This is a genomic window from Variovorax sp. GW823-FHT04F07 (assembly GCF_058795995.1).
The window spans coordinates 1,225,786-1,317,040 of sequence record NZ_JBXAIG010000002.1; the positions used below are offsets into that span (position 1 = coordinate 1,225,786).

Annotated in this window: 86 protein-coding genes (1 of these 86 cut by a window edge); 16 read left to right on the forward strand and 70 right to left on the reverse strand. The window is 66.5% G+C overall.

Translation table 11 applies throughout. The annotated features are described in order from the left end of the window. From AC1RAA_RS14885 to AC1RAA_RS14900, 4 genes are all read right to left on the reverse strand, one after another. Positions 1–569, reverse strand: the 5' portion of a protein-coding gene (locus tag AC1RAA_RS14885) for an acyltransferase (protein WP_492728472.1). The gene continues 22 nt to the left of window position 1, outside the view; 569 of the gene's 591 nt are visible here — the first part of the coding sequence; it begins with the start codon at positions 567–569; its stop codon lies off the left edge, out of view. A gap of 17 nt (positions 570–586) precedes the next feature. Next, on the reverse strand, positions 587–1,534 hold the full coding sequence (locus AC1RAA_RS14890) for a Gfo/Idh/MocA family protein (RefSeq protein ID WP_492728470.1): 948 nt from the start codon (positions 1,532–1,534) through the stop codon (positions 587–589). Between the two features lie 24 nt (positions 1,535–1,558). Next, the gene (tviB, locus tag AC1RAA_RS14895; RefSeq protein WP_492728468.1) at positions 1,559–2,860 is read right to left on the reverse strand and encodes a Vi polysaccharide biosynthesis UDP-N-acetylglucosamine C-6 dehydrogenase TviB; all 1,302 of its coding nucleotides are present in this window, start codon (positions 2,858–2,860) and stop codon (positions 1,559–1,561) included. Between the two features lie 141 nt (positions 2,861–3,001). Then, the gene (locus tag AC1RAA_RS14900; RefSeq protein ID WP_492729810.1) at positions 3,002–4,075 is read right to left on the reverse strand and encodes a polysaccharide biosynthesis/export family protein; all 1,074 of its coding nucleotides are present in this window, start codon (positions 4,073–4,075) and stop codon (positions 3,002–3,004) included. 756 nt (positions 4,076–4,831) lie between these two features. Between AC1RAA_RS14900 and mscL the strand changes: the two genes are divergently transcribed. Then, the gene (mscL, locus tag AC1RAA_RS14905) at positions 4,832–5,263 is read left to right on the forward strand and encodes a large conductance mechanosensitive channel protein MscL (RefSeq protein WP_062473649.1); all 432 of its coding nucleotides are present in this window, start codon (positions 4,832–4,834) and stop codon (positions 5,261–5,263) included. Between the two features lie 22 nt (positions 5,264–5,285). Here mscL and pdxA read toward each other — a convergent pair whose 3' ends face one another. The 3 genes from pdxA to AC1RAA_RS14920 are packed head-to-tail and all read right to left on the reverse strand — an operon-like array spanning position 5,286 to position 8,445. Beyond that, entirely contained in the window at positions 5,286–6,326 is a 1,041-nt protein-coding gene (gene pdxA / locus AC1RAA_RS14910) for a 4-hydroxythreonine-4-phosphate dehydrogenase PdxA (RefSeq protein ID WP_492728466.1), read from the reverse strand. Then, the gene (locus tag AC1RAA_RS14915; protein WP_062473645.1) at positions 6,323–7,096 is read right to left on the reverse strand and encodes a Nif3-like dinuclear metal center hexameric protein; all 774 of its coding nucleotides are present in this window, start codon (positions 7,094–7,096) and stop codon (positions 6,323–6,325) included. The genes pdxA and AC1RAA_RS14915 overlap by 4 nt, the downstream gene beginning before the upstream one ends. Next, a complete protein-coding gene (locus AC1RAA_RS14920) occupies positions 7,093–8,445 on the reverse strand; it encodes an MFS transporter (protein WP_492728464.1) in 1,353 nt (450 codons plus the stop codon). Before AC1RAA_RS14920 ends, AC1RAA_RS14915 begins: the two co-directional genes overlap by 4 nt. Before the next feature lie 291 nt (positions 8,446–8,736). On the opposite strand from AC1RAA_RS14920, the gene AC1RAA_RS14925 reads away from it, so the two are divergent. Next, positions 8,737–9,897 carry a S1C family serine protease gene (locus AC1RAA_RS14925; RefSeq protein WP_062473641.1) on the forward strand — a complete coding sequence of 387 codons (1,161 nt, stop codon included), beginning with the start codon at positions 8,737–8,739 and terminating at the stop codon, positions 9,895–9,897. A 100-nt stretch (positions 9,898–9,997) separates the two neighbouring features. On the opposite strand, the gene tatC is transcribed toward AC1RAA_RS14925, so the two are convergent. The 9 genes from tatC to AC1RAA_RS14970 all read right to left on the reverse strand — a co-directional run bounded on the left by tatC (position 9,998) and on the right by AC1RAA_RS14970 (position 15,204). Then, positions 9,998–10,816, reverse strand: a complete 819-nt coding sequence (tatC, locus tag AC1RAA_RS14930) for a twin-arginine translocase subunit TatC (protein ID WP_492728462.1) — start codon at positions 10,814–10,816, stop codon at positions 9,998–10,000. A 73-nt stretch (positions 10,817–10,889) separates the two neighbouring features. After that, positions 10,890–11,351, reverse strand: coding sequence for a Sec-independent protein translocase protein TatB (gene tatB, locus AC1RAA_RS14935; protein WP_062471652.1), 462 nt, complete (start codon positions 11,349–11,351; stop codon positions 10,890–10,892). 19 nt (positions 11,352–11,370) lie between these two features. Beyond that, complete coding sequence (tatA, locus tag AC1RAA_RS14940) at positions 11,371–11,619, reverse strand: Sec-independent protein translocase subunit TatA (RefSeq protein WP_070059921.1); 249 nt, start codon at positions 11,617–11,619, stop codon at positions 11,371–11,373. 328 nt (positions 11,620–11,947) lie between these two features. After that, a complete protein-coding gene (locus AC1RAA_RS14945; protein ID WP_070059922.1) occupies positions 11,948–12,307 on the reverse strand; it encodes a histidine triad nucleotide-binding protein in 360 nt (119 codons plus the stop codon). Then, positions 12,297–12,686 (reverse strand): DUF4870 family protein, encoded by a 390-nt coding sequence (locus AC1RAA_RS14950; RefSeq protein ID WP_056572726.1) that lies wholly within the window; start codon positions 12,684–12,686, stop codon positions 12,297–12,299. Before AC1RAA_RS14950 ends, AC1RAA_RS14945 begins: the two co-directional genes overlap by 11 nt. A gap of 25 nt (positions 12,687–12,711) precedes the next feature. Beyond that, positions 12,712–13,107, reverse strand: coding sequence for a phosphoribosyl-ATP diphosphatase (locus tag AC1RAA_RS14955; RefSeq protein WP_492728460.1), 396 nt, complete (start codon positions 13,105–13,107; stop codon positions 12,712–12,714). Further along, a complete protein-coding gene (gene hisI / locus AC1RAA_RS14960) occupies positions 13,104–13,493 on the reverse strand; it encodes a phosphoribosyl-AMP cyclohydrolase (RefSeq protein ID WP_056572729.1) in 390 nt (129 codons plus the stop codon). The genes AC1RAA_RS14955 and hisI overlap by 4 nt, the downstream gene beginning before the upstream one ends. A 42-nt stretch (positions 13,494–13,535) precedes the next feature. Further along, complete coding sequence (gene hisF, locus AC1RAA_RS14965; protein ID WP_095743770.1) at positions 13,536–14,321, reverse strand: imidazole glycerol phosphate synthase subunit HisF; 786 nt, start codon at positions 14,319–14,321, stop codon at positions 13,536–13,538. Between the two features lie 22 nt (positions 14,322–14,343). After that, positions 14,344–15,204: a D-hexose-6-phosphate mutarotase gene (locus AC1RAA_RS14970; protein WP_492740578.1), complete on the reverse strand. Its 861-nt coding sequence runs from the start codon at positions 15,202–15,204 to the stop codon at positions 14,344–14,346. Between the two features lie 105 nt (positions 15,205–15,309). Between AC1RAA_RS14970 and AC1RAA_RS14975 the strand changes: the two genes are divergently transcribed. Together AC1RAA_RS14975 and AC1RAA_RS14980 are read left to right on the forward strand one after the other, a co-directional pair. Continuing rightward, on the forward strand, positions 15,310–16,617 hold the full coding sequence (locus AC1RAA_RS14975; protein ID WP_070059926.1) for a dicarboxylate/amino acid:cation symporter: 1,308 nt from the start codon (positions 15,310–15,312) through the stop codon (positions 16,615–16,617). Between the two features lie 11 nt (positions 16,618–16,628). Further along, on the forward strand, positions 16,629–17,543 hold the full coding sequence (locus AC1RAA_RS14980) for an amino acid ABC transporter substrate-binding protein (RefSeq protein ID WP_492728457.1): 915 nt from the start codon (positions 16,629–16,631) through the stop codon (positions 17,541–17,543). A gap of 16 nt (positions 17,544–17,559) precedes the next feature. On the opposite strand, the gene AC1RAA_RS14985 is transcribed toward AC1RAA_RS14980, so the two are convergent. From AC1RAA_RS14985 to AC1RAA_RS15045, 13 genes are all read right to left on the reverse strand, one after another. Beyond that, positions 17,560–18,732, reverse strand: coding sequence for an AAA family ATPase (locus AC1RAA_RS14985; protein ID WP_492728455.1), 1,173 nt, complete (start codon positions 18,730–18,732; stop codon positions 17,560–17,562). Positions 18,733–18,752: 20 nt separating this feature from the next. Continuing rightward, complete coding sequence (hisA, locus tag AC1RAA_RS14990; protein ID WP_062471681.1) at positions 18,753–19,496, reverse strand: 1-(5-phosphoribosyl)-5-[(5-phosphoribosylamino)methylideneamino]imidazole-4-carboxamide isomerase; 744 nt, start codon at positions 19,494–19,496, stop codon at positions 18,753–18,755. Between the two features lie 63 nt (positions 19,497–19,559). After that, a complete protein-coding gene (gene hisH, locus AC1RAA_RS14995; protein WP_062471685.1) occupies positions 19,560–20,219 on the reverse strand; it encodes an imidazole glycerol phosphate synthase subunit HisH in 660 nt (219 codons plus the stop codon). Positions 20,220–20,238: 19 nt separating this feature from the next. Further along, positions 20,239–20,856, reverse strand: a complete 618-nt coding sequence (gene hisB / locus AC1RAA_RS15000; protein WP_354347905.1) for an imidazoleglycerol-phosphate dehydratase HisB — start codon at positions 20,854–20,856, stop codon at positions 20,239–20,241. Continuing rightward, positions 20,853–21,956: a histidinol-phosphate transaminase gene (gene hisC / locus AC1RAA_RS15005; protein WP_492728452.1), complete on the reverse strand. Its 1,104-nt coding sequence runs from the start codon at positions 21,954–21,956 to the stop codon at positions 20,853–20,855. Before hisC ends, hisB begins: the two co-directional genes overlap by 4 nt. After that, positions 21,953–22,333 (reverse strand): hypothetical protein, encoded by a 381-nt coding sequence (locus AC1RAA_RS15010; RefSeq protein ID WP_095743766.1) that lies wholly within the window; start codon positions 22,331–22,333, stop codon positions 21,953–21,955. The genes hisC and AC1RAA_RS15010 overlap by 4 nt, the downstream gene beginning before the upstream one ends. Before the next feature lie 12 nt (positions 22,334–22,345). Then, on the reverse strand, positions 22,346–23,173 hold the full coding sequence (locus AC1RAA_RS15015; protein WP_492728450.1) for a hypothetical protein: 828 nt from the start codon (positions 23,171–23,173) through the stop codon (positions 22,346–22,348). A 37-nt stretch (positions 23,174–23,210) separates the two neighbouring features. Next, entirely contained in the window at positions 23,211–24,533 is a 1,323-nt protein-coding gene (gene hisD, locus AC1RAA_RS15020; protein ID WP_492679583.1) for a histidinol dehydrogenase, read from the reverse strand. Between the two features lie 11 nt (positions 24,534–24,544). Beyond that, positions 24,545–25,186, reverse strand: a complete 642-nt coding sequence (gene hisG / locus AC1RAA_RS15025) for an ATP phosphoribosyltransferase (protein ID WP_095949879.1) — start codon at positions 25,184–25,186, stop codon at positions 24,545–24,547. Then, positions 25,183–26,472, reverse strand: a complete 1,290-nt coding sequence (gene murA / locus AC1RAA_RS15030; RefSeq protein WP_062471705.1) for a UDP-N-acetylglucosamine 1-carboxyvinyltransferase — start codon at positions 26,470–26,472, stop codon at positions 25,183–25,185. The genes hisG and murA overlap by 4 nt, the downstream gene beginning before the upstream one ends. A gap of 42 nt (positions 26,473–26,514) precedes the next feature. Next, positions 26,515–26,757: a BolA family protein gene (locus AC1RAA_RS15035; RefSeq protein WP_062471708.1), complete on the reverse strand. Its 243-nt coding sequence runs from the start codon at positions 26,755–26,757 to the stop codon at positions 26,515–26,517. A gap of 19 nt (positions 26,758–26,776) precedes the next feature. Next, positions 26,777–27,541 carry an ABC transporter permease gene (locus AC1RAA_RS15040; RefSeq protein ID WP_487847952.1) on the reverse strand — a complete coding sequence of 255 codons (765 nt, stop codon included), beginning with the start codon at positions 27,539–27,541 and terminating at the stop codon, positions 26,777–26,779. Further along, complete coding sequence (locus AC1RAA_RS15045; RefSeq protein ID WP_070059934.1) at positions 27,538–28,485, reverse strand: ABC transporter ATP-binding protein; 948 nt, start codon at positions 28,483–28,485, stop codon at positions 27,538–27,540. Before AC1RAA_RS15045 ends, AC1RAA_RS15040 begins: the two co-directional genes overlap by 4 nt. 206 nt (positions 28,486–28,691) lie before the next feature. On the opposite strand from AC1RAA_RS15045, the gene AC1RAA_RS15050 reads away from it, so the two are divergent. Beyond that, positions 28,692–30,245 carry a serine hydrolase domain-containing protein gene (locus AC1RAA_RS15050; protein ID WP_492740579.1) on the forward strand — a complete coding sequence of 518 codons (1,554 nt, stop codon included), beginning with the start codon at positions 28,692–28,694 and terminating at the stop codon, positions 30,243–30,245. A gap of 4 nt (positions 30,246–30,249) precedes the next feature. On the opposite strand, the gene AC1RAA_RS15055 is transcribed toward AC1RAA_RS15050, so the two are convergent. From AC1RAA_RS15055 to AC1RAA_RS15150, 20 genes are all read right to left on the reverse strand, one after another. Continuing rightward, entirely contained in the window at positions 30,250–30,525 is a 276-nt protein-coding gene (locus tag AC1RAA_RS15055; RefSeq protein ID WP_062471718.1) for an STAS domain-containing protein, read from the reverse strand. Between the two features lie 12 nt (positions 30,526–30,537). Continuing rightward, complete coding sequence (locus tag AC1RAA_RS15060) at positions 30,538–31,200, reverse strand: MlaC/ttg2D family ABC transporter substrate-binding protein (protein WP_062471721.1); 663 nt, start codon at positions 31,198–31,200, stop codon at positions 30,538–30,540. A 168-nt stretch (positions 31,201–31,368) separates the two neighbouring features. Further along, positions 31,369–32,118: an MlaA family lipoprotein gene (locus AC1RAA_RS15065; RefSeq protein ID WP_070059937.1), complete on the reverse strand. Its 750-nt coding sequence runs from the start codon at positions 32,116–32,118 to the stop codon at positions 31,369–31,371. Beyond that, positions 32,115–32,603, reverse strand: a complete 489-nt coding sequence (gene mlaD, locus AC1RAA_RS15070; RefSeq protein WP_062471729.1) for an outer membrane lipid asymmetry maintenance protein MlaD — start codon at positions 32,601–32,603, stop codon at positions 32,115–32,117. The genes AC1RAA_RS15065 and mlaD overlap by 4 nt, the downstream gene beginning before the upstream one ends. 41 nt (positions 32,604–32,644) lie before the next feature. Then, positions 32,645–33,427, reverse strand: coding sequence for a lipid asymmetry maintenance ABC transporter permease subunit MlaE (gene mlaE / locus AC1RAA_RS15075; RefSeq protein WP_492728445.1), 783 nt, complete (start codon positions 33,425–33,427; stop codon positions 32,645–32,647). After that, a complete protein-coding gene (locus AC1RAA_RS15080) occupies positions 33,424–34,287 on the reverse strand; it encodes an ABC transporter ATP-binding protein (protein WP_492698270.1) in 864 nt (287 codons plus the stop codon). Before AC1RAA_RS15080 ends, mlaE begins: the two co-directional genes overlap by 4 nt. A 66-nt stretch (positions 34,288–34,353) precedes the next feature. Then, the gene (locus tag AC1RAA_RS15085) at positions 34,354–35,832 is read right to left on the reverse strand and encodes a glutamate synthase subunit beta (RefSeq protein ID WP_062471739.1); all 1,479 of its coding nucleotides are present in this window, start codon (positions 35,830–35,832) and stop codon (positions 34,354–34,356) included. Between the two features lie 35 nt (positions 35,833–35,867). Next, positions 35,868–40,613 (reverse strand): glutamate synthase-related protein, encoded by a 4,746-nt coding sequence (locus tag AC1RAA_RS15090; RefSeq protein ID WP_095949872.1) that lies wholly within the window; start codon positions 40,611–40,613, stop codon positions 35,868–35,870. A gap of 178 nt (positions 40,614–40,791) precedes the next feature. Further along, a complete protein-coding gene (locus tag AC1RAA_RS15095; RefSeq protein ID WP_492728443.1) occupies positions 40,792–41,493 on the reverse strand; it encodes a transposase in 702 nt (233 codons plus the stop codon). Positions 41,494–41,521: 28 nt separating this feature from the next. Beyond that, positions 41,522–42,403: a class I SAM-dependent methyltransferase gene (locus tag AC1RAA_RS15100; protein WP_492729808.1), complete on the reverse strand. Its 882-nt coding sequence runs from the start codon at positions 42,401–42,403 to the stop codon at positions 41,522–41,524. Between the two features lie 14 nt (positions 42,404–42,417). Next, positions 42,418–42,993 carry a DUF1415 domain-containing protein gene (locus AC1RAA_RS15105; RefSeq protein WP_095949870.1) on the reverse strand — a complete coding sequence of 192 codons (576 nt, stop codon included), beginning with the start codon at positions 42,991–42,993 and terminating at the stop codon, positions 42,418–42,420. Beyond that, a complete protein-coding gene (locus tag AC1RAA_RS15110) occupies positions 42,990–44,276 on the reverse strand; it encodes an MFS transporter (RefSeq protein ID WP_492728440.1) in 1,287 nt (428 codons plus the stop codon). Before AC1RAA_RS15110 ends, AC1RAA_RS15105 begins: the two co-directional genes overlap by 4 nt. Then, positions 44,273–45,409, reverse strand: a complete 1,137-nt coding sequence (locus AC1RAA_RS15115) for a deoxyguanosinetriphosphate triphosphohydrolase (RefSeq protein ID WP_492728438.1) — start codon at positions 45,407–45,409, stop codon at positions 44,273–44,275. The genes AC1RAA_RS15110 and AC1RAA_RS15115 overlap by 4 nt, the downstream gene beginning before the upstream one ends. After that, entirely contained in the window at positions 45,406–46,530 is a 1,125-nt protein-coding gene (gene aroB / locus AC1RAA_RS15120) for a 3-dehydroquinate synthase (protein ID WP_492728437.1), read from the reverse strand. Before aroB ends, AC1RAA_RS15115 begins: the two co-directional genes overlap by 4 nt. A gap of 33 nt (positions 46,531–46,563) precedes the next feature. Further along, positions 46,564–47,112: a shikimate kinase gene (locus AC1RAA_RS15125; protein ID WP_119554249.1), complete on the reverse strand. Its 549-nt coding sequence runs from the start codon at positions 47,110–47,112 to the stop codon at positions 46,564–46,566. Between the two features lie 23 nt (positions 47,113–47,135). Further along, positions 47,136–49,286 (reverse strand): type IV pilus secretin PilQ, encoded by a 2,151-nt coding sequence (locus AC1RAA_RS15130; protein WP_492728435.1) that lies wholly within the window; start codon positions 49,284–49,286, stop codon positions 47,136–47,138. Continuing rightward, on the reverse strand, positions 49,283–49,825 hold the full coding sequence (locus AC1RAA_RS15135) for a pilus assembly protein PilP (protein WP_070059946.1): 543 nt from the start codon (positions 49,823–49,825) through the stop codon (positions 49,283–49,285). Before AC1RAA_RS15135 ends, AC1RAA_RS15130 begins: the two co-directional genes overlap by 4 nt. Continuing rightward, positions 49,822–50,502: a type IV pilus inner membrane component PilO gene (locus tag AC1RAA_RS15140; protein ID WP_062471770.1), complete on the reverse strand. Its 681-nt coding sequence runs from the start codon at positions 50,500–50,502 to the stop codon at positions 49,822–49,824. Before AC1RAA_RS15140 ends, AC1RAA_RS15135 begins: the two co-directional genes overlap by 4 nt. A gap of 6 nt (positions 50,503–50,508) precedes the next feature. Further along, complete coding sequence (locus AC1RAA_RS15145) at positions 50,509–51,129, reverse strand: PilN domain-containing protein (RefSeq protein ID WP_492728433.1); 621 nt, start codon at positions 51,127–51,129, stop codon at positions 50,509–50,511. Next, positions 51,126–52,205, reverse strand: a complete 1,080-nt coding sequence (locus tag AC1RAA_RS15150) for a pilus assembly protein PilM (protein ID WP_341888394.1) — start codon at positions 52,203–52,205, stop codon at positions 51,126–51,128. Before AC1RAA_RS15150 ends, AC1RAA_RS15145 begins: the two co-directional genes overlap by 4 nt. A 251-nt stretch (positions 52,206–52,456) precedes the next feature. Here AC1RAA_RS15150 and AC1RAA_RS15155 point away from each other — a divergent pair, with 251 nt between their 5' ends. Next, complete coding sequence (locus AC1RAA_RS15155; protein WP_169805026.1) at positions 52,457–54,868, forward strand: penicillin-binding protein 1A; 2,412 nt, start codon at positions 52,457–52,459, stop codon at positions 54,866–54,868. A gap of 24 nt (positions 54,869–54,892) precedes the next feature. On the opposite strand, the gene cyaY is transcribed toward AC1RAA_RS15155, so the two are convergent. Continuing rightward, the gene (gene cyaY, locus AC1RAA_RS15160; RefSeq protein ID WP_487847961.1) at positions 54,893–55,228 is read right to left on the reverse strand and encodes an iron donor protein CyaY; all 336 of its coding nucleotides are present in this window, start codon (positions 55,226–55,228) and stop codon (positions 54,893–54,895) included. A 12-nt stretch (positions 55,229–55,240) separates the two neighbouring features. On the opposite strand from cyaY, the gene lptM reads away from it, so the two are divergent. After that, positions 55,241–55,492 carry an LPS translocon maturation chaperone LptM gene (gene lptM / locus AC1RAA_RS15165; RefSeq protein ID WP_062471782.1) on the forward strand — a complete coding sequence of 84 codons (252 nt, stop codon included), beginning with the start codon at positions 55,241–55,243 and terminating at the stop codon, positions 55,490–55,492. Continuing rightward, positions 55,489–56,766 carry a diaminopimelate decarboxylase gene (gene lysA / locus AC1RAA_RS15170; protein WP_492728430.1) on the forward strand — a complete coding sequence of 426 codons (1,278 nt, stop codon included), beginning with the start codon at positions 55,489–55,491 and terminating at the stop codon, positions 56,764–56,766. Before lptM ends, lysA begins: the two co-directional genes overlap by 4 nt. A gap of 7 nt (positions 56,767–56,773) precedes the next feature. Here lysA and msrQ read toward each other — a convergent pair whose 3' ends face one another. The 5 genes from msrQ to AC1RAA_RS15195 form a co-directional block, all read right to left on the reverse strand. Further along, positions 56,774–57,427 carry a protein-methionine-sulfoxide reductase heme-binding subunit MsrQ gene (msrQ, locus tag AC1RAA_RS15175; protein WP_070059976.1) on the reverse strand — a complete coding sequence of 218 codons (654 nt, stop codon included), beginning with the start codon at positions 57,425–57,427 and terminating at the stop codon, positions 56,774–56,776. Between the two features lie 31 nt (positions 57,428–57,458). After that, a complete protein-coding gene (gene msrP, locus AC1RAA_RS15180; RefSeq protein ID WP_492728428.1) occupies positions 57,459–58,472 on the reverse strand; it encodes a protein-methionine-sulfoxide reductase catalytic subunit MsrP in 1,014 nt (337 codons plus the stop codon). A 116-nt stretch (positions 58,473–58,588) separates the two neighbouring features. Continuing rightward, positions 58,589–59,908 carry a c-type cytochrome biogenesis protein CcsB gene (gene ccsB, locus AC1RAA_RS15185; RefSeq protein ID WP_095743751.1) on the reverse strand — a complete coding sequence of 440 codons (1,320 nt, stop codon included), beginning with the start codon at positions 59,906–59,908 and terminating at the stop codon, positions 58,589–58,591. Continuing rightward, entirely contained in the window at positions 59,905–62,085 is a 2,181-nt protein-coding gene (locus AC1RAA_RS15190; RefSeq protein ID WP_492728427.1) for a cytochrome c biogenesis protein ResB, read from the reverse strand. The genes ccsB and AC1RAA_RS15190 overlap by 4 nt, the downstream gene beginning before the upstream one ends. Before the next feature lie 121 nt (positions 62,086–62,206). After that, the gene (locus tag AC1RAA_RS15195) at positions 62,207–62,878 is read right to left on the reverse strand and encodes a c-type cytochrome (RefSeq protein ID WP_062471798.1); all 672 of its coding nucleotides are present in this window, start codon (positions 62,876–62,878) and stop codon (positions 62,207–62,209) included. Positions 62,879–62,949: 71 nt separating this feature from the next. Here AC1RAA_RS15195 and yihA point away from each other — a divergent pair, with 71 nt between their 5' ends. Both yihA and AC1RAA_RS15205 read left to right on the forward strand, forming a co-directional pair. Further along, entirely contained in the window at positions 62,950–63,687 is a 738-nt protein-coding gene (gene yihA, locus AC1RAA_RS15200) for a ribosome biogenesis GTP-binding protein YihA/YsxC (protein ID WP_307584259.1), read from the forward strand. Positions 63,688–63,777: 90 nt separating this feature from the next. Continuing rightward, on the forward strand, positions 63,778–64,689 hold the full coding sequence (locus AC1RAA_RS15205; protein ID WP_492728425.1) for an alpha/beta fold hydrolase: 912 nt from the start codon (positions 63,778–63,780) through the stop codon (positions 64,687–64,689). A gap of 95 nt (positions 64,690–64,784) precedes the next feature. Here the strand turns inward: AC1RAA_RS15205 and AC1RAA_RS15210 are convergent, their stop codons facing one another. Together AC1RAA_RS15210 and AC1RAA_RS15215 are read right to left on the reverse strand one after the other, a co-directional pair. Beyond that, the gene (locus AC1RAA_RS15210; RefSeq protein WP_492728423.1) at positions 64,785–65,669 is read right to left on the reverse strand and encodes an LpxL/LpxP family acyltransferase; all 885 of its coding nucleotides are present in this window, start codon (positions 65,667–65,669) and stop codon (positions 64,785–64,787) included. Continuing rightward, entirely contained in the window at positions 65,666–66,565 is a 900-nt protein-coding gene (locus AC1RAA_RS15215; RefSeq protein WP_492728422.1) for a lysophospholipid acyltransferase family protein, read from the reverse strand. Before AC1RAA_RS15215 ends, AC1RAA_RS15210 begins: the two co-directional genes overlap by 4 nt. A gap of 232 nt (positions 66,566–66,797) precedes the next feature. Here AC1RAA_RS15215 and metK point away from each other — a divergent pair, with 232 nt between their 5' ends. Continuing rightward, on the forward strand, positions 66,798–67,982 hold the full coding sequence (metK, locus tag AC1RAA_RS15220; protein ID WP_062471813.1) for a methionine adenosyltransferase: 1,185 nt from the start codon (positions 66,798–66,800) through the stop codon (positions 67,980–67,982). A 74-nt stretch (positions 67,983–68,056) separates the two neighbouring features. On the opposite strand, the gene AC1RAA_RS15225 is transcribed toward metK, so the two are convergent. The 4 genes from AC1RAA_RS15225 to AC1RAA_RS15240 are packed head-to-tail and all read right to left on the reverse strand — an operon-like array spanning position 68,057 to position 73,744. Further along, the gene (locus AC1RAA_RS15225; RefSeq protein ID WP_492728420.1) at positions 68,057–70,183 is read right to left on the reverse strand and encodes a TonB-dependent receptor domain-containing protein; all 2,127 of its coding nucleotides are present in this window, start codon (positions 70,181–70,183) and stop codon (positions 68,057–68,059) included. 37 nt (positions 70,184–70,220) lie between these two features. Beyond that, complete coding sequence (locus AC1RAA_RS15230) at positions 70,221–70,433, reverse strand: hypothetical protein (RefSeq protein ID WP_070059960.1); 213 nt, start codon at positions 70,431–70,433, stop codon at positions 70,221–70,223. After that, complete coding sequence (locus AC1RAA_RS15235; RefSeq protein WP_492728418.1) at positions 70,430–71,617, reverse strand: PepSY-associated TM helix domain-containing protein; 1,188 nt, start codon at positions 71,615–71,617, stop codon at positions 70,430–70,432. Before AC1RAA_RS15235 ends, AC1RAA_RS15230 begins: the two co-directional genes overlap by 4 nt. A 30-nt stretch (positions 71,618–71,647) precedes the next feature. Beyond that, on the reverse strand, positions 71,648–73,744 hold the full coding sequence (locus AC1RAA_RS15240; protein WP_492728416.1) for a TonB-dependent siderophore receptor: 2,097 nt from the start codon (positions 73,742–73,744) through the stop codon (positions 71,648–71,650). 174 nt (positions 73,745–73,918) lie between these two features. Between AC1RAA_RS15240 and AC1RAA_RS15245 the strand changes: the two genes are divergently transcribed. Both AC1RAA_RS15245 and AC1RAA_RS15250 read left to right on the forward strand, forming a co-directional pair. Beyond that, a complete protein-coding gene (locus tag AC1RAA_RS15245; protein ID WP_095747449.1) occupies positions 73,919–75,511 on the forward strand; it encodes a phospholipase D family protein in 1,593 nt (530 codons plus the stop codon). 271 nt (positions 75,512–75,782) lie between these two features. Next, the gene (locus AC1RAA_RS15250) at positions 75,783–77,963 is read left to right on the forward strand and encodes a TonB-dependent receptor (protein ID WP_492728413.1); all 2,181 of its coding nucleotides are present in this window, start codon (positions 75,783–75,785) and stop codon (positions 77,961–77,963) included. A gap of 7 nt (positions 77,964–77,970) precedes the next feature. Here AC1RAA_RS15250 and AC1RAA_RS15255 read toward each other — a convergent pair whose 3' ends face one another. From AC1RAA_RS15255 to AC1RAA_RS15275, 5 genes are read right to left on the reverse strand one after another with little or no spacing between them, the layout of a single operon-like run. Further along, on the reverse strand, positions 77,971–78,660 hold the full coding sequence (locus AC1RAA_RS15255; protein ID WP_139700985.1) for an amino acid ABC transporter permease: 690 nt from the start codon (positions 78,658–78,660) through the stop codon (positions 77,971–77,973). After that, complete coding sequence (locus tag AC1RAA_RS15260; RefSeq protein WP_492728412.1) at positions 78,660–79,397, reverse strand: amino acid ABC transporter permease; 738 nt, start codon at positions 79,395–79,397, stop codon at positions 78,660–78,662. The genes AC1RAA_RS15255 and AC1RAA_RS15260 overlap by 1 nt, the downstream gene beginning before the upstream one ends. A 55-nt stretch (positions 79,398–79,452) precedes the next feature. Next, positions 79,453–80,379 carry a transporter substrate-binding domain-containing protein gene (locus AC1RAA_RS15265; protein ID WP_492728411.1) on the reverse strand — a complete coding sequence of 309 codons (927 nt, stop codon included), beginning with the start codon at positions 80,377–80,379 and terminating at the stop codon, positions 79,453–79,455. A gap of 22 nt (positions 80,380–80,401) precedes the next feature. After that, positions 80,402–81,574 (reverse strand): trans-sulfuration enzyme family protein, encoded by a 1,173-nt coding sequence (locus AC1RAA_RS15270; RefSeq protein ID WP_492728409.1) that lies wholly within the window; start codon positions 81,572–81,574, stop codon positions 80,402–80,404. 8 nt (positions 81,575–81,582) lie between these two features. Further along, positions 81,583–82,035, reverse strand: coding sequence for a hypothetical protein (locus AC1RAA_RS15275; protein WP_143599057.1), 453 nt, complete (start codon positions 82,033–82,035; stop codon positions 81,583–81,585). 97 nt (positions 82,036–82,132) lie between these two features. Between AC1RAA_RS15275 and AC1RAA_RS15280 the strand changes: the two genes are divergently transcribed. Next, entirely contained in the window at positions 82,133–83,068 is a 936-nt protein-coding gene (locus AC1RAA_RS15280; protein ID WP_492728407.1) for a LysR substrate-binding domain-containing protein, read from the forward strand. On the opposite strand, the gene AC1RAA_RS15285 is transcribed toward AC1RAA_RS15280, so the two are convergent. The 3 genes from AC1RAA_RS15285 to AC1RAA_RS15295 form a co-directional block, all read right to left on the reverse strand. After that, a complete protein-coding gene (locus AC1RAA_RS15285) occupies positions 83,049–85,271 on the reverse strand; it encodes a copper-transporting P-type ATPase (protein ID WP_492728405.1) in 2,223 nt (740 codons plus the stop codon). The two genes, AC1RAA_RS15280 and AC1RAA_RS15285, sit on opposite strands and share 20 nt — an antisense overlap. A 155-nt stretch (positions 85,272–85,426) precedes the next feature. Then, positions 85,427–85,918 (reverse strand): cupredoxin domain-containing protein, encoded by a 492-nt coding sequence (locus tag AC1RAA_RS15290; RefSeq protein WP_492728403.1) that lies wholly within the window; start codon positions 85,916–85,918, stop codon positions 85,427–85,429. An 821-nt stretch (positions 85,919–86,739) separates the two neighbouring features. Further along, positions 86,740–87,294 (reverse strand): hypothetical protein, encoded by a 555-nt coding sequence (locus tag AC1RAA_RS15295; protein WP_492728401.1) that lies wholly within the window; start codon positions 87,292–87,294, stop codon positions 86,740–86,742. Between the two features lie 325 nt (positions 87,295–87,619). On the opposite strand from AC1RAA_RS15295, the gene AC1RAA_RS15300 reads away from it, so the two are divergent. Together AC1RAA_RS15300 and AC1RAA_RS15305 are read left to right on the forward strand one after the other, a co-directional pair. Continuing rightward, complete coding sequence (locus AC1RAA_RS15300; protein ID WP_492728399.1) at positions 87,620–89,479, forward strand: hypothetical protein; 1,860 nt, start codon at positions 87,620–87,622, stop codon at positions 89,477–89,479. Between the two features lie 135 nt (positions 89,480–89,614). Continuing rightward, a complete protein-coding gene (locus tag AC1RAA_RS15305; protein WP_492728397.1) occupies positions 89,615–90,571 on the forward strand; it encodes a hypothetical protein in 957 nt (318 codons plus the stop codon). Positions 90,572–90,688: 117 nt separating this feature from the next. On the opposite strand, the gene AC1RAA_RS15310 is transcribed toward AC1RAA_RS15305, so the two are convergent. Beyond that, positions 90,689–91,255: calcium-binding protein (locus AC1RAA_RS15310; RefSeq protein WP_492740580.1), on the reverse strand; the 567-nt coding region annotated here is incomplete at its 5' end.

Below are 91,255 nucleotides of genomic sequence, written 5' to 3' on the forward strand. Positions count from 1 at the left end.
TTGGTCACGGCATTGCCGTCGAGTACGTAGCGCGCGCCGGTGTGCGCGCAAATGGCTTCGGCTGCGCCTTGCAGCGGTAACGCGAGTTGCTCGCCGAATTCGCTCATCCAGCCGATCTGTCTGGCGGGCACGCCGACCATGAGCGCATAGGCCGGCACGTCCTTGTTGATCACGGCACCGGCGCCGATAAAGGCGTATTCGCCCACGGTGTTGCCGCACACGATGGTGCAGTTAGCGCCCAGCGTCGCGCCGCGCTTCACTAGGGTGCGGCGGTATTCGTCCTTGCGCGTGACGGCGGAGCGCGGGTTGTAGACATTGGTGAAGACCATGCTCGGTCCGCAGAACACATCGTCTTCCAGAGTGACTGCGTCATAGACGCTGACGTTGTTCTGGATCTTGACGTTGTGACCGATGGTCACGTCGTTGCCGACGTAGACGTTCTGGCCCAGCGAGCAGCCTTCGCCGATGGATGCCTGCCCGCTGACATGCACCCAGTGCCAGATGCGCGTGCCGTCGCCGATGCGGGCACCCTCATCGACGATCGCGGTGGGGTGGGCTTTGTATGCCATGCCGGTCTCGCGGGGCGTCAGGCCAGCTGCCGCACGAACGGATGCACTTCGCCCTGTTCGCCCTGAACGGGCGTGGCGCTGCGGATCACGTTGACGGTTTCGATGCAGTGGCGCGCATCCTCGAGGCCATAACCGCGACCGGCCAGAATTTCTTTGTAGCTCACCGTGTGCAGGTCGGTGAAGCCTTCGGAGAACTCAAGTTTCTCGCCGCTGACGTCGATGCTGCGGAAGGTGGTCTTCTTGCCCTTCACGTCGGCCGGCAGGTCGTTGGCGTCGATGGACAGGAACCAGCGAACGCGCGCACGTTCGTATTCGAGATAGCCCGCCGCCTTGGCCGTGCCGCTGTAGTGCACCACGTTGCGCTGCAGCTTGCCGAAGATGAAGTGCAGCATGTCGTAGAAGTGCACGCCGATGTTGGTCGCCACTCCGAAGGACTTGCGGTTGTCGCCCTTCCAGCTTTCCATGTACCACTTGCCGCGCGAGGTGATATAGGTCAGCTCGACGTCGAACTTGGTGTCCGCGGGTGCCGCTGCCACCTTGTCGCGCAGCTTCAGGATGGCTTCGTGGTGGCGCAGCTGCAGGATGTTGAAGACGCGCTTGCCCGTTTCCTTTTCAACGCGTTGCAGTTCGTCGACGAGGTCCGGCGTGGGCACCAGGGGCTTCTCGCAGATCACGTCGCAACCCAGGCGCAGGCCCGCCGCAATGTGCGGATGGTGCAGGTAGTTGGGGCTGCAGATCGACACATAGTCCAGTGCGGTCGCGGGGTTGCGCTTGAGCTGCTGCGCGTGTTCGTAGAAGCGCTCGAACTCGGTGAAGAACTCGCTTTGCGGCGAGATGCTGTCGATGATGCCGACCGAATCGTTGATGTCGTAGGCCACCGCCAGATGGTTGTCCGTGTCCTTGATGGCACGCATGTGGCGCGGAGCGATGTAACCGGCAGCGCCGATGAGGGCAAAGTTTTTCATGTCGAGAAAGAAACGGGGATTGGCTTACAGGCGGAACACGGAGAAGCCGCTGTCGCGGGCTTCCTTGGTGCTGAACAGGCTCTTGACGTCGACCAGCACGGGCTGTTCGCCTCGGCACAGGGTGCGCAGTTCGGTCATGGTTGCGCGGCGGTATTCGTTGTGGCCTACGGCAACGACGAGCGCATCGACCGGGTGGTCCGCATCGACCTGGCCGAGTTGAAGGCCGTACTCACGGGCCACCTCTTCGGCGTCCGCCCATGGGTCCACTATTTCTACGGAGGCACCCCATGCCTCGAACTCGCGAACCATGTCGACGATCTTGCTGTTGCGGATGTCCGGGCAGTTTTCCTTGAAGGTGATGCCCAACACACCGATGCGGCAACGTGGCACGTCCATGCCGTTCTTCAGCATCAGCTTGATGGTGTTGCGGGCCACGTAGCGCGCCATGTTGTCGTTGATGCGGCGCCCGGCCAATATGACCTGCGGGTGGTAGCCGACCTGCTCCGCCTTGTGCGTGAGGTAGTACGGGTCCACGCCAATGCAGTGGCCTCCCACTAAGCCCGGCCGGAACGGCAGGAAATTCCATTTGCTGCCAGCGGCCTCGAGCACGTCTAGCGTGTCGATGCCCAGGCGCTCAAAGATCACCGACAGCTCATTGACCAGCGCGATGTTCAGGTCGCGCTGTGTGTTCTCGATCACCTTGGCGGCCTCGGCCACTTTGATGCTAGCGGCCTTGTGTGTGCCTGCCGCGATGATCTCGTTGTAGAGCGCATCCACCACATCGGCCACCTCGGGCGTGCTGCCACTCGTGATTTTCTTGATCTTTGTGAGCGTGTTGACCTTGTCGCCGGGGTTGATCCGCTCTGGGCTGTAGCCGCAGAAGAAATCGACATTGAATTTTTTGCCGCTGAATTTTTCCAGCACCGGCACACACACTTCTTCTGTCGCACCGGGATAGACCGTTGATTCGAAGATGACGATCGCCCCCTTCGACATGACCTTGCCGACGGTTTCGCTGGCCTTGACCAGCGGCGTCAGATCGGGACGGTTCGCATTGTCGATCGGCGTAGGCACGGTCACGACAAAAACAGCACAGTCACGCAAATCATCAGCATGCGACGTGAATGCCAGCTGCGTCGCGGCCTTCAACTCTTCGCTGGTGGTTTCGAGCGTGTGATCGTGTCCACCCTGCAGCTCCGTGATGCGTTTGGCATTGATATCGAAGCCGACCACCCGACGCTTCTTGCCAAATTCCACAGCGAGGGGAAGGCCCACGTAGCCGAGGCCGATGATCGCGATAGGTTGAGTTGATTGAATGACTTGCATATTGAAAGCACTGGAGACGAAAAATTGGCGACAGACTCGATCAAGAGTCATGCCGCCACACCGCATTCGCGGCTGCTGACTTCAAGAGCAGTCAGACCCGTGACGCAAACCTCAAAAAACTCGGCCCGGGTCCAGACTCAATTAGCGATGTCTGACGTAAACCTCGCTGGCGTTGTTGACCACCTGTGCCGACGGCAGGATCAGACTGACCACACGGTTCCACTTGACCAGCGGCACCGGGTCTACATACACGACGTCCTGTGACTGCAGTCGGAACTGGCTCGCCAGCGCCATCGTCGCTGGATTCTTGGCGTTCAGATGGAAGATAGCCGGCGCACCGGTCGCGCCTTGGCGAATCACGTAGATCTGGCCGGCATTGGAGGTGGTCGTCATCGGACCACCAGCCTCGCCCAGGGCCTCGCTCAAGCTCAAGCGGCCGTTGCTGCGCATGGACAAGGCAACAGGCGCCATGATTTCGCCCATCACAAAGACCTTGGAATCCTCCCGATGCGCCACGCGGACGGTGTCACCGTTCTTCAGTGGGATGTTGTTCCCGTCGTAGCCAGCCTCACGCAGCCGTGTCATATCGATCGGGACGGAACGGCCATCGCGAATGAGCGTGACCGCCGAGCGATTGGCATTGGCCGTCATGCCTCCGGCGCGGTTGATCGCTTCGTTCAGCGTCATGGGCACGTCAGTGAAGATCTGCGACCCCGGGGTGCGCACTTCGCCTTCCACATAAGCGCGGCGGCTTCGGAAGGACTGGATACGCACCGTCACCTGCGGGTCGCGAACATGCGGCCGCAGCAGCTTGCCGATCAAGTCAGAAGCGTCACCTTCGCTCAGCCCGGCCACGCGCACACGACCGATGTAGGGAAAAGCAATCTCACCATCCGCATCGACGATGAAGCCTGGCGCCACCTGCACGCCAGTCGGGTCAGCCGATTGTGAAATCACAGCACCCGCATTGGGCAGCAACTCGGGGTGGTCGTACACGATCACGCCCACGACATCGCCCGACCCGATGGTGTAGCGCGCCCCTTTACCAAACAGCGCCTGCACCTCAGGCGGCACCCCCTTCGGCGACACCTCCGCCAGCGTGCGCACCAGCGCCAGCGAGATCGGGGTGATTTCGCCTTCAGGCGCTTCATCGGGAAGGTAGCGGAACTGCGACGGCAACTCGCCGCCTGCTTCGTAAGGCTCCACCGAACCCATGCCGGGCACCACGGCGCAGCCTTGGAGCAACACCGCGCCAGCAAGCGCTACCCACGCGAGGGCTTTCGCATCTCTTCTCAATTCAGGTCCCTTGAAAGTCAGTCAGTCAGTCGTATCAACAACGAAGCGGCGAAAGAACGGCAATTCCCGCAGGCATGCGAGGCTCGCACATCCGCTCTTTTGTATCGCGCTTCTTTTTCAAACACTTGTGATCGCCGCCACTACGCGGCACCATTTATGTAAAAATTTGAACAGCTATAGTCGCGCTGAAACTGGCAAATTCAGGCAACAAAGGTGCAGAATTCATCGCGGGGTCACGCAAGAATCTGGCGCACCCAGGGTGAATGCGCTCTGACAGACAGAAGTCTTGAAGGTCGATTTCGCGCGGCCGCTCCCCACTGCTCCCCTCTCATCGTACCAGTGCAGTGCACTGTCAATGGGGCTTTGCCTGCGTTCCAGGATGCTTCCGGAATGCCCGCACTGCGCCGTTTTGCCTTCTTTTCGAGAGCAAAACACGGCGTATCCAGCTGGTTCTACCCATCCCGCGAAATTGGAAACAAGACGTTCCAAAGCGTAGTCGGCAAGGTTTAGCTACGGAGACTGGGTACCCTCCGTCCGTTCCAAGCAGGAGCCGCCAGCGGTCATTCCTGAGTTGCGGTCCCGCATCACCCGAGGCGCCGCCCGTCTTGGCCCCCCGCTTCCACAGGCATACTGGCACCCCTTTCAACAGCAGGTCTTCAGCACCCTTTCTGAATCATGAGCATCCTCAGTGAATTCAAGGAGTTTGCCGTCAAGGGCAACGTCATCGACCTCGCCGTCGGCGTGATCATCGGGGCGGCGTTCGGCAAGATCGTCGACTCGCTCGTGGCCGACATCATCATGCCGCTCGTGGGCATGGTGTTCGGGAAGCTCGACTTCTCGAACCTCTACGTGATCCTGGGCACGGTGCCGCCGGGCGTGACGAACACGCTGGCGGAGTTGAAGAAGGCCGGCGTGCCGGTGCTGGCGTATGGCAACTTCATCACGATTGCTGTCAATTTCGTGATCCTCGCCTTCATCATCTTCATCATGGTCAAGCAGATCAACAAGCTGCGCAAGACCGAAGAGGCCGCGCCCGCAGCGCCGGCCGCCACGCCGGAAGACATCACGCTGCTGCGCGAGATCCGCGACAGCCTGAAGCGTCCCTGAGCTTTTCTTACTGGCCGCGCGTTCAGGCGCCGGCCAGCGTTCGCGCCATGCGCAGCGCCTCGACGAGGCTCGAGGCATCGGCCACGCCCTGGCCCGCGATGTCGAACGCCGTGCCGTGATCCGGGCTGGTGCGCACCAGCGGCAGCCCGAGCGTCACGTTCACGCCCTTCTCCACCCCGAGGTACTTGACCGGGATCAGGCCCTGGTCGTGGTACATCGCGATCACCACGTCGAACTCGCCGCTGGACGGCACGCCGGCCTTGGCGCGCGCGCGCATGAAGACGGTGTCGGGCGCATGGGGCCCCTGGGCATCGATGCCCTCGGCGCGCGCGGCCTCGATGGCCGGCGCGATGACGGTGCGCTCTTCCGAACCGAACAGGCCGGCCTCGCCCGCGTGCGGGTTGAGCCCGGCCACGCCGATGCGCGGCGGCCGGCCGAGTGCGTGGGTCAAGGCGCGATGGGTGATGCGCAGCGTGTCCAGCACGCCGTCGAAACGCACGGCCTCGATGGCGTCGCGCAGCGACATGTGGATGCTCACGAGCACGGTGCGCAGCTCGTCGTTGGCCAGCATCATGCGCACGGGCACGTCGGCCACGGTGCGGCCCAGGTGGGCGGCGGCCTCGGCCTGCAGCAGCTCGGTATGGCCGGGGTACGGAAAGCCGGCCGCGGCCAGCGCTTCCTTGTGCAGCGGTGCGGTGACAAGGGCCGAGATCTCGCCGCGCAACGCGGCCCGCGCGGCCCACACCACGCAGTCGCCGGCGGCGCGGCCGGCCTCTGCGCTGATCTGCCCCTGCACGATGCTGTTCGGCGGCACGATCACCTGGAGCACCGGGATGCACCCCGGCGGCACGGCAACCACTTCAGCGACGCTGCCGATCTCCACGACAGGCCACGCCAGCCGCCCCGGCGCCGCGAGCGCCTGCGAGGCTTGTCGCAGCGTGCCGACGTCACCGGCCACGAACGCACCGCGCACGGCGTCGGGCGCGTCGCGGAAGGCCTTGGCAATGATCTCGGGGCCGATGCCGGCCGGGTCGCCGAGCGTGATCGCGATCGGTGCCTTCATGCGGGGTTGTCGATGTCGATGAACTCGTGCTTCAGCCCGAGCTGCGCCGCCACATGGGCCGCCACGGCCTGCGCGCCGTAGCGCTCGGTGGCGTGGTGGCCGCAGGCCAGGAAGGCCACGCCCAGCTCGCGGGCGTAGTGCGCCTGCGGCTCGGAAATCTCGCCGGTGATGAAGGCGTCGGCGCCGGCCGCAATGGCGGCCTCGAAGTAGCCCTGGGCACCGCCCGTGCACCACGCGATGTTCTTGATCGGGCGGTGGGCCGTATCGACCAGCGTGACGGGGCGCTTCAGCACCTTCTCGACATGGGTCGCCAGGGCCTTGGCGCTGGCGAAGTTCTCACCGTTCTCGCGTGCGCCCAGGAAGCCCAGCTCCTGTTCGCCGAAGCGCCCGGCCGACCCCGGATGGGCCACGAGCCCCAGCTGCAGGCCGAGTTGCGCGTTGTTGCCCAGTTCGGGGTGCGCGTCGAGCGGCAGGTGGTAGGCGAAGAGGTTGACGTCGTCACCCAGCAGCAGGCCCAGGCGCTGCTTCATCCAGCCGGTGACGCAGCCGTCCTGGCCGCGCCAGAACAGGCCGTGGTGGACGAAGATGGCATCGGCCTCGGCGTGGATCGCGGCCTCGATCAGCGCGCGGCTGGCGGTCACGCCCGAGACGATCTTGCGGACCACGGTGCGCCCTTCGACCTGCAGGCCGTTGGGTCCGTAATCCTTGAAGCGCCCGGGGGCCAGCAGCAGGTCGAATGCGTGAAGCAGTTCGTGGCGTGTGGTGCTCATCGCGACATTGTCGCGCTCCCTGCGGCCGGCGCGCCATCGCGCATCGGGTGGCCGCGTGCGGCCAGGGGCCACAGGGCCAGCAGGAAGCCCAGCGCCGCCAGCGCGGCGACGTAGTGCGCCGGCGCCATGGTGTCGTGCTGCAGCCAGAGCGTGAGGATCACCGGCGTCAGGCCGCCGAAGACGGCATATGACATGTTGTAGGCGAACGAAAGCCCCGTGAAGCGCACCGGCGCCGGAAATGCCCGCACGCCCGCGATCGGCACGGTGGCGATGGTGCCCACGAAGAGCCCCACCAGCCCGTAGTGCCAGAACAGCGTGGCCGGCGTGCCGGGCAGCCCGGTGTAGAACAGGTAGGCGGTGGCAAAGAGGCCACCCCAGCCGATGAGCATCACGGCGCGCGTGCCGATGCGGTCGCTGGCCCAGCCGACGATCACGCAGCCGATGGTCAGGGTCAGCGTGGCGAGCGCGTTGGCTTCGAGCGCCAGCGCCGCCGGGATGTGGTGCACCTTCTGCAAGTAGGTGGGCGTGTACAGCACCACCACGACGATCGCGGCCGACAGCACCCAGGTCTGCAGCCCCACGTACACGCTCGCCAGGCGGTGCTCGCGCAGCACGGTGCGCAGCGGCAGCTCGCGGGCGACCGTCTTGCGGCCGGCCAGCTCCTTGAAGACCGGCGTCTCGTGCAGGAAGCGGCGCAGGTAGACCGAGAACAGCCCGAACACACCGCCCAGGATGAAGGGAATGCGCCAGGCGAAGTCGTTCACCTGCTCCGGCGAGTAATGGCGGTTGATGGCCACGGCCACCAGCGAGCCCAGCAGGATGCCGCCGGTGATGCCCGAGGTCAGCGTGCCGATGCCGAAGCCGTAGCGCTTCGCCGGCACGTGCTCGCCCACGAACACCCATGCGCCGGGCATTTCGCCGCCGATGGCCGCGCCCTGCAGCACGCGCATCGCCAGCAGCAGCAGGGGCGCCGCGACGCCCATGCTGGCGTAGGTGGGCAAGAGGCCGATCACCAGCGTGGGCGCCGCCATCAGGAAGATCGACAGCGTGAACATGCGCTTGCGCCCCAGCAGGTCGCCGAAGTGCGCGATGACGATGCCGCCCACGGGCCGCGCGAGGTAGCCCGCGGCGAAGATGCCGAAGGTCTGCAGCTGGCGCAGCCAGTCGGGCATGTCGGCGGGAAAGAACAGCGCGCCCAGCACGGTCGCGAAGAAGACGTAGATGACGAAATCGTAGAACTCGAGCGTGCCGCCGAGTGCGGACAGGGCCAGGGTCTTGTAGTCGCGCGCATCGAGCGTGCGCGCCGGAGCGGGCGTGGCGCCGTCCGTGTAGGTAGCTTCTGAGGTCATGGCAGCAGGGGTATCGTGGCCGCTCGCCTGCCTTGAACCGGATAGGGGCAGAGCGTGGCACGCCGACGAAGGGATCGCCTGGCCGCGTCCGCCGGGTGGGCGGCGCGGAAGGCCTGAGGGGGCGATCCGGGTCGGATCGCCTGCCGATACTAAGGGTTAGCCCGTATTCACGCCCCGCAGGCCGCGCAATCTCGACCCTGCCGCGCGGTCTATGGCGCCAGGCCGGTTGAGGGACAATTGCAACCGGCGCCGTCTTTCAGCGCTTTTCCAACGCTCTTTCTTCAAGCTTTCATGAAACGCACCTGGCTGCTCTTTGCCCAAGCCGTGACCGTCCTGCTGGCGGCCTACTTCGTCGTCGCGACGCTCAAGCCCGAGTGGATCCACAAGCGCTCGACCTCGCTGGGCGGCGTGGTGTCCATCGTGGAAGCGCCCAGCGGCGCGCCGGCCGTGCCCGCCGCGGGCAGCCTGAGCGCGGCGGCCAAGAAGGCCTCGCCGGCGGTCGTGAGCATCAACACCAGCAAGGCCGCGCAGCGCCACCCGCGCAGCAACGACCCCTGGTTCCGCTTCTTCTTCGGCGACCAGGCGGACCAGCCCCAGGTGGGCCTGGGCAGCGGCGTGATCGTGAGCACCGACGGCTACATCCTCACCAACAACCACGTGGTCGAGGGCGCCGACGAAATCGAGGTCACCCTGAACGACAGCCGCCACGCGCGCGGCAAGGTGATCGGCACCGACCCCGACACCGACCTGGCCGTGCTCAAGATCGAGCTCGACAAGCTGCCGGTGATCGTGCTGGGCAACTCCGACGAGCTGCTGGTGGGCGACCAGGTGCTGGCCATCGGCAACCCCTTCGGCGTGGGCCAGACCGTGACCAGCGGCATCGTCTCGGCGCTGGGGCGCAACCAGCTGGGCATCAACCAGTTCGAGAACTTCATCCAGACCGACGCGGCCATCAACCCCGGCAACTCGGGCGGCGCGCTGATCGACGTCAACGGCAACCTGCAGGGCATCAACACCGCCATCTACTCGCGCTCGGGTGGGAGCATGGGCATCGGCTTCGCCATTCCGGTGTCGATGGCCAAGATCGTGCTCGAGGGCATCGTGAAGGAAGGTCAGGTGCGCCGCGGCTGGATCGGCGTCGAGCCGAGCGACCTGTCGCCCGAACTGGCCGAGACCTTCGGCGTGAAGGCCGACGCCGGCGTGATCATCACCGGCGTGCTGCAGAACGGCCCCGCCGCCAAGGCCGGCATCCGCCCGGGCGACGTGATCACCTCGGTGGGCGAGAAGAAGACCGACAGCGTGCAGGCCCTGCTGACCGCCGTGGCCGGCCTCAAGCCGGGCGACACGGCACGCTTCGCGCTGCAGCGCGGCACCGACAAGATGGAACTGGACGTGACGCCGGGGCTGCGGCCGAAGAGCCCGATCCGGCAGCAGTTGCCGAACAACGAATAGGCAAAAAACGACAGCGGCTCCGGCCGCAGATCGGACAGCAACAAAAAAGCGGCCCTCGGGCCGCTTTTGTTTTGGGGCAGGAGCCGATCGATCCGGCGGATCAGGAACTGCCGGAAGACCCCGAACCCGCGCCCTCTTCTTCACCCTCGGGCGCCTTGCCCGTTCCTGCGAAGTAGCGCGCCCCGATGATCCCCACCTCGTACAGCAGGCACATCGGCACCGCCAGCGCGAGCTGCGAGACCACGTCGGGTGGCGTGAGCACCGCGGCCACCACGAAGGCGATCACGATGAAGTAGCCGCGGAACGAGCGCAGCTTCTCGATGGTGACCATCTCGAAGCGCACCAGCAGCATCACCACGATCGGCACCTGGAAGGCCACGCCGAAGGCGATGTACAGCGACAGGATGGCCTCGACGTACGACGAGATGTCGGGCGTGGCCGCCACCGCCGCGGGCGTGAACTTCTGGATGAAGCCGAACATCTTGTCCAGCACGAACAGCTGCACGAAGGCGATGCCGCCGTAGGCCAGCGCGCTGCCGAAAAAGATCAGCGGCAGCGCAAAGCGCTTTTCGTGGCTGTACAGGCCCGGCGCAACGAACATCCAGGCCTGGTACATGAGCCAGGGCAGCGCCAGCAGCACGGCCGCCATCATCAGCACCTTGAGCGGCACGAAGAACGGCGAGAACACGCCGATGGCGATCAGCTTGGCATCGGGCGGCATGTGCGCGCGGATCGGCATGGCGATGATGTCCATGAGCCCGCCCGGGCCGGGCCAGATCGCCAGCAGCACGCCCGCGACCACCAGGCCATAGACGCAGTACAGCAGCCGGTCCCGAAGCTCGACCAGGTGCTGCACGAACGGCTGCTCGGTGCCCGCCAGCTCGTCTTCTTCTTTGTTCTTGTTGTCGGAATCGGCCATGGGAGAGGAGAAAGCGTGGGAGAAGACACAGGCGCACGGGGCGCCCGGGAACGCCGCGGGGCGTGCGCGTGCGTCAGTTGATCTTGTGGGGGCGGAAGCGGGCGACCCGCGCCGCGCCCGACAGCGCCTTGGTGCGCACGCCGTTGCGCGCCTTGTACCAGTTCGGCGTGGCGCCCTGCTTCAGGCGCCAGTTCTTGCGGGGGTGCCTGTATTCGGGCACCGCCTGCTCGGGCTCGGCCAGTGCCGACAGGGTGTCGCCGGACGCGCCGGAAAACTGCTTCTCGAACTCGCTGGCGCCGGTGTGGATGCTGTGCTCCACGTCGCGCGCCGCGTCCTCGACCGTGGTCTTCATCTTGCGAAGCTCGTCGAGCTCCATCGAACGGTTGACTTCGGCCTTGACGTCGTTCACGTAGCGCTGCGCCTTGCCGAGCAGGGCGCCCACCGTGCGTGCAACGCGCGGCAGCTTCTCCGGCCCGATCACGATCAGCGCCACGACGCCGATGAGCGCCAGCTTCTCAATGCCGAGGTCGATCACGGATGTGTGCCTGCGGTGCTCAGGACTTCTGGCGCGCTTCGACGTCGATCGTCGACTTGTCGCTGTTGGCCGGCTGGCCGGTCACTTGCTGCGTGGGGGCCGGTGCAGCGGAGGCGTCAGGGGAGGCCGAGCCGTCCTTCATGCCGTCCTTGAAGCCCTTGACGGCGCCACCGAGATCCGAACCCATGTTCCGCAGCTTCTTGGTGCCGAAGATCATGACCACGACGAGCAGCACGATCAGCCAGTGCCAGATGGAAAAAGAACCCATGGAGAACTCCTAAGAATGTGTCCGATTTTAGTCGGGGGGAATGTGACAGTTTGGCTTAATTGGGGCCTGCCCACGCCATGCAAGGGGTCGCGTTGCTTCGCAAAGGGGCTGGCTGCAAGGCGCCCGCGCGCAGCAAGGCTCGTGCCTTGCAAGTGCGGGCAACGCCGCAGACGGCCCCTTTGCGAAGCAACCCGGAGGGAAGCTCGCCACAGCCCGCCCCTCGGCGTTGCGCTCCTTGTGCGTGCGGACGCACGCACGGCGTCACGCGCCTTGATGGGCGGGCTGTGGCGAGCTTCGCGACCCCTTGCATGGCGTGGGCAGGCCCTACTCAGCCGCGAAGCCAGGGGCGGGGGCCGCCCATGACGTGCACATGGAGATGGTGAACCTCCTGCCCGCCCTCGGCGCCGGTGTTCACGACGACCCGGTAGCCGCCGTCCGGATAGGGCCGGCAGCCCTGCTCCAGCGCCAGCTGGGGGGCCAGCGTCATGATCTTGCCCATGAGCGCCGAATCCTCGGGCGTGAGCTGCGCCATCGAGGCGATGTGTTTCTTCGGCACCAGCATGAAATGCACCGGCGCCCAGGGCGAGATGTCATGGAAACCGAACAGGTCGTCGTCTTCGTAGACCTTGCGCGAGGGGATCTTGCCTTCGATGATTTTGCAGAAGACGCAGTTCGGATCAGATGACATCTTTGGGTTCCATGGGACGGCCGTCGTTCATCCGGATCATGCCCTTCACGATCCGGTAGAGGAACCACAGCGAAATCAGGCTCCAGGCGATCCAGCCCGGCACGAACAACAGCAGCCAGAGCCACGAGGTGACGATGTACAGCAGGCCGGCCCACAGCACCGAGCGGATGCGCCAGCTGAAGTGCGAGGCCTGCCAGGTGCCGGCTGCGTCGTCGCGCTTCACGAAATCGATCAGCAGGGCGATGAGCAGCAGCAGCACGGAGGCCTGCGCGCCCGGCACGACCGCGCCGATGGCCACGATCAGGTGCAGCACGTAGCTGACCCAGCCCCAGGTCTTGAGGGAGTCGTCGGGTTCCACGTTCACGATGTCATTGGCCATGGTCGATGCCCTTTCAATCGATCATTCAGTCGTTGGAAGCTTCGCGGGCCTGCACCTTGCGCAGGGCTTTTTCCTCGATGCCGCTGGTGCCTTCGCGGCGCTCGAGCTCCGCGACCACGTCGGCCGGCGAGAAACCGTAGTGGGCCAGCGCCACCATGGTGTGGAACCACAGGTCGGCCACTTCGTTCACTATTTTCGAGCGGTCGCCGCCGTGGTCGGCGTCCTTGGCGGCCATCACGACCTCGGTGGCTTCCTCGCCGATCTTCTTGAGGAAGGCGTCCGGGCCCTTGTGCAGCAGCCGCGCGACGTAGCTCTTCTCGGGGTCGCCGCCGTTCGCGGGCAGGCGGCTCTCGAGCACCGCGGCCAGGCGAGCGAGTGCGTCGGAGGTGTTGTTGTGGGCGTCGTTCACTGTGGCGCTCATTTGTAGATCGACTCCGGGTCTTTCAAGACCGGCTCGACCACAGTCCACTGGCCCTTCTCGTACTTGCTGAAGAAGCAGCTGTGGCGGCCGGTGTGGCAGGCGATGCCGGGCTCGTGGCCCAGCTGCGTCACCTTGAGCAGCACGACGTCGTTGTCGCAGTCGAGACGGATCTCGTGCACGGTCTGCACGTGGCCCGACTCCTCGCCCTTGAACCACAGCTTGTTGCGCGAGCGGCTGAAATACACCGCGCGGCCCAACTCGGCGGTCTTTTCGAGCGCCTCGCGGTTCATCCACGCAAACATGAGCACGTCGTTCGTGCCTTGTTCCTGGGCGATCACGGGCACCAACCCGTTCGCGTCCCACTTCACTTCATCGAGCCAATTCATGGGGATATTGTCGAGGATAGGAAAAGACCCTTCCGGTCCCGCTCAGGCGTCGATGCGCACGGGAATCCCGCGCTCGGCCATGCGCGCCTTGGCCTCGCCCACGGTGTGCTCGCCGTAGTGGAAGATGCTCGCGGCCAGCACCGCGTCGGCGCCGCCCTTCTGGATGCCGTCGGCCAGGTCGTCGAGGCTGCCGACGCCGCCCGAGGCGATGACGGGCACATTGACCGCGTCGCTCACGGCGCGCGTCAGGGCCAGGTCGAAGCCGCTCTTGGTGCCGTCGCGGTCCATGCTGGTGAGCAGGATCTCGCCCGCGCCGCGGCGCGCCATCTCGGTCGCCCACTGCACCACGTCCAGGCCGGTGTTCTTGCGCCCGCCGTGGCTGTAGACGTCCCAGCCCGCGCCGCGCGTGGCGGCGTCTTCGGGGCTGCGGCGCTTGGCGTCGATGGCGACCACGATGCACTGCGAGCCGTACTTCTGGGCCGCGTCGCTGATCACCTGCGGATCGGCGATGGCGGCCGAGTTGAAGCTGGTCTTGTCGGCGCCCGCATTGAGCAGCCGGCGCACGTCGGCCACCGTGCGCACGCCGCCGCCCACGGTCAGCGGAATGAAGACCTGCGAGGCCACCGCCTCGATGATCGGCAGGATCAGGTCGCGGCCGTCGCTGGTGGCCGTAATGTCCAAAAAGGTCAGCTCGTCAGCGCCCTGCGCGTTGTAGCGCGCGGCGATCTCGACCGGGTCGCCGGCATCGCGCAGCTCGAGGAAGTTGACGCCCTTGACGACGCGGCCGCCGGTGACGTCGAGGCAGGGAATGATGCGTTTGGCAAGCATGGGGTGGTGAACCAGGGAGAAATCAGAGAACGCAAAGCTGTTGCCAGCCCTGCCATTGGGCGCCGGGCGCCAGCACGACGGGTTCGTCGATGCGGGCCGCCTCGACGCACAGCATGTGGCGAAAGCCCTCTGCGGGCATGTCCGCGAGTGTCGCACCGAGCGCGGCACCGGGGTTCCAGACCACGGTTTCGGTGCAGGTTTCGCTCTGGGTGATTTCGAGCGTGCCGCCGGGCTGCACCAGCCGCAGCGGCTGCGCCGGGGCGGTGTAGACGCTGTCGAACTCGGCGTCGAACTGCAGCGCGGCGGCCGATTCGGTCTGGCGCACGTCGCGCACCGCGTCCCAGCGGGCGGCGCCCTGCAGGCCTTCGAGGCGCACCGCGGCGATGTCGTCCACGCGCAGGTAGGTGTGCAGCGCGGCCGAAAACGGCCAGGGTGCGTCGCCGGTGTTGGTCAGGGTGAGCGCGGTGCGCAACCGGCCGGCGGCGAGCGTGGCGTCCATCCGCGCCTCGAAGGCATGCGGCCAGAGCCGGCGGGTGGCGTCGTTGTCGCGCAGCACCAGCCGGAGCGTGTCGGGCGCGCCCGATTCCTCGCGAATCCAAGGCAGATTGCGCATGAAGCCATGCTTGGGGAGCATGCCGCGCTGGTTGAACTGGGGGCAGCACAGGGGAATGCCGCCGCGGATGGCAGTTTGGCCGTCAAAAACGGCCTTCGGACTCAGATACAGTCGCTCCCCACCGCGGGCCGGGGCCCAGGAAAGCACCTGGGCGCCATGCAGCGCCACCGTCAGCGTGCTGCCATCGGCCGCCACGGCGTGCAACGCCGGCTGGCCTCGAAACTCGATCGAGCGGATATCCATGTGAGGAATTGTAGGCAGCCGCCGCATCCTGACAGCGGGCCATTGCGTGCATCCGCCTTTCTTGGATACCCTGTGCCGGGTCGGTCCCGTGCACTCGAAAAGAACCACTCTCACACGACAAAGGGGATACGCATGAAGAAAAAGCTGCCCATGGCCGCCTGGATCCTGATCGCCATGGTGCTCGGCATCATCGTCGGTTACATGATCTTCACAAGCTTTCCCGACAAGAAGGCCGCCAAGGAGATCGCGGACTACGTCTCCATCGTCTCCGACGTCTTCCTGCGCCTGATCAAGATGCTGATCGGCCCGCTGGTGTTCTCCACGCTGGTGGTGGGCATCGCGCACATGGGCGACGCCAAGTCGGTGGGCCGCGTGTTCGGCAAGGCCATCGGCTGGTTCCTCACGGCCTCGCTGATCTCGCTGGTGATCGGCCTGGTCATGGCCAACCTGCTCAAGCCCGGCGAGAACCTGGGCCTGCCGCTGCCCGACATCGGCGCCTCGGCCAACCTGGCGACCAACAAGTTCACCTTCAAGGACTTCGTGAGCCACACGGTGCCCAAGTCGTTCGTGGAGGCGATGGCCAACAACGAGATCCTGCAGATCGTGGTGTTCTCGATGTTCTTCGGCGTGGCGCTGGCCTCGCTCGGCGACAAGGCCAAGACGCTGGTGGCCGCCATCGAGGAGCTGTCGCACGCCATGCTCAAGATCACGGGCTACGTCATGAAGCTCGCGCCGCTGGCGGTGCTGGCGGCCATGGCCGCCACCGTGGCCGTGAACGGGCTGGGCATTCTCGTCAAGTTCGCCGTGTTCATGCGCGACTTCTACCTGGGCCTGTTCGTGCTGTGGGGCGTGCTGATCATGGCCGGCCTGCTGTTCCTGGGGCCGCGCGTGTTCAAGCTGCTGGTGCTCATCAAGGAGGCGTTCCTGCTGTCGTTCGCCACCGCGAGCTCCGAGGCCGCGTACCCGAAGATCCTGCAGGCGCTCGACCGTTTCGGCGTGAAGCGCAAGATCTCCAGCTTCGTGATGCCGATGGGCTACTCGTTCAACCTCGACGGTTCGATGATGTACTGCACCTTCGCCGTGCTGTTCATCGCGCAGGCCTACGACATCCACATGCCGATCAGCACGCAGATCACCATGCTGCTGATCCTGATGCTCACCTCCAAGGGCATGGCCGGCGTGCCGCGCGCCTCGCTGGTGGTGATCGCCGCCACGCTGAACCACTTCGACATTCCCGAGGCCGGCCTGCTGCTGATTCTGGGCGTGGACACCTTCCTGGACATGGGCCGCTCGGCCACCAACGCGGTGGGCAACTCCATCGCCACGGCCGTGGTCGCCAAGTGGGAAGGCGAGCTGCTGTCCGAGAGCGATGCCGAGGCCAACGCCAAGGTGCTCGACGAGGAAGCCGCCGCCACCCTCGCCCACCCGGCGCACGCGTGAGGCGCCACGCCATGACGCGCATCGCCACGCTGCCCTCCGCCGTCGCCGCATGGCTGCTGGCGGCCGTGGCCCTGGCCTTGCCGGGCGGCCCCGCGCAGGCACAGGAGCTCCTCACCGGCACGCTGGCCAAGGTGCGCGAGAGCGGTACCATCGCCATCGGCCACCGCGAGGCCTCGGTGCCTTTTTCGTACCTCAATGCGCGCAAGGAGCCGATCGGCTATTCCATCGAGCTGTGCCGCGCGCTCGTCACGGCCATCGAGGACACGGTCAACAAGAGCCTCACGATCAAGTGGGTGCCCGTCACCTCCGACTCGCGCATCGACGCGGTCGTCAGCGGCCAGGTCGACCTCGAGTGCGGCTCCACCACCAGCAACCTCGAGCGCCAGAAGCGCGTGGCCTTCTCGCCGACCATGTTCGTCTCGGGCACCAAGGTGCTGGTGAAGAAGGGCTCGCCGATCCAGTCGTTCCGCGACCTGGCCGGCAAGAAGGTGGCCGTGACGGCCGGCACCACCAACGAGAAGACGCTGCGCGACCTGTCGCAGAAGTTCAAGCTCAACATCGAGCTGAAGGTGGCGCGCGACCATGCCGAGTCGTTCGCGCTCGTGAAAGAAGGCCAGGCCGACGCCTTCGCCACCGACGACGTGCTGCTCTACGGCCTGATCGCCCGCGACGCCGCCAAGGCGCAGTACGAGGTGGTGGGCGACTTCCTCTCCTACGACCCCTACGCGGTCATGTACCGCAAGGGCGACCCGCAGCTGAACAAGGTGGTGGTCGACACCTTCCAGGTGCTGGCGGAAGACGGCGAGATCCACCGGCAGTACAAGCGCTGGTTCATGCGCAAGCTGCCTTCGGGGGAAAGCCTCAACCTGCCGATGAGCGCGCAGCTGGAAACGATCATCCAGACGATGGCGGTGAAGGCCGAGTAGGCCCGCCTGCCCTTCTCTACCGCGCCGGCCACTCCCAGCGCGGAATCTCGCTCATGTCGAGGTTCGCGATGCGGGTCTCGCCGAAGCGCTTTTCGAGCACCACCGGCTGCAGGCCGTCGCTGTCGTCCAGGGCGGCGATCAGGCGCGCCGCATGCGACACCACGATCACCTGCGACGACCGCGCGGCCTGCGCGATGAGGCGGCCCAGCGCCGGCAGCAGGTCGGGGTGCAGGCTGGTCTCGGGCTCGTTGAGCACCAGCAACGCGGGCGGACGGGGCGTCAGCAGCGCCGCGATCCACAGCAGGTAGCGCAGGGTGCCGTCCGACAGCTCGGCGGCCGTCAGGGGCCGCAGCAGGCCGTGCTGGTGCATCAGCGTCTCGAAACGGTCTCCATTCGCGTGCACCTCGATGCGGGCGCCCGGAAAGGCGTCGTCCACGGCGCTGTCGAGCGCCTCGCCGTCGCCGATCTCGCGGACGGTCTGCAGGGCCGCGGCCAGATCGGCCCCATCGTTCGCCAGCACAGGCGTGTAGGTGCCCAGCTGCGGCTGGCGTGCGGGCGCCTCGGCGTCCGAGCGGAAGTGGTCATAGAAACGCCACGAGCGCATCTGCTCGCGCAGCGTGAGCATCTCGGGCGCGTCGCGCGGGTCGGCGTGCTCGGTCATCATGCTGGCGAAGGCCGGGATCGGCCGGCCGACGGCCTGCCAGCCCTTGCCGTCGCGCAGGCGCAGCGCGGCGCCCTTGCGGTCGACCAGGTGCGTGGAAGGGCGCAGCAGCGGGCCGCTCCAGATCGCCTCGTGCTTGATCTGCGGGTCGTGCGAGAAGGCCGAGGACGGGATCGGCGGCGGCAGGCCGATGTCGATGGCGTAGCCGAAATCGTCGGCCTCGGCGCCGGCGAAGCCCAGCTTCAGCGCCACCGGCTCGCTGCGCGTGGTGCCCTGCACCGGCTGTTCGCCGCGCAGCATGGCCGCCGAAAAGCGCTCGGGCCCGGCCCACAGCGTGGAAGACAGCCCGCCCTCGCGCACCAGCGAGCGGATCACGCCGCCGTTGGCGATGTCGGCCAGCAGCCGCATCGCGCGGTACACGCTCGACTTGCCGCTGCCGTTGGCGCCCGTGACCACCGTGAGGCGGCCCAGCGGCACCGTCAGCTGGCGCAGCGAGCGGTAGTTGGCAATGGCGAGCGCGGAGAGCACGCGCCGTTACGGCAAAGGCGTCAGGCGCCGGCCAGCTCGTCCGCGCGCGCCTGGGCGGCGGCGAAGTCGAGGTCGCCCGAGTAGATGGCGCGGCCGCAGATCACGCCCTCGACGCCTTCGGACTCGACCGCGCAGAGCTGGTCGATGTCGGCCATGTTCGACAGGCCCCCCGAGGCGATCACGGGGATGGTCAGCGCCTGCGCGAGCTTGACGGTGGCGTCGATGTTGATGCCCGAGAGCATGCCGTCGCGGCCGATGTCGGTGTAGATGATCGATTCGACGCCGTAGTCCTCGAACTTCTTGCCCAGGTCGGCCACCTCGTGGCCCGTGAGCTTGCTCCAGCCGTCGGTGGCGACCTTGCCGTCCTTGGCGTCCAGGCCCACGATGATGTGGCCGCCGAAGGCGCTGCAGGCGTCCTTCAGGAAGCCGGGGTTCTTGACCGCGGCGGTGCCGATGATCACGTAGCGCAGGCCGTCGTCGATGTAGCGCTCGATGGTGTCCAGGTCGCGGATGCCGCCGCCCAGCTGCACCGGGATGTCGTCGCCGACCTCCTTCAGGATCGCCTTGATCGCCGCGTGGTTCTGCGGCTTGCCGGCGAAGGCGCCATTCAGATCGACCAGGTGCAGCCGACGGGCGCCGGCCTCGACCCATTTGCGGGCCATGGCGGCGGGGTCTTCGCTGAAGATGGTGGACTGGTCCATGTCGCCCTGCTTGAGGCGAACGCAGTGGCCGTCTTTGAGATCAATGGCGGGAATGAGGAGCATGGAAGTGACGCGAGTGTGCGAAAGCCGGGCTGCGAACGGTGCGGCCCGGGCGGGAATATAAGGTCAGGGATTCCAGTGGAGGAAGTTGCGATACAGCTGCAGCCCATGGTCCGCACTCTTCTCCGGGTGGAACTGGGTTGCAAAAATGTTATCGCGTGCGATGGCCGCGGTAAAGCATGCCCCGTAATCGGCCTCGCCCACGCTGTGCCGGGCATCCGCCGGACATGCGTAGAAGCTGTGCACGAAATAGAAGTAGCTCTGGTCGGGAATGCCCGCCCACACCGCGTGCGGCTGGGCCTGGCGCACCTGGTTCCAGCCCATCTGCGGCACCTTGAAGCGGCTGCCGTCGGGCTGCAGGCGGCCGGCCAGGTCGAACTTGACGACCTCGCCGGGAATGAGCCCCAGGCCGTCGGTCGGGCCTTCGTCGCTGCGCGACAGCAGCATCTGCATGCCCACGCACACGCCGAAGAGCGGCTTGCTGGCCGCGGCCTCGAGCACCGATTCGAGCAGGCCCGAGTCGCGCAGCTCGCGCATGCAGTCGGGCATGGCGCCCTGCCCCGGCAGCACCACGCGGGTGGCCTGGCGCACCACATCCGGGTCGGAGGTGACGAACACCTCCACGCCCACCTGGTCGGCCGCATGGCGCACGGCCTGCGACACGGAGTGCAGGTTGCCCATGCCGTAGTCGACAACCGCGACGGAATTCTTTGCTACAGATTTCATAGCTGTTCGCTGAGGAATTTCAGAGCGAACCCTTGGTCGAGGGAATGACGCCGACGGAGCGCGGATCGAGTTCCAGCGCGCCGCGCATGGCGCGCGCGAAGGCCTTGAACACGGTCTCGCACTGGTGGTGCGCGTTCACGCCCTTCAGGTTGTCGATGTGCAGCGTGACGAAGGCGTGGTTCACGAAGCCCTGGAAGAACTCGTAGGTGAGCTGGCTGTCGAAGGTGCCGATCATGCCGCTGGTGAAGGGCACGTGCATCACGAGGCCCGGGCGGCCCGAGAAGTCGATGACGACGCGGCTCAGCGCCTCGTCCAACGGCACATAGGCATGGCCGTAGCGACGAATGCCCTTCTTGTCGCCGATGGCCTTGGCCACGGCCTGGCCGAGCGTGATGCCCACGTCTTCCACCGTGTGGTGGCCGTCGATGTGCAGGTCGCCCTCGCAGTCGATGTCCAGGTCGATCAGCCCGTGGCGGGCGATCTGGTCGAGCATGTGGTCGAAAAAGCCGATGCCCGTGGAGAGCTTGGCCTTGCCGGTGCCGTCGAGGTTGACGCTGACCGTGATCTTCGTCTCGGCGGTGTTGCGGGTGACCGTCGCGATGCGATCGGTGCTGCCCGGGGTCGTGGGGGTGGTCATAGTGAGGCTTCGAGCGCCGCCAGCATCTGCGCGTTCTCGTCGGCCGTTCCGACGGTGAGGCGCAGGCAGTTGGCGAGCAGTTCATGCATTTTAGAAACGTTCTTCACCAGCACCCCGCGGGCCTTCATGCCCTCGAAGGTACGGGTGGCATCCGGCACGCGCAGCAGGATCATGTTGGCGTCGCTGGGCCAGGTCTTCACGCCCGGAAGCCGGGCCAGCGCGGCCATGAGCTGGTCGCGCCCTTCGCGGATCTGGCGCGCCTGCGCCTCGAACACGGCCGCGTGCTCCAGCGCGAACAGCGCGGCTTCGCAGTTGAGCACGCTGATGTTGTAGGGCGGGCGCACCTTGTCGATCTCGGCGACCAGCGCGGCGGGGCCCATGAGGTAGCCCAGGCGGATGCCGGCCAGGCCGAACTTGCTCAGGGTGCGCATCAGCAGCACGTGGCGGTGGTTCGCGAGCCGGTCGATGTAGCTGCGGGCGGCAAAGGGCTGGTAGGCCTCGTCGATCACCACCAGGCCGCCCTGCACGCCCTGGGCCTGCACGATCTTCTCGATGACGGCGTCGTCCCAGAGGTTGGCGGTCGGGTTGTTCGGGTAGGCGAGGTAGACGATGGCGGGCTTCTCGCGCGCGATGGCGGCCAGCATGGCGGCCTCGTCGAGCTCGAAATCGGCCGTGAGCGGCACGCCCACGAAGCGCAGGCCCTGCAGCTGGGCGCTCATCGCGTACATGACGAAGCCGGGCACGGGCGCGAGCACGGCGGCGCCGGGCTGGTCGCAGGCGATGCCCAGCAGCGAGATCAGTTCGTCCGAGCCGTTGCCCAGCATCAGCCCGAAGCCTTCGGGCAGGCCCGCATGGGCGGCCAGCGCGCGCTGCAGGTCGGCGCCGCGGTCGCCGGGGTAGCGGTTGAGCGCCAGCGCGCCCAGGCGCGCGCCCAGTTCGGCCTGCAGCGCGGGCGGCAGGCCGTAGGGGTTCTCCATCGCGTCGAGCTTGAGGAAGCCGCGCGCGTCCTGCACCGCGTAGGCGTGCATGGCGCGCACGTCGGCGCGGATGCGGTCGAGCGGCAGGCGGTTGTCGGAGGCGGAAGAATCGGAAACGGTCATCGGGTGCAGCGGTAGCTGTTGCGGAGGGCGCCGGCCATGACCAGTTGCACGGGCATGTCGGCTTCGTAGCTGTCGGCGTTGCGGCTCAGCTCCGTCTGGTAGAGCGAGCGGGCCATCGAGGGTTCGAGGCGGCGGCCCTCGATGCAGAACGGCGGCACCTGGCCGTTGCGCTGCGACGACTCGACACCCTCGCGCAGGCCCTCGAGCACGCCGACGAGGTAGTAGCTGGCGTAGGCCTTGCCGTCCTTCTCGTTGGCTTCAAGCGTGCGCAGTTCGCGGATGCTCATGGCCTGCGCGCCGACGCCGATCGCACCGGCCGCCAGGGCGAGCAGCAGCGCCGGCAGGCGCGGCAACAGCAGGACGGCGGCGCGTTGCATGGCCTCGCTGGCTTACTTGCGGTAGCGCGGCGGCGGCGCGTACGCGCCGTCGGCCGGGAAGGCGCTGGGCTGCGACGGCGAGGCGTCGCGGCGGGTGCGGCGCGGGGCGTTCGGCTCTTCGAGCTCGAACAGCGCGGCGCCGATCACGCCGATGTTGCGCACGTCGCCGGCCTCGGTGTTCGCGGCGTAGGCGCGGCCCGGCGTGGCGAAACGGAAGGCGGCCACTTCGCTCTGGCTCTTGCGGAAGCCCTCGATGTTGAGCGTCTGCTGCGGGCGCAGCACGTAGCCGCCATTGCGCAGGCTGCCGGGCTTGCCGTTGAGCACGTCCAGGCCGTCGACGGTGGCGATCACCTCGTAGCTGCGATCGCTGAGGTTGCGAAAGCGCAGCGTGTAGCGCGCACCTTCGACGCCGGCGAGGCGGAACATGTCATTGCCGCTTCGACGCGCGCGCTGCAGCGGCAGCGGGCGGTCGTTCTCGTCGAGCACCGACCATTCGATGTCGCCCTGGGCCAGCTGCAGGTTCAGCCGGCGCTCGGGGTTGCTGCCCGCGTCGCGGCGCACGCTGGCCGCATCGTTGTAGCCGATCGAGGCCACGTCGTCGGGCTGGTCGGACAGGCGCTTGGCAGCCACCGTGCGAGTCTTCGACTCGATGCCTTCGCCCCATTGCGTGCCGAGCTGGGCCGGCGCAGGTGCGGGCTTTGCCGCACTGGACGTGGCCGCCATCGCCGTCGTCTCGGCGCGGTTCTGCGGCATCTGGGTGCAGGCGGCCAGCAAGGCGGCACCGGCAACGAGGCCGGTGACGAAGCGGAAAAATCGCGAGCGATAGAGGCGTTGAATCATCTGGCGTGCTCCTCCCTGAAGCGGGGTTGTTGGAGCCTCAGATCTTACGCAGGCGCATGCGCGCGGCTTCGGCGTGCGCCTGCAGGCCCTCGCCTTCGGCCAGCGTGACCGCGATCGGGCCCAGCACCTGCGCGCCGGCCTCGCTCACCTCGATGAGGCTGGAGCGCTTCTGGAAGTCGTACACGCCCAGCGGGCTCGAGAAACGCGCGGTGCCGCTGGTCGGCAGCACGTGGTTCGGGCCGGCGCAGTAGTCGCCCAGGCTCTCGCTGGTGAAGTTGCCCAGGAAGATCGCGCCGGCGTGGCGCAGCAGCGGCTCCCAGCGGTGCGGTTCGCTGCTGCTGACCTCGAGGTGTTCGGGCGCGATGCGGTTGCTGATCTCGCAGGCCTCTTCCATGCTCTTCGTGTGGATCAGCGCGCCGCGGCCGTTGAGCGAGGCGGCGATGATCTCGGCGCGCGGCATGGTCGGCAGCAGGCGGTCGATCTCGGCCTGCACGCGGTCGATGTAGGCGGCGTCGGGGCACAGCAGGATGCTTTGCGCCAGCTCGTCGTGCTCGGCCTGGCTGAACAGGTCCATGGCCACCCAGTCGGGCGGCGTGGAGCCGTCGGCCAGCACCAGGATTTCGCTCGGGCCCGCGATCATGTCGATGCCCACGGTGCCGAACACGCGGCGCTTGGCGGCGGCCACGTAGGCGTTGCCGGGGCCGGTGATCTTGTCGCAGGCCGGGATGGTGGCCGTGCCGTAGGCCAGCGCGGCCACAGCCTGCGCACCGCCGACGGTGAAGCCGCGCGTCACGCCGGCCACGTAGGCGGCGGCGAGCACGAGCTGGTTCTTCTCACCCTTCGGCGTGGGCACGACCATGATGATTTCGCCCACACCGGCGACGTGCGCGGGAATGGCGTTCATCAGCACGCTCGACGGGTACGCGGCCTTGCCGCCCGGCACGTAGATGCCCACGCGGTCCAGCGGCGTGACCTTCTGGCCGAGCAGCGTGCCGTCGGCGTCGCGGTAGCTCCAGCTTTCGCCGGAGGCCTTCTTCTGTGCTTCGTGGTAGCTGCGCACGCGGCGCGCGGCGGCTTCGAGCGCGTCGCGCTGCACGGCCGGGAGACCCTCGAACGCAGCCTTCAGCTCGGCCTGCGTGAGTTCGAGCTCGGGCAGCGTCTTCGCGTCGAGCTTGTCGAAGCGGTTGGTGTATTCCAGCACCGCCTCGTCGCCGCGTTTTTGCACGTCGGCCAGGATGTCGGCCACCACCTTCTCGATGGCGGCGTCCGCGTCCGCGGACCAATGCAGCCGCGCCTTGAATTCAGCGTCGAAGCTGGCTGAGTTCGTGGACAGTCGGGCGGGGGCTGCTTGCAGAGTCATGGGGTTGAGGTTCAGGCGGAGGGAATGGCAGACGCGAAGGCGTCGATGATGCGGCGGATGGGTTCGCGCTTGAGCTTGAGCGCGGCCTGGTTGACGACCAGCCGGGCGCTGATGTCCATGATGCGCTCCACCTCGACGAGGTGGTTGGCCTTGAGCGTGTTGCCGGTCGAGACCAGGTCGACGATGGCGTCGGCCAGGCCCGTGAGCGGCGCCAGCTCCATGCTGCCGTAGAGCTTGATCAGGTCGACGTGCACGCCCTTGCTGGCGAAGAAGTCGCGCGCCAGGCCCACGTACTTGGTGGCCACGCGCAGGCGCGAGCCCTGCTTCACGGCCGAGGCGTAGTCGTAGTCGGCGCGCACGGCCACGCTGAGGCGGCAGGCCGCGATACGCAGGTCCAGCGGCTGGTACAGGCCCTGGTTGCCGTGCTCGAGCAGCACGTCCAGGCCGGTCACGCCGAGGTCGGCGCCACCGTACTGCACGTAGGTGGGCACGTCGGAGGCGCGCACCAGCACCACGCGCACGTCGGGTCGGGTGGTTTCAAGAATCAGCTTGCGCGATTTCTCGGGGTCTTCGGTGACCTCGATGCCGGCGGCGGCCAGCAGGGGCATCGTCTCTTCGAAGATGCGGCCTTTGGAAAGAGCCAGGGTGATCATGCGGCGGCTCCCGTCACGCGTTCAATGTCGGCACCGAGGCCGCGCAGTTTCGATTCCATGCGGTCATAGCCCCGGTCCAGGTGGTAGATGCGGTCGACCAGCGTCTCGCCCTCGGCCACGAGGCCGGCGATGACGAGGCTGGCGGAGGCGCGCAGGTCGGTGGCCATCACGGTGGCGCCCGAGAGCTGTTGCACGCCCTCGACCATCGCGACCTTGCCCTCGACGTGGATGCGCGCGCCCAGGCGCACCATCTCGTTCACGTGCATGAAGCGGTTCTCGAAGATGGTCTCGGTGACCATCGAGGCACCGCGCGCGATCACGTTCAGGGCCATGAACTGGGCCTGCATGTCGGTCGGGAAGCCGGGGTATTCGGTGGTGCTGAAGCTTTGCGCCTTCAGGTGGTCGTACGCGGGGCCCTGCGAGCCGATGCGGATGCCGTCGGGCTCGGTCACGACGGTGCAGCCGGCGTCGCGCAGCTTGTCGATCACGGCGTCGAGGTGGTCGCCGCGCGCATGGCGCAGAAAGGCCTCGCCACCCGTGGCCGCCACGGCGCACAGGAAGGTGCCGGCCTCGATGCGGTCGGCCACCACGGCGTGCTCGCAGCCGTGCAGCTTCTCGACGCCCTGGATGCGGATGTGGCTGGTGCCGTGGCCTTCGATCTTCGCGCCCATGCGGATCAGCATCTCGGCCAGGTCGACGATCTCGGGCTCCTGCGCGGCGTTTTCGAGCAGCGTCTCGCCCTCGGCCAGCGCGGCGGCCATGAGGAAGTTCTCGGTGCCGGTGACGGTGACCATGTCGGTCAGGATGCGCGCGCCCTTCAGCCGCGTGCGGCCCTCAGGCAGGCGCGCGACCATGTAGCCGTGCTCGACCACGATTTCGGCGCCCATCGCCTGCAGGCCCTTGATGTGCTGGTCGACCGGCCGCGAACCGATGGCGCAGCCACCGGGCAGCGACACCTTGGCGTGGCCGAAGCGCGCCAGCAGCGGGCCCAGCGCCAGCACCGAGGCGCGCATGGTCTTCACCAGTTCGTAGGGGGCCTCGGGGTTGCCGAGCTCGCCGGCGTTCAGGCGAACGGTGCCGTTGTCGTCGGCCTCGGCCGTCACGCCCATGTTGCGCACCAGCTTGAGCATGGTCGACACGTCCTGCAGGCGCGGCACGTTGTGCAGCACCACGGGCTGGTCGGTCAGCAGCGCTGCGCACAGCTCGGGCAGCGCGGCGTTCTTGGCGCCGGAAATGAGCACTTCGCCGCGAAGCTCACGCCCGCCGCGAATCAGAAGTTTGTCCATGAAGGATCCAGCGAAATCAGGAGGCCCGCAGGGGCCGGAAAGTCATTTGTCCACTGCCGCCCATTCAGCCGGCGTGTAGGTCTTCATCGAGAGCGCATGCACCTCGTCGGTGTGCATTTTCGCACCGAGGGTGGCGTAGACCCGCTGGTGGCGCTGGATGGCGCGCTTGCCCTCGAATTCGGCCGAGACGATGGTCGCGTACCAATGTCGGCCGTCGCCCTCGAGCGTGATGTGCTCGCACGGCAGATGGGCAGCGATGATGGCTTGGAGTTCGTCAGCGGTCATGGGGTCTTGGAAGTCGCGGTCAGCCGCGGATTTTGTAGCCGATGCGCAGGAGGTGAACGGCAATCGCGCTCACCACCAGCCAGGCGGAACCGACGATGCCGAAGCTCAGCCAGGGCGAAGCATCGCTCACCCCGAAGAAGCCGTAGCGGAAGCCGTCGATCATGTAGAAGAAGGGGTTCAGGTGGCTCACGCTCTGCCAGAACGGCGGCAGCGAGCCGATCGAATAGAACACGCCCGACAGGAAGGTCATGGGCATGATCAGGAAGTTCTGGAACACGGCCATCTGGTCGAACTTCTCGGCCCAGAGCCCGGCGATGAGGCCCAGCGTGCCCAGCATGGCCGAGCCCAGCAGCGCGAACACCAGGATCCACACCGGCGCCACGAAGCTCGGCACGGCGAAGAAGACGGTCACGGCGAACACGCCCACGCCCACCGCCAGCCCGCGGATCACCGAGGAGCCCACGTAGGCGAAGAACCAGCCCCAGTGCGACAGCGGCGTGAGCAGCACGAACACGAGGTTGCCCATGATCTTGCTCTGGATGATCGAGGACGAGCTGTTCGCGAACGCGTTCTGCAGCACGCTCATCATCACGAGGCCGGGAATCAGGAAGGCGGTGTAGCCCACGGAGCCGTAGACCGTCACGCGGCCTTCGAGCACATGGCCGAACACCATGAGGTACAGCAGCGCGGTGAGCACCGGCGCGCCGACGGTCTGGAAGCCGACCTTCCAGAAGCGCAGCGTTTCCTTATAGAGCAGCGCTCGCCACCCAGTGACGGCCATCATCGCGACACCTCCAGCGGCGTCTGCTCGCCCGCCATCAGGTCGATGAACACGTCTTCCAGGTCGGCCTTGCGCATTTCCACGTCTTCCACCGCGACGCCGGCTTCGCGGATCGCGGCCAGCAGTTGTTCGACTTCATGCGCGTTCTGCGCCGGCAGCTGCACGATGCGCCCGGTGATGCGCGCGTGCTGGGCGATGGCCCAGGGCAGCATGGCGTCGGTCTTGAAGCGCAGCACATTGCTCGCGGCCGACTTCAGCAGCTCGCTGGTGCGGTCCAGGGCGATCACCTTGCCGAGCTTGAGCATCGCGATGCGGCTGCACAGGGCTTCGGCTTCCTCGAGGTAATGGGTGGTGAGCAGCACGGTGCTGCCCTGCTTGTTGAGCTTGGCGACGAACTGCCAGAGCGTCTGGCGCAGCTCGACGTCGACACCGGCCGTGGGCTCGTCGAGCACGATGACCGGTGGCTTGTGCACCAACGCCTGCGCCACCAGCACGCGGCGCTTCATGCCGCCCGAGAGCTGGCGCATGTTGGCGGTGGCCTTGTCGGCCAGGCCCAGGCTCTGCAGCAGCTCGTCGATCCAGGCTTCGTTGTTCTTGATGCCGAAGTAGCCCGACTGGATGCGCAGCGACTCGCGCACGTTGAAGAAGGGGTCGAACACCAGCTCCTGCGGCACGATGCCGAGCTGGCGCCGGGCTTCGGCGTAGTCGCGCTGCACGTCGAAGCCGTGCACGCTGATCGCGCCCGCCGTGGGCCGCGACAGGCCCGCGAGCATGCTGATCAGGGTGGTCTTGCCCGCGCCGTTGGGGCCGAGCAGGCCGAAGAACTCGCCCGGCTCGATCTGGAAGGAAACCTCGTCGACCGCACGCAGCCCCTGCTTGCCTTGGGCGCGTTGCTGACGGGAGGGAGGGTAGGTCTTGGAGACCGACTGGAATGAGATCGCGGGCATGGGAGCCCGCGATTTTACGGGCGATGGGTTTTTCGGCGCTGTTCAGGGGTGAACGCGGGGAGCCGGCCGCGCTAGGCATCGGCCCGAAGTTCACCCACAATCCCGCCGGTGCCGATTCTGCGCACCGCAACCGCCCATCGCGAGGAACGCCAATGAAGTGTTTGACCCGCAGCCCCCTCCCAACCGTTGCCGCCCTGCTCCTGGCGATGGTGCTGACTGCTTGCGGGGGAGGAGGTGGTGGCGGCGGAGGTGGCGGCATCGCCCTTGTCGGCGGCGGCGCAGGCGCTGGCGCAGGGGGCGGCACCGCCCAACCTTGCACTTCATCTGCCGGTTCGGCCCAGCTGCCAGCCCGCGATGCACTCATTGCGCGCGCCAAGTGCCTGGAGCTGGACACGCCCTACGTGCCACCACCCGGCGATGTGCTGGAGCACAACACGTCCGGCTATGCCAAGGCCATGTGCTCGGCGGTCTTCATCACCGGACTCGATCCTGCAGTCGCCGCCGAAACCATCGGGTACTTCACGGGGCCGTACGAGCAGCGCAAGAAGGTGGGTGCGCCGGTGGTCGACCGCACCAAGAAGGAGGTCCGCATCACGATGCCCAACGGCGGTCCGACGCTGGTGGCCCGCCACTTCGGATCGCAGGGTTGCATCACGCTGCCGCCCGGCAAGGACGACGTTCTCTTCACCCCCGTCAATGTCAAGAGCGCGCTGGCCGACCCCACGACCGTGCCCTGGCCCATGGGCGATGTGCTGCCGAACGACCCGCCGCCCGCCGACGTCGACATGGCCAAGGTGAACCAGGCCCTCGGCGCCGCCTTCGAAACCACGGAGGCCTACACTGCGGCCTTCGTGGTCACGCACAAGGGGCGGCTCATCGGCGAGCGCTACATGAGCGGCATCAGCGCGACAACGCCGCTCGAGTCATGGTCGATGGGCAAGAGCGTCGTGGCCACGATGATGGGCGTGCTGATCAAGCAGGGCGTGTACAAGCTCGACCAGCCCGCGCCGATTCCCGAATGGCAAGGTGCCGGCGACGGCCGTCAGCAGATCCGCATTGCCGACATCCTGCGCATGTCCAGCGGGCTGCGCATCAAGGCCCCGGACGATCCGGACTTCGATCCCAACGGCACCTACCCCGATCACATCTACTACTATACGGGCCGGATCAACGCATTCAACTACGCCGCGACCCGACCGCAGCAATGGCCGCCCAACACGGTGGGCCGCTACCGCAACACCGATCCGGTGCTTGCCAACTACCTGGTCCGCCTTGGGGTCGAGAAGCGCGGCGAAGAGTACCTCTCGTTCCCGCAGCGCGCCATCTTCGACAAGATCGGCATCCGCTCCATGGTGATCGAGACCGACCCCTACGGCAACTTCCTCACGCAAGGCTACGACTTCATGTCGGCCCGCGATTGGGCCCGGCTGGCCAACCTCTACCTGCAGGACGGCGTGTGGAACGGGGAGCGCATTCTTCCCGAGGGGTTCGTCAATTTTGTGAGCACGGCCGCACCGGCCTGGACCGCAGACCGGCGCCCCATCTACGGGGGATTTTTCTGGATCAATGGAACGGGGGCACTGGCGGCGCCGACGACGGCCTACTACATGCTCGGCGCAGGGGGCCAGTTCGTGCTCGTGATTCCGTCGCACGATCTCGTCGTCGTGCGCATCGGCCACTCCAAGGGGGAGCGATTCGCGACCTCGACCCTGAACAAGGCACTCACGCTGCTGACCGCAGCGGTGCCACGCACGCGCTAGGGGGTCAGGGCGCAGCGGGCAGAAGGCCCGCGATGCCGTACAGCGCGGCCAGCTCGCGCAGGCGCGGCGACAGGCCCTTGACCGAAAACCCCCGGCCCAGCGCGCTGGATTCGCGCCGGCACTCGAGCAGCACCGCCAGCGCGGAGGAATCGAACTGGGCCAGTGCCGTGGCGTCGACCACGGTGGACGACGAATCGGTCTGGCCCTTGAGCCCCTGCTGCAGCATGCGCATGCAGGCAGGAGCCTCGTCGTGGGTGAGTCGGGAGGGAAGGACCAGCATGGCGTGCGCCCGTCAGCCCTTGCCGTTGCCCTTGTTGCGCGCGGCCAGCGCGGCAATCAGGCCATCGATGCCGCTCTTGTTGATTTCCTGCGCGAACTGGGTGCGGTAGGTGTCGACCAGCCAGACGCCCAGCACATTCAGGTTGTAGACCTTCCAGCCGGCGCCCTGCCCCGGCGTCTTTTCGAGGCGGTAGTCCAGCTGCACCGGGTCGCCGCGGCCCTTGACCTCGGTGCGCACGAGCACGTCGGTGTCGGTGGGGGCGCCGCGGAACGGGCGGATGGTGACGGTCTGGTCACTCACCTGGTCGAGCGCGCCGGCGTAGGTGCGCACGAGCAGGGTCTTGAACTCGTCCTGCAGGCGCTTTTGCTGCTCGGGCGTGGCCTGGCGCCAGGCCGGGCCGACGGCCGAGGCGGTCATGCGCTGGAAGTTGACGTTGGGCATGATCTTGCTGTCGACCAGCAGCATGATCTTGTTGATGTCACCGGCCTTGATCGACGAGTCGGCCTTGATGGTTTCGAGCACGTCGGTCGACAGGCGCTTGACGAGCGCGTCGGGGGCTTCGTCGGCCGCGAATGCGCTCTGATGCACGAAGGCGGTGGCGGCGCCGAACAGCAGCGCGCCGGCCAATGCCAGGCGGCCCAGGTCGCGTCGTTGCAGCAAGATCTTGTTGTTCATGGTGAGTCCCTCAGGTTGAATTGTCTTCCCTGCACGGTGCAGCCAATGGCTCCGTGCTGAGACAGGAACGGTTTCGACAGGCGCCAGGCCGACCGGGTTCCTGAAGCGGAGGTGAAGCCTTGCAACCGGATGCAAGCAGGACCACCCCGTCCGCCCCCCCTTTTGCCGTCACTTGCCGGCGTTGTCGTCGTCCGGCGGGTTGCCGTCGTAGACCTGGTTGCGGCGGCGCTGCAGGAACGCGTCGCGCGTGAACGAATACTTGTCGAGCGCGGCTTCGTCGAGCAGGCGGGTCGCACCCAGGTAGCGCGAGCGGGTGTCCACGACACGCAGGCCCGCCAGCGAATTGCGCCAGGCGATGTCGTGGATATGGCCCTGCGCGTCGCCGTACATGTCGAGCGGCCGGGCGATCGTGTCGCGCAGCGTCGAGGGGCCGAGCAACGGCAGCACGACGTACGGACCGGCGCCCACGCCCCAGTAGCCCAGCGTCTGGCCGAAGTCTTCCTCGTGGCGCGGCAGGCGCGCCTCGGAGGCAACGTCGAGCAGGCCGCCCAGGCCGAAGAAGGTGTTGACGTTCAGCCGCATGAAGGTCTCGGCGCTGTTCTGCAGCTTGAGCTGGGCCACGTTGTTGGCCAGGCTCCAGATGTCACCGAGGTTGCTGAAGAAGTTGGTCACGCCCTGGCGCACCAGCGAGGGCACCACGTTCTGGTAGGCGGTGGCCACGGGCTCCAGCACGGCTTCGTCGACGGTGTCGTTGAAGCGCGTCATACCGCGGTTGTACGGCTCGAAGGGGTCGGTCGGGCTTGCGCCGGATCCGGTGGCGCATCCGGCCACGAGGGCGAAACCGACGGTGGCGGTGGCCCAACGGGCGGAGCTAGCTACACTTTTAATAGCAGTCGACGAAAAAAGTCGTGTGGTCATTTCTTGTTGGCTGTTCCCGGCGCCGTATTCCCCTCGGCGGCCTTGCTGTACAGGAACTGGCTGATCAGGTTCTCCAGCACCACGGCCGATTGGGTCGCGGTGATGGTGTCGCCGGCTTGCAGGTTCTTTTCCTCGGCGCCCGCCTCGATGCCGATGTACTGCTCGCCGAGCAGGCCACTGGTCAGGATCTTGAGCGAGCTGTCCTTGGGAAAACTGTAACGGTTTTGCAGCGCCAGCGTCACATCGGCCTGAAAGGCCTTGTCGTTGAACGCGATGGATTCCACACGACCGACCACCACGCCAGCGCTCTTGACCGCGGTCTGGGGCTTGAGCCCGCCGATGTTGTCGAAACGCGCGGTGACCGTGTAGGTCTTCTGGAAGTTCAGGCTCAGCAGGTTGGCCGACTGCAGCGCCAGGAACAGCAATGCGGCGCCGCCGATCAGCACGAACAGGCCGACCCAGATGTCGTTGGTGGAACGTTGCATGGTTTGCACTCTCTGTCTAGAACGATGGAGCCGGGGCCCCTTTAGATACTGAACATCATGGCGGTGAGCAGGAAATCGAGCCCCAAGACCGCCAGCGACGCCATCACCACGGTCCGCGTGGTGGCGCGCGACACGCCCTCGGGCGTCGGCTGGGCCTCGAAGCCCTGCCGCAACGCGACGAAGGTCACGGTGAAACCGAACACGATGCTCTTGATGACGCCGTTGCCGACGTCGCGCCAGACATCGACGCCGCCCTGCATCTGGCCCCAGAACGCGCCCGGGTCGACGCCCAGCATCAGCACGCCCACGACATAGCCGCCCATGATGCCGACCGCGCTGAACACGGCCGCCAGCAGCGGCATGGTGATGACGCCGGCCCAGAAGCGCGGCGCGAGGATGCGCTGCACCGGGTCGACCGCCATCATTTCCATGGCGCTCAACTGCTCGTTGGCTTTCATGAGGCCGATCTCGGCCGTCAGCGAGGTGCCGGCCCGGCCGGTGAACAGCAGGGCCGCCACCACGGGACCGAGTTCGCGCACCAGGCTCAGCGCCACCAGCAGGCCGAGCGCCTCGGACGAGCCGTAGCGCTGCAGCGCGTAGTACATCTGCAGCCCGAGCACGAAGCCCACGAACAGGCCCGACACGCCGATGATCGCGAGCGAGTAGTTGCCCAGGAAATGGATCTGGTCACGCACCAGCCCGAAGCGCCGCATGATCTGCGCGCCCGGGCCGAGCAGGCGCAGGAACAGCTTGGCCGCATGGCCCATGTCGGCCAGTTGGCTGCGCACGGCAAAGCCGACGTCGGCGGGCTTCCACCAGGTCATGAACGCCCTCCTTCCCTGTTCCCGAAATCGTCTTCGATACTGACGCCCGGATAGTGGAAGTGCACCGGCCCGTCAGGCAGCGCATTGACGAACTGATGCACCAGCGGATCGACGCTCTCGCGCACCTCGTCGGGCCGCCCCTGCGCGGCGATGCCGCCGTTGGCCAGGATGATCACGTGGTCCGCGATGCGGAAGGTTTCCTCGAGGTCGTGCGACACGATGATGCTGGTGAGGCCCAGCGCGTCGTTGAGCTGGCGGATCAGCCGTGCGGCCGTGCCGAGCGAGATCGGGTCGAGCCCCGCGAAGGGTTCGTCGTACATCACGAGGTCGGGGTCGAGCGCGATCGCGCGCGCCAGCGCCACGCGCCGCGCCATGCCGCCCGACACCTCGCTGGGCATCAGGTCGCGCGCGCCGCGCAGGCCGACGGCGTCCAGCTTCATGAGCACGATGTCGCGCACCAGCGCTTCCGACAGCTGCGTGTGCTCGCGCAGCGGAAAGGCCACGTTGTCGAACACGCTGATGTCGGTGAACAGCGCCCCGAACTGGAACAGCATGCCCATGCGGCGCCGCGCCGCATACAGCGTCGCGACATCGAAGTGACCGACATCCTTCCCGTCGAACAGCACCTCGCCGCGCTGGGCGCGCTGCTGGCCGCCGATGAGGCGCAGCACGGTGGTCTTGCCGCCACCCGATGCCCCCATCAACGCCGTCACCTTGCCGCGCGGCACGGAAAACGACACGCCGTCGAGGATCGCGCGCGCGCCGTAGCCGAACGTGACATCGCGGAATTCGACGAAGGAGGAAGACGGTGGTGTGGCTGGGTCCATCACAATAAAAAAGCCGGGCGCCTTGTGAGGCATCCCGGCATGCGGTTTCCGCGGATGATAACGGGGCCGCGAACGGCGCCGCTTCAAATGAAACAAAAATCAGCGCGGTAAGTCGCTGAATCCCATCAAAAATTCGTCGACCGAACGCGCCGCTTGACGGCCCTCGCGAATCGCCCACACCACCAGCGATTGGCCGCGGCGAATGTCGCCGGCGGCGAACACCTTGGGCACATTGGTGGCATAGCCGCCGATGAAGTCGACCGTGGCGCGCGCGTTGCCGCGGGCGTCCTTCTCGACACCGAAGGCGTCGAGCACGGTGGCCACGGGGCTGATGAAGCCCATCGCCAGCAGCACCAGGTCGGCCTTCAGGATCTGCTCGCTGCCGGGCACTTCCTGCATCTTGCCGTCCTTCCACTCGACGCGCACGGTCTTCAGGCCGGTGACCTTGCCCTTCTCGCCGATGAATTCCTTGGTCGAGATGGCGAACTCGCGCTCGCAACCTTCTTCGTGGCTGGAGCTGGTGCGCAGCTTGATCGGCCAGTAGGGCCAGGTCAGCGGGCGGTTCTCCTCTTCCGGCGGCTGCGGCATCAGTTCGAACTGCGTGACGCTCACGGCGCCGTGGCGGTTGCTGGTGCCCACGCAGTCGGAGCCGGTGTCGCCGCCGCCGATCACGATGACGTGCTTGCCGTCGGCGCGCAGCTGGCCCTTGACCTTGTCGCCCGCGTTGACGCGGTTCTGCTGCGGCAGGAACTCCATCGCGAAATGGATGCCGTCGAGGTCGCGGCCGGGCACGGGCAGGTCGCGCGACTGCTCGGCGCCGCCGGTGAGCACCACGGCGTCGAAGTCTTTCTGCAGCTGCTCGGGCGTGACGGTTTCCTTGGCCAGGTTGGTCACCTTGGAGCCCTTGCCCAGCGGGTCTTTCGCAGCACCGACCATCACGCCGGTGCGGAAGGTCACGCCTTCGGCCTTCATCTGCTCGACGCGGCGGTCGATGTGCGACTTCTCCATCTTGAAGTCGGGAATGCCGTAGCGCAGCAGGCCGCCGACACGGTCGTTCTTCTCGAACAGCGTGACGTCGTGGCCGGCGCGCGCCAGTTGCTGCGCGGCGGCCATGCCGGCCGGGCCGGAGCCCACCACGGCGACCTTCTTGCCGGTCTTGTGCTTGGCGACGCGCGGCGCCACCCAGCCTTCGTCCCAGGCGCGGTCGATGATCGCGTGTTCCAGCGACTTGATGCCGACCGCATCGTCGTTCACGTTGAGCACGCAGGCAGCCTCGCAGGGCGCGGGGCAGATGCGGCCGGTGAACTCGGGGAAGTTGTTGGTCGAGTCGAGCACCGCGAAGGCGTTCTGCCAGTCGTCGCGGTACACGAGGTCGTTGAAGTCCGGAATGATGTTGTTGACCGGGCAGCCGCTGTTGCAGAACGGCGTGCCGCAGTCCATGCAACGTGCGCCCTGCACCTTGGCCTGGTCTGTGTTCAGGCCGACGACGAATTCCTTGTAGTGCTTGACGCGCTCTTCGACAGGCTTGTAGCCCTCTTCGATGCGCTCATGCTCCATGAAGCCGGTGATCTTTCCCATCGTGCTTTCCTCTGTTCTTCGTATCTATGGCGCGCTCAGACGGCGGCCGTGGCGGGCGCGGCCAGTGCGTGCGGCTCGAGGCCGACGTGGGCGTTGTTGCCGCTGCTGGCCAGCTCGACCTGGCGGTCGTGCAATTCGGCCAGGGCGCGCTTGTACTCGTTCGGGAACACCTTGACGAACTTGGTGCGCGACTCGGCCCAGTTGTCGAGCAGCTCGCGCGCGCGCTTGCTGCCCGTCCAGCGGTGGTGCTCTTCGAGCAGCTTCTTGAGTTGCGCTTCGTCGGTCTCGCCGCCGTGCCAGATCTTGCGATGCACGCTGGCGGTCTGCTCGGCCGAGGTGAGCACCTTGTCGAGCGACACCATCGAGAGGTTGCAGCGCGAGGCGAACTGGCCGTCTTCGTCGTAGACGAAGGCGACGCCGCCGCTCATGCCGGCCGCGAAGTTGCGGCCCGTCTTGCCGAGCACGGCCACCGTGCCGCCAGTCATGTATTCGCAACCGTGGTCGCCGGTGCCTTCGATGACCGCCGTGGCGCCCGACAGGCGCACCGCGAAACGCTCGCCGGCCACGCCGCACAGGTAGGCCTCGCCGGTGGTCGCGCCGTACAGCGCGGTGTTGCCGACGATGGTGTTGCGCGCGGCTTCACCGCGGAAGTCGAGGCTGGGGCGCACCACCACGCGGCCGCCCGAAAGGCCCTTGCCGGTGTAGTCGTTGGCGTCGCCGATCAGGTACAGCGTGATGCCGCGTGCCAGGAAGGCGCCGAACGACTGGCCGCCCGTGCCTTCGAGCTGGATGCGGATCGAGTCGTCGGGCAGGCCCTGCGGATGCACCTTGGTCAGCGCGCCCGAGAGCATCGCGCCCACCGAGCGGTTGACGTTGCGTGCCACCTCGATGAACTGCACCTTCTCGCCCTTGTCGATGGCGGGACGCGACTTCTCGATGAGCTTCACGTCGAGCGCACGCTCGAGGCCGTGGTCCTGGTTCTCGACATGGAAGCGCGGCACGTCGGCCGGCACGGTCGGCAGCGCGAACAGGCGGCTGAAGTCCAGGCCCGATGCCTTCCAGTGCTCGATGCCCTTGCGCATGTCGAGCAGGTCGGCGCGGCCGATCAGGTCGTCGAACTTGCGGATGCCCAGCTGGGCCATGATCTGGCGCACTTCTTCCGCGACGAAGAAGAAGTAGTTGACGACGTGCTCGGGCTTGCCCGAGAACTTCTTGCGCAGCACCGGGTCTTGCGTGGCCACGCCCACCGGGCAGGTGTTCAGGTGGCACTTGCGCATCATGATGCAGCCCTCGACCACCAGCGGCGCGGTGGCGAAGCCGAATTCGTCGGCGCCCAGCAACGCGCCGATGGCGACGTCGCGGCCGGTCTTCATCTGGCCGTCGGCCTGCACGCGGATGCGGCTGCGCAGGCGGTTGAGCACCAGCGTCTGCTGCGTCTCGGCCAGGCCGATTTCCCACGGGCTGCCCGCATGCTTGATCGACGACCAGGGCGAAGCGCCCGTGCCGCCGTCATGGCCGGCGATCACGACGTGGTCGCTCTTGCACTTGGCCACGCCTGCAGCGATGGTGCCGACGCCGATTTCGCTCACCAGCTTCACGCTGATGCTGGCGTGCGGCGCGGTGTTCTTCAGGTCGTGAATGAGCTGTGCGAGGTCTTCGATCGAGTAGATGTCGTGGTGCGGCGGCGGCGAGATGAGGCCCACGCCCGGCACGGCATAGCGCTGCTTGCCGATGTACTCGGTGACCTTGCCGCCGGGCAGCTGACCGCCCTCGCCCGGCTTGGCACCTTGCGCCATCTTGATCTGGATCTGGTCGGCCGAATGCAGGTACTCGGCCGTGACGCCGAAGCGGCCCGACGCGACCTGCTTGATGCGCGAACGCAGCGAGTCGCCGTCGTTCAGCGGCAGGTCGACCTCGACGTTGGCCGCGCCGATCACGCTCTTGAGCGTGTCGCCCTGCTTGATCGGGATGCCCTTGAGTTCGTTGCGGTAACGCGCGGGGTCTTCACCGCCTTCGCCCGTGTTGCTCTTGCCGCCGATGCGGTTCATGGCAATGGCGAGCGTGGCGTGCGCCTCGGTGCTGATCGAGCCCAGCGACATCGCGCCGGTGGCGAAGCGCTTGACGATTTCGGCGGCGGCTTCGACCTCGTCCACCGGGATGGCCTTGGCCGGATCGATCTTGAACTCGAACAGGCCGCGCAGCGTGAGATGGCGGCGGTTCTGGTCGTTGATGAGCTGCGCGTATTCCTTGTACGTGTTCCAGTTGTTGGAGCGCGTGCTGTGCTGCAGCTTGGCGATGGCGTCGGGCGTCCACATGTGCTCTTCGCCGCGGGTGCGCCAGGCGTATTCGCCGCCGGCGTCCAGCATGTGGGCGAGCACGGGGTCGTCGCCGAAGGCGGCCTTGTGCATGCGGATGGCTTCTTCGGCGATCTCGAAGACGCCGATGCCTTCCACGCGGCTGGCCGTGCCGGTGAAGTACTTGTTCACCGTCTCGGTGTTCAGGCCGATGGCTTCGAACAGCTGGGCGCCGCAGTAGCTCATGTAGGTGCTGACACCCATCTTCGACATGATCTTCGACAGGCCCTTGCCGATGGCCTTGACGTAGTTGTAGACCGCCTTGTCGGCGCTCAGGTCGCCCGGCAGGTCGGCGTGCATGGCCGCCAGCGTTTCCATGGCGAGGTACGGGTGCACGGCTTCGGCGCCGTAGCCGGCAAGCACGCCGAAGTGATGCACTTCGCGCGCCGAACCGGTCTCGACCACGAGGCCGGCGGTGGTGCGCAGGCCCTCGCGCACGAGGTACTGGTGCACGGCCGACAGCGCCAGCACGGCGGGGATCGCCACTTGCGTCGGGCCCACGCCGCGGTCGCTCACGATCAGGATGTTGTGGCCGCCCTTGATGGCGTCGACCGCTTCGGCACACAGCGAAGCCAGCTTGGCTTCGACGCCTTCATCGCCCCAGCCCAGCGGGTAGGTGATGTCCAGCACGTAGCTCTTGAACTTGCCTTGCGTGTAGCGGCCGATGTCGCGCAGCTTCGCCATGTCGGCGAAGTCGAGGATGGGCTGGCTCACTTCGAGCCGCATCGGCGGGTTGACCTGGTTGATGTCCAGCAGGTTCGGCTTGGGGCCGATGAAGGACACCAGCGACATCACGATGGCTTCGCGGATCGGATCGATCGGCGGGTTCGTGACCTGCGCGAACAGCTGCTTGAAGTAGTTGTACAGCGGCTTGTTCTTGCTGGAGAGCACGGCCAGCGGGCTGTCGTTGCCCATGGAGCCGATGCCCTCTTCGCCGGCTTGCGCCATCGGGCTCATCAGGAACTTGATGTCTTCCTGGGTGTAGCCGAAGGCCTGCTGGCGGTCGAGCAGCGCAACCTGGCTCACGGGAATCGCGGCCGGCTCGGCCTTGACGCTGTCGAGCTTGATGCGCAGGTTCTCGATCCACTGCTTGTAGGGCTTGCTGTTGGCGAGGGTGGCCTTGACCTCCTCGTCGTCGATCATGCGGCCCTGCTCCAGGTCGATGAGGAACATCTTGCCGGGCTGCAGGCGCCACTTGCGCACGATCTTCTGCTCGGGCACGGGCAGCACGCCCGACTCGGAGGCCATGATGACCAGGTCGTCGTCGGTCACGCAGTAGCGCGAGGGGCGCAGGCCGTTGCGGTCGAGCGTGGCGCCGATCTGGCGGCCGTCGGTGAACACGATGGAGGCCGGGCCGTCCCACGGCTCGAGCATGGCAGCGTGGTATTCGTAGAACGCGCGGCGGCGCGTGTCCATGGTGGCGTGCTGTTCCCAGGGCTCGGGAATCATCATCATCACGGCCTGGCTGATGGGGTAGCCGGCCATCGTCAGCAGCTCGAGGCAGTTGTCGAAGGTGGCGGTGTCGGACTGGCCGGCGAAGCTGATCGGGTAGAGCTTCTGCAGGTCGGCGCCCAGCACGGGCGACGACATCACGCCTTCGCGCGCCTTCATCCAGTTGTAGTTGCCCTTGACCGTGTTGATTTCGCCGTTGTGGGCGACATAACGGTACGGGTGGGCCAGCGGCCACTCGGGGAAGGTGTTGGTCGAGAAGCGCTGGTGCACCAGGCCCAGGGCCGAGACGCAACGCTTGTCCTGCAGGTCGAGGTAGTAGGTACCGACCTGGTCGGCCAGCAGCAGGCCCTTGTAGACCACGGTGCGGCTGGACATGCTCGGAACGTAGTATTCCTTGCTGTGCTTGAGCTTCAGGCGCTGGATGTTGGCGCTGGCGGTCTTGCGGATCACGTACAGCTTGCGCTCCAGCGCGTCCTGCACGATCACGTCGTTGCCGCGGCCGATGAAGATCTGGCGCAGCAGCGGTTCCTTTTCGCGCACGGTGGGCGACATGGGCATGTCGCGGTTGACCGGCACGTCGCGCCAGCCCAGCAGCACCTGGCCTTCGGCCTTGATGGCGCGTTCCATCTCTTGTTCGCAGGCTTCGCGGGAGGCGTGTTCCTTCGGCAGGAAGATCATGCCGACGCCGTATTCGCCCGGCGGGGGCAGCGTGACGCCCTGCTTGGCCATTTCTTCGCGGTACAGCAGGTCGGGCAGCTGGATCAGGATGCCCGCGCCGTCGCCCATCAGCTTGTCGGCGCCGACGGCGCCGCGGTGGTCGAGGTTCTCGAGGATCTTCAGGCCCTGCAGCACGATGGCGTGGCTCTTCTCGCCCTTGATGTGGGCGACGAAGCCGACGCCGCAGGCGTCGTGCTCATCGGCACCGGAATACAGACCGTGTTCTTGGAGGTGTTGAATCTCGGCAGCCGTCGTCATGGCGCGCTCCTTCAGTTTTCGCAGGGAAAGGGAGCATATTGCGATGCACAAAGAATGCCAAACACTTTAATGGGGGTCAGATTCATATTAAATCTTGAGTTTTCTTGTCAGAATTAAATTGGGGACATATTAAAAACAGCAGCACGACGCCCAACAAGGGTGCGGCTTTCGGCCGCTTTCAGTCCGGATCTTTGGCCGGCGCAGGCGGTCGGCCGGCCTTGGCCTTGATCACGCGGCGCTCGGTGGACTTCTGCAACGCGTCCAGAAAACCGTCGTCGCCGGCCGCCCAGCCGCGCAGGGTGGCCTCGGTCAGGGCCTGCTGATCGGCCGCGCGAACCCCGCCACGCACCAGTTCGGCATACGCCGCCTCCCGCGCGAAGGGCGTGTTGCCGAGCTCCCAGTACAGCGGATGCGGCGTCAGCAGCCGGTCTTGCCGCAGGCCGGCGTAGTGGCCGTAGCTGGACCACGGGAAGTCGCGCGCTTCGGTGACCATGCCGGCGCGCACCGGATTCAGGTCGATGTAGGCCATGCAGGTCAGCAGGTAGCGCTCGGTCTGGATCAGGGTCGATCTGTAGCGCCCTTCCCACAAGGTGCCGCTGCGGCCATGGCGGTCGTTGAAGTAGCGCACGTAGCTGCGCCCGACCGACTGCATGAACTGCGGCAGGCCCGTGGCACTGTCGGGCGTGGCCAGCAGGTGGAAGTGGTTGTCCATCAGCACGTAGGCATGCAGCGCGATGCCGAAGCGCGCGGCATTCTCGGCCAGCAGGCCGAGCAGCTTCTCGTGGTCGGCGCGGTCCACGAAGATCGGCTGGCGGTTGTTGCCGCGCTGGATCACGTGGTGCGGCATGCCGGCCAACGTGAGACGGGGGAGACGGGCCATGGGGACGTGGACGACGCCGTCCGAATACTCAGTCCGTCAGGCGGAAGCGCGTGTCGCCCAGCGTGTCGAGCCCGAACTGCGCCAGCAGCTCGCGCAGCCGCGTCGCCGCGCTCGCCTTGCGCTGGCCGGTGTAGCGCGCCAGGATCAGCTCGTTCTTCATGCTGTGCTCCCAGCCGACCAGTTCAGTGACCGTCACGCTGTAGCCGTTGGCTTCCAGGTACAGGCAGCGCAGCACGTTGGTGAGCTGGCTGCCGATCTCGCGCGTGTGCAGCGGATGGCGCCACAGCTCGGCCAGCGGCGTGCGCGACAGGGCCAGCGCCTTGGTCTCGCGCAGGCAGGCCGCCACTTCGGCCTGGCAGCAAGGCACGAGCACCATGCAGCGCGCTTTCTTGGCAAGGCCGAAGGCGATGGCGTCGTCGGTGGCGGTGTCGCAGGCGTGCAGCGCGGTGACCACGTCGATCTGCGCCGGCAGCTCGCTGGCCTGCGCCGACTCGGCCACGGTGAGGTTCAGGAACGACATGCGCCCGAAGCCCAGCTGCTGCGCCAGCGCGCGGGAGCGCTCGACCAGCTCGCTGCGCGTCTCGATGCCGTAGACATGGCTGCCCTGCCGCGCGCGGAAGAACAGGTCGTAGATGATGAAGCCGAGGTACGACTTGCCCGCCCCGTGGTCGGCCAGCGTCGCCTCGGCACCCTCGCCGGGCAACTCGCGCAGCAGTTGCTCGATGAACTGGAACAGGTGATAGACCTGCTTGAGCTTGCGCCGCGAATCCTGGTTGAGCCGGCCTTCGCGCGTGAGGATGTGCAGCTCCTTGAGGAGCTCGACGGACTGGCCCGGCCGCAGGACTTCGGCCAGCTCGGCCTCGGCCTTCGCAGCCTTGTTGGTGGGGTGGGCTTTCGCGGGACGGGGCATGGTGTTCTTGTTGTTCATGGCGTGGCGCTTCCCGGGCCGACGTCGAGCGCGGTCCAGCCGTCGGGGCCCAGGGCTTCGAGCGTCTCGATGTTGCGCTCGAAGATCGCCTCGGCCTCGGGAAAGGCCTCGACCGCGCGGTCCATGCTGTCTTCACGCAGCAGGTGCAGCGTGGGGTACGGCGCGCGGTTGGTGGCGTTGGTAATGTCGTCGGCCTCGGTGCCGGCGAACTGGAAATGCGGATGGAAGCTGGCGAGCTGCAGCACGCCGTCGAAGCCCGCGCGGGCGAGCTTGCGCTCGGCGCGCTCCGTGAAATCGTTGAAGTCGAGAAAATCCGCCAGGGCGTGGGGGACGATCAGCAAGGTGGTGTCGCGCACCTCGGCATCGAGCGCCACGAGCGCGCGGGCCTCGGCCAGCAGCGCATCGATGAGGCGGCCTTCGTGGGTGTCGAGGTAGGTGACGTAGTGGATCTGCCCCTTCACATGCACCGCCTTGGCGAAGGGGCACAGGTTGAGGCCGATCACGGCGCGTTCGAGCCAGCGGCGGGTGTCGGCTTCGGCCTGCGCGGCGTCGATGACCGTCGGGTCGCTCATACCGTGGCCTCCGTCAGTCGGCGGATGCGCCCGAGGCGCGCGGCGACCGCCATGCCGGCGAGCGAGCAGGCCAGCGTGGCGGTCCAGGTCCAGTGCCAGCCGCCGACGCGGTGCGCCAGCCAGGCCACCGCGGGCGGCGCCAGGAACTGGCCGAGCGACGACGCCTGCTGCATCAGGCCAACGGTGGTCGAGACGGTGCTCGGCCCCGGCGCCAGCCGCACGCCCAGCAGGAACAGCGTGGCCGGCACCATGCCGCCGCCGAGCGAAAAGGCACAGATCGCGGCATAGCGCAGCGCGGGCGGCAGGCCCAGCGCCTCGGCGCCGGCGCCCTGCCCCACCTGCGCGAAGGCGGCGACGCCGCCCAGCGCCATGGCCAGGAAACCCCATTGCAGCAGGCGCTCGGGCGCCACGCCGCGCTGCAGCCAGCGGCCACCCATGAGGTTGCCGACGATGTTCATCGCCGCGGCCAGCGCGGTCAGCACCGCGCTCCAGGCGGCCGGCACCTTGGCGTCGGCATAGATCGCGGGCAGGAAACCGATCACGGCCATCCACTGAGACGAGTACACGGCGAAGGTCAACGCGACCAGCCACGGCGCGCGCGCGCCGACCGTCTCGCGCAGCCGCGACGCCCAACCGGACGATGCTGGCTGCGGGCTTGCGCCGGCCACACGGGGCCGGTCGCGCGGCACCGACAGCCACACCCAGAGTGCCGCACCCGCCGACACCAGCGACAGCGTCCACCACCAGTCGGCCCATCCGCCCCAGGCGATCAGGGCCGGACCGATCAGCAGCGCCAGCGCCACGCCCAGCGGCATGTAGGCGCCCCACAGGCCCAGCGCGGCCTTGTCGGCGCCCGCCGGTGTCAGTGCTCGGATGAGTCCCGGGCCGGGCATCACCGCCATCAGGAAGCCGATGCCTTCGGCTGCGCGCAGCACGAACAGCCAGAGCACCGCGTGCGATCCGCCCAGCAGGCCGGCGCCGACGGCACCGCCCAGCAGGCTGGCCGTCGTCAGCACCGCCAGCCCGATCAGCATGCTGCGCCGCAGGCCGATGGAATCGGCCGCGAGCCCGGCCAGCAGCCCGAGCGTCATGCTCGCGACTTGGACCAGCGAAAGAAGGAAACCGGCTTCGACCAGGTCGATGCCCAGCGACGCCTGCAGCGCCGGCACGGCGGGCGGCAGCTTGCCCAGGTGCAGCGCGGCGCTGACGCCGCCCAACACGACGGCGAAAGCCGCGGCCGGCACGCGGGCCGACGCACTGCTCGAGCGCACGGCCGCCGTCATGCGATGCCCCGGCGGCCGGTCAGCCGTTCGTGCTCGCGCATGGCGAAGCGATCGGTCATGCCGGCGATGTAGTCGGCCACGGCGCGATGCCGGTCGCGGCGCTCGGCGTACGAGACGGGCATCTCGGTGCCGCGCGCCAGGTAGGCATCGAACAGCCCGCGCACGACCTCGCTCGCCTGGTCGGTGGTCTGCGTGACCTGCGGATGGCGATAGAGATTGCGGAACAGGAACTGCTTGAGCGCCTCCGACTGCGCCTGCATGACGCCGCTGAAGGCCACCAGCGGTGGCGCCTGGCGCACGGCGTCGGCATCGGCGGGCGCCAGCGCCTCGATGGCCGCGCGCGTCGTGTCGATCACGTCGTAGACCTGCGCGCTGAGCATGCGGCGGATGGTTTCATAGAGCACGCGCCGGCCCTGGCCCTGCAGGTGCGGATGCTCGGCCAGCGCTTCGCGGCGGTAGCGTTCGAACAGCTCCACATCGGCCAGCTGCTTGACGCTGATCAGGCCCGAGCGCACGCCGTCGTCGATGTCGTGCGCGTTGTAGGCGATGGCGTCGGCCAAGTTGCACAGCTGTGCCTCCAGCCCGGGCTGCGTGCGATCGAGAAAGCGACGGGCCACGCCCTGCGGCTCGGCCGCCTCGATGCGTTCGGCGTTGGCGCGCGAACAGTGCTTGAGGATGCCTTCGCGGGTCTCGAAGCTGAGGTTCAAGCCGTCGTACTGCGGGTAGCGGTGCTCCAGCGCATCGACCACACGCAGGCTCTGCAGGTTGTGCTCGAAGCCGCCGTGCTCGGCCATGCAGGCGTTGAGCGCGTCCTGGCCCGCGTGGCCGAAGGGCGTGTGGCCCAGGTCATGAGCCAGCGCGATCGCCTCGACCAGGTCTTCGTTGAGCCGCAGCGCGCGCGCGATGGAGCGGCCCAGTTGCGCGACTTCGAGCGAATGCGTGAGCCGCGTGCGGAACAGGTCGCCTTCGTGGTTCAGGAACACCTGGGTCTTGTAGACCAGCCGGCGGAAGGCGGTGGAATGGACGATGCGGTCGCGGTCGCGCTGGAAGGCGTCGCGCGTGGGCGCGGGCGGCTCCGCGTGGCGCCGTCCGCGCGAGCGCGCGGGGTGGCAAGCGTACGCCGCAAGACTCATGCCGCGCAGCACTGCGCGAGCACGTCGCGCACCATCGCGTCGGGCGCGCTGCGCACGACGGCGGAGCCGGGTCGGTCGATCACCACGAAGCGGATCTCGCCGGCTTCGGACTTCTTGTCGACGCGCATCAGCTCCAGATAGCGCTCGGCGCCCAGTGCCGGTCCCACGGTGGGCAGGCCGGCGCGCTCGATCAGGCGGGTGAGCCGCGCAACAAAGGCCGCGTCGACACCGCCGAGCCGCTGTGACAGCTGCGCCGCCATGACCATGCCGCAGCCGACGGCCTCGCCGTGCAGCCACTCGCCGTAGCCCAGCCCCGACTCGATGGCATGGCCGAAGGTGTGGCCGAAGTTGAGGATGGCGCGCAGGCCGGTCTCGCGCTCGTCCTGGCCGACCACCAGCGCCTTGATCTCGCAGCTGCGCTTCACGGCATGGGCCAGCGCGGCCGGGTCGCGCGCCACCAGCGCCTCGATGTTCGACTCGATCCAGTCGAAGAAAGCCATGTCGTAGATCGGGCCGTACTTGATGACCTCGGCGAGGCCGGCGCTCAGTTCGCGCGGCGGCAGCGTCTGCAGCGTGTTCAAGTCACACAGCACGAGCTGCGGCTGGTAGAACGCGCCAATCATGTTCTTGCCCAGCGGGTGGTTGATGGCCGTCTTGCCGCCCACCGAGGAATCGACCTGCGCCAGCAGCGTGGTCGGCACCTGCACGAAAGGCACGCCGCGCATGTAGCTGGCGGCCGCGAAGCCGGTCATGTCGCCCACCACCCCGCCGCCGAGCGCGAACAGCACCGTCTTGCGGTCGCTGCCGTGGCCCAGGAGGGCGTCGAAGATCAGGTTGAGCGTCTCGAGGTTCTTGTATGCCTCGCCGTCGGGCAACTCGAGCAGGTGGACCGTGCGAAAGCGCTTGGCCAGCACGGCCCGCAAGGCCTGCGCGTAGAGCGGCGCCACGGTGGTGTTGCTGACGATCAGCGCGCTGGCAGCCGCGGGAACGCCACTGAAGCTGGCGGGGTCTTCCAGCAGGCCGCCGCCGATCAGGATCGGGTAGCTGCGCTCGCCGAGCTGGATCTCGACGCGTTCGGGCTTTGGCGGGGCGGAAAGTGCGGGCGAAACAGACAGGGACATGGCCGCGAGTTTAGGCGCTCGGGCCTGCCGGGGTCAGTCCGAGGGCTCTTCCGGATGGGCGCCGGGTTCGACCACCCCGGCCAGTTCGAGCTGCATCACGATGAGGTTGACCAGCACCGCGATCGACGGCCGGCCGGTGTCGACCACGTCGTGGGCCGTTTCCCGGTAGAACGGGTCGCGCGCGTCGTGCAGTTCGCGCAGCCGGCCCAGCGGGTCGGCCACCTGCAGGAGCGGGCGCTTGACATCGTGGCGCAGACGCCGGAACAGGTCTTCGGGCGAGGAGCGCAGGTAGATGACGTGGAAATGGCCGCGCAACTGCTGGCGGTTGGCCTCGCGCAGCACGGCGCCACCGCCGGTCGCCAGCACGCCGTGGGGGTGGGCGGCCAGGTCGGCAATGACCGCCTGCTCGATGTCGCGGAAGGCGGCTTCGCCCTCGCGGTCGAAGAAATCACGGATCGTGCAGCCGATGCGCTGCTCGATCACATGATCGGTGTCGATGAAGGGAGTGTTCAGCCGAGCGCCCAGCCGCCGGCCCACTGCGGACTTTCCGGCGCCGGGCAACCCGACAAGTGCGACCGCCACGCGGTGGCTGCTACGCCCGCGCGTCAGCGCGCGGCGTTGCGGTCGGTAATCATCTTCGGGGTGATAAAGACGAGCATTTCGGTCTTGTTGGCAACGCGTTCGCGCTTGCGGAACAATGCCCCCATGTAGGGGATTTCACCCAGCACCGGCACGCGCGATTCGTCATTGGTTTCGGTGAGCTCGAAGATACCACCGATGACGACCGTGCCGCCGTTCTCGACCAGCACCTCGGTCTGCACGTGCTTGGTGTTGATGGCCGGGCCCGCCGAGGTGTTGACGCCGCGGGCGTCCTTGCTCACGTCCAGCGTGAGGATGATGTTGCCTTCGGGCGTGATCTGCGGCGTGACTTCAAGCTTGAGCACCGCCTTGCGGAACGAGATCGAGGTCGCGCCGCTGGAGGTGGCCTGCTGGTAGGGGATTTCCTCGCCCTGCTCGATCAGCGCCTTGGTCTGGTCGGCCGTGATGACGCGGGGGCTGGAGACCAGCTTGCCCTTGCCATCGGCTTCGAGGGCCGAGATTTCGAGGTTCAGCATGCGCGACAAGCTCGAGTTGAACAGCGAGATCGCGAAGGTGCCCGCGGCGTTACCGGTGCCGCCAGCGTCGCCGGCGGGCAGGTTGATGAAGTTGGAGTTGGTCCAGGTGGCTGCTGCGCCGCCGACGCCGCCGGCGTTGGTGGTGGCAGGCATGACACCGAAGGTGCCGTAGGCCGGATTGCCGTTGGCCGACGCGACGCGTTCGCGGGAGATGCCGCCGCCCATCCGCACGCCGAGCGACTTGCCGAAGGTGTCCGAGGCTTCCACGATGCGCGCTTCGATCAGCACCTGGCGGACTGGAATGTCCAGCTTCTGGATCAGGTCGGTGACCTGCGCCAGGCGCGAGGGAATGTCGGACACGAACAGCTGGTTGGTCCGCGATTCGGCGATCACGCTGCCGCGGGGGCTCAGGATGCGCGAGGTCGCGCCGCCACCGCCACCACCGCCGCCACCCGCCGATGCACCAGTCCCCGTCAAGCCCTGTGCAATCGCAATGGCCTTCGTGTAGTTCAACTGGAACGACTGCGTGCGCAGCGGCTCCAGGTTCTCGATCGCCGCCTTGGCTTCGAACTCGAGCTTTTCCTTGGCGTTGATCTCGTCCTTGGGCGCGATCCACAGGACGCTACCGTTCTTGCGCATGCCCAGGTTCTTCGCCTGCATGATGATGTCGAGTGCCTGGTCCCAGGGCACGTCCTTCAGACGCAGCGTCAGTGCGCCGCTGACCGAATCCGAGGTCACGATGTTGAAGTTCGTGAAGTCGGCAATCACCTGCAGCAGCGAGCGGATCTCGATGTTCTGGAAGTTGAGCGACAGCTTCTCGCCGTTGTAGCCAACGCCTTGCGTGAGCTTGCTCGGGTCGACCTTGCGCGCGCGCACTTCCACCACGAACTGGTTCTCGCTCTGGTAGGCGCTGTGCTCCCAGTCGCCCTTGGCATCGATCGTCATGCGCACGCGGTCGCCCGACTGCTGCGAGGTGATCAGCTGCACCGGCGTGCCGAAGTCGGCCACGTCGAGGCGGCGGCGCAGGCCTTCGGGCAGCGTCGACTTGGTGAACTCCACGACCAGGCTCTTGCCCTGCTGCTTCACATCGACGCCGACCTGGTTGTTCGGCAGGTCGACCAGCACGCGACCGGTGTTGTCGGCGCCCAGGCGGAAATCGACATCGCGCAGCGGCAGCGTGTCGCGGTTGCGGTTCTCTGCAAAAGTGGTCGCCGCGGAAGCGACGAGTGCCGTGCCAGCCACCGGCTCGAGCACCACCAGCAGCGACTTGCCCTGGATCTCGGCCTTGTACGCCGTGGCCTGCTTCAGGTTCAGCACCACACGGCTGCGGTCACCGGCCTGCACCACGTTGACCGAGCGCAGGTTGCCCTGGTTCACCTCGATGGCCGAACGCCCGATGGCGTTCGTCACGCCCGGGAAGTCCAGCGCGATGCGCGCCGGCGTCTGCACGGAGAACCCGGCAGGCACGGCGGTGAGCGGCTGCGCCAGGTCGATGCGGATCACTTCCGCGCCCGACTGGGTCGAGCTCGTCACCGACTCGATCGCGTTTTGCGCATGGGCGACGGCCAGGGCACCGAAAGCCAGCAGACCCAGCCCGGCGGCGCGCAGCCACTGTGCCATCGTTGATTTTTTATGGTTCATTTCGCACTCTCTTGCAACTGCAGCGTGGCTACGCGTTCGATCCATTCGCCCGCGGCGTCCTGCACGATCTCGCGCAGGGCAACTTCGGTTTCGTTGATACGGGTGATGCGCCCGTAGTTGAGCCCCAGGTATTCGCCGACGCGCACCTTGTAGAGCAGCTTGTCCACACGCACGAGCGCCACCGGCTGGCCGTTGCGGTTCATGCTGCCAACCATCGCCATCGTGTCGAGCGGGAACGCCTCGAGGGCTTCCTTGCGGCGCGCCAGTTCCGGCGCGATCAGCTCGGAGGTGCTCGGCTGGTTCGACTCCCGGCGCAGCGCCTGGGTCAGCTTCAGCATGTTGAAGGGCTCGAACGACGACGCCTCGGTGTAGGCCTGCGGCGTGAACTTCTTGGGTTCGGAGATCGGCGGCACCGAGGGCTTGATCTGGGCGCGCTGCTCGACCATCCAGCGCTGCAGGTCTTCCTGGTCGGAATCGCCGCAGGCGCTCAGGCCCAGCGTGGCCAATGCCAGCCACAGGACTTTGGCGACCGGCTTCATTTCTTCGCCTTCGGCGCCGTGGCGCGTTTCTGTGCGGCCCGCTCGTCTTCGTCGAGGTAGCGGTAGGTGCGCGCGGTGGCGTCCATCGTCAGCACGTCCTTGTCCTTCTGCGGTGTGACGGTCACGTTGTTGAGCGTCACGATGCGCGAAAGGCTGGCCACGTCGGCCGCGAAGGCGCCCATGTCGTGGTAGCGGCCCGTGACGCGCACGGCGATCGGCAGCTCTGCGTAGTAATCCTTGACCGACACTTGGCCCGGACGGAACAGTTCGAACTGCAGGCTGCGGCCGAGGCCGGCCTGGTTGATGTCCGAGAGCAGCGCGTCCATTTCCGCCTTGCTGGGCAGTTGCTTCTCGAGAAGGATCACGTACTGCTGCACCTGCTCGCGCTGCTTCTTCAGCAGGTCGAGGTTGGCGGCTTGCGCCACTTTCTTCTGGTAGTCGGTCCGGAGCGTGACTTCCTTGGCGCGCTCGGCTTCGAGTTCGTCGTTGGAATTGGTCAGCCAGACGAACCACAGGCCGACCAGCACCAGGGCAGCCAGGGCCAGGCACAGGGCGTAGCGCGGCACCGCCGGCCACATGGAAGGATCGTTCGGATTCAGTCCGCGGAACTGGTCGCCGAAGTTCCGCAGTGCGGTGGCGACGTCGACTTTGGGGAGGGATCGGTTGCTGATGGCCATGATCGGTTACCCCTTCGCCTGCGCCTTGGCGGCCAGGGCCTTATCGGCCTCCGCCTTCTGGGCGTCGGTGGGCCGCTTGAGGCCGATGCGCATCGTGAAGTTCGCCACGCGGCGCTGGTCGCGCTGGCTCAGGTTCACGTTGGCCGAGGTGATTTCGACCAGCTCGGGCTTCACCAGCCAGGGGCTGTTGTTGCCGAGGTTGCGCAGCAGCTCCGACACGCGCTCGTTCGACTGCGCCATGCCTTGCAGGGTCACGGTCTGGTTCTCCTGCTTCATGCTGGTGAGGTAGACGCCGTCGGGCAGTTGCCGGACGAGTTCGTTGAGCAGGTGCACGGGCAGATTGCGGTCGCCTTGCAGGTCTTCCACGGCCAGCTGGCGCGCGCGCAAGGCTGCGATTTCTTCCTGCAGTGTGGAGATTTCCTTGATCTCGACTTCGAGCTTCTTGATCTCGGCCTGAAGGAAACCGTTCTTCGATTGCTGGGCCGAAATCTGGGCCTCGAACCACAGGTAACCGAGGCCGGCGATCAGGGCGCCCAGCAGTGCGGCACCACCCAGGGTGCCGTAGAAGGCCTCGCGGCGGCGCTTGCGCGCGGCTTCGCGGTGCGGAAGCAGATTGATCAGGATCACTGCAGGAACCTCCGCATGGCCAGGCCGCAGGAGGTCAGATAGGAAGGCGCCTCACGGCGGACCTTCTTCTCGCGAATGCTGGGGCCGAAGTCCATGCCGTCGAACGGATTCACGAGCGAACAGGCAAAAGAGGTCTGGCGGGTCACGGCATTGGTCAGCCCCGGCAGCGACGACGATCCGCCCGCCAGCAGCACGTAATCGACGCGGTTGTGCGGCGTGCTGGTGAAGAAGAACTGCAGCGCCCGCGCGATTTCCTGCGCGATGCTTTCGACGAAGGGCTTGAGCACGCCCGAGCCGTAGTCGTCGGGCAGGTCGCCGCTGCGCTTCTTGGCTTCGGCTTCCTCGGCGGAAAAACCGTACTGGCGCACGATCAGCTGGCTCAATTGAGCACCGCCGAAGGCCTGGTCGCGGTCGTACAGCACTTCCTGGTTGCGCAGCACCTGCATGCTGGTCGTGAAGGCGCCGACTTCGAACAGCGCCACGATGGCGTCCACGCCCTTGCCCGGCAGTTGCTCGATCAGGCGCGCGGTTGCGAGGCGCGAGGCATACGACTCGACGTCGAGAATCATGGCCTTCAGGCCCGCGGCTTCCGCCAGGCCTTCGCGGTCCTGCACCTTCTCCTTGCGGGAGGCGGCGATCAGCACTTCCACGTCGCCAACGGAGCTCGTGCTCGGTCCTGTCACGCAGAAGTCGAGGCTCACTTCATCGAGCGAGAACGGGATGTACTGGTTGGCTTCGGATTCGACCTGAATCTCGAGTTCCTGCTCGCTCATGCCGCCCGGGAGAATGATCTTCTTGGTGATGACCGCCGAGGGCGGCAGTGCCAGCGCCACGTTGCGGGTCTTGGTGCCGCTCTTGCGCACGACGCGGCGCACGGCTTCGGCGACTTCGTCGAATTTCTCGACGTTGCCGTCGGTGATCCAGCCGCGTTCGAGCGGCTCGATGGCGCAGCGCTCCAGAACCAGCTTGCCGCTGGCCTCACGGCCGAGCTCCACCAGCTTCACGCTGGACGAACTGACGTCCAGTCCCAGCAGGGGGGCGTTCTGACGACGAAACAATGATCCAAGAGCAGCCAAGTTAGGTCCCTCTCCCCCTGTTATTTGTAACCAATGGAAAAATATGCGTTCGGTTGCATGCTAGCAGCAGGCACAGCGCCCACCAAGCGTGCAGAAAGCCCGGAACCGACAACCGTTGTCAAAACGTGACGTCAAAGCCGCATTCTGTAACTTTCTGCTTAGCCCCTGGAGAGGGAATGCGCGAGGTAACAAAGATCCGGAGGCGCCGAGGGGGCGGCTTTTTATAATGTCCGGTGACTCTCCGGGCCCCCATGCAAGAAACTTCCAGCCCGAAAGGGCGCGCCAAGACTCCTCCACCCGAACGCCCCTTCTGGCTGAAATGGCTGTTGCGTTTCGTGTTCTGGGGGGCGGGCATCGCTGCGGCGGGCCTGCTTTCCATCCTGTGCGTGGTGGCCGTGGCCCTGGCAGTGGCCTACCCCAACCTGCCGGACATCTCGGAACTCTCCGACTACCGACCCAAGCTGCCGCTGCGCGTGTTCTCCGCCGAAGGCACGCAGATCGGCGAGTTCGGGGAAGAGCGACGCAACCTCACTCCCATCGCCGCGATCCCCAAAGTGGTGAAGGACGCCGTCCTGGCCGCCGAAGACGCGCGCTTCTATGACCACGGCGGCGTCGACTACAAGGGGCTGGTCCGCGCCGGCCTCGCCAACCTGAACCGCGTGAAGAGCCAGGGCGCCTCCACCATCACGATGCAGGTGGCCCGCAACGTCTACCTGAGCTCCGAGAAGACGCTGACCCGCAAGATCTACGAGGTGCTGCTGACCTTCAAGCTGGAGCACCTGCTCACGAAGGACCAGATCTTCGAGATCTACCTGAACCAGATCTACCTGGGCAACCGCGCCTACGGCTTCGCGGCCGCGTCCGAGGCCTATTTCGGCAAGCCGCTGTCCGAGATGACGATCGCCCAGGCCGCCATGCTGGCCGGCCTGCCGAAGGCGCCCGGCGCCAACAACCCGGTCAACAACCCGCAGCGCGCACGCGGGCGCCAGTTCTACGTGATCGACCGCATGCAGGAAGCCGGCTTCATCACCGCCGAGCAGGCGGCCGAGGCCAAGAAGGAAGAGCTGCACCTGCGCGACGCCGCCGACCCGAACCGCCTGCACGCCGAGTACGTCGCCGAAACCGTGCGCCAGCTGATGTACGCGCAGTACGGCGACAGCACCTACACGCGCGGCCTCAAGGTCTACACCTCGCTGGTCGCCGCCGACCAGGCCGCGGCCTACAAGGCGCTGCGCAAGGGCATCATGGACTACGAGCGCCGTCAGGTGTACCGCGGCCCCGAGAAGTTCATCGACCTGCCGAACGACCCCAAGGAGCTCGACGAGGCGGTGGACGACGTGCTGAACGACCACCCCGACAACGGCGACGTGATGGCGGCCGTGGTGCTCAAGGCCACGCCCAAGGAGATCCAGGCCATCCGCGCCAACGGCGACGCCGTGCAGATCACGGGCGACGGCCTCAAGCCCGCGCAGTCCGGCCTGTCGGACAAGGCACCGCCCAACATCAAGATCCGCCGCGGCGCCGTGATCCGCGTCGCGAAGACGCCCAAGAACACCTGGGAAATCACCCAGCTGCCCGAGGTGGAAGGCGCGTTCGTGGCCATGGACCCGCGCGACGGCGCCATCAAGGCGCTGGTCGGCGGTTTCGACTTCGGCAAGAACAAGTTCAACCACGTCACGCAGGCGTGGCGCCAGCCGGGTTCGAGCTTCAAGCCCTTCATCTACTCGGCGGCGCTCGAAAAGGGCTTCACTCCCGCCACAGTGATCAACGACGGCCCGCTGTTCTTCGACGCCGGCACTACCGGCGGCCAGCCCTGGGAGCCCAAGAACTACGGCGGCGGCTTCGACGGTCCGATGTCGATGCGCACGGCGCTGATGAAGTCGCGCAACCTCGTGTCGATCCGCATCCTGCAATCCATCGGCACGCGCTACGCGCAAGACTGGATCACCAACTTCGGCTTCGACAAGGACAAGCACCCCGCCTACCTGCCGATGGCGCTCGGTGCCGGCGCCGTCACGCCGATGCAGATGGCGGTGGGCTATTCGGTGTTCGCCAACGGCGGCTACCGCGTGAATCCGTACCTCGTGACCCGCGTCACCGACCACAAGGACCGCGTGCTGGTCGACGTCCAGCCGCCGCTGCTCAATGAAGCCTCGCGCGCCATCCCGCAGCGCAACGCCTTCATCATGGACACGCTGCTGCAGTCCATCACGCGCGCCGGCACGGCCGCGAAGGCGCAGGCGATGCTCAAGCGCCCCGACCTCTACGGCAAGACCGGCACCACCAACGACTCGCTCGACGCCTGGTTCGCGGGCTTCCAGCCCACCATGACGGCGATCTCGTGGATCGGCTACGACACCCCACGCAACCTGGGCGACCGCGAAACCGGCGGCGGCCTGAGCCTGCCGATCTGGATCAACTACATGGAAACCGCCCTCAAGGGCGTGCCCGTGACCGACCTGTCGACCACGCCGCCTTCGGGCATCGTGAGCGTCGGCGGCGAGTGGTACTACGACGACTACGCGCCGGGCCGCGGCGTGTCGAGCCTGGGCGTGGAGTCTTCCGCGCCGGTGGCACCGGCCGAAGCCCTGAGTGGCCCGGCGATCAGCGCGCCTGCGCCGCCCGAGGAGCGCAACCGCATCCTCGACCTGTTCAGGAACTGATCAAGAAAGCGGGAAAGCGGCGGCTCAGGCCGCCGCTGCGAACACCAGCGGCAGCCCCGCCTGCAGGGTCGCCTCGCGCGACAGGTTGCCGAAGAATTCTTCCCCGGTCTTGGTGTCCACCCACACCCGGCCGTCGTGCCGGTAGTGGTAGCCGCCGGAGCGCGCCGCCAGCCAGATTTCCTGCAGCGGCTTCTGCAGGTTCACGATCAGCTGGCTGCCGTTGCGAAACGACATCGTGATCATCCCGCCGACCCGCTGGTTGTCGATGTCGGCGTCGGTCGCGTCGTTGATGCGGTCGCAGCCCTGCTCGATGGCAGCAAGCGCCGCCTCGGCGCGGTCCATGTACTCGGTGTCGGTCATTACAATTTCAGCATGTTGAATGTTCGCCAAATTCTAGTGAGCGCTCGCGCCCGCACCGCGCTCATGGTCTGCCTTGCCGCCAGCGCGGCCGGCCTTGCGGCGTGCGGACAGCGCGGCGCGCTCTATCTGCCGACCGATCCGGCGGCCGCCCAGCGCGCCACCTTGCCCCAATTGCTCACCCCCGGCGGCTCCAAAGCCTCCGACAACGAAGCGGCCCCCAAGCCCGCCGCAGCCAGCAGCGCCCCCGCCTCCCCCCAGAAATGACGACGAACACCCCCCTGCCCGGCCACCCCTACATCGCCCACCGCGACGGCGCCCTGCACGTCGAAGGCGTCGCGCTCGACGCGCTGGCACGCACGCACGGCACGCCGCTGTTCGTCTATTCGAAGCAGTGGATGCTCGACGCCCTGGCCGCCTACCAGCGCGGCTTCGAGGGCCGCGAGGCGCTGATCTGCTACGCGATGAAGGCCAATTCCTCGCTTGGCGTGCTGCGCGTGTTCGCCGAGGCCGGCTGCGGTTTCGACATCGTCTCCGGCGGCGAGTTGTCGCGCGTGCTGGCCGTGGGCGCCGACCCGAAGAAGATCATCTTCTCGGGCGTCGGCAAGACACGCGCCGAGATGCGCCAGGCCCTGGCGGCCGGCATCGCCTGCTTCAACGTCGAGAGCGAAGCCGAGCTCGACGTGCTCAACGAGGTGGCGCTGGCCGAGAAGGCGCGCGCGCCGATCAGCATCCGCATCAATCCGAACGTCGACCCGAAGACACACCCCTACATTTCCACGGGCCTGAAGGGCAACAAGTTCGGTATCGCGCACGACCGTGCGGTGCAAGCCTACCAGCACGCCGCCCGGCTGCCGGGCCTCGAAGTGGTCGGCATCGACTGCCACATCGGCTCGCAGATCACCGAAGCCTCGCCCTACCTGGACGCCTGCGACCGCGTGCTCGACCTGGTGGAAGCCATCGAGGCCGCCGGCGTGCCGATCCATCACCTGGACTTCGGCGGCGGCCTGGGCATCGACTACAACGGCGAAGTGCCGCCCAAGGCCGATGCGCTGTGGCTGCAGCTGCTCGCCAAGCTCGACGCGCGCGGCTTCGGCCAGCGCAAGCTGGTGATCGAACCCGGCCGCTCGCTGGTCGGCAATGCCGGCGTGTGCGTGACCGAGGTGCTTTACACGAAGCCCGGCGAGGACAAGAACTTCTGCATCGTCGACGCGGCCATGAACGACCTGCCGCGCCCCGCGATGTACCAGGCCTTCCAGAAGATCGTGCCGCTGCGCGAGCGCGCCGGCGACGCGCCGACCTACGACGTGGTGGGCCCGGTCTGCGAAAGCGGCGACTGGATCGGCCGCGATCGCGCACTCAACGTGGTGGCCGGCGACCTGCTGGCCGTGCTGTCGGCCGGTGCGTACTGCATGAGCATGGCCAGCAACTACAACACGCGCGGCCGTGCCGCCGAGGTGCTGGTGAGCGGCGCCGCAGCCAAGCTGATCCGCCGCCGCGAGACGATGGAAGACCAGCTGCGCGCCGAGATCGACGGCTGATCCCGTCTCAGCCGGTGCGCAGCGGCTTCTCGCTGCCGCGCACGGCCACTGCGGGCCTGGCTTGGCGCTTGCGCGCGAAATTCCAGACGCGCCACGCCAGCAGCACCCCGATGATCGCGGCGTAGACGAACACTTCGGCGAAGTTGTTCTTGCCCGCGCGCATCCAGAAGAAGTGCAGCAGCCCGAGCCCCGCGATCACGTAGACCAGCTTGTGCAGCAGCTGCCAGCGCTTGGCGCCCATCGCCTTGATCGCGCGGTTGAACGACGTGGCCGCCAGCGGCGTCAGCAGCACGAAGGCCGAGAAGCCCACCAGGATGAACGGCCGCTTGGCGATGTCCTTGGCGATCTCGCCCCACTCGAAGCCCATGTCGAACCAGCTGTAGCACAGCAGGTGCAGCACCACGTAGAAGTACGCGAACAGGCCCAGCATGCGACGCAGCCGCGCCAGCGCGTTGAGCTTGGCGATCACGCGCAGCGGCGTCACCGCCAGCACGATGCAGATGAAGCGCAAGGTCCAGTCGCCCGTCGCGCGGATCAGGAACTCGGCCGGGTTCGCGCCCAGCCCGTCGGTGAAAGCACCGAAGGCCAGCCGCGCGAACGGCAGCAGGCACAGCAGGAAGACGACCGGCTTGGTCGCCGGGTGCATGAGCAGCTTGTTCAGCATGGCGCAACGACCGGGCGGGCGCGCCCGCTCAGTAGTTCTTCTTCAGGTCCATGCCGGCGTAGAGCTGGCCGACCTGCGCCTCGTAGCCGTTGAACATCTCGGTCTTGCGCCGCTTCGCGAACAGGCCGCCGCCGTCGCCGATGCGACGCTCGGTCGCCTGGCTCCAGCGCGGATGGTCGACGCTCGGGTTCACGTTCGAATAGAAGCCGTACTCCTGCGCCGCCGCCTTGTTCCAGGCCGTGCTCGGCTCCTTCTCGACGAAGCGGATCTTGACGATCGACTTGGCCGACTTGAAGCCGTACTTCCATGGCACCACGAGCCGCACCGGCGCGCCGTTCTGGTTGGGCAGCACCTCGCCGTACATGCCGAAGGCCAGCAGCGTGAGCGGGTGCATCGCCTCGTCCATGCGCAGGCCTTCGGTGTAGGGCCAGTCGAGCACGCGCGAGCCTACGAAGGGCATGGTCTTCGGATCGGCCAGCGTCACGAACTCGACGAACTTGGCGTTGCCCTGCGGCTCGACCTTCTTGATGAGCTCGGCCAGCGAGTAGCCCACCCACGGGATCACCATCGACCAGCCCTCGACGCAGCGCAGGCGGTAGATGCGCTCTTCCTGCGCGCTGAGCTTGAGCAGGTCTTCGATGCCGTACTTGCCCGGCTTCTTGACCAGCCCCTCGACCTCCACGGTCCACGGCCGCGTCTTGAGGGTGCCGGCGTTCTTCACCGGATCGCCCTTGTCGACGCCGAACTCGTAGTAGTTGTTGTAGCTGCTCGCGTCCTTGTAATCGGTGAGCTTTTCCATCGTCTGCGCGCCCGGCACGGCCGACTTGGCGCCCGGCAGCAGGGCCAGCTTGTGCGGGCCGGTCGCCTGGGCGAAGGCCTCGCGCCCGGCGAAGGTGGCGAGCGCCGCACCCGCGGCACCGCCGGCCATCAGCTTGAGCAGGTCGCGCCGGCCTTCGTAGGCGGCGCGCGGCGTGATCTCGCTCGACAGCGGATGGGTGAACCCCTGGGTGTCGCGACGGTGCGAACGGGAATGGAACGACATGGCAGGCCTTTCGCGTGAATCGTTGTGCTCAGGGTAGTTCGTGACATGCCCCGGTTTGGTTACGCGCCATGGCGGCGCGTGGTTTCAATTCTTCGCAAAAGGCGCCAGGCCTGCGCTTACAGCGTGCCGTAGCTGTGCAGCCCGCTCAGGAACATGTTCACGCCGAGGAAGGCGAAGGTGGTCACGGCCAGGCCGGCCAGCGCCCACCAGGCCGCCACGGTGCCGCGCAGGCCCTTCACGAGGCGCATGTGCAGCCAGGCCGCGTAGTTGAGCCAGACGATCAGCGCCCAGGTTTCCTTCGGGTCCCAGCTCCAGTAGCCGCCCCAGGCATCGGCCGCCCACAGGGCGCCGAGCACGGTCGCGATGGTGAAGAAGGCGAAGCCGACGGTGATCGACTTGTACATGACGTCGTCGAGCACCTCGTTGGCCGGCAGGCGCGCCGCGATGCGCTTGCGCCCCAGCAGGATGCCCGCGGCGATCAGCGCCGAGATGCCCGCGTAGATCACCCAGTAGCTGCCGCCGGCTTCCTGCACGCGCTGGCGGAAGGCCACCGGCACGAAGCACAGCGCCACGCCCAGGAGCCAGATCGGCGTGAGCTTGTACCAGCGGGTTTCGCTCGCCTGTTCCTTGATGAGGTAGGCGAAAGCCACCATGGCCGCGAGCGCGAAGGTGCCGTAGCCGATGAAGTTGGCGGGCACGTGCAGCTTCATCCACCAGCTCTGCAGCGCGGGCACCAGCGGCTGGATCTCGTGCGCCTCGCGCACGATCGTGTACCAGAGCAAAAAGCCCACCGCCGCGCTCACCACCAGCATCACGAAGGCACCCAGCGCGCGCGTGTTGTAGCGCTCTTCGAAGTACAGGTAGAACGCCGCCGTCAGCCAGCAGAACAGCACGAACACTTCGTACAGGTTGCTCACCGGGATGTGGCCGATGTCCGGGCCGAGCTGGTGGCTTTCGTACCAGCGCACCATGGTGCCGATCAGCGCCATCGTCACGGCCGCCCAGGCCAGGCGGGAGCCGATCAGGTCGAAGGTGTCGGCCTGCTGCTTGCCGGCGGCGAAGCCGATCCAGTAGAACAGCGTGCTCATGAAGAACAGCACGCTCATCCAGAGGATGGCCGACTGGCTCGACAGGAAGTACTTGAGCCAGAACACCGAGTCGGCGCGCGCCAGGTCGCCCTGGTAGGAGCTGATGGCCAGCAGCGAGGCCGCGGCCACCACCAGCGTCAGCACCCGCAGCGGGCGCCAGAACCAGCAGATGCCGATAACCGAAATCAGCGCGGCCACCAGGATCGGCTTTTCGTAGCTGTCCATCGAGCCGGCGTGGCGCATGAAGGCGAACGCGCCGCCGGCCAGCACCAGCGCCGCGAACACCCAGTCGAACAGGTTGCGGCGGGAGAGCCAGCTTTCGTGGAGCGTGAGGGTCGTGGTGTTCATGGTGACGCCGGTTCTTCTTTCTTCAGGGCGAGCAACCTGTGCTTCAGGTGCTCAAATTCGCGATCGCTGTCCAGGGTCTTGCGGTTGACCGAGAACGCCATCGTGGCGACCGTTTCGCGGCCGTCGTTGTCTCCAGAGGCGCCGCCGCCGGGTGTCAGCCACACCCACAGGCGGCGCTCGCGCACGTACAGCATGGCAAAAATACCGACGATCAGCAACAGACACCCCAGATAGACGATGTTCTTGCCAGGGGCGCGCGCCACCTGGAAGACACTGGCCTGCACCTGGGTGAAGTCGGTCATCATCATCGCGACCGGCGCCGGGTAGAAGTGCGCGTCGCTCAGGGCCAGCACGGCCTGCGTCAGGTAGCCCTGCGATTTCTCGTCGTTCGGCAGCGCGGCCAGGCCGGCGCCTTCGCGGCTCAGGTTGAGCACCTCGAACAGCACGTCGTTGAGGATGCGCACCAGCACCGTGCCGGCGCGCTCGCGCTCGGCCTCGGGCACGTTGGCTTCCATGAATTCGGCAATCGCCTGCCAGCCGCCCTGCGACGCGGCGTCGGCCTTGGCGCGCTCGGCGCCCGAGAACAGCGCCAGCGCACGGGCGGCCGACACGCGCAGCTGCTCGGCCATTTCGGGGCGCTTGGGGTCGGTCGCCTTGGCGATGTAGCGCTGGATGGCGCGCTCGCGCGTGGCAGCGTCGCCCAGCGCGGTGCGCATGCGCACGAAGCCGTCCATCGAGCCTTGCTCGTCGGCCGGCACGCGCAGGTAGCGGAACGGCTCCTCGGGTTTCTCGCGCATGCCCAGCAGGAACACCGGCTGGCCGTCGCCGGCGTCGACCGGCACCATGTAGTTCTGGTACTCGCGCGCCTGGCCGGCCGCGTCGCGCAGCTTGTAGCCGATGCTCGGGCCGATGTTGCGCAGCACCTTGGGCTTGTTGGTCTTGTTGGCGGCGCCCAGGCGCGACTCGATGCCGTGGCGCAGGTCGACCTTGCGCACGTCGGCGCCGCTGCCCATCGCACCGCCATCGGCGAAGTTCTCGACGTTGATCACGCGCAGCGCAGCGTACTCGAGCGTGAGCTTGTCCTTGCCGTTGGTGATCTCGGTGCTCGGGCCGCCGATGATGCCCTCGACCTCGAAAGGCTTGGCCGCGGCCGCCATCGGCACCGCCTTGAGCTTCACCGTGGAGCCGCCGTCGTCGAAGCTCGACTGGTAGATCTCCACGCCCTTGTAGCTGGCCGGATGGTTCACCTCGATGCGCGCGGGCACCTGCTCGCCGCTCTCGCGGTCGTGCAGCACCACCTCGCTGGCGAACAGCTTGGGCATGCCGGTCGAGTAGTAGTCGACGATGAACTTCTTCAGCTCGATGGTGAACGGCAGCTCCTGCAGCAGCACGCCGTCGGCCTGGTTCAGGATGGCCACGTTGCCCCGCCCGCCCTCGGGCACGAGGATGTTGCCGCGGAAGGTCGGGTTGGCGGTCGACAGGCGGTGCTCGGGCGCCACGTCGGCGATCATGCCGCCGCCCGTGAACACGCTCTTGCCGTTGAACCAGGTCTGGGCGCGCACCACCAGGTCGCCGTCGAGCAGGCCGCCGATGCACACCAGCACGATGGCGCTGTGCGCCGCGATGTAGCCCAGCTTGTGCGCGCCGCCGGCGCGCGCAGCCACCATCCAGCCCGCCGCGGCCTTGCCGTCGGCGCTGGCGTTGCGCTGCTGCAGCTTGACCTTCCAGCCGCCGCTCACGAGCAGCTGGCCGATGCGGTTGGCCGCCATGTCGGGCGTTTCCGCCAGCCGGTTCTCGGCGCGCTGGCCGAAGGCCTTCAGGCTCTGCGCGCGGATGTCTTCCTTGAAGGTGCGCAGGTCGATCAGGATGCGCGGCGTGTTGCGCGCGACGCACAGCGACGTGCTGATCACCAGGAACAGCAGGATCAGCAGGAACCACCAGGCGCTGTAGACCGAGTCGAGCCGCGCCGTGCGGAACAGCTCGGCCCAGAAGGGCCCGAACTGGTTGATGTAGTTGTTGATCGGCTCATGCTGCTTGAGCACGGTGCCGATGATCGAGGCGATGCAGATGACCGTGAGCAGCGCGATCGCGAAGCGCATCGACGACAGCAGTTCCACCGCGGCGCGAAGCAGCTGCGGGCCGCGATGCACGCGAAGGCCATGGGTGGAAACGGTCATCGGAAGGGAACCAGGAAAGGAGAAAAAAACAAAAGGGCGGGCCATCCTCCTGGATCGGCCCGCCCTTTGTTTGGGATTTTTATCGGCGGTTAGTTCACGCTGGACAGCGCGACAGCGGAAATCAGCGCAGGCCGGCGATGTAGTCGGCCACGGCCTTGATTTCGCGGTCGTTGAGCTTGGCGGCCACGCCGTTCATGGGCGAGCTGTTCAGGCGGACGTTGTCGCGGAAGGCCACGAGCTGGGTCACGGTGTAGTCGGCGTGCTGGCCGCCCAGGCGCGGGTACTGGGCCGGGAGGCCGGCACCGTTCGGGCTGTGGCAGCCGGCGCAGGCCGGGATCTGGCGATCGCCGATGCCGCCGCGGTAGATCTTCTCGCCGAGGGCGACCGTGTCCTTCTCCTTCGAGAAGCCCGGCTTGATCTTCTTGGAGCCGACGAACCAGGCGATGTTGCGCATGTCTTCTTCGGACAGCGCCGAGGCCAGCGGCTTCATGATGGCGCTCTTGCGCTTGCCGGACTTGAAGTCCTGCAGCTGCTTGAGGATGTATTCGGGGTGTTGTTGCGCCAGCTTGGGGTTGGCTGCGATGGCCGAGTTGCCGTCCGCGTTGTGGCACGAAGCACAGCTTTGGCTGTTGGCCGGCGTCGCGTTGAACAGCGTGTCGCCCTTGGCGGGATCGGGCTTGGCCGGCTTGGCGGCTGCCGCTGCGGGGGCAGCTGCATGCTCATCGGCTGCAAAACTCGCGCTGGCTGCGACGCCCATGAGGGCTGCAAGCAGAATATTGGCAAACAACTTCATATCGGGGGCTTCGAATTTATGGCGCAAAACCCCGCGATTCTACAATGGCGCCCCGTTCCGAAAGCCCATTGATGACCTCCCCGCGCGCCAAGTCCGCCGCTTATCCTCCCCGCGCGGCCCCTGCCGTGGACCCGCAGGTCGCTGAACGCGAGCGCGTGGCCCTCGGTTGGCTGCACACCGCCCACTTCCTGACCAGCGCTCCGCAGCTGGAGCACCTGCCCCCGGTCGACCTGCCCGAGATCGCTTTTGTCGGCCGATCCAACGCCGGCAAATCGACCGCCATCAACACCCTGACGCAGCAGACACGGCTGGCCTTCGCCTCGAAGACGCCGGGCCGCACGCAGCACATCAACCTGTTCGGCATCGGCAAGCAGAAGGTCGACGACGCCGTGCTGGCCGACCTGCCCGGCTACGGCTACGCGGCCGTGCCGAAGGAAGCCAAGCTGCGCTGGCAGCGCGTGATGGGGAACTACCTCATGACGCGCGAAAGTCTGCGCGGGGTTGTCCTGATGTGCGATCCGCGCCACGGCATGACCGAGCTCGACGAGATCCTGCTCGACGTGATCCGCCCGCGCGTCGAGCAGGGCCTGAAATTCCTCGTGCTGCTGACCAAGTCCGACAAGCTCACCCGCACCGAAGCCGCCAAGGTGCTGTCGATTACGCGACTGAACGCCGGCGGCGGCGAGGTCAAACTGTTCTCGGCCCTGAAGAAGCAAGGGGTCGGCGAAGCGGCCGAGCTGCTGTGGCGCTGGGTGCACCCCGACGACGCCGCGCCAGCGCCCGCGCCGCCACCGGCCGACGACGCCTGATGCGCTAGAAGACCCGGCTGCATCGAGCGTCCCGCCTGCGAAGTCCACTATCAAAACAATAGCGACAGTCAACCCAAGGAGACACGAAGCATGATCGAGACCTTCCAACGCAGCCTGCCCAACGGCACCACCCTGAGCTGCCGCGCGGCCGGCAAGCCGGGCCAGCCGCTGATGGTGTTCCTGCACGGCTTTCCCGAGGCCGCGTTCATCTGGGACGAGCTGCTCGCCTACTTCTCGGACCCGGCCCACGGCGGCTACCGCTGCGTGGCGCCCAACCTGCGCGGCTTCGAGAAGTCCAGCGCGCCCACGGAAGTGGCCGACTACAAGGCCCACCTGCTGATCCAGGACATCCAGCAGCTCGTGGCCACCGAGAGCGCCGACGGCACCATGGCCGCGCTGGTGGCCCACGACTGGGGCGGCGCCTTCGCCTGGGGCTACGCCAACGCCTTCCCGCAGCAGGTCGGCAAGCTGGTCATCATCAATTCGCCGCACCCGGGCACCTTCACGCGCGAGCTGCGCAACAACCCGGCGCAGCAGCAGGCCAGTGCCTACATGCACTTCCTGGCGCGCCCCGACGCCGAAGCCCTGCTCGCGGCCGACGACTTCAAGCGCATGTGGCCCTTCTTCCTGCTGATGAAGGCCGGCCCGGACGGCTTCGGCTGGCTCACCGAAGAGGTGAAGCAACAGTACCGCGAGGTCTGGAGCGCGGGCCTCACGGGCGCCTGCAACCTGTACCGCGTGACGCCGATGAAGCCGCCACTGCCAGGCCAGTCGATCGACAGCATTCCGGTGCTGCCGCGCGAACGCCTCACAGTGACCATGCCGACCTTCGTGTTCTGGGCGCTCGACGACGCGGCGCTGCTGCCGGGCCTGCTCGAAGGGCTGGAAGAGTACGTGCCCCAGCTCGAAGTCAAGAAGGTGCCGAACGCCACCCACTGGATCGTGCACGAGCAACCGCAGCTGGTCGCGCGCGAGATCGAGGGCTTCCTGGCCCGCAATTGAGGCGGCCGCCGCCGGGCCGCCCCAAGGCGGGCCGCGCCTCCCCCTCGGGGGGTGGAGTTACACGCAGCGAAGCGAAGTGAAAAGCCGGGGGGCTTTCAATAGATCGGCGGCTCGCCCTCGGGGCGGGTCTTGAACCGGCGATGCACCCAGTAGTACTGGGACGGCATCGTGTCGATGTAGCCCTGCAGGCGCTCGTTCATGAGCGCCGTGTCGGCCTCGACGTCGTCGGTCGGAAAGTTCTGCCACGCCGGCAGCACCTGAATCTCGTAGCCGCCCGGCGTGAGCTTCGCCACCACCGGCACCACCTTGGCCTTGCCCAGGCGCGCGAAGCGCGACAGCGACGGCACGGTGGCCGCCTGCACGCCGTAGAAGGGCACGAAGATGGTCTGGTCGCGCCCGAAATCCATGTCGGGCAGCAGGTACAGCAGGCCGCCCTTGCGCAGCCCCGCGAGGATGGGCTTGATGCCGTCCACCCGGTTGAGCGCCGCCACGTCGCCGAAGCGTGTGCGGCCTTCGCGGATCCAGGCATCGACCATCGGGTCGCGCTGGGTCGTGTAGATCGTGGCCGAGGGGCGCGCCGTGTGCATGGTGAGCGCGGTGGCCGCGGCGTCGAGGCCGTAGAAGTGCGGCGCGAACAGGATCATCGGCGCCTCGCCCTCGGCGATCTCGCGGATTTCCGAGGCAGAACCGACGATCTTCAGCCGGCTCTTCACCACCTTCTCGGGCGCATGCCACAGCCAGCTGCGGTCCAGCCACGACTGCGCGACAAAGACGAAGGTCTCGCGCGCGATGGCGCGGCGCTCGGCCTCCGATTTCCCGGGGAAGCACAGGGCCAGGTTCCGGTCGACCACGCGCCGCCGCGGCACGGCGATGGTGTGCAACAGGCGGCCGAGAACCCTGCTGAAGCCGCGCACGAGCGGCAAGGGCAGCGGGGCCAGCACGCGCATGAAGCCGATACCGAGTCGGGAGCTGAGGCTCATGGCGCGGCGCCTCCCGCGGCGTTGGCCACCACAGCGGGTTCGCCGCGCGGCTCCTTGTAGCGCGCGTAGTCCCAGACGTACTGGCCGGGCAGGCTGTGGATCAGACGGCCGATGCCGTCGTTCATGGCGGCGGCGGCGTCTTCGATGGAGGCCTCGGGGTCGGTGAGCGCGGTGCCGACGATCGGCTCGAAGCGGATCACGTAGCCCGCGCCGCGCGGCAGGCGCTCGCACACGCTGAGGAAGCAGGCGGCGCCGGTCTGTTGGGCCAAACGGGGAAGCAGGGTCATGGTGTAGGCGGGGCGGCCGAGGAAAGGCGCCCACACGCCCTGCCCCAGCGGCGGCACCTGGTCGGGCAGGATGCCGGTGTAGCCGCCGCTGCGCAGCGTGCGGATCAGGCCGCGCACGCCGGTGTTGTTGGTCGGCAGGGTCTGCAGGCCGGGCCGGTCGCGCGAACCCGCGGCGATCAGGTCGGCCATCCATTTCTTGCGCGCCGGGCGGAACAGCGCGGTGATCGGCCCGAAGTCCGGGAGAAAGCGCTCGCCGATGGCCTGGCCGCACATCTCCCAACTGCCCAGGTGCGGCGCCACGAGGATCACGCCCTTTTTCGCACGCATCGCGGCCTCGAAGGCCTCGACGCCTTCCCAGCGCACCACGCGCGTCAGCACGCTCTCGCCCTGCGGGCGCAGCCACAGCCAGGGCAGCTCGGACGCCATGTGGCCGGCGGCGGCGATGGCGGGACGGTACTGCGCGGGCGAGAAGCCGGCGCTCTCGGCATTGGCCTTGAAGCGGCGGCGGTAGTCCGGCGCACACCACCAGACCAGCCATCCCAGCAAGGCGCCGAGCCGATGCATCAACGGCATCGACACGCGGGCAAGCAGGCGGAACAGGGTGATCATTGAACGGGGAGGGGGAGAGAGTCAGGGAGGGTCAAAAGGCGGACGCGCGCGCATGGTATTGCGCGGCTCGAATAGAATGCAAATTGTCGCCGAGTTACGGAACAACTTGCAGGGCGACACCCACAAGCGCGAATGCGATTGTGTCCCGTCGATTCATCGACATCTGCTAAAGCGTTCGCCAGGGCTCCGCAGAGTTGGCAACGCGCCAATTGAACTTCAAGGAGTGACCACAGTGGCGAACGACTTTCTCTTTACTTCCGAATCGGTTTCCGAAGGCCATCCCGACAAGGTCGCGGACCAGATCTCGGACGCGATCCTCGACGCGATCTTCGAACAAGACCCCCGCAGCCGCGTCGCCGCCGAAACGCTGACCAACACCGGCCTCGTGGTGCTTGCCGGCGAGATCACGACCAACGCGCACGTCGACTACATCCAGGTCGCGCGCGACACGATCAAGCGCATCGGCTACGACAACACCGAGTACGGCATCGACTACAAGGGCTGCGCGGTGATGGTCTGCTACGACAAGCAGTCCAACGACATCGCCCAGGGCGTGGACCACGCCTCCGACGACCACCTGAACACCGGCGCCGGCGACCAGGGCCTGATGTTCGGCTACGCCTGCGACGAGACGCCCGAGCTGATGCCCGCGCCGATCTACTACGCACACCGCCTCGTGGAGCGCCAGGCCCAGCTGCGCAAGGACGGCCGCCTGCCCTTCCTGCGCCCCGACGCCAAGAGCCAGGTCACGATGCGCTACGTGGACGGCAAGCCCCACAGCATCGACACCGTGGTGCTCTCCACGCAACACAGCCCCGACCAGAGCGAAACGCCGACCAAGATGAAGGCCTCGTTCAACGAAGCCATCATCGAAGAGATCATCAAGCCCGTGCTGCCCAAGGAATGGCTGCAGAACACGCGCTACCTGATCAACCCGACCGGCCGCTTCGTCATCGGCGGCCCGCAGGGCGACTGCGGCCTCACCGGCCGCAAGATCATCGTCGACACCTACGGCGGCGCCTGCCCGCACGGCGGCGGCGCGTTCTCGGGCAAGGACCCGTCGAAGGTCGACCGCTCGGCCGCCTACGCCGCGCGCTACGTGGCCAAGAACATCGTGGCCGCCGGCCTGGCGCGCCAGTGCCAGATCCAGGTGGCGTACGCCATCGGCGTGGCCCAGCCGATGAACATCACGGTCTACACCGAAGGCACCGGCGTGATCCCCGACGAGAAGATCGCCGAGCTCGTGCGCGAGCATTTCGACCTGCGTCCGAAGGGCATCATCCAGATGCTCGACCTGCTGCGCCCGATCTACCAGAAGACCGCCGCCTACGGCCACTTCGGCCGCGAAGAGCCCGAGTTCACCTGGGAAGCCACGACGCAAGCCGCTGCACTGCGCGCTGCGGCCGGCCTCAAGTAAGCACTGCGACTACCGGGTTTCAAGGCCCGCCGTCCCCTCGGGGCGGCGGGCCTTTTCATTTCATGGCGCGTTCTTCAGAAGCGGTACGCGCCGCTCAGGCCCACCGTCCAGTTGCGCCCCGGCGCGGGCTCGTAGAAGCGCGCATTGCCTTCGTTGACGATGACCGAGCCCATGTAGCGCCGGTCGAACAGGTTGTCGACGCGCGCGAAGGCGTTGAAGTCCCAGCGCTCCCACTTCTTCAGGTAGCCGGCGTACAGCGCCGCCACGGCGTAGCCGTGCGCGCTCGCGGTGTTCAGGTCGTTGGCCTGGATGCGGCTCAGTGCGCGCATCTCGACACCCGCGCGCCAGCCTTCGGGCGGCACCCAGCCGAGCGAGGCGAACAGCGATTGCCGCGCGATGCCCGGGATGCGGTTGCCCGCGTTCACGGCATTGCCGCCCGCGCAGGGCGACGGCGAGCAGAACGCATCGCGGTAGGTCGCGTCCAGCCAGGTGTAGGCGACCTGCGTGCGCCAGTGGTCGGCCGTTTCGTGCTGCCAGCCCAGCTCGAAACCGTTGCGCCGCGTGCGCCCCGCGTTCTGGAAGGTGGCGCGGCCGCCGCTGTTGGTGGCGGTGACGATCTCGTCGCGCGTGCGGGTGTGGAACAGCGCCGCCGTCAGCAGGCCGCCAGCCAGCCGCGCCTTCGCGCCCACCTCGAGGCTGTCGTTCACCGAAGGCCGCAGCCCGAAGTTGAGCCCGCTGGCACCGCCCGGGCGGTACGACAGCTCGTTGAGCGTCGGCGTCTCGAAGCCCCGGCCGACCGAGCCGTACACCGCGAGATCGGGCGTGGCCTGGTAGCGCAGCGAGGCCACGGGCAGGGTCTTGCTGTAGCTCGCGCTGCCGCTGTCGTCGCGGTTGGCACCACCGATGTAGAGGTCGTGCGAATCGAAGTGCACACGGCTGCGACGCACGCCGGCCTCGAGCGTCCAGCGCTCCGCGAAGCGCCAGGCCGCCTGCGCATAGGGGTCGAGGTTCCAGACCTCGTTGCGCTCGTTGCGGCGCAGGCGCCCCTGCACGCCCAGCAGCGGCGCGGCCACCGGGCCCAGGTAGTTCTCGTAGCCGCGGCGGCGCTCGCGCAGGCTGTCGTAGCCCAGGCCCGCCACGAGGTCGAAGGGCCGGTCGGCCAGCTGCAGCGCGGCGGTCCAGCGCAGGTCGACGCCGCCGTACTGGCGCGAGAGGTCGATCACGCCGCCCGCGTGCAGCGGACTCTGCTGCGCGGACGGCGGGATCGACTGGAACTGCACCGTCTTGCGCTCGCCGCCATAGACCATGAACTGCAGCGCCTGCTCGGCATTGAGGCGCCGCTCGTAGCGCAGGCCGACCTGCGTCTGCTCGACCGTCTTGCGCGTGTCGTACTGCAGCGCCAGCGGCGCCTTGCGCGGTGCCTGCGCGACCTGCTCGGCCGTCAGGCCCAGCGGGTCTTGCGCCTCGATGCGCACGCTGTTGAACACCAGCGTGAGCTTGTCGCCGTTGTCCAGCGCGATGCCCAGCTTGCCGTTCGCGATGTTGCGCCGCGCGGCACTCTGCTCGCGCCAGCCGTCGGTGCGAAAGTGGCTCGCGCCGAGCAGGTAGTCGACCGCGCCCTGCGAGCCGCTCAGCTGCAGCGACTGGCGCCAGCTGCCGAAGCTGCCGCCCGCCAGCGCATACGACAGGCGCGGTGCGCCCTCCCCCGAGGCCGTGAACGCCTGCACCACGCCGCCCGACGAATTGCCGTACAGCGCCGAGAACGGCCCGCGCAGCACCTCGACGCGGTCGACCGAGCCGATGTCGATGTTCGAGGTCTGCCCCTGCCCGTCGGGCAAGGTGGCCGGAATGCCGTCGACGTACAGGCGCACGCCGCGCACGCCGAAGGTCGAGCGCGCGCCGAAGCCGCGCACCGACAGCTGCAGGTCCTGCGCGTAGTTCATGCGGTTCTGCACCTGCAGGCCCGGCACGGCGCCCAGGCTTTCGGACAGGTTGACCTGCATCCGGCTGTCGCGCATCTCGTCGCCTTCGACGCGGTCGACCGAGCCGGGCACGAGGAACGGAGACAGCGTGCCGCGCGGCGTCGAAACGGTGACATCGCGCAGCGTGCCAGCCGGCGACGTGGCGGGTTGCTGGCCGTGCACGGCCAGCGGAGCGCCCAGGATCAGGAGGCGAAGCGGGTAGGAGAGTGCGGCATTCATCGGCACCGATTCTGCGTCGGTGCCCTGCCCCTTTCGCCTAGCGCGAACCCGTGCGCGGCGACCGGCGCCAGCCGTACCAGGCGCACACGAGCACCGGAATGCCCAGGCCCACCCAGGCCACCATGTCGCCGAGGCCGCCGTCGCTGAACAGCGCAGTGATGAGGCCGACGGTGGTCATCACCCCCAGCGCGATCGGCCAGCCCCACATGCGCCAGAAGGACTGGTGCGGTGCCTTGTGGTGCGTCGTCATGCCTGCACCTTCATGGCCGGTGCCGGGTCAGGCTGCGGGCCCGATACCGTGGCGGGCGCCGCAGTCGTCGTGGTCGTCCGTGCCGGCACGGTGTTGCCGCGCTTGAGCCACAGGTACAGCCCGCTGCCCAGCACGATGATGGTCGCGATGTCCAGCAGCGCCCACAGGATCTGCATCGGCATGCCGCCGTAGTCGCCGAAGTGCAGCGGCTGCGACACCAGCAGGCCCGTGAGGTACCACGGCATCTTCGGCGCCGCCGTCACCTCCGCCGTCTTGGCATCGACCAACACCGGCTGCAGCAGCTTCGAGGTGAAGGGCTCGTTGCCGCGCAGGAAGAAGGTCGTGTGGTGCGGGCTCGAGAACGAGGTGCCCGGGAAGGCGATGAACGACAGCTTCATGCCGGGCGCCTTCTGCATCGCACCTTCCATCGAGCGCTGCAGCGAGCCGCGCTCGGCCACCGGCACCACCGGCTCGTTCTTGTAGGGCGCGAGCAGCGTGCTGAGCTGGTCGTACTGCCAGTACTTGATGATCAGGTCGGCCCAGGTGTTGATCATGCCGGTGGAGCCCACTACGAACAGCCACACCAGCGTGACGATGCCCAGCAGGTTGTGCAGGTCGAGCCACTTCAGGCGCGGGCGCTTCTCGCGCCGCACGGTACCGAAGTCGAGCTTGCGCATGAACGGCGAATACAGCACCACACCCGAGACGATGGCCACCAGCAGCAGCAGTCCCATGAAGCCCAGGAACAGCTTGCCCGGCAGCCCGGCGAACAGGTCGACGTGCAGCTTGAACATGATGTACATGAAGCCCTGGCTGAACTCCGGCTGCGCCAGCACGACGCCGGTGCGCGCATCGACCGCCACCGACTTGAAGTCTTCGGTGGGTTCGGGCGTGGGCGTGAGCGTGACGAACCACAGGCCGTCGTCGTCCTCGGGCTGCGAGACGAACTGCACCACGCGGTCGGGGTGCTTGGCGCGGCCGATCTCGACCACCTTGTCCAGGCTGATGCGCGGCGTGTTCGCCGGCATCTTCGGCGCCTCGACCTCGGTGCCCAGCAGGTGGCCGATCTCGTGGTGGAAGATCAACGGCAGGCCGGTGATGCACAGCAGCAGCATGAACACCGTGCACACGAGGCTGCTCCACTTGTGCACCCAGGCCCAGGTCTTGATCTTTCGGCTGTCCATGTCGTCGTGCGTCGTTGGGTGGAGAAAAGGCTAGAAGCGGTAGGTGGCGCTCGCCACGATGTTGCGTCGCGCACCGTACCAGCAGTCGCCGCGCGACAGGCAGGTGCTGAAGTACACCTTGTCCGTCACGTTGTTGATGTTGAGCGCATAGCGCCACTGGGCCGTATCGTAAGCAAACACCAGGTCGGCCAGCGCCACACCGGGGATGCGCGGGCCGGTGCCGAACTGGGTGTCGCGGAACGAACTCATCACGCGCACGCCGGCGCCGGCCGAGAAGCCGCTCATGCCGGCCACCGAGAACCTGTACTTGGCCCAGAAGCTGGCCTGGTGCTTGGGCAGGCCTTCGATCTGCGCGTCGGCGTCGGTGTAGTTGTAGTGGGCGATCAGGTCGAGGTTGGGGCCCACCGAGCCCTTGGCTTCCAGTTCCACGCCCCGGGTCTTGGTCAGGCCGCGCTGCGAGAACACCTTCGGCTGCTCTTCGACGATCTGGTTCTTCTCGCGCAGGTCGTACACCGCGGCGCTGAAGGCCATGGCGCGATTCTTCGGCTCGTACTTGACGCCCGCTTCCCACTGCTCGCCGCGCAGCGGCGAGAAGATGCGGCCTTCGCGCGGCGACTGCGGCGTGAACGACTCGCTGTAGCTCAGGTACGGCGACCAGCCCGAGGGATGGGCGTACATCACGCCCAGTCGCTTGGTGGTGGCGCTGCTCTTTTGCTCGTCGCTGCCGGCGGCGCTGGACACGGCCCGGTCATGACGCAGGCCGGCCACGAAGATCCAGTTGTCGAGCTTGATCTGGTCCTGCAGGTACAGGCCGGTCTGGCGCTGGCGGGTGCGCGGACGCGCCACGCGCTCGGGTTCGTCCACGTGGCCGTACACCGGCGCATAGAGGTCGATGGTGTCGACGGTGGTGCCGCCCCAGACGTTCTCGCGCTGGCGCGCGAAGTCCGCGCCCACGAGCAGCGTGTGCTGGAGCGCGCCGGTCTGGAAGTGGCCCTCGACGTGGTTGTCCAGGGTCTGCGTGCGGTTTCGGGTCAGCTGGCTGTCGAAGTAGCGGGGGAACACGCGCTTGAAGATCGGGTCGGTCGACCAGCTGTCGAAGCCGCTGAACGCGCCGCCGTAGTGGTAGCGGTTGTCGTTTTCGTTCTTCGCGTAGCGGAAGTTCTGGCGCACGGTCCAGCTGTCGTTGAACTTGTGCTCGAACTGCCAGCCGAAGGTCTGGCGCTCGCTGTTGTAGTAGTCGCCGGCCTCGCCGATGAAGCGGCTGGCGGGCACGCGGCCGTTCGGGTTCGGCAGCAAGGTGCCTTCCCACGGCAGGAACTGCGAGCTGCTGCCGCTCTTGTCCTTCTGCCACAGGCCCTGCAGCGTGAGCGAGGTCGCCGCGTTGGGGCGCCAGGTGAGCGAGGGCGCGATCACGCTGCGGTCGTCGGGCACGTTGTCCACTTGCGAATCGGACTTGCGCTGCAATGCGATCAGCCGGTACGACAGCGAGCCGTCGGCGTTCAGCGGACCGGTGAGGTCGGCCTGCACCTGCTTGCGGCCGAAGCTGCCGAACTGCACGCCCACCTCGCGCTGGGCCTCCTGCAGCGGCCGCTTGCTGACCATGTTGACCACGCCCGCCGCGGTGCCCGCGCCGAACAGCATGCCCGAGGGGCCGCGCAGCACTTCGAGGCGCTCCAGCGTGTAGGGCTCGGTGCGCGTGGTGCTGGTGTAGTAGCCGTAGGCCTGGCGAAGGCCATCGAGGTAGATGTCGGGGTAGGCGCCGCGCACGCGGATCGAGTCGGTGCGCGAGTCGACGCCGTAGGCGTCGGAGCGCACGCCCGCCGCGTAATTGAGGGCGTCCTGCAGGTTGTTGGCGCCCTGGTCGACCATCTGGTCGCGCGTGATCACGGTGACGGACTGCGGCGTTTCCGACAGCGGCGTGTCGGTCTTGGTGGCGGTGACGGCGTTCTTCGCGCGGTAGCCGATCACGGGCGAGGTGGCGGTTTCGGCTTCGGCATTCGCATCGACGCGCACTTCGGGCAGCGACCCCGTGCCGCCCGTTTGCGCCAGAACGTGCTCCTGCGCGTAGATCGCCAGACAGCCCACCAGCACCGAAGCGGCCCTGCGCCGCGCCCTCATTCTTGCCATGTTTTTATTGCCCATTGAACACTATTGATAACAATTCGTATTCTATTGTCAAGAAAGTCGCGGTCCACGGGTTTTCCAGCACACGGGGGCGAAGCGTTGCAAAACCGCCGCGGTCGCCGTCGCGAGCCGGGCTACGATGCCGCCCGCACGCCCTTGCGTGCGCTGACAGGCCCCATGCTCAAGCTCCTCGCCTCGTTGTTTCCTGCGCTGCGCGGCCCGGCGCTGGTGCTGGTCGTGCTGGTGCTCACCGGCTGCGCCGGCCTGCCGCCGCGCCTGCCCGATGGGCCGCCCTCGATCGCCATTCCCGCTTCGTCCGCCACCCCGCTCGGCCACGCCGCCGCCAGCCTCGACTCACCGCCCGACGGGCTGTCGAGCATGCGGCCGCTGATCGAGGCCTCGTTCGCGCTCGATGCGCGGCTGGAGCTCATCCGCCGCGCCCGGGCCTCGCTCGACGTGCAGACCTACCAGCTCGGCAACGACAAGACCGGCCGCCTCCTGCTGCGCGAACTGCGCGACGCCGCCCGGCGCGGCGTGCGCGTGCGGCTGCTGCTCGACGACTTCTACACCGCCGGCATGGACCGCCTGCTGCTCGGGCTGGCCGCAGAGCCCAACGCGCAGGTGCGGCTGTTCAACCCCTTCGTGAACGCGCGCGACCATTCGTCGCTGCGCTGGCTCGAGTTCTTCGGCGATTTCAGGCGGCTCAACCACCGCATGCACAACAAGCTGTTCATCGCCGACGGGGCCATGGCCATCGCCGGCGGGCGCAACCTCGCGGACGAGTATTTTTTGCGCAGCGAGAGCGCCAACTTCATCGACTTCGAGCTGCTGCTGGCCGGCCCGGTGGTGCCGCAGTCGGCCGGGATCTTCGACACCTACTGGAACAGCGACGTGGTCTACCCGCTGCAGCGCATGGCCGGCACGACGCTCACGCCCGACGAGCTCAAGGCCGCCTTCGACGCCGCGACCTCGCCCGCCTTTGCGCCCCTGCCCGACCCGCTGGCCGCCACCGACCTGCTGGGCGACCTGCCGCTGGGCGCGCAGCTGGACAACATCGGCGAGACGCGCTGGATCCGCGCCGAAGCCGCCGCCACCGCCGACAGTCCGAACAAGGCCCTGGGCACGATGGCGCGCCCGCAGGAGTCGCTGGCGCAGCGCTTCCACGAGATGCTGGGCGCCGCGAAGTCGAACGTGGTGGTGATCTCGCCCTACTTCATTCCCGGCGACGAGGGCATGGAGCGCATCCGCATGGGCCGCGACCACGGCCTGAGCATCACCGTGGTCACCAACTCGCTGGCCGACAGCGACGAGCCGCTGGTGAACATCAACTACAACCGCTACCGCGTCGACATGCTCAAGCTGGGCGTGAACCTGTACGAGGTGAGCACGCAGCAGCTCAAGCGCAGCGGCCAGTTCCGCAGCCTGCTCAAGAAGGCGCGCGGGCGCCTGCACGCCAAGCTGGCGCTGGTCGACCGCCAGTGGGTGCTGCTGGGCTCGATGAACCTCGACCCGCGCTCGGCCCTGCTGAACACCGAGTTCGGCGTGCGCGTGCGCAGCTTCGAGCTCACGCAGGCGCTGCTCTTCGCCTACCAGCTGGACGACATGGAAGGCGTGTACCGCGTCGTGCTCAAGCCCGACGGCCAGAACGTGCAATGGATCGGCACCGGCGACGTGCACAACGAAGTGCTCGACAGCGAGCCCGACTCCAGCATGCTCACGCGCCTGCAGCTGCTGCTGTTCTCGTGGTTCGTGCCGACCGACCAGCTGTGAGCGGCGGGCGGGCGGCCCCGCGTCGCATCCTCGCCACAAATGCAAACGCCTCGCATTTAGCTCTTTAGAATTCAGCCCGCCGCGTCCAGCGGCCGTCATGGCGTCCCGCCACGGAGCTTCTTCCGTCCGCGCTGCGCCATTGCCTCACCCAGACATTTCCAGTTCAAGGCAGGGCACGACAACGCCCTTCGTCTCTCGCGACGAAGGGCGTTGTCGCGTACGGCTGCGCCTGCGCGGCGCCGCCCTCCAAGAACAAGCACAACCGGACAACATGAAGCCCTCCTCCCGCACCGCCACCCGCACCGCCACCCCCTCGCGCCCGCTGTGGCCCCTTTCGCTGCTGGCCGGCGCCGCCCTCGCGTCGCTGTCGGGCGTCGCGCTGGCACAGACTGCCGCCACGACGCTGAAGGAAGTCACCGTCAGCGCCGAGGACGACAAGGGCTACGCCCCCGCCGCCGCCAGCACCGCCACCAAGGGCAGCGCGCCGCTGCGCGACGTGCCGCAGGCCGTCAATGTGCTGCCCGAACAGCTGCTGCGCGACCAGGGCGCCGTGTCGATGCAGGACGCCCTGCGCAACGTGCCGGGCGTGAGCTTCAACCACGGCGACGGCCAGCGCGACCAGGTCGTGATCCGCGGCTTCAGCGGCATCTCCGACTGGTTCGTGGATGGCGTGCGCGACGACGCGCTGTACTTCCGCGACCTCTCGGACACCGAGCGCATCGAAGTGCTCAAGGGCCCGGCCGCCGTGCTCTACGGCCGCGGCTCCTCGGGCGGCCTGATCAACCGCGTGACCAAGAAGCCCGTGTTCGAGCGCCGCTTCGGCGAGGTCTCGCTGGGCCTGGGCAGCCACCACTACACGCGCAGCACGATCGACCTGAACACGCCCATCGGCGAGAACATGGCTTTTCGCCTGAACGTGGCGGGCGAGCAGTCGGACAGCTACCGCGACCAGCAGTTCACCGACCGCCACAACATCGCGCCCTCGCTGGCGATCAAGTTCAGCCCGCAGACCGACCTGCTGCTGCAGTACACCAACCTGCGCGACCAGCGCCTCACCGACTTCGGCATTCCGGCGCTCAACGGCCGCCCGGTCGACGTGCCCATCGGCGCCTACTACGGCTCGGCGCACGGCAAGCGCGACGACACCGTGACCAGCAAGGTGCAGACCTTCACCGCCACGCTGAACCATCGCTTCAGCGACGCGCTGAGCCTGCGCAACACCACGCGCTATTCGAGCTACCACCTGGACCGCAACAACACGCTGCCCAGCGGCACCACCGACCCGGTGCGCCTGACGGTGGGCCGCACGCGCGGCATCGTCGACCGCGACGAGAGCGGCTGGTTCAACCAGACCGACCTGACCTGGCGCAACGACCTCGGCGGCTTCAAGCAGGAGTGGCTGGTCGGCGCCGAGTTCGGCGTGCAGCGCAAGCGGCTGTTCAGCGTGTCTTCCGCCACAGGAGCGCAGCGCGTGAACCTGTTCAGCCCGGTGGCGGACCCGCTGCCGATCCCGCTGGCCACCTATCTCGCCGACGGCGCGATCCCGAGCAACAGCGAGTTCAAGACCGCGGCCGTGTACGTCCAGGACCAGATCACGCTGGCGCCGCACTGGAAGGCGTTGATCGGCGGGCGCTACGACGTGTTCAAGCAGGACACCAGCTTCGAGCGCAAGCTCGCGCCGCTGGAACGCACCGACCGCAAGTTCAGCCCGCGCGCCGGCGTGGTGTGGCAGCCCGACACGGTGCAGTCGTACTACGTGTCGTACAGCCGCTCGTTCCAGCCCTCGGGCGAGAACTTCGCGCTGTCCACCGGCAACATCGACAACGCGCCCGAGATCACCGTCAACAAGGAAATCGGCGCCAAGTTCGACCTGCTCGACGGCGGCCTGAACCTCACGACCGCGCTGTTCAACCTGGAGCGCTCGGGCATCAAGAACACCGATCCGAACAACCCGCGCCGCCAGATCAACGTCGGCACGCAGCGCACCAACGGCCTGGAACTCGCGCTCAACGGCCGCCTGCCGGGCCGCTGGGACGTGAGCGCGGGCTATGCCTACCTCGACGCGAAGATGACCAAGTCGCTCGCCACCGTGAGCTCGCTGCAGCTGCCCGTGGGCGCCGCGATCCCGGTGCAGGGCAAGACCGCCGCGCTCACGCCGCGCCACTCGGCCTTCGTGTGGGCCATGAAGGACCTCGGCCACGGCTTCAGCGCCGGCGGCGGCCTGAACTACGTCAGCGCGCGCTATGCCTCGCTGAGCAACCTCGTCACGCTGCCCTCGTACCTGACCGCCGACCTCGCGGCCAACTACAAGACCGAGCGCTACGAGATCGCGCTGAACCTGAAGAACATCGCGAACCGCAAGTACTACGTGTCGGCCCACGGCAGCGTGGACAACCTGATCCTGCCGGGACCGGGGCGCGAGGTGCAGCTGACCTTGCGCGCCAAGTTCTGAGAAAGCCTCAGGTCGCCGCCGCCGTGCGGCGCCGCTGCAGCCATGTGACCCACCAGGCGCCCGCCGTGCACAGCACCAGGTAGACGACGGCGACCAGAATGTAGACCTCGACCACGCGCCCGTCGCGTTGTCCCACCTTGCTGGCGGCGCCGAGAAAGTCGTTCAGGCTGATCACGTAGACCAGCGAGGTGTCCTTGAGCAGCGCGATGGTCTGGTTGATGAGCGAGGGCGTCATGTTGCGAAATGCCTGCGGCAGGATCACGTGCCGCAGGGCCTGCCCCGGCGACATCCCCAGCGACTGCGCCGCCTGCATCTGGCCGGCGCGCACGCTGCCGATGCCGGCGCGGATGATCTCGCAGTAGTACGCGGACTCCGCGAGCACGAACGCTACGAGCGCGGCGTAGATCGGCCCGACGCCGAGGTTCGGGTCGCCGGTCACGGCGCGCAGCACCACCGGCATCAGGAAGTAGATCCACAGGATCGTGAGGATCAGCGGGATCGAGCGGAACAGGTTCACGTACCCCGCCACGAGCGCCGCCACCGGCCGGGGCGCGAAGATCCGCGTGATCGCCAGCAAGGTTCCCAGGCCGATGCCCGCGGCCATGGAGGCCGCCACCAGCAAGGCGGTCATCTGCAGGCCCTGCAGCAGGTAGGGCCAGGCGCGCTGCAGGGCGACCCAATCGAAGTCGTAGCCCATCACGCGGCGCCCAGCAGACCGGGCACGCGCACCCGGCGCTCGATGCGGCGCATCAGCACGATCACGCCGTAGGTGATCGCCATGTAGATGAGCGTCGCCACGATGAAGGCCTCGAAGGGATGGGCGCTGAACTCGCTGAGCTGGCGCGTCTGCCCGGTGAGCTCCATGAGCCCGATCGTCAGCGCGACGGCCGAGTTCTTGAACACGTTCAGGAAGTCGGACGTCAGCGGCGGGATGACGATGCGCAGGGCCTGCGGCAGGATCACGTAGCGATAGGCCGCCACGGTTCCCAGGCCCATCGCCATGGCCGCCTGCTTCTGGCTGCGCGGCACCGACTCGATGCCCGCGCGCACCTGCTCGGCCGCCTTCGCCGCCGTGTAGAGCGTGAGGCCCACCAGCACGGTGAGGAACTGGTTCGCGGTCGGGTTCATCTGCTTGATCGCATGGCCCCAGGCGGTCGGCAACAGCTCGGGCACCACGAAGTACCAGAGAAACAGCTGCACCAGCAGCGGCGTGTTGCGAAAGCAGTGGATGTACACCGCCGACAGCGTGCGCGCCGTCCGGTGGGGCAGCGTGCGGGCCACGCCGGCGATCAGGCCCAGGCCCAATGCCAGCGTCCAGGCCAGCAGCGACAGCGCGACCGTCCACAGCAACCCGCGCACCAGCATCAGGCCGTACAGGCCCTCCCCCGTGACCGAGGGTTTGAAGAAGATCAACCAATCCCAGGTGTAGTGCATCGCGAAGGGTGCCGGGAGGCGGTTCGGTTCGTGAAGGGGTGGCCGCGTCCGCGCCTTACAGCGGCTGGTCGCTCGGATGGCGCACGAGCTCCTGCATGTCGGGCGACATCGGGAAGTTGACCGTCACGCTGCCCTTCACCGCGATGGGCTTGAGGAAGTACTTCTCGTACAACGCGGTGAACTCGCCCGATCGCATCATCCCGGTGATCACGCCGTCCACGAGTTTCTTGAACGCCGCGTCGCCCTTGCGCAGCATGCAGCCATAGGCCTCCTTCTGCTGCGGCACGCCGACCACCTCCCAGTCCGCTGGGTTCCTGGCGCGGGCGATGTTGCTGAACAGAATGATGTCGTCCTGCGTCGCGGCCACCGCGCGCCCCGTCTCCACGGTCAGGAAGTTCTCGTTGATGTCCTTGGCCAGGATGATCTGGATGCCCCACTTGTTCTTTTCGTTGAGCTGCCGCAGCATGCGCTCCGCCGTGGTGCCCGCGCTGACCACGACGTTCTTGCCCACGAGGTCGGCCCAGTGCTTGATGCCGGAGTTCTTGCGCACCAGCAGCCGCGCGCCCACGACGAAGAAGGTCGTCGAGAACGACACCTGGTTCTGCCGCTCGGCGTTGTTGGTGGTCGAGCTGCACTCCAGGTCGACCGTCTGGTTGGCCACCAGCGGGATGCGCGTCTGCGGCGTGACTTCCAGGGTCTTGACCTCCAGCCGGGCGAGCTGCAGGTCCTTCTTCACCTGGGCGACCACGCGCTGCGAAATTTCCCAGGCGAAGCCGGCCTGCTTGTTGTGGTCGTCCAGGTAGTTGAACGGGATCGAGGCGCCGCGCGTGGCCACCGTGATCGCCCCGGTGTCCTTGATCTTCTTGAGCGTGCCGTCCAGCGGCGATGCGGTCTGCGCGGCAACGCCGGCGCACAGCGCGAAGCCGGCCATGGCGAGGAAGGAACGGGTCAACGCGGCGTGAAGGGTCGGCTTGAAAGTCATCGCGGGCTCCAGGTGTCGGGGATCAGAGATCGAAACGCGTGGCGCAGGCGTCCAGCGCGCCCAGCAGCTCGTCGTGCAGGGCCTGGGGGTCGTCCAGGCCGATCGACAGGCGGATGACCGGCCCTTCGACGTCGCAGAAATTGCGCCTGGCGAGTTCTTCCGCCGGGTAGAAGGCCGCGATGCTGCGCACGCCGCCCCAGCTGGCGCCGATGGCAAAGCGCTTCAGGCCGGCGAACAGCGCCCGGTAGGCGTCGTAGGGGCAGTCCACGAGCTGCAGCGACATCACGCAGCCGGGCTGCGCGAAATCGCGCGCCCACAGCGCATGGTCCGGCGCGCCGGGCAGCGCCGGAAAGAGCATGCGGCGCACGAGGCGGTGCGCGGCGAGTTGCCCGGCGATCAGGCGCGCGCTGGCGGCCTGGCGCTCCATGCGCACCTGCATCGTGTCCAGGCCGCGAGCCACGAGGAAGCAGTCCTCCGGGCTCACGGCCAGCCCCATCAGCGACTGGAGGCTGCGCAAGGACCGGTACAGGCCTTCGTCCTGGGTGGTGACGCTGCCCATCAGCACGTCCGAATGCCCGCCCATGTACTTCGTGCATGCGTGAACGCACAGGTCGACGCCGTGCGCCAGCGCGGCAAAGCCCAGCGGGCTGGCCCAGGTGTTGTCGATGGCGGTCAGCACGCCACGGGCCCGCGCCACGGCGGTGATCGCCGGCACGTCCTCGACTTCCATCGTCACCGTGCCGGGCGACTCCAGCCAGATGAGCCGCGTGTTCGGGCGCACGAGGCGCTCGATGCCCGCGCCGATGCGCGGCGCATAGAACTCGACCTCGATGCCCAGCGCCTGCAGCCGTTCGACGGCGAAGGACTTGGCCAGGCCGTAGGCGGCATCGGTCATCAAGAGGTGGTCGCCCTGCTTGAGCAGTGCGAGCAGCACGCCGCAGATGGCCGCCTGTCCGGAAGGAAAGACGATGCCGTGCGCGGCGCCGTCCAGCTCGGCGATGCGCGCCTCGAGGGCGCGCTGCGTCGGCGTGCCCGTCGTGCCGTAGCTGAAGCCGTCCGGCAGGCGGGTGCGGCGATGCACGAAATCGTCGAGCGAGTCGAACACGACCGTGGAGGCGCGCCACACCGGCGGCACCAGGCTGGCGAAGGCGGCGTCCGCAGGGGACGTGCCGGGATGGGAAATGGATGGGTTCACGATGGAAGTCAGTTCGCGGGGGCCGATTCGATGAGCTGCAGCGCATGCTTCATCTGCTCGACGGCCATGGTTTCGAGATCGGTGTAGACCTTCATCTCCACGCCCAGGCGGGTGAAGGTTTCGCGGGCGGTGGCGATCCGGGCCGGGTCCTGGGTCTTCGGGTTGGCCAGCGCTGCCTCCAGGCGCTTGTACTCGCTGGTGAGCAAGGCCGGCTGCTCGCCGAGGGCACGCAGGCCGGCGTTGGTCATCGAACGGATGCGCAGCAGCATCTTCACGTCCGACTGCTCCATCTCGCCCTGCGCCCGCTCCAGCGCCAGCTTGGCGGCCACCGCCTGCGGGCTGTCGGGCTTGCGGGTGGCCGCGAGGGTCTGGAACCTGGCGACGTCGCTGGAAAAGTCGTGCGCCCATGCGGGCGCCGCACACGCCAGGACCGTCACTGCAAGCGCTGTTCGAAGGTTCATCTCGCGTCTTTCGGGGAGTGGCTGAAGACACCAACTCTAGGACGCTGGAGATAATCCGGATCGCGCCCGAAATTCTTTCTCCATAAGCGGTTGTTATATGTTGCTCCGAGAGATCGAGGTGTTCCGTTCCGTGATGTCCGTGGGCTCCGCGAGCAAGGCGGCCGCGCTGCTGGGCGTGACGCAGCCGGCCATCAGCCAGTCGCTGCGCAGGCTGGAGGAAGCCGCGGGCTTTCCCCTGTTCCGCCGGCTGCGCGGCCGCCTGCACCCCACGCCCGAAGCGCAGGCCTTGCTGGCCGAGGTCGAGCGCGTCTTCGTGGGCCTGAGCAGCATCGAGCACCGCATGCGCAGCCTCAAGCGCTTCGGCGTCAACACGCTGCGCATGGCGGTGTACCCGGCCTTCGGCCTGAGCTTCGTGCCGCGGGTGCTGTCGCGGCTGGTGGCCGAGCGCGGCGATGCCGACGCCCGCCCGCAGATTTCGCTGCAGGTGCTCAGTTCGCGGGAGGTGCACGAGGCCGTGCTGGGGCGCCAGGTCGACTTCGGGCTGATGGCCGACGAGATGCCGACGACGGGCCTGGAGCACTCCGAATTCGCGCGCTTTCCGGGCGTGGTGGTGATGCATGCCAAACACCGGCTGGCCCGCGCCAGGACCATCCAGCCGCATCAACTCGCCGAAGAGCCCTTCCTCGCGCTCAACCCGGAAGACGCGTCCCGGCGCCGCCTGGAGCGGGCCCTGGCGGACTGCAACGTCGCGTTGAGCGTGCTGGTCGAGACCCCGTACGCGGCCAGCGTGTGCGAGATGGCCCTGAGCGGCATGGGCATCGGCGTTGTCAACCCGGTCACCGCGCTGGAGTACGCGCAGCGCGGACTGGCCGTGCGCCCGCTGTCGCTGGAGGTGTCCTTCGCGGGCACGCTGGTGCTGCCGCCGGGACAGCCGCTGTCCGGCCTGGCGGTGCGCGTGCTCCAGCTCATGCGCATCCAGCTGGCCGAAGACCAGAAGGCCCTGGCGGGCCTTCTCAAGCCTCGCGCCAGGTAGCGCCACGCAGGCGCAAGGCATTGGTGATCACCGAGGCCGAGCTCAGGCTCATGGCCAGCGCCGCGATCATCGGCGACAGCAGCCAGCCCGTGAACGGGAACAGCACGCCCGCGGCCAGCGGCACGCCCAGCGCGTTGTAGAGGAAGGCGAAGCCGAGGTTCTGCTTCATGTTGGCGATGGTCTGCTCGGAGATGACGCGCGCCTGTGCAATGCCGCGCAGGTCGCCCTTGACCAGCGTCACCTGGGCGCTGTTCATCGCCACATCGGTGCCGGTGCCCATCGCCACGCCGACGTCGGCCTTGGCGAGCGCGGGCGCGTCGTTGATGCCGTCGCCGGCCATCGCGACGATGCGGCCTTCGCGCTGCAGTTTGTCGACCAGCGCGAGCTTGTCGGCGGGCTTCACTTCGCCGTGCACCTCGTCGATGCCCAGCTTCGCGGCGACGGCCCGGGCCGTGGTCAGCCCGTCGCCGGTGGCCATGATGACGCGCAGGCCCGAGGCCTTGAGCGCGGCCAGCGCCTCCAGCGTGGTGGGCTTGATCGGGTCCGACACCGCGAGCAGGCCGGCCGCCTGGCCGTCCACCGCCAGGAACATGACACTCGCGCCCTCGGCCCGCAGCGCCTCGGCCTGCGGCTTGAGTGCGTCGACCCGCACGCGCAGCTGTTCCATGAGCACCGTGTTGCCCAGCGCCAGCTTCCGGCCGGCCACGGCGCCGCTCACGCCGATGCCGCTGCTGGATTCGAAACCCTCGGGCGTGTCCAGCGCCAGCTGGCGCTCGCGCGCCGCCCGCACGATGGCGTCGGCCAGCGGGTGCTCGCTGCCCTGGTCCAGGCTGGCCGCAAGGCGCAGCACCTCGTCCGCGGTGAAGCCCGGCGCAGGCACCGCGCGCTCGAACTGCGGCCGACCTTCGGTCAGGGTGCCGGTCTTGTCGACGATGAGCGCATCGACCTTGCGGAAGTTCTCGATCGCGGCGGCATCACGGAACAGCACGCCCTGCGTGGCTGCCTTGCCGGTGGCCACCATGATCGACATCGGCGTCGCAAGGCCGAGCGCACAGGGGCAGGCAATGATGAGCACCGCCACGGCGTTGATGAGGCCGTAGACCCAGCTGGGCTGCGGCCCGAAGAAGCCCCAGGCGAAGAAGGTCAGCACCGCGATGGCGATCACCGTCATCACGAAGTAGCCGGCGACCTGGTCGGCCATCCGTTGCATCGGCGCGCGCGAGCGCTGGGCCTGCGCGACCATCTGCACGATGCTCGCGAGCACGGTCTGCGAGCCGACCTTTTCCGACTGCATGACGAGGGCGCCGTTGGTATTGAGCGTCGCGCCGATGAGCTTGTCGCCCACGCGCTTGGTCACGGGCAGCGGCTCGCCGGTGAGCATCGACTCGTCGACCGCGCTGCCGCCTTCGATCACCACGCCGTCCACCGGCACCTTCTCACCGGGGCGCACGCGCAGCTTGTCGCCCACATGCACGTGGCCGATGGGCACGTCTTCCTCGGTGCCGTCGGCGCCGATCCGGCGCGCCGTCTTGGGCGCGAGCCCCAGCAGCGACTTGATGGCCGCGGAGGTCTGCGAGCGCGCCTTGAGCTCGAGGATCTGGCCCAGCAGGGTGAGCGAAATGATCACCGCCGCCGCTTCGAAGTAGACCGACACGCGCCCCATCGACACGAACGATGCGGGAAACACGCCGGGGGCCACCGTGGCCACGACGCTGTAGACAAAGGCGGCGGCCGTGCCCAGACCGATCAGGGTCCACATGTTCGGGCTGCGGTTCGCCACCGACTGCACCGCGCGCACAAAGAACGGCCAGCCGGCCCACAGCACGATGGGAACAGTGAGCACGAGCTCGATCCAGCTTTGCGTGCCCATCTCGAACCACTGCAGGCGGTGGCCGGCCATGGCGAGCACGGTGACGACAACGCTGAGCGGCAGCGTCCAGAAGAAGCGCCGCTTGAAGTCTTTCAGCTCGGGGTCTTCGCCCTCGTCGAGGGTCGGCATCTCGGGCTCCAGCGTCATGCCGCACTTGGGGCAGTTGCCGGGGTGGTCCTGCCGGATCTCCGGGTGCATGGGGCAGGTGTAGACCGTGCCTTGCGCGGCGGGCTGCGCAGGGCCCGCGGGCGCATGCCCGTGCGATGCGTGGTGATCGTGGTGGTCGTGATGACCGTGGGGGTGTCCTGCGTGCCTGGTGGACGTGTCGTTCATTCGCGTTCTCCGACAGGAAAGGGGGAAGCCCTTGAGGGGGAAGCGATCAGTGTCCAGGTTGACACGATGTGAAGGTCAAGCCCTGTCGCGCGATACCCTGGAAGAAAAAGCGCCGGCATGGCGGCCGGCGCGTGAAAGACGCGTGCGCAGGACGCTCACTTGCCGGCCTTGCCCACCAGCACCGCGCCCTTCATTCCGGCGTCGTAGTGGCCCGGCTGCAGGCAGCCGAAGTCGACCTTGCCGGCCTGGGTGAACTGCCAGACGATCTCGCCGGTCTTGCCCGCGGCCAGCGTGACCATGTTCGGATCGGCGTGCTCCATCTCGGGGTTCTTCTTCATGGCCTCGTAGTGCGCCAGCAGCGCCTTCTCGGTCCCGAGCACGAGCTCGTGCTTCAGGACGCCGGAGTTCTTGACGACGAAGCGCACCGTCTCGCCCTGCTGGACCTTGATGTCCGCCGGCGTGAAGCGCATCGAGTCCGTCATGTCGACCTGGACCGTGCGCGTCACCTTGGCGGCCACGCCAGGCTTGCCGACGGCGGCCTCGGCATCGTGGCCGTGGCCACCGGCATGGGTGCCCGAGGCAAAGGCGCCGGCAGCGGCCAGTGCGGCTCCTGCGGCGAAAACGGTGTTGCGGAAGGTGTGTGTCATGGTGTCCTTGGAGGTTGCCGGGATGCCGCGACTCTAGGAAGCCAAGCCCGTCCACCGCCGATCACCCGGATTACAAAAAAGCAATCTGCGCGCGCGACCTCCGTGCATCGGCGACATGGGCATGGCCTTATTTTGCCCGGGCAAAATATCTCAAAACTTCCCGGCCGAAGGCACCCGGCCACCCGGTGTTTGCGGAACGACACTGGATATGCGCAGCCACTGCGTCGTAACTCATTGATTTTTAAAGGCTATATTCTTGATGCGCCAAGGCAAGTTCGAGCCACGCGCCACTGAACATTCGGCTGTGCCGATTTCGCGCCACTGAAAATGCGCAGGTGCGCCAACAACGCCTTTGAGGGAGATGCCGCGCCCCCTTCGGTTCTAGAAACCGTCCTTAGCACGCACGCATCAAATTCCGCTATTGGTTACCGCCGTAGATGCCTACCTGTGGACGCTATGTTGAGTCTAGCGAGGGCTGAGCCATCGGCGTCGCAGGGTCGGGGCCGCCCTCACACCACGCCTGGATCTCCAGCGACTCGCATGGACCGCTGATCTGGCTACGCACGCTTCATTGGCCCAGTGGGAACTTTTCTAGGGTGATAGAAGGTGAGCCATCGAATCCTTGGCCTCCGAGTGTCTTATTGAGAAGGACCTCTTGAAGTCGTTGGCAATCAAGCGCCGCCCTCTATCTCAGCCGAAATTCACCGAGAGCTGACCCACGTTTTCCACCCAAGCAGAACCTGGGAATTGATGTGCAGGCCCTCGTAATAGACGGCAATGGGGCGGGTCAATAGTTCATGGAAATTCATTCAAGAATTGGCTCAAAATTGAATGAAAAACACGCCCCACTTCCCTAAGGCCGAGCGCCGCGGTGCGAAAGATGAGGGACCGCTTGAGGCATCCAGCGTGTGGCTGTCCACCAGCACCTCGCGCGTGGTGCCGCCGAAGTGCCGGAACGCGCCTTCCAGTCCTTCCAACCAAGCCGATTGGCGCTCGTGCAGGAACATCATCACGAACGTTCGCCGCGAGTAGCCCAGCGTCGCGACGAACAGGTAGATCTTCATCGGCTCGCCGTCCACCGGCACGCGTACCGTGCCGAAGTCGATCTGCAGCTGCTGGCCTGGCGGCGTCTCGTAACGCACGGTGGCCACGCTCTGCGCGAGGACCTCGCGGCGCAGGTGCACCACGGCTCGCTCCACGGTTCGCAGGCTCACAGTAACACCGTGCTCGCGCAACAACTCCTGGCGAAGAACGTCGCAGTTGCCCCGGTGCTGGCGGAACTGGGTGGCGAGCCACTCGGCGTGCACATCCAGACGGCCGGCTCTCGGCGCCGCCTCGTACGGCTTCCAGCCGCCTTGGCGCAGGTATCGCCGCACCGTGTTGCGGCTGCAACCCAGTTCACTGGCGATGCGCTTAGCGCCCCATCCCAGCGACGCCAGCTTGACGTTGTCGGGGCGGGGTGCTGGCGTTGCACGTTAAGGTGGCCAGCGGCACTGTCGAAAGGCGGGCAAGGGCCGGTCAGCATTGAGGGGGCACCCTCTACCCAACGCGAGGCCCTCACGTGCAAGGACGGTTCGCGCAGTCAGTCATGAGCCCCGTTCCGTGTGCTCTTGTTCATAGCGAGTCAAGTGGGTAACAACTAAGACTTAAGCGCCCCTACGCGGCGTGAGCTCCGCTACTATTAGTTACCAGTGGGGCCATATGAAATTCAAATATCTTTCGAAATGGACTATTACGCCTGAAATTGAAGGGTTGCTTTTCTTCGCCCAACGTTTAGATGAGCTAGTGTGGGACTTCACGTTGGATACGCATAAACCGATGTCGCTCAATGCGCCATATTTATGCGAAGAGGCCCTCGCTGTCATCGAAAACATTGAAGATGAATTGATCGATTCGGCGAACCTGAAGCCCATCTTGGAAGAGCTGATTTGGAGCGTTCAACACGATGCAATCGCCAAAAAATTGCTCGATCTTCCAATTGAGCGCTACGTTAAATTCGACGAAGAAACGAAGCTTCAGGAACGAAAACGTCTACTTCGCGCCCTGCGAAATACGCTGGGTCCATTTCGATATCTTCACGAGTGTTTCGATCAGCTGGCCGCTAGCGTGCGAACTGTTGAAAAGAAAAAGATCGATGCGGCGCTGCGCACCATGGTTACGACATTGATAAATATGGGCGTGAGCAAGAAGAGTCTGCAGTTGAAGACTAACTCCTTTTTCTTTTCAAACGGTGGCGATCCTATAACCAGCAGCAATCAAATAGATGATTTTTTGGACAGCATTTATCCATATGGTCATCGATGCGATGTCTACTTTGTTGTAAGCGACCTCATCAAGACCGTCGAAGAGTCTTCTAGGGCTTTTGACTTGGAGATCATTTATGATCTTCCGGCAGACATAGTAGCGGTACAGTCGGAAACTCCTAGCTTCGCGCTCGGACCAGGTGAGTGCTATGTCCGCCTGAACGCCGTACCTGCACTCGATGTGTTTTCTGCTCAAGAGAGTGCGGCCGGAAAACTTGATCGATTGAGTGACCTTTACACGCTCTTTCATCACACGCAAAAGATCACTTGGCGAGACACGGCAATTGTTAAGCAGTGCTGCTTGCCGAAGCCGATTGCAACGGTGCACACGAAGGGGGCAATGGAGAAGCCTTACGATTTTCGCACCGACAAGGCCTCGAAGGAACTCAATCGTCTTATTCGAAATTTTGCCATTAAAGGTGCAAGCAAATCAAGATTTGATCGAGTTGCCGATCTCCATGGAATTTGTGTCTCGAGTGATGTCATTGACAACCAGTTAGTGACCCTTTGGACCGCATTGGAAACCCTTATCCCATCGGCCACAAATGGGGCAAAAATTGCCAATGTTCTGAGTCAAATGACGCCGTTCTTGATGGGGGCGTATATTCAACGCCTAGTTCAACGGTTTGTCCACGACCTGATTACTTGGAGGCGATGGTATTCGAAGCGGTTGCTCAATAAAGTACCCGACGTCGTGGGGGTAAGCGCCGTTTCTAAAGCAGTCGCCCTGTTGGCGGTAAAAGGTAATGCGGAGCTTCGCTCTGAGCTTTATGGCGAGCTTAAGGATTTTCAACTATTGCGATATCGCGCTTGGCATCTGAGCGAAATGCTTGCTTCGCCCAAGTCATTGCAGGCGGCTTTGGAAACGCATAGGATGAAGGTGGAATGGCAAATTCGTCGAATATACAGAACGCGAAACATGCTGGTTCACTCTGGAAAGAGGCCATCCTATATTCATACGCTAGTCGAAAACGCCCACGACTACTTCGATCAAATAATATTTGATGTCATGCGCCTCTCTTGCGGCGAGTATCGTGCAAAAACTCTTGAGGATGTATTCGAGTTAGCCAAACTCAGATACGACAAATTTTCTTCAAAGCTTTCAATAATTACCGATTTCACAGCTGAAAACTGTGCTTTTTTGTGTGAAGACCTGGATACACTGCATGATTATGAAAATGAGTCGTGGGGTACTGCTCGTAAGGCAATGTTGCTGGCCGATGCGCGTAACACTGGAGCCAAATCGCTAGGCGCGTAGATGGGAGTAAACGCAAACGAATTTTGATTTTTTGTCGTAAGCAAACGCGAGCGACCAAGGCGTACGCCGCACGCGCTTCTTATACATTATAAAAAAGAATGGTCGGCAAAAGGGGCTGAAATGGATTTGATAAAGGTGCTTCGCAGCAAGGTCGATGCTACTGATGAAGGGGATCATTCGCCAGGTCTTAAAGCCGTCCTTCTTCACATCGAGACTGCCTTCGCGCATTACTCTCGCGGAGAAAATACGGGTGACGATACGGCATTCACCGATGCAATTTATCGGTCCAATCAAGCTTTTGAAGGGAGTGTCAAAGAGGTCTATCGAGTTCTTACCGGCAATGATCCAGAAAATAAGAAACCGTATCAAATAGAAAAGTATTTGGAGGGCAATCAAATACTTAGGCGGCGTGTGTTGGAGCAACTTTCCAATTATCGATCGCAGTGGCGAAATCCTTCAACGCACGATTACAAATTGGATTTCGATCAGTCGGAATCTCTATTTGCGATAGTCTCGGTGTCTGCCTTTGCCGCGATGCTAATTGATGAAATGCAGCAAAAGATTGCATTTAACAAATCGCAGGCTGAGGCGCAGGCTGCGGCGAATGCAATCGAGGCTTGCGTGGACGGGGCATCTGGTTTTCCCCTTCCTGCAAACGATCAAGAGCTTGTGCACCAAGTTCGGGATCTTCTGAACCAATTCAGCATGGCTCATTTGCCGGCCGTGGGAGGAAAGGGCATCACTGAATCGCAGTCAATTGGGGCAATTACTGGATTTCTTGCGGCAACTGCGCCTCACTTGACAGTCAAGGCCGAGTTTAAAATCAGTAGCGATGCAACAGTGGATCTGATGGTGTCGAGAGGCGGTGAGTCAGTTGTAATTGAGGTTAAGAGGCGCCTATTTATTAGTGATGTGCCGAAAAATCTAATACAGCTTGAGCGCTACCTTGAAATAGGGCAGGCCCACAACGGTTTTCTGCTGTATTTGCCTGAAGTCCCGCGCGAGTTGGAAGTCATTCCTTTTCCATTAAACGGCCGGCAAATCCTCATAATGGCCCCTGAAGGGTTTATTAAAACGGCAGCTGAGTCCTAATTGCACTTACGGCTTGTAAGGTAGGCCTGTCGGCACCCAATTCCTTGCGGCGGAGAGACGATGCTCATCTTTTGAGCGTCGCTCCCTCTTTCAGCAGGGCGTGTAAATGGCCGAAATTCAGTGCCAGTTTGCGGTTATTACAGGATTCAAGCTATTTTGATAGCTACTTGGCAAGGTGAGTTGCCCTATGGCTGGCGGCGAGAACGTTGCCATGGCATCAACTAAATTTTGAACCTGGCTATCAAGCAAGACCTTTCCTTCACTGGTTTCAAATCTTTCCAAGTGAAAATCTTCGCTCACATACCAGTTGCTGATCGTAAACTGATCTGTGGTTCCGATGATGCTCACCATTAAATCACTTCCGCTTTTGCTGAACCACAACTGATCAGTGGTGATATCGATGCCGAACTGAACGCTATCCGTGTTGTTCGCTGTCGCATCTACATCGGAAATCGTGTCGTGCCCCGCATGGCGCTCAAAAACATATACATCGTTGCCTGTTCGTCCCTGTAGTACGTCGTCCCCCCCACCGCCGGACATAACATCTACGCCACTGAAGCCGACTAGTGTGTCATTGCCAGCGGTTCCCTTGAGCGTTTCCTGCTTTATCCGTTCGATATCCCACACGATGCCATCGGCAAAGCGGATGGTCTCGATGGCCTTGGCGGTGATCGCACCGCTCGA

What these genes read in the sequence shown, in the direction of transcription:
- murA (WP_062471705.1), bottom strand. Translation starts at nt 26,472, where the DNA reads ATGGACAAACTTCTGATTCGCGGCGGGCGTGAGCTTCGCGGCGAAGTG.
- AC1RAA_RS15240 (WP_492728416.1), bottom strand. Translation starts at nt 73,744, where the DNA reads ATGGCAAGAATGAGGGCGCGGCGCAGGGCCGCTTCGGTGCTGGTGGGC.
- AC1RAA_RS15155 (WP_169805026.1), top strand. Translation starts at nt 52,457, where the DNA reads ATGCAAGAAACTTCCAGCCCGAAAGGGCGCGCCAAGACTCCTCCACCC.
- mscL (WP_062473649.1), top strand. Translation starts at nt 4,832, where the DNA reads ATGAGCATCCTCAGTGAATTCAAGGAGTTTGCCGTCAAGGGCAACGTC.
- AC1RAA_RS15290 (WP_492728403.1), bottom strand. Translation starts at nt 85,918, where the DNA reads ATGACACACACCTTCCGCAACACCGTTTTCGCCGCAGGAGCCGCACTG.
- AC1RAA_RS14970 (WP_492740578.1), bottom strand. Translation starts at nt 15,204, where the DNA reads ATGCGGCGGCTGCCTACAATTCCTCACATGGATATCCGCTCGATCGAG.
- AC1RAA_RS14975 (WP_070059926.1), top strand. Translation starts at nt 15,310, where the DNA reads ATGAAGAAAAAGCTGCCCATGGCCGCCTGGATCCTGATCGCCATGGTG.
- AC1RAA_RS15105 (WP_095949870.1), bottom strand. Translation starts at nt 42,993, where the DNA reads ATGAGCGACCCGACGGTCATCGACGCCGCGCAGGCCGAAGCCGACACC.
- AC1RAA_RS15250 (WP_492728413.1), top strand. Translation starts at nt 75,783, where the DNA reads ATGAAGCCCTCCTCCCGCACCGCCACCCGCACCGCCACCCCCTCGCGC.
- AC1RAA_RS15300 (WP_492728399.1), top strand. Translation starts at nt 87,620, where the DNA reads ATGAAATTCAAATATCTTTCGAAATGGACTATTACGCCTGAAATTGAA.
- AC1RAA_RS15095 (WP_492728443.1), bottom strand. Translation starts at nt 41,493, where the DNA reads ATGGCCCGTCTCCCCCGTCTCACGTTGGCCGGCATGCCGCACCACGTG.
- AC1RAA_RS15090 (WP_095949872.1), bottom strand. Translation starts at nt 40,613, where the DNA reads ATGACGACGGCTGCCGAGATTCAACACCTCCAAGAACACGGTCTGTAT.
- AC1RAA_RS14980 (WP_492728457.1), top strand. Translation starts at nt 16,629, where the DNA reads ATGACGCGCATCGCCACGCTGCCCTCCGCCGTCGCCGCATGGCTGCTG.
- lptM (WP_062471782.1), top strand. Translation starts at nt 55,241, where the DNA reads ATGTTGAATGTTCGCCAAATTCTAGTGAGCGCTCGCGCCCGCACCGCG.
- AC1RAA_RS15140 (WP_062471770.1), bottom strand. Translation starts at nt 50,502, where the DNA reads ATGGCCATCAGCAACCGATCCCTCCCCAAAGTCGACGTCGCCACCGCA.
- mlaD (WP_062471729.1), bottom strand. Translation starts at nt 32,603, where the DNA reads ATGCAACGTTCCACCAACGACATCTGGGTCGGCCTGTTCGTGCTGATC.
- AC1RAA_RS15065 (WP_070059937.1), bottom strand. Translation starts at nt 32,118, where the DNA reads ATGACCACACGACTTTTTTCGTCGACTGCTATTAAAAGTGTAGCTAGC.
- yihA (WP_307584259.1), top strand. Translation starts at nt 62,950, where the DNA reads ATGACCTCCCCGCGCGCCAAGTCCGCCGCTTATCCTCCCCGCGCGGCC.
- AC1RAA_RS15035 (WP_062471708.1), bottom strand. Translation starts at nt 26,757, where the DNA reads ATGACCGCTGACGAACTCCAAGCCATCATCGCTGCCCATCTGCCGTGC.
- AC1RAA_RS14920 (WP_492728464.1), bottom strand. Translation starts at nt 8,445, where the DNA reads ATGACCTCAGAAGCTACCTACACGGACGGCGCCACGCCCGCTCCGGCG.
- AC1RAA_RS15110 (WP_492728440.1), bottom strand. Translation starts at nt 44,276, where the DNA reads ATGACGGCGGCCGTGCGCTCGAGCAGTGCGTCGGCCCGCGTGCCGGCC.
- AC1RAA_RS15275 (WP_143599057.1), bottom strand. Translation starts at nt 82,035, where the DNA reads ATGAACCTTCGAACAGCGCTTGCAGTGACGGTCCTGGCGTGTGCGGCG.
- hisD (WP_492679583.1), bottom strand. Translation starts at nt 24,533, where the DNA reads ATGACTCTGCAAGCAGCCCCCGCCCGACTGTCCACGAACTCAGCCAGC.
- AC1RAA_RS15010 (WP_095743766.1), bottom strand. Translation starts at nt 22,333, where the DNA reads ATGCAACGCGCCGCCGTCCTGCTGTTGCCGCGCCTGCCGGCGCTGCTG.
- AC1RAA_RS15060 (WP_062471721.1), bottom strand. Translation starts at nt 31,200, where the DNA reads ATGAACAACAAGATCTTGCTGCAACGACGCGACCTGGGCCGCCTGGCA.
- AC1RAA_RS15040 (WP_487847952.1), bottom strand. Translation starts at nt 27,541, where the DNA reads ATGATGGCCGTCACTGGGTGGCGAGCGCTGCTCTATAAGGAAACGCTG.
- AC1RAA_RS15285 (WP_492728405.1), bottom strand. Translation starts at nt 85,271, where the DNA reads ATGAACGACACGTCCACCAGGCACGCAGGACACCCCCACGGTCATCAC.
- AC1RAA_RS15205 (WP_492728425.1), top strand. Translation starts at nt 63,778, where the DNA reads ATGATCGAGACCTTCCAACGCAGCCTGCCCAACGGCACCACCCTGAGC.
- AC1RAA_RS15245 (WP_095747449.1), top strand. Translation starts at nt 73,919, where the DNA reads ATGCTCAAGCTCCTCGCCTCGTTGTTTCCTGCGCTGCGCGGCCCGGCG.
- hisC (WP_492728452.1), bottom strand. Translation starts at nt 21,956, where the DNA reads ATGACCGTTTCCGATTCTTCCGCCTCCGACAACCGCCTGCCGCTCGAC.
- ccsB (WP_095743751.1), bottom strand. Translation starts at nt 59,908, where the DNA reads ATGAACACCACGACCCTCACGCTCCACGAAAGCTGGCTCTCCCGCCGC.
- AC1RAA_RS15190 (WP_492728427.1), bottom strand. Translation starts at nt 62,085, where the DNA reads ATGACCGTTTCCACCCATGGCCTTCGCGTGCATCGCGGCCCGCAGCTG.
- AC1RAA_RS15215 (WP_492728422.1), bottom strand. Translation starts at nt 66,565, where the DNA reads ATGATCACCCTGTTCCGCCTGCTTGCCCGCGTGTCGATGCCGTTGATG.
- AC1RAA_RS14945 (WP_070059922.1), bottom strand. Translation starts at nt 12,307, where the DNA reads ATGTCATCTGATCCGAACTGCGTCTTCTGCAAAATCATCGAAGGCAAG.
- aroB (WP_492728437.1), bottom strand. Translation starts at nt 46,530, where the DNA reads ATGTCCCTGTCTGTTTCGCCCGCACTTTCCGCCCCGCCAAAGCCCGAA.
- AC1RAA_RS15080 (WP_492698270.1), bottom strand. Translation starts at nt 34,287, where the DNA reads ATGCCTCACAAGGCGCCCGGCTTTTTTATTGTGATGGACCCAGCCACA.
- hisI (WP_056572729.1), bottom strand. Translation starts at nt 13,493, where the DNA reads ATGAATTGGCTCGATGAAGTGAAGTGGGACGCGAACGGGTTGGTGCCC.
- AC1RAA_RS15085 (WP_062471739.1), bottom strand. Translation starts at nt 35,832, where the DNA reads ATGGGAAAGATCACCGGCTTCATGGAGCATGAGCGCATCGAAGAGGGC.
- hisG (WP_095949879.1), bottom strand. Translation starts at nt 25,186, where the DNA reads ATGATCACCCTGGCTCTTTCCAAAGGCCGCATCTTCGAAGAGACGATG.
- AC1RAA_RS14925 (WP_062473641.1), top strand. Translation starts at nt 8,737, where the DNA reads ATGAAACGCACCTGGCTGCTCTTTGCCCAAGCCGTGACCGTCCTGCTG.
- AC1RAA_RS15280 (WP_492728407.1), top strand. Translation starts at nt 82,133, where the DNA reads ATGTTGCTCCGAGAGATCGAGGTGTTCCGTTCCGTGATGTCCGTGGGC.
- AC1RAA_RS15055 (WP_062471718.1), bottom strand. Translation starts at nt 30,525, where the DNA reads ATGCTGGTCCTTCCCTCCCGACTCACCCACGACGAGGCTCCTGCCTGC.
- AC1RAA_RS15260 (WP_492728412.1), bottom strand. Translation starts at nt 79,397, where the DNA reads ATGCACTACACCTGGGATTGGTTGATCTTCTTCAAACCCTCGGTCACG.
- AC1RAA_RS15050 (WP_492740579.1), top strand. Translation starts at nt 28,692, where the DNA reads ATGGTGCTGACTGCTTGCGGGGGAGGAGGTGGTGGCGGCGGAGGTGGC.
- AC1RAA_RS15265 (WP_492728411.1), bottom strand. Translation starts at nt 80,379, where the DNA reads ATGACTTTCAAGCCGACCCTTCACGCCGCGTTGACCCGTTCCTTCCTC.
- hisB (WP_354347905.1), bottom strand. Translation starts at nt 20,856, where the DNA reads ATGACCACCCCCACGACCCCGGGCAGCACCGATCGCATCGCGACGGTC.
- AC1RAA_RS15225 (WP_492728420.1), bottom strand. Translation starts at nt 70,183, where the DNA reads ATGAATGCCGCACTCTCCTACCCGCTTCGCCTCCTGATCCTGGGCGCT.
- AC1RAA_RS15135 (WP_070059946.1), bottom strand. Translation starts at nt 49,825, where the DNA reads ATGAAGCCGGTCGCCAAAGTCCTGTGGCTGGCATTGGCCACGCTGGGC.
- AC1RAA_RS15045 (WP_070059934.1), bottom strand. Translation starts at nt 28,485, where the DNA reads ATGCCCGCGATCTCATTCCAGTCGGTCTCCAAGACCTACCCTCCCTCC.
- hisA (WP_062471681.1), bottom strand. Translation starts at nt 19,496, where the DNA reads ATGCTCCTCATTCCCGCCATTGATCTCAAAGACGGCCACTGCGTTCGC.
- AC1RAA_RS14915 (WP_062473645.1), bottom strand. Translation starts at nt 7,096, where the DNA reads ATGAGCACCACACGCCACGAACTGCTTCACGCATTCGACCTGCTGCTG.
- pdxA (WP_492728466.1), bottom strand. Translation starts at nt 6,326, where the DNA reads ATGAAGGCACCGATCGCGATCACGCTCGGCGACCCGGCCGGCATCGGC.
- tatA (WP_070059921.1), bottom strand. Translation starts at nt 11,619, where the DNA reads ATGGGTTCTTTTTCCATCTGGCACTGGCTGATCGTGCTGCTCGTCGTG.
- AC1RAA_RS15235 (WP_492728418.1), bottom strand. Translation starts at nt 71,617, where the DNA reads ATGGACAGCCGAAAGATCAAGACCTGGGCCTGGGTGCACAAGTGGAGC.
- AC1RAA_RS15130 (WP_492728435.1), bottom strand. Translation starts at nt 49,286, where the DNA reads ATGAACCATAAAAAATCAACGATGGCACAGTGGCTGCGCGCCGCCGGG.
- mlaE (WP_492728445.1), bottom strand. Translation starts at nt 33,427, where the DNA reads ATGACCTGGTGGAAGCCCGCCGACGTCGGCTTTGCCGTGCGCAGCCAA.
- hisF (WP_095743770.1), bottom strand. Translation starts at nt 14,321, where the DNA reads ATGCTTGCCAAACGCATCATTCCCTGCCTCGACGTCACCGGCGGCCGC.
- tviB (WP_492728468.1), bottom strand. Translation starts at nt 2,860, where the DNA reads ATGCAAGTCATTCAATCAACTCAACCTATCGCGATCATCGGCCTCGGC.
- tatC (WP_492728462.1), bottom strand. Translation starts at nt 10,816, where the DNA reads ATGGCCGATTCCGACAACAAGAACAAAGAAGAAGACGAGCTGGCGGGC.
- AC1RAA_RS15210 (WP_492728423.1), bottom strand. Translation starts at nt 65,669, where the DNA reads ATGAGCCTCAGCTCCCGACTCGGTATCGGCTTCATGCGCGTGCTGGCC.
- lysA (WP_492728430.1), top strand. Translation starts at nt 55,489, where the DNA reads ATGACGACGAACACCCCCCTGCCCGGCCACCCCTACATCGCCCACCGC.
- AC1RAA_RS15230 (WP_070059960.1), bottom strand. Translation starts at nt 70,433, where the DNA reads ATGACGACGCACCACAAGGCACCGCACCAGTCCTTCTGGCGCATGTGG.
- AC1RAA_RS14950 (WP_056572726.1), bottom strand. Translation starts at nt 12,686, where the DNA reads ATGGCCAATGACATCGTGAACGTGGAACCCGACGACTCCCTCAAGACC.
- AC1RAA_RS14955 (WP_492728460.1), bottom strand. Translation starts at nt 13,107, where the DNA reads ATGAGCGCCACAGTGAACGACGCCCACAACAACACCTCCGACGCACTC.
- hisH (WP_062471685.1), bottom strand. Translation starts at nt 20,219, where the DNA reads ATGAAATCTGTAGCAAAGAATTCCGTCGCGGTTGTCGACTACGGCATG.
- AC1RAA_RS15015 (WP_492728450.1), bottom strand. Translation starts at nt 23,173, where the DNA reads ATGATTCAACGCCTCTATCGCTCGCGATTTTTCCGCTTCGTCACCGGC.
- AC1RAA_RS15255 (WP_139700985.1), bottom strand. Translation starts at nt 78,660, where the DNA reads ATGGGCTACGACTTCGATTGGGTCGCCCTGCAGCGCGCCTGGCCCTAC.
- AC1RAA_RS14890 (WP_492728470.1), bottom strand. Translation starts at nt 1,534, where the DNA reads ATGAAAAACTTTGCCCTCATCGGCGCTGCCGGTTACATCGCTCCGCGC.
- AC1RAA_RS15115 (WP_492728438.1), bottom strand. Translation starts at nt 45,409, where the DNA reads ATGAGTCTTGCGGCGTACGCTTGCCACCCCGCGCGCTCGCGCGGACGG.
- AC1RAA_RS15100 (WP_492729808.1), bottom strand. Translation starts at nt 42,403, where the DNA reads ATGCCCCGTCCCGCGAAAGCCCACCCCACCAACAAGGCTGCGAAGGCC.
- cyaY (WP_487847961.1), bottom strand. Translation starts at nt 55,228, where the DNA reads ATGACCGACACCGAGTACATGGACCGCGCCGAGGCGGCGCTTGCTGCC.
- AC1RAA_RS15195 (WP_062471798.1), bottom strand. Translation starts at nt 62,878, where the DNA reads ATGAAGTTGTTTGCCAATATTCTGCTTGCAGCCCTCATGGGCGTCGCA.
- msrP (WP_492728428.1), bottom strand. Translation starts at nt 58,472, where the DNA reads ATGTCGTTCCATTCCCGTTCGCACCGTCGCGACACCCAGGGGTTCACC.
- AC1RAA_RS14900 (WP_492729810.1), bottom strand. Translation starts at nt 4,075, where the DNA reads ATGGGTTCGGTGGAGCCTTACGAAGCAGGCGGCGAGTTGCCGTCGCAG.